Here is a 115,343-nt window from a genome sequence, read left to right on the forward strand (position 1 = left end):
GACCCTCTCGATCGGACAGTCGTCCCCGCCGAATCGCCCGGTTCGCGCGCCGACCAGCCGACTCATGTCACGGGCTGGTCACAACGGCCCGTGCGGTAGTGACAGGGGCACCCCGATCGGCGATGGTTCCGGTCACGTGCGCCCTGCAATACAGGGCCCTGTTCTCTTGGAGGAGAGAACGTGAGTAGATCCCGCTTCCGGAGCCGGCGAATATCAGCCGGGCTCCTCGCCTCGGTCGTGGCGGTGGGCGGCATGACGCTCGCGGGCGGCGCCACCACCGCGAGCGCCGACCCGACCACCGAGCCCAGCGTGCTCAAGGACAGCCGGTCCGACACCCTCGGATCACGTGACCTCGAACTGCTCGCCGAGGCGAAGTCCCGGGGCGAGAAGAACGTGACGCTGCTGATCGCCGCCGAGAGGGGCGAGTCGGGCGACGTGGCGGCCGCGCTGAAGAAGCTCGGTGCCAGCATCCCCAAGCGCGTCGACGAGGTCGGCTACCTGCGGGCCCGGGTACCCACCGGGAAGGTGCTCGCCGTTGCCTCGCTGGCCGGCGTCGCCGCGGTGGACCTGGACGACAAGATCAAGCTCCCGAAGCCGGAGCCGACGCCGGCCCGGGCGAGCGCCAAGTCGTCGAAGCTGGCGGCGGCCGCCCCCGGCGCCGACACCCCGGCCGCCAACCCGTACCTGCCGACCCACGAGATCGGCGCGGTGGACTTCAAGGCGGCGCACCCGAACTGGGACGGCCGGGGCGTCACGATCGGCATCATGGACACCGGGGTGGACCTCGACCACCCGGCGCTGCAGACCACCTCCACCGGGGAACGCAAGATCGCGGACTGGTTCACCGCCACCGACCCGCTCCTCGACGGCGACGCGACCTGGCGCATCATGCGGGACGAGGTGACCGGCCCGAGCTTCAGCTACGCGGGCGCGACCTGGACCGCGCCGGCCGGGACCTACCGGATCAACCGGTTCGCCGAGTCGATCACGGCGGCCAGCCCGCCCGCGGGTGACATCAACCGCGACGGCGACACCACCGACCAGTTCGGCATCCTCTACGACCCGACCACCCACGACATCCGGGTCGACGTCAACCTGAACCGCGACTTCACCGACGACGCGGTCATGCGCCCGTACGCCGAGCGCTACGACGTGGGCCACTTCGGCGCCGACAAGGCCGACACCCCGGTACGGGAACAGAGCCCGTTCGTCGTCGAGTTCCGCGAGGACGTGGACACCACCGAGGCCGGCCTGCCCGGCGCGTACGACTTCGTCAACATCGGCCTGGTCGAGTCCGCGCACGGCTCACACGTCGCCGGCATCACCGCCGCGAACGACATGTTCGGCAACACCAACCTGGACGGTGGGGCGCCCGGCGCCAAGCTGGTCTCCGGGCGGGCCTGCAGCTGGGGCGGCGGTTGCAGCTTCGCCGCGCTGACCGACGGCCTCGTCGACATGGCGGTCAACCGCGACGTGGACGTCATCAACGTGTCGATCGGCGGTCTCGGGCAGCTGAACGACGGCAGCGACACGCGCGCCGAACTCTACGGCCGAATCATCAACGAGCTCGGTGTCCAGCTGGTGTACTCGGCCGGCAACTCCGGCCCCGGCATCAACACCATCGGTGACCCGTCCACGATCACCAACGTGATCAGCGTGGCCGCCGGGATCAGCCGGGAGACCTTCCTGTCCAACTACGGCTCGGAGACCCGCACGCCGTACCAGCTGCTCTACTTCTCCTCGCGCGGCCCCCGCGAGGACGGCGGGTTCAAGCCGAACATCACCGCGCCGGGGTCGGCGATCTCGACCACGCCGCTGTGGCTGCCGGGCAACCCGGTCGCCGAGGCGGGCTACCCGCTGCCGCCGGGCTACCAGATGTTGAACGGCACCTCGATGTCCGCGCCGCAGGTCACCGGCGGCATCGCGCTGCTGCTCTCGGCCGGCAAGGCCAACCGGAAGCTGATCACCCCGGCCGCGCTGCGCCGGGCGATGTACTCGTCCGCGACCTGGATCGACGGCGTACCGGCGCACGGCCAGGGCAATGGCCAGTTCACCGTGCCCGGCGCCTGGGAACTGCTGGCCGGTGCCGCGATCGAGACCCGCGACTACACCGTGAACGCACCGGTCTGCACCCCCCTGTCGGACCAGCTGGCGTCCCCGGGCCGGGGCACCGGGATCTACAACCGGTGCGCCGTCGGCCAGGGTGGACAGCGGCCCGGCGTGGTGAAGACCTACACCGTGAAGATCACCCGTAACAGCGGGCCGAACCGGAACGTCAAGCACGCCGTACGGTGGGTCGGCAACGACGGCGCGGTCTTCCGCAACGCGCCGAAGAACCTGAACCTGCCGCTGAACAAGACCGTCACCTTCAGCGTCGAGGCGAAGGCGGGCGTCGGCGCGCACAGCGCGATCATGGAGGTGGACGATCCGACCACCCCGGCCGTCGACTTCGAGATCCTCAACACGGTCATGATCGGCGAGGTGCCGGCGAAGAAGGACTTCTCCTTCTCGGCCGGCGACAACGTCGACCGCAATCTCTTCCGGTCCTACTACGTCACCGTTCCGGAGGGCGCGGGGTCGCTGCAGGTCAACCTCACCGGCATCGCACCCGGGTCGCAGACCCGGTTCATCGCGATCAACCCGTACGGCGTCCCGGAGGACGAGAACGCCAGTACGGCCTGCTTCAGCAACTTCTCCGACGCCACCGTCTGCAAGCCGGAGGAGCGGTCGTACGACAACCCGATCCCGGGGATCTGGGAGATCGAGGTCGAGTCGCGGCGTACCTCCCCGCTGCTGGAGAACCCGTACCAGTTGCAGGCCCGGATCCAGGGTGTCGAGATCGAGCCCTCCACCGTCGAGCTGCCCAGCGTGGTCGCCGGCGAGGCCACCCCGGTCACCTTGACGGTGACCAACGAGTTCGGCCCGGTCGTGGTGACCGGCTCGGGCGGGCCGCTCGGCAGCGCCGTCGACACCCGGCCGACCATCGCCCAGGACGAGGCCAAGACCTACGAGGTCGTCATCCCGGCCGGGGCCAGCCGGTTCGAGGCCGCCATCGGCAACACCGCCGACGCCGGCGCCGACCTGGATCTCTACGTCTTCAAGGACGGTGTCCGGCTGGCGTACGACGCCGACGGCGACTCGGAGGAGGCCGTCTCGATCGCCAACCCGGCGGCCGGGACGTACGAGGTCGTGGTGGAGGGCTACTCGGTGCCGGCCGGCACCACCGAGTTCGACTACCGCGACGTGTTCTTCTCGACCGCGCTGGGCACCGTGTCGGCACCCCCGACCTACACCTCGCTGGCCCACCGGGAGAGCACCACCATCACCGGGTCGGTCACCGCGCTGTCGGGCGCGGCCGCCGGGCGGCAGCTCAGCGGTGAACTCCGGGTGGTGACCGTCGAGGGCGCGGTCGTCGGCACCGCCACCGTGTCGATCGGTACCGTCAGCTAGCACCGTCGGTCGTCACGGCCGACAGCACCGGCAAGGCCCGACCACGGAGCCCGTCCCCACCCCGGGGGCGGGCTCCGTGCCGTCGGCGGGCCCGCGTGGCGCGCGTCGGATCGCCCCGGTGAGCCGGCTCAGGCCGGGCTGGCGTTCTCCACCACGAACGGTGTGCCCTGCTGGCAGGTCGTCATCAGGTCGCTTCGGACCCGTCCCGTCACCGTCACCCGGGCGCCCGCCCTCAGCACCTCGCGGGAACCGCCGACCAGCAGGTAGTTCTCCAGCAGCAGGCAGTTCGCCTCCACCCCGGCCTGGACCGTGCCGCTCAGTGTGGTCGTACCCGAGGCTGTGCCGGGCGGCGGACCCGGCGGCTTGCCGGACGGTACGGGCGGGAACCCGGAACCTGTCGGCGCGGGCGGTGCCGGATCGGAGCCGGTCGGGCCGGGCTGGGCGGACGGGGTCACCGGCGCTCCTGACGACCCGGTCGGCGGCGCGCCCGGCCCACCGCAGGCACCCGCTCCGAGAGCCAGCAGGGCGACCAGGGCGGGCGCGACGAGCCGGGGGCTACTCATGGCAGTCGGACGCGGCCGTCGCGCACCGCGTTCCCGCCGCCGGTCAGCCGTTGCCGGCGAGGGCGGTCTGCTCGGCCCGGGCCGCCGCGGCGGCCTTCATGTCCCGCCTGAGTTCCTGGGGCAGCGAGAAGGTGAGCCGCTCGTCGGCCGTGGTCACCTCGGTCACCTCGCCGAAGCCGCGCGCGGCCAGGTGGTCGAGCACCTCCATGACCAGCTCGTCCGGCACGCTCGCCCCGGAGGTGACACCGACCGTGGACGCCCCGACCAGCCAGTCGTCGGAGATTTCCGAGGCGTAGTCGACCAGGTGTCCGCCGCGGGCACCCGCGTCCACCGCCACCTCGACCAGCCGTACGGAGTTCGACGAGTTGCGCGAGCCGACCACGATCACGACGTCGCACTCGGCGGCGATCTCCTTGACCACGTGCTGGCGGTTCTGGGTGGCGTAGCAGATGTCGTCGCTGGGCGGGGACTGGAGCAGCGGCAGCCGGCGCTTGAGCCGGGCGACGGTCTCCATGGTCTCGTCGACCGAGAGGGTGGTCTGGGAGAGCCAGACGACCTTCGAGGGGTCCCGTACGGTGACCCGCTCGGCGTCCTCCGGTCCGTCGACGAGCTGGATGTGCGCCGGGGCCTCACCGGCGGTGCCGACCACCTCTTCGTGCCCCTCGTGCCCGATGAGCAGGATGTCGTAATCGTCCGCGGCGAACCGCCGGGCCTCGTGGTGGACCTTCGTCACCAGCGGGCAGGTGGCGTCGATCGCCCGCAGCGACCGGGCCCTCGCCTGTTCGTGGACCTCGGGCGCCACGCCGTGGGCGGAGAAGACCACGGTGGCGCCCTCGGGCACCTCCTCGTTCTCCTCCACGAAGATGGCGCCGTCGCGTTCCAGGGTGGAGACCACGTGCTTGTTGTGCACGATCTGCTTGCGGACGTAGATCGGCGCCCCGTAGAGCTTCAGGGCCTCCTGCACGGTCTGCACGGCACGGTCGACGCCGGCGCAGTAGCCGCGGGGCTTGGCCAACAGCACGCGCTTGCGGGTCTGGGATGTCGCCTGAGCCTCGGTCACCCGCCCAGTCTACGTTCCACCCCCCGCCCCACCCCCGCCCCGCGCCCCCACCCCCGCCCGCCCCGGCGGCGCCCCGGTCTCCCCCGGTGATCAGGGAGCTGTTCCCGCGTGTCGTCGGCGCGTCGCCGTACCGGCTCCCTGATCACGCGGATCACCGCAGCACGGCGGGCCCGGCTCGGCGCGCCCGACGCGGCGGGGCCGCCGACGACCGGGGGCCGGGGCGGCGATCGTAGGCTGACCCGATGACCGATTCCGGGCTGCCGCGCAGCACCGCCGACGAGCCGTGGCCGGTCCGGGTGGTCAGCCAGAAGCTGAGCGCCTGGATCGCCAAACTGGGCTGGGTCTGGATCGACGGACAGGTCGCCCAGATCAGCCGGCGTCCCGGCGCGGCCACCGTCTTCCTCACCCTGCGCGACCCGTCGGCCGACCTCAGCCTCACCGTCACCACCAACCGGGACGTGCTGGACGCGGGGGCGCCGGAACTGGCCGAGGGTGCCCGGGTGGTGCTGCACGCGAAGCCGGAGTTCTACGCGGCGCGCGGCACGTTGAGCCTGCGCGCCGACGAGGTCCGCCAGGTCGGCCTCGGCGAGCTGCTGGCCCGGCTGGAGAAGCTGAAGAAGCTCCTCGCCGCCGAGGGACTGTTCGACCGGGCCCGCAAGCGCCGGCCGCCGTTCCTGCCCAACCGGATCGGCCTGATCACCGGCCGGGCGTCCGCCGCCGAGCGGGACGTACTGACCAACGCGCGACGCCGGTGGCCGGCCGTCCAGTTCCGCACGGTCAACGTCGCGGTACAGGGGCCCACGGCGGTTCCGCAGATCATCGACGCCCTCAAGGTGCTGGACGCCGATCCGGGCATCGACGTGATCGTGCTGGCCCGGGGCGGCGGCGGGGTGGAGGATCTACTGCCCTTCTCCGACGAGGCGCTGTGCCGGGCCGTCTTCGCCTGCCGTACCCCGGTGGTCAGTGCGATCGGCCACGAGACCGACATCCCGCTGCTCGACTACGTCGCCGACGTACGCGCCTCCACCCCGACCGACGCGGCCAAACGGATCGTCCCGGACCTGGGCGAGGAGCTGCGGCTGATCCGGATGGCCCGGGACCGCCTCGACCGCGCGGTCGTCGGGCTGATCGACCGGGAGACCCACCGGATCGAGGCGTGGCGCTCGCGGCCGGTACTCGCCCGCCCGGAGCTGCTGCTCGACCAGCGGGCCGCCGACGTGACGGCGCTGCGCGACCGCGCCCGGCGCTGCGTGGTACACCGGCTCGGCACCGCCGCCGGGGAGCTGACCCACACGGTGGCCCGGCTCCGCGCGCTCTCGCCGGCCGCCACCCTGCACCGGGGGTACGCCATCGTGCAGCGCGCCGACGGCCACGTGGTCCGCGCGCCGGCGGAGGTCGCGCCCGGCGATCCGCTGCGGGTACGCCTCGCCGAGGGGGAGCTGACGGCGACCGCCGACGGAGCGGCCAGCGGTCCCGAAACGGCGGACCGACCGGCGGCCCCGGAGCCGAAACCTGGACCGCAGCCGCAGCCGCAGCCGGAGCCGCGGGCCGACGGGACGCCGCGCCGGCGGACGAAGAAGACCGGTGCCCCCGGGTGACGACCGATGATCCACGAAGAGGAGAGATGACGGAGCAGGAAGAGCACGCGGACGGCCCCGGCGCGGGCCTCAGCTACGAGCAGGCCCGCGCCGAGCTGGCCTCGGTGGTCGAACGGCTGGAGGCCGGCGGCACGTCGCTGGAGGAGTCGCTGGCGCTGTGGGAGCGCGGGGAGCGCCTGGCGGAGATCTGCCAGGGCTGGCTCGACGGCGCCCGGGAACGCATCGACGCCGCCCGGCAGGTCCGCGAGGCGTCCTCGTCCTGACCGATGGGGTGCCGGTTCCCCGGGCGCCCCCGTCCAGCGTCGGCTCAGGGCGGCGTCGGCTCAGCGCAGCGAGGTCGCCAGGTGGCGCAGGTCGTCCTCGGGTACCGGACCGACGACGATCACCGTACGGGTGGGTTCCAGCAGTACCAGGGCCAGCTCGCCGGGGCGCGCGGTGTACCGCTGCCAACTCCGCCCGCCGAGGTCGGTCAGTCCCTGCTGCCGGGCGTCCCCGGTCAGCTCGGCCGGCAGCAGCCCGTCGGCCGGCACGTTGCTCTGCAGCAGCTGCACCCCACCGCCGGACGGTGTCACGTACCCGAGCCGCAGGGTCGCCCCGGCGTCGGCGCGCTGGAAGACGGCACTGATCGTGGTCCACCCGTCGGCCAGGCCGGTCGGCTCGCTGACCGGGAAGGCGCCGGCCGCCCGGGCCTGGCTGAGCGCGGGGGCGGCGTCGACCGGCGCCGGCTGGTCCGCGCCGAGGAAGCCCCGGCCGAAGCCGATCAGCAGGGCGATCGGGACGAGGAGCACCAGCAGCGAGATCACGATGTCCCGGGTCGAGCGCTCGGCGCGGAGCGCGGTCGGCACCACCGGCTCGGCGCCGGGGGTCACCTCCGGCTCGTCGGGGAGCCGGTCGTCCTGCGTACCGTCGGCGGGCTGGGCTCTGTTCACCCACCTATCTTGACAGCCGTCCGGGGCGGCGGGATCGAGGCCTTACCCGGGATCTGGCCCATCGGCCCCCCGAACCGGCGTTAACTTGACCTGCGTGTCAGGATCCCTGACAAAGCCGGCGGCAGCGTGGCCGCGCCGCGCCGGCCCACCCCGCAGCGCCGCGAGGAGGAGCCGACATGACCAGCACGAGGACCCGTGTCCCGCAGAATCTGGACCGTAACCTGGCCCTGGACCTGGTCCGGGTCACCGAGGCGGCGGCGATGGCCGCAGGCCGGTGGGTCGGTCGGGGCGACAAGGAGGGCGGGGACGGCGCCGCCGTCGACGCGATGCGCAAGCTGATCAACTCCATCCCGATGCACGGTGTCGTGGTGATCGGCGAGGGCGAGAAGGACAACGCCCCGATGCTCTTCAACGGCGAGCAGGTCGGCGACGGCAGCGGGCCGGAGGTCGACGTGGCGGTGGACCCGGTCGACGGGACCACCCTGATGAGCAAGGGCATGCCGAACGCCCTGGCTGTGCTCGCGGTCGCCGAGCGGGGGGCGATGTTCGATCCGAGCGCCGTCTTCTACATGGAGAAGCTCGCGGTCGGCCCGGTCTACGCCGACGTGATCGACATCAACGCCGGGGTGGCGGAGAACCTCCGGCGGATCGCCCGGGTCAAGAACACGGACATCTCCGAGGTCACCGTCTGCGTACTGGACCGGCCCCGGCACGCCGACCTGGTCCAGCAGATCCGCCGGGCCGGGGCCGGCATCCGGTTCATCAGCGACGGGGACATCGCGGGCGCCATCGCCGCCGCCCGGGGCGAGTCCGGGGTCGACGTGCTGATGGGGATCGGCGGCACCCCGGAGGGCATCATCGCGGCCTGCGCGCTCAAGTGCATGGGCGGGGCGATGCAGGCGAAGCTCTGGCCGCGCGACGACGAGGAGCGGAAGAAGGCGCTCGCCGCCGGCCACGACCTCGACCGGGTGCTCGGCACCGACGACCTGGTCACCGGCGACAACTGCTTCTTCGTCGCCACCGGCGTCACCACCGGCGACCTGCTGCGCGGCGTGCGTTACCGCGCCGGCGGCGCGTACACCCAGTCGATCGTGATGCGCTCCAAGAGCGGCACCATCCGGGTGATCGACTCGTACCACCGGCTGGAGAAGCTGGCGCTCTACTCGGCCGTCGACTTCGACGGCCGGCCCCTGGCCGAGCAGGACTGACGGGTCCGGCCGGTCAGTGCGGCGCGCCCGACCCGATCCCGGCGGTCTCCCGCAGCGCCACGTCCAGCGGGGTGGGCTCGATGCCGAACGCGGCTGTCGCCGCCGAGGAGTCCAGCACGAACGGCCGCCGGAACTGGTACGCGGTCTCCCGCAGCTCGCGGGCGGTCGGGTCGAGCAGCCCGCCGAGCCAGAGCACCGGGCTCGGCAGGCTGGCCAGCCGGGGCGCCGGGGCGCCGGCGAGTTCCGCGAGCCGGGCCGTGAGGCGGCGGATGGAGATCGGCGGCTGGCTCGGTACGTGCCACGGTCGTCCCCAGGCCCGTTCGTCGGCCGCGGCGGCGACCAGCGTACGGGCCACGTCGCCGACGTACGTCCAGCTGTGCGGGGCGTCCAGGTCGGCCGGCACGTACGCCCGGCGGCCGGCGAGGACCTTCGGCACGATGAGCACGGTCACCGGGGTCTGCGCGTCCGCCCCGAGGTAGTCCGAGCCGCGTACCTCGGTCATCCGGATCCGACCCGCCCGGTGCGCGGCGAGCGCCTCCCGCCACATCCGGGCCCGGACCTCCCCCTTCGCCCCGTTCGGTCGCAGCGGGGTCTCCTCGGTGAGCGGCCCGTCCACCGGACCGTAGCCGTACAGGTTGCTGGTGACGGCCAGGACGGCGCCGGTCCGCTCGGCGACGCTGGTCAGTGCCGCCGCGATCGGTGGCCAGTCGACCGGCCAGCGGTGGTAGGCGGGGTTGACGCAGTTGTAGAGCGCCACCGCGTCGGCGCTGAGCTGGACCAGCCGGTCCCGGTCGTTCGCGTCGGCCGCGACCCGCTCGATCCCGGGATGCTCCGGGCCCACTCCCCGGCGGCTGACCAGCCGGACCCGCTCACCCCGGTCGGCGAGTATCCGCGCGGTGGCCCGGCCGACCGGACCCGCTCCGACGACCACATGGTTCGACATCGGCCACCTCCACGATCCCCCGGGAAGAGAGCGCCGCTCTCTGGATCGTGCGCCAGTCTCCTCGCCGGTTCGAGGCTAGTCAAGAGCAGCGCTCTCGTTGGTGTTCTATGATCTCAAGCATGTCCGCATCCTCGATCCGGGCCCGGGTCCGCGCAGAGCTGACCGGGGAGATCAAGGCGATCGCCCGGCGTCACCTGGCCACCGACGGCGGGAACCTCTCACTCCGGGCCGTCGCCAGGGACCTCGGCATGGTCTCGTCGGCCGTGTACCGCTACTTCCCCAGCCGGGACGCGTTGCTCACCGCGCTGATCGTCGACGCGTACGAGGCGCTCGGCGCGGCGGCCGAGGCCGCCGACGCGGCGCTGTCCCGCACCGACCTGCGGGGGCGGTGGCTCGCCGTCGGCCACTCGGTCCGGTCCTGGTCGCTGTCCCATCCCGCCGAGTACGCCCTGCTCTACGGCAGCCCGGTGCCCGGCTACGCCGCCCCGACGGAGACCGTGCCGCCCGGCCAGCGGGTGACCCTGGCACTGGTGCGGATCGTGCTGGACGGGGCCCGGACCGGCCGGCTCACCCCGCCGGCCGGGTCCGCACCACCGCCGGCGGTACGCGCGGACCTGGAGCGCCTCGTCCGGCGGTACGGCGGCGGGCTTCCCGCCGACGATCTCGCGCGCGCCCTGGCCGGGTGGAGCCAGCTCTTCGGCCTGGTCAGCTTCGAGGTGTTCGGCCGGATCGGACAGGTGGTCGAGGAGCCCGGGGCCTATTTCGAGCACCAACTGCGACTGACGGCCGACCTCGCCGGGCTGCCCGGCTGAACCACCGGCCGGCGCCCCGCCCCGTCCAGCCCCGTCCCGTCCCGCCCCGGGGAGCGTCGGTCAGCTGGCGTCGGAGGAGTGGCCCGGGAAGAGATGGGCGGCGGGATCGATCGCCACGGCCGCGTTGTTGACCGCGGTCGCGGCCTCACCGAAGCCGGTGGCGATCAGCCGGACCTTGCCCGGATATTCCGTGATGTCGCCGGCCGCGAAGACCCGGGGCAGGTTGGTGAGCATCGTGCTGTCGACCCGGATGTGCCGCCGGTCGAGCCCGAGACCCCACTGGGTGAGTGGCCCGAGGTCGGCGGTGAAGCCGAGCGCGGCGACCACGGTGTCGACCGGGACGCTCTCGGTGGCACCGCCCTTGACCGCGATCTCCGCCCCGGTCACCGCCCCGTCCCCGTGCAGCCGGGTCACCTCGGCGTTCACCACGATGCGTACGGACAGGTCCCGTACCCGGTCGACGGTCGCGGCGTGCGCCCGGAACCGTTCCCGACGGTGCACCAGGGTGACCGAGCGGGCCAGCGGCTGCAGGGCCAGGGCCCAGTCGAAGGCGGAGTCGCCACCGCCGACGATCAGCACGTCCTGCCCGGTCAACTCGACCGGCTGCGGTACGAAGAAGACGATGCCGCTGCCCACGAAGGTCTCCGCGGCCGGCAGCGGACGCGGGGTGAAGCTGCCGAGCCCGGCGGTGATCAGGATGGCGCCGCAGTGCAGGTCCTCGCCGTTGCCGAGGCCGAGCACCGGCTTGCCGTCGAGGTAGGAGAGCTTCTCCGCGCGGACGCCGAGCAGGTATTCGGGGTGGAACGCGTTCGCCTGGCTGACCAGGTTGGCCACCAGGTCCCGCCCCTTGATCGAGGGCAAGCCGGCGATGTCGAAGATCATCTTCTCCGGATACATCGCGGTGACCTGCCCGCCGGGCTCCGGCAACACGTCGACGAGGGCGACCGAGAGCCCACGGAACCCGGCGTAGTACGCGGCGAAGAGACCGGTGGGGCCGGCTCCGATTATGGCGACGTCGACCTCGCGCATGTGTTCACCGTCACTTCCGCCCGCGGTCCGATCTACGCCCGCTGACGCGACCGTAGGCGGACAGCCCACCCCGGGCAATACACGTCCCACCAACGGGGTAGCCGGCGACACCGGCGGCAGGCGCCGCCTGTCAGGGCAGGGTGAGGCTGGACTCCGACCGGTACGGGTCGTCGTCGCGCGGGCGGCGCCGACGGAACAGCACCGCCGCGACCACCCCGCCGAGGAGCCCGAAGAGGTGCCCCTGCCAGGAGATCGGCTCGTCGGTCGGCAGCACCCCGAAGAGCTGCCAGCCGTAGAGCAGGCCGACCAGCAGGACGACGCCGAAGTTCCACCAGCTCCGCTCGACGATCCCCCGCATGAGCAGCAGCCCCAGGTACCCGAAGATCACCCCACTGGCGCCGACCACCACCGAGTTGGGCGAGCCGGTGATCCACACCCCGAGCCCGCTGACGAACGTGATCACCAGGGTGGAGTAGAGGAACCGGCGGGCGCCGGCGGCCAGCACGAAGGTGCCGAGCAGGATCAGCGGCACGCTGTTGCTGTAGAGGTGGTCGAAGCCGTGGTGCAGGAACGGCCCGAAGAAGATGCCGTCCAGCCCGTCGATGTGCCGGGGGATGATCCCGGCGGTGGCGTCCAGCCCGGCCTGCAGCCAGACGTCCAGCGCCTCGATCGCGAACAGCAGTGGCACGACGGCACACATCGCCACGAACGCCCGGCCGAGCGAGGCGTAGAACGCCTCGGTGCCGAACCGGGTGGGATCGTTGCCCCGGGAGAACGGATCGAACGTCACGTGCACGTTGCTACCAGCTTGACCGGGCAACCGCCACTCCTGGCCCCGACACCGCGCGCCGCGCGGCGGGGTCGACGACGGCGGGAGGGGCCCGGACCGACCGGTCCGGACCCCTCCGCCGTCGAACTGCCGGTCCGGCCGGTCAGTACCACCCGACGTCCTGGGAGTGCCCCCAGGCGTCGCAGGGCGTGCCGTACCGGCCCTTGATGTAGCCCAGACCCCACTCGATCTGGGTCGCGGGGCTGGTCCGCCAGTCGGCGCCGGCCGAGGACATCTTGCTGCCCGGCAGGGCCTGCGGAATGCCGTACGCCCCGGAGGAGCGGTTCTCCGCCTTGTGGTTCCAGCCGCTCTCCTTGGACCAGAGCTTGTCCAGGCACGGCATCTCGGCGAGCTCGAATCCCTCGCTGAGCAGCACGGCACAGCCGATCTTCCGGTTGCCGCTGAATTCGTTGCACGAGGCGGGAATCGGGCCCGTGTACGGCTTGGTCGCCTCCTCGGCGGCCTTCTTCTCCGCCGCCGCGCGTTCCCGCTTCCGGCTCGCCGCCTCCTCGGCCCTGCGGGCCCGTTCCGCCGCCGCCTTCGCGAGCGCGGCCGCCTTGCGCGCCGCCTCCTGCTCGGCCGCCCGCTGTGCGACGGTCGCATTGATGTGTGCGGCGTGCCGCTCACGGAGCAGGTCCCACTCGGCCTGCTGGGCCACGAGCGCGGACTCCGCCTCAATGCTCTGTTGCTGGGTTTCCCGGTCTTCGCCCAGGTAGTAGCCGCCACCAACGCCACCCACGAGCAGCGCGACGGCGAGTCCCCGGACACCCAACCGGCTCCACAGCCGACTCACGAAGTGGTCCCTTCGTCGGGGGCAAGGACACGGCACGCCAGCGACCCGTGCGGGCCTCCGGTCACGCCGCGAGCGCCCCGACCCGGTCCCGGATCGCGACGCCGATCGACTTTCGTCAATCGGCGCCCGCCACCGGAATCTCGATCGTCGACGATGCTCCGGTGACGCAGGCGCTCGACAGACACCATTGCGCACAGTGGGACCCTTGGGAAACCACAGGCGTGTTTTGTGATTTCCATCACGCCATTTATTACCCATAATCTGGGCAAACATGGGTCACTTTCAGTTACAGCGGGATCTCCTCCAGCAGATCCGTGACCACCTCGGCGATCGGGGACCGCTCCGAGCGGGTCAGCGTGACGTGCGCGAAGATCGGATGCCCCTTCAACGCCTCGATCACGGCGGTCACCCCGTCGTGCCGTCCGACCCGCAGGTTGTCCCGCTGGGCGACGTCATGGGTCAACACCACCCGGGAACCCTGCCCCACCCGGGACAACACGGTGAGCAGCACGCCACGCTCCAGCGACTGGGCCTCGTCGACGATCACGAAGGCGTCGTGCAGGCTGCGCCCGCGGATGTGGGTCAGCGGAAGGACCTCGAGCATGCCCCGGGCCAGCACCTCGTCCATCACGTTCTCGTGCACCACCGCCCCGAGGGTGTCGAAGACCGCCTGGGCCCACGGCGACATCTTCTCCGTCTCGGAGCCGGGCAGGTAACCCAGCTCCTGGCCGCCGACCGCGTAGAGCGGACGGAACACGATCACCCTCTTGTGCCGCCGCCGCTCCATCACGGCCTCCAGCCCCGCGCAGAGCGCCAGCGCCGACTTCCCGGTCCCGGCCCGGCCACCCAGCGACACGATGCCGATCGACTCGTCCAGCAGCAGGTCCAGCGCGATCCGCTGCTCGGCGGAACGGCCCCGCAGCCCGAACGCCTCGCGGTCACCGCGGACCAGCCGTACGGTCTTGTCCGGAAGCACCCGGCCCAGCGCGGAGCCGCGCGGGGAGTGCAGGACCAGGCCGGTGTGCGCGGGCAGGCCGGCGGCCTGGTCCAGGTCGAGGGCGGCGTCGTCGTACAGCCGGTTGACCTGCTCCTCTCCCAGCTCGAGCTCGGCCATCCCGGTCCAGGTCGGGTCGCTGGCCTGGCCGTGCCGGTACTCGTCGGCGGTGAGGCCGACGGCGGCGGCCTTCACCCGCAGCGGCATGTCCTTGCTGACCAGGGTGACCGCACGCCCCTCCGCCGCCAGGTTGAGGGCGACCGACAGGATCCGGGTGTCGTTCGACTCGCTGCGGAAACCGGGCGGCAGCACGCCGTCGTCCGCGTGGTTCAGCTCCACCCGCAGCGTGCCGCCGACGTCGTTGGCCGGCACCGGCTGGTCCAGCCGCCCGTGCCGGACCCGCAGGTCGTCCAGGAGCCGCAGCGCCTGCCGGGCGAACCAGCCGAGTTCGGGGTGGTGGCGCTTGCCCTCCAGCTCCGAGATCACCACCAGGGGCACGACCACCTCGTGCTCGGCGAACCGGCGGAAGGCACCGGGATCGGAGAGCAGCACGGAGGTGTCCAGGACGTACGCCCGGCCGGATGGTGCGGGCTCCGCACCGTCGGCGGGCGGGGCCGACCGGGCCCGGCGGGCGCCCCGGCCCCGGCCCCCCGGCCTGCCGCCGGTGGTGTCCTGCTCCTCGGCCGGGTGCGGTGCGTCGGCCCCGGAATTGGTACGGCGAGTCGTCACAGGCCTGCTCCGGCGGGTGTGCACCCGGCCACCCGCGATCCGCCTCGTCCGGTGCCCGGAGACACGGGGTCGGATGCGGGCCCCGTGCGTGCAGTCGCAAGGTCCGGGCCGGCCGGCTGGCTCGGGACGACCCCGGGCCATGCCTAGACGCTAGCGGCCGGACGCCGGCTTGGGCTAGGGCACGCGCTGTGGATCTCAGCACGCGCTGTGGATCTCAGCATGCGCCGGTCGGTCCCGGCCCGGCCGCTCGGCGGGCCGGGTTGGGCGGAGCCGGTGGACCGGCCGGGATGCATGCCCCCTGCGCGCATCCCGGCCGGCGGGATCACCGTCACCGGTCTGAGGTGATCCCGACGGTGCGCGTCCGATGAACGGACCTGCGCACCGCATTCGCGGGTGACCGCTCACCCCACCGCGCCGCGGGCTAGACGTGCCGCCCGGCTAGGGCGTCGGTGGAGTGCCGTCCGCCGTTGGTCGCGGTCCCCGCGAAAGAGGCGCCCGTATATGTCGTTCCCTGACCTACGACGGTGTGGGCGTTGTGCGTTGTGGTGGGTGATGGCACCGCCAGCACCGAGGCGATGGCCGCCTGCGCCTCCCGACGACGACGGTTCCATGCCCCCCGGTCGCCGTCGAAGTAACCCTGCCGGTAGCCGAACCGGTAGCCGATCCGGTAACTCAGCTGCCCGTGCAGCCGACCGGCCGCGTAACTCGCCGAACCGAGCAGCAGGACGAGAAAGATGACAAAGAAAGGGCTCACGTCTCCTCCGACCCGAAGGAGGTCGGGTCGGAGATGAGCAGGCGATCGAGATCGTCCGTACTCACCTCCTCGACCAGCTCCACACTGATCCGGCAGCCGTCGAGGACGACCTCGGCGACGGAGGCGCGCCGGATCTCGCCGCCCGCGTCGTACACCCGGACACTCAGTTCCGGGCAGCCGAGATGGGTCCGCCACGAGTTCCACTCCGCCCGGTCGCCCACGTTCAGCGAGAGATAACGGCAGCCCCGGGCGAGGTACAGCCGCCATGGTGCACTGAGGCCGGCGGCGACGCCGTCGGCGATCAGTCCGAATGCCTGGGCACGGGTTGCTACTTCGGTCACCCGGCTCCTCCTGTCACGAGGGAGTGACCCACGTGTGCACGAAATGTCCTAAGCACGAGACAAACCGTAGAACGTCCCATACGCGTGACAGTATCAGCTTTTCGTCTGATTACCCCCACACCTACGTACATCTATTGTGACCAGGTGATACCCCTCGACACAAGCCGTAAGGCCGACCGGAGTAAATGTGAAGTTGTGTCACACACGCAATACACATCGGCCCGGGTCCCCCCGGATCCGGGCAGCTGGCCGTACCGTCGGCAGGTGCCGGACCGCGCCCACGGACGGAAAATCGCCTTCGCCGCCTTCGTACGCAAGGCCCTCGACGACGCCCGCGTCACCCGCGCCTGGACCGGTACGGAGGTCTCCCGGCGCACCGGCGTCTCCCGCCAGACCATCAACCGATGGGTACGCGGCGAGTGGGCCAACGACCCGGAGGCCGAGCGGGTCGTCGCGTTCTGCGAGGGGCTCGGGCTCAACCCGAGCGTCGCCTTCGGAGTGCTCGGCTGGGACCGGAGCACGCCCGCCCGGCCGGCACCGAGCGCACCCCCGATGGACCCGGACGTCGAGGCGCTGCTGCGCCGGCTGGTGGATCCGAACGTCTCCGAGGCGGAGAAGTTTCACATCCGGGAAACCATCAGATACCTCGCATACCGTCCGGCTCTGCCGACAGATGTCCGAAAAGGGCGGAAACAGGCCGGCTAGTTACTCAGATGGCGCAACTTCGCACGGTGGCCCCAGCCATCCCGGTCCGGTAGCCGAATAGTCGCGCTAACGTGCGTTTTTGTACTGCTTGGGCTCGTCGTCGGCGGGGGACGGGACAAGGCCGAACCCAGCCCTGCGGGACAGAAGGAGGGTCAAGCCATGACCCTGAAGTGGATGGCAGTTCTCGTCGCGACGGTGTCCCTGACCCTGTTCGTGACCGCCAACGTGGCGGTCGGCACGGTGCACGGCGACCCCGTTCCGTTTCTGGTGAACGTGCTCGCCGTTGCCGCCGCCGGCACCGCCACCGTCCTGGCCGTCGTCGCCGAACTCCACGAGCGGATCGACGGGCGGATCACCGCGCTCACCGAGTTTCTCATCGACCGGCTCAACGAACTCGACCACAACGCCGGCGACCGCAACGCGGGCTTCGTCGAGGGCTATCTGCTGAGCCACGGCGGCAAGGATTCCGCCGTGGTGTCGATCGGGCCGCGCCTGCATGGTCGCCGGGCCATGCTCGGCGGTGACGACTGATCCGCCGCCAGCGACGACCGGGGTTCACCGGACCGCCGCTGCGGCGGCGATCGCCCGGGGTACGCTGACGCCCGTGCGGCCGATCAACGCGGGGAACCAACGCCTGCCCCGTCCCCTGACCGCGGAGCAGGCCTGGCGGGCGACCGCCGATCGGGCCGAGCGCTGCGTACTCTTCTTCGACTTCGATGGCACCCTCGCCCCGGTGCGGGACGACCCGACCGCGGTCGAACCAGCGCCGAAGGTGCTGGCCGCCATCGACTCCCTCAGCGCCGTCGTGCAGCGGGTGGCGATCGTCTCGGCCCGGCCGGTGGAGTTCCTCCGGGACCGCTTCGCCGGCCTCGACGGGGTGGACCTCTACGGCCTCTACGGGCTGGAGCACCGCCACGCCTCCGGGGAGACCGTCACCGAGGAGGCGGCCCTGCCCTGGGTGCCGACCATGGCCGAGCTGGCCGACCGGGGCCGCGACGAGCTGCCCGACGGTGCGCTGGTGGAATACAAGCGCCTCTCCGTCGCCCTGCACTACCGCACCGCTCCGCACCTCGCCGGCGCGATCGAGCGGTGGGGTCGGGACCAGGCCGAGCGGCTCGGCCTGCGCCTCCAGGTCGGCCGGATGGTGCTGGAGCTCAAGCCGCCGGTCGACCGCGACAAGGGCATGGTGATCGGCGAGGCGGTCCGCTCCGCCGGCTGCGCCTGGTACTTCGGCGACGACGTCTCCGACATCAAGGCCTTCGCCGCGCTGCGGGCCCAGGAGGAGGCCGATCCGGACTTCTTCGGCATCTGCGTCGCGGTCGCCAACCCGGAGACCGGCGACGAGGTCTCCACCGCCGCCGACCTGGACATCGAATCCCCGGAGGCGCTCGGCGACTTCCTCACCGAGGCCGTGCACCAGATCAGCTGAGCCGCCCCTGCCGGCCGGGACCGGGCCGGGCGGTCACCCCTAGGCGCCGTAGCGGCGCTGCCGGTTGGCGTACGAACGCAGGGCCCGCAGGAAGTCGACGCGCCGGAAGTCCGGCCAGTTGAGCTCGCAGAAGTAGAACTCCGAGTGGGCCGACTGCCAGAGCAGGAAGCCGGAGAGCCGCTGCTCCCCGCTGGTCCGGATGACCAGGTCCGGGTCGGGCTGCCCACGGGTGTAGAGGTGCTCCGCGATGTGTTCCACGTCGAGCACCTCGGCGAGTTCCTCGATCGTGCCGCCGGACGCCGCGTGCTCGTACAGCAGGGAACGGACGGCGTCGGCGATCTCCCGGCGCCCGCCGTAGCCGACCGCGATGTTGACCTGGGCCCCGCCGACCCGGTCCCGGGTCCGCTCCTCGGCCGACTTCAGCGCGGCGGCGGTCTGCGCCGGCAGCAGGTCGAGCGCGCCGACCATGCGCAACCGCCAGGGGTTGCCCTCCTCCGCCAGCTCGACCACCAGGTCCTCGATGATCTGCACCAGCGGATCCAGCTCGCTGGCCGGACGGCGCAGGTTGTCGGTGGCGAGCAGGTAGAGCGTGACGTGCCCGATGCCGGCCTGGTCGCACCAGCCGAGAACATGCTTGATCTTGGCCGCGCCGACCCGGTGCCCGTCGTTGGGGTCGACGAAACCCATCTCCCTGGCCCACCGCCGGTTGCCGTCGCACATCACCCCGACATGCTTCGGCACGGGCTTGCCGGCGAGCTTCGCCTGGAGACGGCGCTCATACACCGAGTAGATAAGGTCCCGCAGACTCATCCCTTGCAGACTACCGATCAAACTCCCGTCCGGAAGTGCCGCCCGGCCGCGCCGGGCAGCGCACCGACCACCCTGGTCAATGTCCGCACGTCGAGCCGCCCGTCGCCCAGGCCCAACTCCGCCAGCACCCGGAAGGTCCGCTCGTCCCGGCCGGCCGCCCGGACGACCGCGTCGACGATGGGCCGGCTCCGCGCCAGCCGGTACGCCACGGCGCTGTGCCGCAGATGGGCCCCGAGCCGCTGGCGCAGCGCGGCGGCGTACCGGCCGGCGGCGATCCCGGGCGAGTTGGCGGCGGCCGCCCCGGCGAGCGCCCCGGAGAGAACCGCATAGAAGATGCCCTCGCCGGTCAACGGGTTCACCAGCGACAACGCGTCCCCGGCAAGGACGATCCGGCCCCGGCCCGGCACCGGGCGACGGGTGGAGAACGGCAGGTGGTGCGCGCGCAGCCCGGTCACGGTCGCCGGATCGACCTCCGGCAGCAGGGCGGCGAGCCGGTCCAGCAGCTCCGCCCGGCGCAGCGGCCGGCCGGCCAGCACCTCCCCGTACCCGATGTTCGCCCGGCCGTCCCCGATCGGGAAGGACCAGGCGTAGCCCGGCCAGTGCACCGCCGAGGCGACGATCCGCTGCTCCACCGGGCCGACCCCGGCGGGGGCGTAGCCGCGGATGGCCAGCCCGAGGTGTCCGTCCGGGTTGGCGCCGTGGCCGAGCGCGCGACGTACCGCCGAACCGGCACCGTCGGCGCCGACCACCGCCCGCGCCGCCACCGCGCCGTCGAGGAGGACCAGGCCGTCCCGGACCACCACCCGGCGCACCTGGTGCCGGCGGAACCGGGCGCCGGCGGCCAGCGCCGCCGCCACCAGCCGGGCGTCGAAGACCTGGCGCGGCACGGTGTACGCCGGGCGCGGCAACCGCCGGGCGACCTCGCTGCCGTCGGGGGCGACCAGCCGCAGCGCCGGAACCGGGACGAACCCGGACACCGGGTCCGGCACCCCCAGCTCGGCCAGGACGTCGAGCGCGTGCGCCGCGATGCCGTCCCCGCACGCCTTGTCCCGGGGGAAGTCCGCCCGGTCCAGCAGCAGCACACTCGCCCCTGCCCGCCGGGCGGCCAGCGCGGCGCTCGCCCCGGCCGGGCCGGCCCCGACCACCGCGACGTCGACGGTCTCCATCGCCGCCCCTCAACTCACCCGGCCGGTGAGCCGACCCACCGGTCCGCCGGGACCGCCGGCCCCGGGTCGGCGCGGCGGGCCCCACCGGCCCGCCAGAGCCCGTACAGCGCCATCGTGGCGGCGAGCACCAGCGGCGCACCGTCGCGCAGCAGGCCGTCGAGCCCGAGCAGCGCCCAGCACAGCGGCAGGTTCACCAGCAGTACCAGCGCGGTCAGCGCCACGAGCAGCCCGGCCGCCCACCGCTTGCCGCGAAGCAGGAAGAACGTGCCGAACAGCACCGCGTAACTGACCGCGATACCGACGACGAACCACAGCACCACGGTAGGCGCGGCGACCAACCGCCCGTCGAAGATCGTGCCGATTGCCACCAGGCACGGCACCAGGGTCAGCGGGCCGTAGCTGAACGCCGCGACCCGGGTGGTGATCAGCCAGCCGGTCAGTTCGGGCCGACGGGGGGCGCTCTCCCGCAACGAGAGCCCCCGCCGGTCCACGATCAGCCGGGCGGGGTGCCGGACCAGGTGCGCCCGTACCGACGCCGACCGGTAGAGCAACCAGACGACCGCGGCGCAGAGCGCGGTCAGCCCGGCGAAGCCGAGCACCCCGGGCAGCGGCGGCACGCCCGCGCGCGGCACAATCAACCGGCCGACCGCGAAGACGGTGGTCACGGCGAGGATCAGCCCGAACGGCCGGGCCCCGGCCCGTCCCCGGCGCACGTGCCAGACCAGCACGAGGAACCCGAGCGTACGCAGCAGCGCCCAGCCGCTGCGCACGGCGAGCCCGAAGCCGCGCTCCGGGGCGTACCACCAGTTGAGCACGTCGACCACGACGGTCGCCGCCGCGGTCGCGACCAGCAGCCAGATCAGCACGCGGACGGCGAACGGCCGCCGCGAGCGGATCGCGGCGGCCGTCGTCATGCCGACGATGATGCCCGGTACGGCCCACCACCGCACCCGGTCCGGGTGTTAGGAAGGGCCCCTTCCTATACAAAAAGCGATAACAGGGGGCCCTTCCTTACGTCTAGCGCGGCTGCCGGGCGGCCTCGTCGTCGAGCCGGGCCCGCAGCGCGTCCAGCTCGGCCCAGAGCACGCCCGGCAGCTTGTCGCCGAACTGCTCGAACCACTCGGTGACCCGGGGCAACTCCTCGCGCCACTCCGCCACGTCGACCCGCATCGCGATCCGCAGGTCCTCGGGGTCCATGTCGAGCCCCTCGACGTCGAGGGCGCCGGCGCTGGGTACGAAGCCGACCGGCGTCTCCACCGCGTCCGCCCGCCCCTCCAGGCGCTCCACGATCCACTTGAGGACCCGGGAGTTCTCGCCGAAGCCCGGCCAGATGAACTCGCCGTCGGCGTTCTTCCGGAACCAGTTGACGTAGTAGATCTTCGGCAGCTTGGCCTCGTCCCCGTCGGTGCCCTTGCCCATCTCGATCCAGTGCCGGAAGTAGTCACCCGCGTGGTAGCCGATGAACGGCAGCATCGCCATCGGGTCCCGGCGCACCACACCCACCTCGCCCGAGGCCGCGGCGGTGGTCTCGGAGGAGAGCGTCGCCCCCATGTAGACGCCGTGCACCCAGTCCCGGGCCTCGGTGATCAGCGGGATGGTGTCCTTGCGCCGGCCGCCGAAGAGGATCGCGTCGATCGGTACGCCGTGCGGGTCGTTGAACTCGTCGGCCACGATCGGGCACTGCAGGAGCGGGGTGCAGAACCGGCTGTTGGCGTGCGAGGAGAGCTCGCCGCTCTCCGGCGTCCAGTCCCGGCCCTTCCAGTCGATGAGGTGCGCCGGCGGCTCCCCCATCCCCTCCCACCAGATGTCCCCGTCGTCGGTGAGTCCGACGTTGGTGAAGATGGAGTTGCCCCGTTCGATCGTGCGCATCGCGTTGGCGTTGGTCTTCCAGCCCGTGCCGGGCGCGACGCCGAAGAGCCCGTACTCGGGGTTGACCGCGTAGAGCCGCCCGTCGGAGCCGAAGCGCATCCAGGCGATGTCGTCACCGATGGTCTCGACCTTCCAGCCCGGCAGGGTCGGGTCCAGCATGGCCAGGTTGGTCTTGCCGCAGGCGGAGGGGAAGGCACCGGCGATGTAGTGCACCCGCCCCTCCGGCGAGGTGAGTTTCATGATCAGCATGTGCTCGGCGAGCCAGCCCTCGTCCCGGGCCATCACGCTGGCGATCCGCAGCGAGTAGCACTTCTTGCCGAGCAGCGAGTTGCCGCCGTAGCCGGAGCCGAAGGACCAGATCTCCCGGGTCTCCGGGAAGTGCGAGATGTACTTCGTGTCGTTGCAGGGCCACGACACGTCCTGCTCACCGGGCTCCAGCGGCGCCCCGACCGAGTGCAGCGCGCGGACGAAGCCGGCGTTGTCCCCCATGCCGGCGAGGACGGTCTCACCCATCCGGGTCATGATGCGCATCGAGGCGACCACGTACGGGCTGTCGGTGATCTCCACCCCGAACATGGGCTCCTCCGCCTCCAGCGGTCCCATGCAGAACGGAATGACGTACATGGTCCGTCCGCGCATCGAACCGCGATAGAGGTCGGTCATGACGCTCTTCATCTCGGCCGGGGCCATCCAGTTGTTGGTGGGGCCGGCGTCCGCCTCGTCGACGGAGCAGATGAAGGTACGGTCCTCGGCGCGGGCCACATCGGAGGGATCCGTACGACCCCAGAACGAGTTGGGCTTGCGCTGGGGGTCGAGCCGTACCAGTGTCCCGGACTCGACCAGTTCCTCGGTCAGACGCTGCCATTCCGCATCGGAGCCGTCGGCCCAGACCACCTGGTCGGGACTGGTGAGTTCGGCGATCTCTTTGACCCAGGCGAGCAGTTTGGGGTGACTTGTCGGAGCTTGATCGAGCCCCCGGATGGTAGCCGGAGCTGCCATGACATATCTCCTTTGGTCGACGCTGACCGTTTCCAGGGCGCGCGGTGTCGGCGGACGGCCGAGCACCTCGCGTCCTGAGAGCCTGGGATTTCAATCAGCGTAAACCGAGCGACCGTTCGGGGCGGCGAGACTCGTTGTGAAGAACTGCACAAGCTCGCGCCGACCTGCCGTAAGGCGAGCCTTTCCTCGCTCCCACGCGCAGCTTCACGCAAATTCTCCGGCACCAACCCAGTGCGTCACGACGTGCTCACGCTATCCGCCGTCGTGGACACAGCCGAGCGGTATCCGGCGAACTCCACAGATCTGCGCCGACCGACCCGCCCCGGTGGACCCGCCAGACAGCGCGCGCCCCGGAAGACGACAGTGGAAACCCGCGACGGATCGGTCGTACGCAAGTCGCCGTTGCAGCCAGTGAGCGGGATCGCCAGCCGGTAGGCTCGACGGTGTGTCCTCGACCGTCACCGGCGACCAACCGACTCCATCGGGCACGCGGCGCGGCTTCCTCCGGATCCTGTTGGACCGGTTCGGCCATCTGATCCATGAGATGGGCAAGTTCGGGGCTGTCGGCGCGGTCGCCTTCGTGGTGGACTTCGCGCTGTTCAACTACGCGAACGCGCACCTGGGCTGGGAGACCCTGTCGGCGAAGGCGTTCGCCACCGCCATCGCCGCCACCGTCGCCTTCGTCGGCAACCGGTTCTGGACCTGGCGGCACCGCGAGCGTTCGGGCATGGCCCGCGAATACTCCCTGTACTTCTTCTTCAACACCGTCGGGCTCGGCATCGGCCTGGCCTGCCTGGCCATCAGCCACTACGGCCTCGGCAGCATCTGGCCCGGCGTGTTCAAGTCGCTGATCGCCGACAACATCGCCGCGAACATCGTCGGTGCCGCCCTGGGCACCTTCTTCCGGTTCTGGTCCTACCGGCGGTTCGTCTTCGTCGGCCCCGCCGCCTCCGACGCGCCGGACGCGATTACCCAGAGTGACGAGCGGCACGGCCGCTGAGCCGACGCCGTACGGTCGGCGCACCCGCTCCGCCCATCTGCCTTAAGGTGTTCGAATGCGTTTCGTCCGACTGTTGCCCGAGCGCTGGCAGAGGTTGCTCCAGGAGGTGCTGAAATTCGGCGCCGTCGGTGGCATCAATGCCGTCGTCAACTACACGGTGTTCAACACCTTGGCGCTCACCGTGTTCGTCGACGGGCAACTGAAAGCGAACGTCATCGCGACGGTCGTCGCCACCTGCACGTCCTATTTGCTGAATCGCCACTGGACGTACCGCGACCGTCCCAAATCGGCGATGCGGCGGGAAACCGCCCTGTTCTTCCTGTTCAACGCCACCGGTCTGGCCATCGAGCTGGGTGTGCTGGCGGTGGCCAAGTACGGGTTGGGCATCAGCGGCCTCTTCGCGCTCAACGTCGCCAAGACCGTAGGCGTGGGCCTGGCCACCATCTTCCGGTTCTGGTCCTACCGCACCTTCGTCTTCCAGAAGGCCGCCGCGCCGAGCGCATCCGACGCCCCGACGCCCGGACCCGGCACGACGCCCGGACCCACCCCGGCGGCCGACACCGGCGGCCGGGCGGACAGCACCGACGGGGCGGGAACGTCCGAGCGGCCGGCCGCGCTCGACCCGGTGGCCGAGCTTGCCGAGGCCGTCGCCGAGTTCACCGAGGCGGACCCCGAACGCGCGCCCGCGACACCCGCGCCCCGCGCCGCCACCGGCACTCAGCCGGGTGACCGGGCCGCAAAGCCCTCCGTCGAACCGTTGGAGGAGCAGTTCGCCGCGGCCATCGATGTCGCACTGGAGGCCGAACTCGCCGCCGAGCTGAACGCCGCGAACCGGCGTTCGCCGGCCCGCTGAGCGCCGCCGTGCTGCGCTCCGGCACCGGCGCGCCGGCCGAACTCTTCTTCGAGGACCTGACCCCGGGCCGCTCCTTCGACCTCGGCGTCACCACGGTCAACGGGCAGGAGATGGTCGCCTTCGCGCAACGGTTCGACCCGCAGTGGTACCACGTCGACGAGGAGCAGGCCCGCCGGAGTCACCACGGTGGGCTCATCGCGAGCGGGTTCTTCACGGTGAGCCTCTTCATGCGCGCCTACGTCGACCACGTGCTGTCCCGGGCGGCCGGCGACGCCTCACCCGGCCTGGAGGAACTGCGCTGGCTGGCCCCGGTACGCGCCGGTGACCGGCTCGCGGTCCGGCTCGCCGTACTGGGCAGCAAGCCGTCCAGCGCCCGGCCCGGATTCGGTACGGTCACCCTCACCGGCAGCATGGACCGGCTGGACGGCAACGGGCAGCCGGAACGCGAGGTGCTGCGTACCCGCTTCCGGGGCTGGTTCGTCATGCGGGATCCGGTCACCCCGGGCTGACCCGCCCGGGGCGACCGGCGACACGCCGCTAGCTCGGCTGTTCCTCGCGCAGCGGCTTGCCGTCGACCACGTCCGCCATGATCTCGCGCATCTCGCCGTCGCCCAGCGAGTGCTTGTCGTGGTTGGCCTCGATCAGCTCGTAGAGCGTGGTCTGCACCTTCTCCACCCCCGGCACGTCGACCAGGACGGACTGACCGCGCTCGCCGGCCGACTCGATCGTCAGGGTGCCGCAGCCGAACAGCCGCTCCGTGAAACGCTGGTTCATCGAGTGGTCGTTGATCCGCCCCAGCGGGATGTCCCGGCGGTCGCGCGAGAACACCCCCTGCTGCAACAGCACCCGCTCGTTGGTGAAGAGGTAGTGCGTGGTCCGCCAGACCAGGTAGGGCCGGACGGCGAAGAGCACCACCAGCACCAGGGCGACCGCGGCGACCAGGTAACCGCCGATCGCGCCGGCACCGGTCGACGGGAGGAGCACCAGGCCGACCACCACCGCGGCGACGGCCACGACCAGCACCGCCACCGGCCGGATCAGCGCCCGCCAGTGCGGGTGCAGGTGCGCAACGACGTGCTCGTCCTTGGTGAGCACGTCCTCAGGGAAAGCCACCCCAACCTCCTCGTCCGTACACGGATGTCCGCCGGTGACCGTAGCGGGTCGCCGCCACGAATCGCGGCAACCGGTGGCGAGTCTTTTGGCGTCCGGTTCCGCATCGGCCGGGCTTTAAGGGAGATCCGTCGACATCGGCCGGGGTCACCGCAGGTGCAGGACGTCCCCGGCCGCGATCCGCCGCTCGCCCGCCGCCGTGTCGAGCACCAGCCGACCGTCCGGGTCGACGGTGCGGGCGGTACCGCGCAGGTCGTCGCCGGCGGGCAGCAGCACCCGTACCTCCCGGCCGACGGTGGAGCAGTGCCGCAGGTACGCCTCGTGCAACCCGCACGCCCCGGCGTCACCCCCGGCGACCCGCCACTGCCCGTACCAGCGGGCGACACCGCGCAGCAGTGCCCGCAGCAGCGGATCCCGGTCGGTGGCGGCCGCCCCCGCCAGTTGCAGGGAGGTGGCGGGCAGCCCCGTCGGGTTGACCGGCAGTTCGTGGGCGCGCAGCGTCACGTTCAGGCCCATCCCCAGCACCACCGCCGCCGGCGCTCCGGCGGCCGAGGTGACCCCCTCGGCCAGGATGCCGGCACACTTCGCCTCGTCCGCCGCGGCGCCGGCACCACCGGGCGCACCGGCAGCGCCGTCGCCCGCGCCCGCACCGGGCCGGACGAGCAGGTCGTTGGGCCACTTCAGCGTGGCGTCCAACTCGGCCAGCAGCGCCACCGCCTCGACCAGCGCGACGCCGGCCAGCAGCGGCAACCAGCCGTACCGGGCGGGTGGCACGGCGGGCCAGTGCCGACCCGGCTGCGCCACCCCGGGCCGGAGCAGCACGCTGGTCGCGATGCCGGCCCGGGCCGGCGACTCCCAGGAACGGCCGCGCCGACCGCGCCCGGCGGTCTGCCGCTCCGCGACCACCACCAGGCCCTCCGGCTCCCCGTCCTGGGCCGCCGCCGTCACGTCGGCGTTCGTCGAGCCGGTCTCGGTGCGCAGCACGAGCCGGGTCCAGAGGCCGTCCGGGGTGATCAGGGCCCGCGCCAACCGCCGCTCGTCGAGCGGCGGCCGGTCCAGGTCGGTGTACGGCGATCCCGGCATCAGGCCAGCGTACGGCGCACCGACGACGGCCCGCCCGCAGGTCATCGTTACGATCACCGACGTGGACGGGCAGCAGAGCACCGCGCAGGTCGACCCGAACGGCTCCTCCGACGGCGTCCCGGCCGCCGACCCGCACAGCACCGCCGGACGGCTCGCGGATCTGGCGCGGCGCACGGACGAGGCGGTGCACGCCGGGTCGGCGCGGGCGGTGCAGAAGCAGCACGCCCGGGGCAAGAAGACCGCCCGGGAGCGGATCGACCTGCTCCTGGACCCGGGTTCCTTCGTCGAACTCGACGCACTGGCCCGGCACCGCTCCACCAGCTTCGGGCTGGACCGCACCCGCCCGTACGGGGACGGCGTGGTCACCGGCTACGGCACCGTCGACGGCCGCCAGGTCTGCGTCTTCGCGCAGGACTTCACGGTCTTCGGCGGCTCCCTCGGCGAGGTCTTCGGCGAGAAGATCGTCAAGGTGATGGACCTGGCGATGAAGATCGGCTGCCCGGTGGTCGGCATCAACGACTCCGGCGGGGCGCGGATCCAGGAGGGCGTGGTCAGCCTCGGCCGCTACGGGGAGATCTTCTTCCGCAACGTCCGCGCCTCCGGGGTGATCCCGCAGATCTCGCTCGTGCTGGGCCCCTGCGCGGGCGGGGCCGTCTACTCGCCGGCGGTCACCGACTTCACCGTGATGGTGGACCAGACCTCGCACATGTTCATCACCGGGCCGGACGTGATCAAGACGGTGACCGGCGAGGACGTCGGCTTCGAGGAGCTGGGCGGGGCCCGTACCCACAACACCCGCAGCGGCAACGCGCACTACCTCGCCGCCGACGAGGACGACGCGATCGACTACGTCCGGGCGCTGCTGTCGTACCTGCCGGCGAACAACCTCGACGAGCCGCCGCTGCTGGACGCGCCGGCCGAACTCGACGTCACCGACGCCGACCGCGAACTGGACACGCTGATCCCGGACTCGGCGAACCAGCCGTACGACATCCACCAGGTGATCGAGCACGTGCTCGACGGGGGCGAGTTCCTGGAGGTCCAGCCGCTCTACGCGCAGAACATCGTGGTGGGCTTCGGCCGGGTCGAGGGCCGGCCGGTCGGCGTGGTCGCCAACCAGCCGACGCATCTCGCCGGCTGCCTGGACATCGCCGCGTCGGAGAAGGCCGCCCGCTTCGTCCGCACCTGCGACGCGTTCAACATCCCGGTGCTCACCTTCGTGGACGTACCCGGCTTCCTGCCCGGCACCGGCCAGGAGTGGGACGGGATCATCCGGCGCGGCGCCAAGCTCATCTACGCGTACGCCGAGGCGACCGTGCCGAAGGTCACCGTGATCACCCGCAAGGCCTACGGCGGCGCGTACGACGTGATGGGCTCCAAGCACCTCGGCGCCGATCTCAACTTCGCCTGGCCGACCGCCCAGATCGCGGTGATGGGCGCGCAGGGGGCGGTCAACATCCTCTACCGGGGTGAGCTGGCCGCCGCGCAGGACCCGGCCGCCGTCCGGGCGGAGAAGATCCGGGAGTACGAGGACGCCCTGGCCAACCCCTACATCGCGGCCGAACGCGGCTACGTCGACTCGGTCATCATGCCGTCGCAGACCCGGGGGCAGATCGTCCGGGCGCTGCGCGTGCTGCGCAGCAAGCGGGAGACGCTGCCGCCGAAGAAGCACGGCAACATCCCGCTCTGACCCGCCGGACCACCCCGGCCGCCCTTGCGCCGTGGACCGGCGCCCCTCGGCGGCGGCCTCAACGCCGGGCCGGCGCCCCCAGCGGCGGCCCCGACGCCGGGCCGGCGCCCCGCGCCCCGGGCGGTGCCCTCAGCCGTGGGCCGGCGTCAGCTCGGCCCTCGGGTAGCCGCCGGCCGGGATCCGCTCCCGCACCGCGCGCCGTACCGCCCGCTGCACGGCCGCGTTGGCCGGGGTCGGCACCCCGTGCAGGCGTCCCAGCAGCGCGATCTCGCCGTTGAGGTGGTCCGTCTCGGCCGAGCCGGCGGCCCGGGCCAGGCTCTGCCAGGTCGAGCCGCCCTGCCGTTCCTGGCCGGCCACCGGGCGTACCGCCACCCGGTCGCCGCGCTCGGCCGACTCCTCCGCCTTCGACGTGTACGGGATGCCGGCGGCGGCGAGCACCGCCTCCCCCTCGGCGAGTACCGCCTCGTACAGTCCGGCCTCCCCGCTCCGGCCGAAGAGCGCCTCCACGCCGTTGCCGAGGTTGCGCAGCAGCTTGCCGTACTTCCAGCGCATCACGTCGTCGCGTACCGGGGCGAGGAAGCCGGCGGCGGCGAGGTCCGCGGCGATGTCCCGGTCGGTGTCGTCCGCGCCGTCCGGGAAACGACCGAGGTGCAGCATCCCGGAGTACGGGTGACCGCTCGCCGCGACCCGCCCCGGCTCCAGGTGGGTTGCCGGCAGCCAGACGCAGACCGGGTGCACCCGCTCGAAGAGCCGCGCGGCGGCGCGCTCGTTGGCCACGCCGTTCTGCGCGGTCAGCAGCGGCAGCCGCTCGGCGGCGGTACCGCCCCCGGTCACCGGTAGGTCCGCCCAGGACCGCAGCGCCGCCTCGGTGTCCTGCGACTTCACGGTCAGCACCAGTACGGTGTCCGGGGTCAACCGGGGCGCTCCGTCCGGGTCGGCACCGGCCGGGTCACCCAGCGCCGGCACCCGGGCGGTGTACTCGCCGTCCGGGGTGGCGAGGGTCAGGCCACGCTCCCGGATCGCCGCCAGGTGCGGGCCGCGCGCCACCAGCGTCACGTCCCGGCCGGCCCGGCTCAGCCGGGCTCCGATGGTGCCGCCGACCGCACCGGCACCGATGATCACGTAGCGCATCGCCGTTCCTCCCCTCGGGCAGATCGCCTGCCGCCGCTCGGACCCGTCAACCGGGCAGGCCCGAGGTGTCGAGTATCGGCCCGGTGAGCAGGGCCGCGCCGGCGAGCAGCGCGATCAGGTTGACCACGCCGAACAGCCCGACCCAGACCAGCGCGGGGACCCGGGTGAGCCAGGCGAGCTGGTCGGCGTCCGACTGCGGCATCCGGCCACGGCGGCGCAGCGTCTGCAGCTCACCGACCGGCCGTACGCCGCCGAGCAGCAGGAACCACACCCCGGTGTACGCGAACGCGGCCTGGACCTGCGGCGACGCCGCCCAGGAAACCCCGAGGACGATGGCGGTGGTGACGACGATCGACACGATGCCGAAGACGTTGCGGATCATCACCAGCATGGCGAGGAGCAGGGCGACCGCCACCCAGAGCAGCAGGGTGATCCGGTTGCCGCCGAGCAGCCAGGCGCCGGCCAGCCCGACCAGCGACGGCGCGACATAGCCGGCCAGCAGGGTGAAGACCATGCCGGGGCCGGTCGGCCGTCCGGCGGACAGGGTGAGCCCGGACGTGTCCGAGTGCAGCCGGATGCCCTGTAGCCGACGCCCGGTGAGCAGGGCGGCCAGCGCGTGCCCACCCTCGTGGGCGATCGTGATGGCGTTGCGACCGATCCGCCACGGAACCCGGGTGAGCACCACGGCGAGCGCGAGCAGCCCGGTGATCAGGACCAGTAACGGAGGTGGATCCGGTTGCGCCCCGAGGAGCCGGTCCCAGATGTCTGTCAGCCCGTCGATCGACACAGCGAGCGAGCCTAGCCCACCGCGTCCTCTGCACCGAAGGTCGATACGCTCCGTGGTCGCCGTACGCCGAGGAGCGATCGTCGCGGCCTGCCCGGCAGCCGGGCGGCGCCGGTGCCGGGCGGCGGGCCGTGGCCCGGTACCCGGGCCCTGCGACGTCCTAGAATGGCGCCGGTGGGCGCCGCCCCGCGCCGGGCCCCGGGCGACCTGCTGGTGCACCTGCGCCGCGCCCGCGACCACGTCGACCGGCACTACGCCGAGCCGCTCGACCTGGAGACGATCGCCGGGGTCGCCGGCATCAGCAAGTACCACTTCCAACGGCTCTTCACCGCCACGTACGGCCTCTCGCCCGCGGCCCACCTGTCCCGCCGACGGGTGGAACGGGCACAGGACCTCCTGCGCGCGACCAATCTCACCGTCACCGAGGTCTGCCACGCCGTCGGCTTCGCCAGCCTCGGCTCGTTCAGCAGCCGGTTTCGGGAGCTGGTCGGTGAGACGCCGAGCGAGTTCCAGCGTCGATGGGCCGTGTCCGGCGCGCCGCGCATACCGGGACGCTTCGTGTTCATGCGGGGGCCGGCCGAGCGGCGCGACCGCGCAACCGAGGAGAAGCCGCCGCCCGACCCGAACTCCTAGCCTGGTCGCATGATTATGAACATCTCGATCACCAGCGTGTTCGTGCAGGACATAGACGCGTCCAAGGCCTTCCACATCGACGTTCTCGACTTCGCCGAGCACACCGACATCACCCTCGGCGACGGCTCGTACCGCTGGTGCACGGTCTTGCATCCGAGCCAGCCCGAGTTGCAGGTCCACCTGACGATTCCCGGACCGCCGTACTCGCCGGAGATGACGGGCATGCTGAACCGGGCGATGGACGAGGGCGGCATGTTCGCCCTCGGCCTGCGGGTCGACGACTGCCGGAAGACGCACGACGACCTGCGCGCCAAGGGTGTCGAGTTCATCCAGACCCCGGAGGATCGCCCGTACGGCGTGGAGGCGGTCGCCCGGGACAACTCGGGCAACTGGATGGTGCTGGTCGAGCCCCGGGAGTTCACGGGCGCCGACGTCGGCTGATCGAGTCCCACCGGCGGCCGGCCGTACCGGTCGCGGTGGCGCTGCCGCCGCTGACCGCTCGGGCCGCCGCGCGGGCGCGCCCGCCGGTTCGGAAAGTGGAGCGTGACCTGCTGGTCAGGATCAGTCTTGATCTGCTGGTCAGGATCAGTAGGGCTGCCCGGCGGTCCGGGCCCGCTGCCGGGTCCCGCTGGCGAGAGCCACCCGGGCCGGCATGACCTCGCGGTCCGCCACGCGACGCCGCAGCAGGAGCCACCCGCCGCCGACGGCCACGGTCACGACGCTGGCGATCGCCACGATCACGGCCACTCCGGCGGTCGCCAGGAAGAGCGCGATGTCGCCGACGGCGACGAGCATCCACAGTGCAATGCTCGGCTTGTTCGCGGATTGTCGATAGCGCATCTGTGGTACCTCCTCCGTCGAGATCAGCAGTACCCCGACGGCCGGCGGCCACACCTGTCAATCGCGTACCGGCCGGAAGCCCTTCGCGATGATGTCGAACAGGGCGAGGTCCCTGGTCCAACTGCTCTCGGGAGCGTCCCAGCGGATCGCGTACGCCTTGTCCCTGGCGGTCACGAAACCCCGGTTCCGTACGTGCATCCGGACGCCGTCCTCCGTGTGCAGCCACTCCCAGTCGGCGGCCTCGTCCCAGTAGTCGACGCTCCGGATCGTCACCTTCTGATAGTCGTCGTAGTCGCCCCTGCGGTCCCGCTCCTGCCTCGTCCAGTCCGCGACCGGATCGGACTGGGGGTCGTTGGTCTGGTCGATCATCAGCAGGCGCGCGCTGCGCGGGTCGTTGAAGTACACCCGGAACTGGCCCGGCTCGCCCGTCGGCTCCCGTCTCTCGGTCCAGCCCTCCGGGACCGGCACCGAAAAGCCCGTCTCGTCCCTGTGCAGCACCCAACCCGCCGGTACCACCGGGTCGCCCTGGCCCTCGGCCGTCGGCGTCGCCGGCGGCTGGGCCGGTGCGGCACTGGTCGGGGCCACAGACGGCGGCGGTGCGCTGGTCGCCGCCGCCGAGGGGCTGGCGGCGGGCGCACCGGTGCCGCCCGGGCCCGGTTCGGCGCCGGTGTTCTCGGCGGAGTCCCGGTTCAGCAGCGGCACCACGACGACGAGGGCCAGCAGGAGCAGCCCGACCAGTCCGCCGATCAGCCACAGCTTGCGGTTGCCCGCCAGAGGTCCCCGCCGCTCGTCCACGGTCGCGGCAGGGGCGAGGACGGGGGCACTCCCGATCGACTGGACCGGCGGGTTGACCAGCTCGGTCGGCTGTGCGTCGGCCGGGGGTGGCGTCGGCGCCTGCCTCGAGGGTGCCTCCGGCTCGGCCGGTGCCGCGCTCGCCTCCGCTGCCGCGGGCCCGGCCGGTACCGGGTCCGCCTCCGGCTCGGCCGGCTCGGCCGGGGGTGGCGTCGACGGGGCCGGGGCCGACGTCGAGGTCGACACGTCGAGCTGCGTCGGCCCGCCGTCCGATTCCGTCGACGCGCCGTCAGACTGGGCCGGCACGGGCGGAACGACGACGGTCGGCCCCGCCGGGGCCTCGGGGGCCGCCTCGACGCGGGGCGTCGGGTCCACCGGGGCCGACGAGTCCCGCTCGGTCGGCGGGGTCGTGTCGAGCTTCCTCGTCACGCCGTCGGCCGGCACCGCAGGTGGTGGCGGCGCCGCAGCCGGAGGCCCGGAAGACTGATCCTGCGACGGCCGGGGCGCCGGCAACGGAACAAATTTCGTACGCGGCTCGCGGGAACCGAGCGGGCTCGGCCGCCGTACACCGTCCAGCAGTGACATTCCGGGGCGGGTTCGGCGACCCGCGGCGCGGCGCAGCAGCCGCTCCGCGACCTCCGCGTTGACCCGGGCACTCGGATCCTTGCGGAGCAACCCGGCGAGTACCGCCTTGAGCGGCCCGGCCCGCCGCGACGCCGGCGGCGGTTCCGTGGCCAGCGCCGCCAGGGTCGCGATCGCGGACGGGCGGGCGAACGGCGAGTGGCCCTCGACCGCCGCGAACAGCGTCGCGCCCAGCGACCAGAGGTCGCCCTCCGGGCCGGCCGTGCCGTCCTTCGCCCGCTCCGGCGCGATGTACGCGGGCGAGCCCAGCACCAGCCCGGTACGGGTCACGTTCGGGTCGCCCGGCACCGTGGCCAGCCCGAAGTCGGTCAGCACGACCCGCCCGTCGTCGCCGAGCAGCACGTTGCCCGGCTTCACGTCCCGGTGCATCACGCCGGCCCGGTGTGCGGACTTCAGCGCGCCGAGCACCCCCAGCCCGATCTCGGCGGCCCGTACCGGTGACACCGGGCCGTCGCTGGCCAGCACGTCCTGCAACGAGCGCGACGGTACGTACTCCATCACGATCCACGGGTCACCGTCGGTACGGAGCACGTCGAAGACCCGTACGACGTTGGCGTGGTTGAGTCGGGCGATCGCCCGGGCCTCCCGCAGCGACCGCTCGCGCATCTCCCGGCGCTCGTCCTCGGTCAACCCGGGAGGAGGGACCAGTTCCTTGATGGCGACGTCGCGGTGCAGGACCTCGTCGCGGGCCTTCCAGACACGACCCATGCCTCCCTGACCGAGCGGTTCCACGATGCGGTACCGGTCAGCGATGAGTTGAGGGGGTGCACTGGACACCCGTGGACGGTACCCAACGACAAGTTGGCTCACACTCGCGGCACGCCTATCTGAGACGTTCGGCAACCGACAACGCGTACTCTCGACGCATGTTCGAGCGAGAGCCGGCGCTCCGGGTGGTCCGGGGGACGCCGACGGCAGAGGAGTTGGCCGCCCTGGTGGCCGCCGTCCTCCTGCGATCCCGATCGGACACCCCGGCCCGACCGGCCGCCGTGTCGACCTGGGCCAGGAGCGCGCGCCCCGGCGCGGTCCCGACCCGGGCGGGCATCGACGCCTGGCGGGTCTCCGGCCTCCCACGTTGATCGAAACGTGCCCGAACGGGGCTGCCAGCGCTGGCCAGAACCACTAGCCTTACAAGTGGGGCAGTACGCTGTGACACCTGGGGAGTAGCGAGTGATACCTGAGGAAGATCGCGGGCCGGCCTGGCTGCGCGACTACGGCGGCAGCATCGAAGCCGATATCCAGCGCATGGAGCAGTTCGCCGCCGAGCTTGAAGCCGAAGTACGGAAGAACTATGTCCCCCACATGAAAGAACTGCAGGGCGACATGATGGTGGAGATGCCCGGCCCTCCGGCGGACTTTCCCGAGCTGGTCTCCTTCCTGCAGCGCCATCAGGAAGTTCAGCAGGAGACGTCGAACGGGGTCTGGAACATCGGTAATAAGACGGGTGGCATGGCCACCGCCGCGAAGCTGGTCAGCGAGAACTACAGCAATTCCGACGCGTTCTCTCACGCACGCGTCCGCGACGTTGAGCAGGCGCTGGACCAAACGGGTGTGACAAATACAGGTACCTCAGCGGCACACACCGATCAGGGATCGACAGGTGCCCCTCAGACACCAGGCAGCAGTACTGACCACTCAGGAGCCTCCTGATGCTTGACGCGGACGTGCGCGGTGGATACGCCGGCGTTACCAACTGGTACGGGCAAGATGTCGAGCAGATGTGGGCGAAGCTGGCCAACCAGCAGACCGACAGCCACTGGCAGCACGTCGGCAGTTGGCAGAAGACGTACGAACTGAGTTCGATGCACCTTTCCCGGATGAAGGAATACCGGGATAACCTGATCCAGGCGTGGTCACCGGAGAAGAACGAGGCGGCACGGGCGTACGTGGTCCGGCTCGACGCGATCATCAAGCAGGTGCAGGATGTCTACGACACCGCGGTGACGAACCACCAGGCGTTGAAGAGCGTCACCATGGCGCTCTGGGATTCCCGCTTCAATCTGGAAAAGATCCACAAAGAGTACCTGAGCAAGAAGCAGGCGAAAGCAGACTACGATCAGCGGGTCGCGTTCGAGCGTGACTCACAGCTTCCGGGCGTCTCTCTTGGCGACCCACCAGCGACGCAGGCCGACCTGGACAACCTGAACAACCAGGCCCGCTCCATTATGTACAGCCTGAGCAACGATCTCGGCTTGGCGCAGATGCAGCTTAGGAAGCCTCTGCCACCACCGAAGGAGTTGGGCCGGGTTAATGAGCCCGGAGGAGAAACCGGGGCAGGTGATGGCGGCGGATTCGTTGGGTCCAACCCGCCGGTGCTGCCGCCGGTCGTTCCCGTGTCCAACGGCGGCGGAGGTTACTCACCACCCTCGTCCCCGCCGCCCCCTTCCACCTATTCGCCTGTTACGCAACCGGTCGCTTCGAGCGGGCCGGTACTCGGAAATGCGGGACCGGTCGCCCCTCCCGCTCCTCCGCCGCCTCCTCCGGTCATTACGCCCACTCCCACTCCGGGGCCGGGGCCGAGCCCGATCCTGCCGCCTCCTCTTCCAGGACCAATGCCTCCGTCCCCTTATCCCAGCAACGGTCAAGGTTTGCCGATCAAGCCGGGAATAGGCACGCATGCGGGCTTGCCGCCACGGCCTGCGATGCCTCCCGGCGGCATGATCGGTGGGGCGCCGGGGGCCGGACTTGCGCAGCCGGGTGCCGGAGCATCGCCCGCTCGACGGATCAACCCGGTAGGCGGGGTCATCGGTGGTGGCGGCGCAGGCACATCGCCGATGGGGAGTGCGGGGCAACGGCCCGGCCAGAACTTCGGCACGGCCTCGGGTGCACGCGCCGGCAACTCTCGGAAGGAAGACGAGACCTCCCAGCACTGGGATCCCGACAACCCCTGGGAGACCGACGAGGGTGTGGCTCCGGTCGTGCTTCCCCCTCGCGAGACCGGCCGCATCGACCCCGGCCCGGCGATCGGTTTCAATCGGTGATCAGACGCACGACCCGCGCGGCCGTGGCACTGCTTTGTGCCACGGCCGTCGCCGTCCTACCCGCCACTCCCGCCCAGGCCGACCAGGTGCGAGACAACCAGTGGCACCTGCGCTACCTCAAGGTGGTCGAAGCCCACAGGATCACCCAAGGAGCGGGAGTGACCGTCGCCGTTATCGACACCGGCGTCGACCCCCACCCCGATCTACGCAATAACCTCCTCTCAGGAACCGACATCCATCCTGGCGGGCGAGGAAACGGCCAAGCAGACGATGACGGGCATGGCACGCAGATGGCCGGCCTCATCGCCGGTCACGGGCGTCCCGGAAGCCGCGGGGTCCTTGGCATCGCCCCTAGCGCAAAACTCTTGCCCATCGACTACGTAAGTAAGGCCGACCCAAGCAACCCGGACAACGCGGCGGCTGGCATAGACTGGGCAGTCTCAAAGGGCGCGAAGGTAATAAGCATCGCCTCTGCGGGGACGCCGACCCCTGAGTTACAAAGCTCAGTGAACGCTGCGCTCGAGAAGGACGTAGTCATCGTCGCAGGGGGCGGCAATACGCGCACTTTCCTCGTTGGATATCCAGCAGCCTACGCTGGAGTCGTTGCAGTAAGTGCTGCCGACAAGAGCGGAAACCGAGCCGACTTCGCGGCGACCGGCTCCGAAATTGTTATCTCTGCACCTGGCGTTGATATCTACAGCACCTCCCCTGGCGGCGGTTACGAAACGAACAGCGGAACTTCTCCCGCCACAGCCATTGTGGCGGGGGCAGCGGCGTTGGTACGGAGCAAATACCCCGACCTGTCGGCGAGGGAAGTCGTGCATCGGCTCACCGCCACCGCCGCCGACAAGGGGGCGCGCGGCCGGGACGAGGAGTACGGCTACGGCGTACTCAACCTGGTCGGGGCGCTGACTGCGGACGTACCGCCGCTGGAAGGTGCCGCCGAACCGAGCGCCAGCGCCGCGCCGAGCCCGACCGCGGGCAATCCGGACGCGGCGGCGCCCGACCGGGACAACAGCGGCTCGACGACGGTGCTCGTCAGCCTCGGTGCCGTCGGTGTGCTCGTCGTACTCGGGTTCCTGATCGCGCTCCTCGTACTGTTGGCGCGCCGGCGATCGGCGGAATGACCGCCCCGAGGCGCCTGGCCCGGCGCGGCGATCGGTGGGATGACCGGCCCGAGGCGCCTGGGCCGACGCGACGCCGGGTAGCGTAGGCCGCCGTGCGTACGACAAACCGGCCGCGACTGGTGCTCGCCTCGGCGAGCCCGGCCCGGCGCAAGCTTCTGCTCGCCGCCGGCATCGAGCCGGAGGTGCTGGTCAGTGGCGTGGACGAGTCCCAGGTGGATCCCTCGACGCCCGACGCGCTGAGCCTCACCCTGGCCCAGCTCAAGGCGCGAGCCGTCGCGGAACGCCTCTGCCGGGAGAATGGGACGACCGGCCAAGCGGACCGGACCGCACAGCAGAACGCGGCCGGGCACGAGCACGGTACGGACGAGGGACGTACCCTCGTGCTCGGCTGCGACTCGGTGCTTGCCTTCGACGGCGAGATCTACGGCAAGCCATCCAGCGCCGAAGACGCCACCGAGCGCTGGCGGCAGATGCGGGGCCGGAGCGGCGTACTGCACACCGGGCACTGCCTGATCGATCTGCGCGCTGACCGCGAGGTGGCGGAGGTCGCCGCGACGACCGTGCACTTCGCCACCGTCACCGACGAGGAGATCGCCGCCTACGTGGCCACCGGCGAGCCCTTGCAGGTGGCGGGCGCCTTCACCCTCGACGGGATCGGCGGCCCGTTCGTGGACCGGGTGGACGGCGATCCCGGTACCGTCATCGGGCTCTCCCTCCCGCTGCTCCGCCTGATGCTCAACGAGCTTGACCTGCGGATCACGGACCTCTGGGCCGACCTGACCTCGACGGCCGGCAGCGCCCCGCACTGACCCGCCGGCGCCGGCCGGCAGCCTGCACCGACCGGCGGCGACGGCCGGGCCGGGGCCGACAGTGGGCCGTCGCTAAGGGCGGCAGTGGCCCGGGGCAGGGACTAGCGTCGGGGCGTGACCCGAAAATCCATACCGCTGACCGACGACCTGCACGCCTACCTCGTGGCGCACGGCTCCCCGCCCGACGACCTCGTGGTCGAACTGATGGACGAGACCCTGGCGGCGCTGCCGGCGCAGGCGCAGATGCAGATCGCCCCGGAGCAGGCCGCCCTGCTGACCCTGCTCACCCGGCTGGTGAACGCCCGACAGGCGGTGGAGGTGGGCACCTTCACCGGCCTCTCCGCGCTGGCCATCGCCCGGGGACTTCCCGCGGACGGCCGGTTGACCTGCCTCGACATCTCCGAGGAGTACACCTCGATCGCCCGCCGCTACTGGCAGCGGGCCGGGGTCGGCGACCGGATCGAGCTGCGGATCGGCCCGGCCATCGAGTCGCTGCGCTCGTTGCCGACCGAGCCGCACCTCGACCTCGCCTTCATCGACGCGGACAAGACTGAGTACCCGGTCTACTGGGCCGAGCTGGTGCCACGGATGCGGGCCGGCGGCCTGATCGTGGTCGACAACGTACTCCGGGACGGCCGGGTCCTGGCCCCGGAGAGCCCGTCGGACCTGGCCGTCGCCAGCTTCAACGACGAGATCCTCTCCGACGACCGGGTCGACCTGGTCATGCTGCCGATCGCCGACGGACTCACCCTGGCCCGGCGCCGCTGACCCAGGCGGCGCAACCGCCCCGACCGCCAGCGGCAGACCGCCAGAACGACCCACCCGTCACCGGTACGCCGGGCACTCCGGCGTACCGGTGACGGGTGCGGGGTCGGCACCGCTCAGCGGACGCTGCGGGAGAACTCGCGGGCGGCCCAGACCACGGCCAGCGTGGTGATCACCGCCATGATGGAGAGCCCCTGCCAGACGGCGTCGTTGCCCAGGTCACCGGCGAAGAGCGCGCGGGCCCCGTCGACCGCCCAGGAGAACGGGTTCCAGTCGGCGATCCCCTGTAGCCAGCCGGGCGCGAAGTTCAGCGGCAGCAGGATCCCGGAGAGCAGCAGCACCGGCTGGGCGATCGTGTTCATCACCGGCGCGAGGGCGTCCTCGCTCTTCACCACGAGTGCGATGCCGTACGACAGCGCCGAGGTCATCATGGCGATGAGTGCCAGCATCAGGTACGCCAGCAGCAGGTCACCGATGAAGACGGTGAGCCCGAAGGCGAGCGCCAGCACGGTGATGATGATCGCCTGGGCGATCAGCGACACGACGTCGCGCAGTGACCGGCCGAGCAGCAGGGCGAGGCGGCTGATCGGGGTGACCCGGGACCGCTCGATCACCCCGGCCCGCAGCTCGGCGATCAGGCCGAAGCCCTGGAACAGGCCGCCGAAGATGGCCAGCAGCACCAGCAGGCCGGGTACGAAGATGCGGTAGGCCTCGGCGTTCGTCGGCGCGTTCAGCGCGGGCTTGAGCAGCGGGGCGAAGAGCAGCAGGTACATCACCGGCTGAAAGATGCCGACGAAGAGCCAGACCGGTTGGCGCACCAGCAGCAGGAACTGCCGCTGGAAGATCAGCCAGGTGTCGCGGACGAGTTTCATGACACGGATCTCCTGTATCGCAGGCAGGACGAAAGGTAGGCGGGCCGGTCAGGACTCACGGAGCGAGCGGCCGGTCTTGGTGAGGAACACGTCGTCCAGGCTGGGCCGGTGCAGCTCGATGGAGCTGAGCGCGATGCCGGCGGCGTCAAGGGCGCGCAGGATCTGCGGCATGTCCCGGGCACCGTCGTTGACGTAGAGCCGCAGCCCACCCTCCTCGGGCGTCTCCAGCTTGGTCACGTACGACTCGGTCTCCAGTGCCTTGGCGGCGGCCGGCACCGACCCCTCGATGGCGACCACCACCACGTCGCCGGAGATCTCCCGCTTCAGCTCCGCCGGTGTCCCCTCGGCCACGATCTCGCCGTGGTCCATGATGGCGATCCGGTCGCAGAGCGCGTCCGCCTCGTCCAGGTAGTGCGTGGTGATGAAGACGGTCATCCCCTCGGCACGCAGCCGCCGGATCTCGTCCCACATGTGGGCCCGGCTCTGCGGGTCGAGGCCGGTGGTCGGCTCGTCGAGAAAAACGATCTTCGGCTCGTGGATGATGCCGAGCGCGATGTCGACCCGGCGGCGCTGACCGCCGGAGTAGGTCCCGCACTTGCGGTCGGCGTACTCGGTGAGCTGGAACGCCGCCAACGCCCGTACGGCGCGCTGCTGTGCGTCGGCCTTGCTGAGCCCGTACATCCGGGCCTGGAGTACGAGTTCCTCCCGCGCGGTGGACTCGTCCCAGGTGCTGCCGCCCTGGGCCACGTAGCCGATCCGCCGGCGCACCTCGGCCGGGTCGCTGCGCAGGTCGGCGCCGGCGATGGTGGCCTCGCCGTCGTCCGGTTCGATGAGTGTGGCGAGCATCCGCAGGGTGGTGGTCTTGCCCGCGCCGTTGGGCCCGAGGAAGCCGAAGATCTCCCCCTCGTTCACCACGAGGTCGACTCCGCGTACGGCGTCGACGGTTTTCTTCTCTCTGCCCTGTCGGGAGCGGAACGACTTCCGCAGCCCCTTGGTCTCGATCATGAATGCTCCTGGTCGCCCGGGCCGGCGAGCCCGCCGACCGCGTCCCCCCGGGGGCGACGCCGTACAGCGCCCACCCCGACGAATCGCCGTCAGGCTAACGAGATATAGCGCTGTTAGTCAACGTTGATTATTACGCGTCGGAACCACGATCGGCAGCGGACTCCCCCGGCGCCTGACCGAAGCGCTCCCAGCCGGGCGCCGCGTGGAGGCTCTCAGGCAGGTACGACACTCCGGAGTCGACCAGGTCCGCGATCTCCTCGCACCAGGCGATCTCGCTCTCGGCCCGGCCGATCCAGAGCCGCCACATCCAGTTCACGTGGGTCGGCATGCCCTGCTTCAACCAGCCGGACTCCATCGCGGCCCGCAGGCTCTCCACCTCGGCGCGCATCAGCCGGGCCCGGTTGCGCAACGCGGCCGAGGCCTCCTCGCGGGGCAGCACCGGCAGGAACGAGAAGGCGGCGAAGAACGGATCCGCCACCGCCGCGACGCTCCACCACTGGCCGCGCAGCAGGTTCTGGAACTCGTCCTCTCCCTTGGCGGTGACCTCGTACCTGATCCGGGCCGGCCGGGCGCCCACCTGCTCGGTGCCCACCTCGCGCAGCTGTCCCTCCTCGGCCAGCCTGCGCAGGGCGTGGTAGATCGAGCCGGGCTGGACGTTGGCCCACTTGTCCGCGCCCCAGCTCAGCAGCTCGCGGCGGACGTCGTAGCCGTGCACGGGTTGCATCCAACGGACCAGGCCGAGAATCATCATTCGGGTGGCTGACACGACACCAAAGCGTAATAGCCAAACTTGACTACCGCCCGGCTGGGGGTCTGGCCGCCTCCGCCGGAACCCGGCCGGCCGGCCCGGGTAGCGTCTGATCCGTCGTCGGCGACCACCCCCGCGACTTCCAGCGAAAACCGCCGTCGAGGACAATCACCGAGCCCGCCGGAACGCCGCCCCCGAGGCCGGCGGGACGCCGCCGCGATCGGTCGACGACGGACGCGATCGGTCAACCAGAGGAGGAGCAGCCGCGTGCGCAAGATACTCATCGCCAACCGGGGCGAGATCGCGGTCCGGGTCGTCCGCGCCTGCCGGGACGCCGGGCTGACCAGCGTCGCCGTGTACGCGGACTCCGACCGCGACGCGTTGCACGCCACCGGCGCCGACGAGGCGTACGCCCTGGGCGGGGACACCGCGGCGGAGACGTACCTGCGGATCGACAAGCTGCTCGACGTGGCCGCTCGGGCGGGCGCGGACGCCGTACACCCGGGTTACGGGTTTCTCTCCGAGAACGCGGACTTCGCGGCGGCCGTCATCGACGCCGGCCTGACCTGGATCGGGCCGAGCCCGCAGGCGATCCGCGACCTGGGCGACAAGGTCACCGCCCGGCACATCGCCCAGCGGGCCGGCGCGCCCCTGGTGCCCGGCACGGCGGAACCGGTCGGCGGCCCGGACGAGGTGCTGGCCTTCGCCGCCGACCACGGGTTGCCGGTGGCGATCAAGGCGGCGTTCGGCGGCGGCGGCCGTGGCCTGAAGGTGGCCCGGACGATGGAGGAGATCCCGGCGCTCTTCGAGTCGGCCACCCGGGAGGCCGTCGCGGCGTTCGGCCGGGGCGAGTGTTTCGTGGAGCGGTACCTGGACCGGCCCCGGCACGTCGAGGCGCAGGTCCTCGCCGACCAGCACGGCAACGTGGTGGTCGTGGGCACCCGGGACTGCTCCCTGCAGCGCCGGCACCAGAAACTGGTCGAGGAGGCGCCGGCGCCGTTCCTGACCGCCGAGCAGCGCGCGCAGATCCACGCCAGCGCCAAGGCGATCTGCCGGGAGGCCGCCTACCACGGCGCCGGCACGGTGGAATACCTGGTCGGTGGCGACGGCACCATCTCCTTCCTGGAGGTCAACACCCGGTTGCAGGTGGAGCACCCGGTGACCGAGGAGACCGCCGGAATCGACCTGGTCCGTGAGCAGTTCCGGATCGCGGCCGGCGAGAAGCTGCGGCTCGACGCCGATCCGAACCCGCGCGGCCACTCGATCGAGTTCCGGATCAACGGCGAGGACCCGGGCCGGAACTTCCTGCCCGCGCCCGGCACGGTGACCGCGCTGCGGCTGCCCGGCGGGCCCGGGGTACGGGTCGACACCGGCATCTCCGCCGGTGACGTGATCGGCGGGAACTTCGACTCGCTGCTCGCCAAGCTGATCGTCACCGGCGAGACCCGTACCGAGGCGTTGGAGCGGGCCCGGCGTGCCCTCGACGAGATGGTGGTGGACGGCATGGCCACCGCGCTGCCCTTCCACCGGCTGGTGGTGCGGGATGCGGCCTTCACCGACGCCCCGTTCCGGGTGCACACCCGGTGGATCGAGACCGAGTTCGAGAACACCGTGCCGCCGTTCACCGGTGCCGCCCCGGCCGCCGAGCCGGCCCTGGAGCGCGAGACCGTCGTGGTCGAGGTGGGCGGCAAGCGGCTGGAGGTCAGCCTCCCTGCCGGCTACGGCACGGGTACGCCCTCGGCCGGCGCCGCGGGCCGGGCCGGCACCGCCCCTGTCCGGCCGACCCGTCGGGGCGGGAGCAGCGGTTCCCCGGCCGTGACCGGTGGCGACGCCCTGACCGCCCCGATGCAGGGCACGATCGTCAAGGTCGCGGTCGCCGAGGGTGACACCGTCGCCGAGGGTGAGCTGATCGTGGTGATGGAGGCGATGAAGATGGAGCAGCCGCTGCACGCGCACAAGGCCGGCGTGGTACGCGGGCTCTCCGCGCAGGTCGGCGCGGTGCTCACCGCCGGCACCCCGATCTGCCGCATCACCTGACCCCAAGATCACCGTGATCAGGGAGCGGTACGGGCGTGTCGTCGGCGTGTCCCGCTATCAGCTCCCTGATCACCGCGATCAGCGCGGCGCGGGGCGCGGCGCGAGGCGCGGCGCGGGGCGCGGCGCGGGGCGCGGGGCGGCAGGGGCGCCGGGCGGCGCGGGGCGCGGGGCGGCGCGGGGCGCGGAGCGCGGCGCGGCCAGGGACGGCCGTCGTGAGAGCGCGGTGCTGGTCAGGGCATGATGGCCGGGTGCGGTTCATCAACGGCGGGGCACCCGCGCAGGACCTGACCTACAACGACGTCTTCATGGCACCGGTCCGCTCGGACCTGGCGTCGCGGCTCGACGTCGACCTTTCCACCGACGACGGCACCGGCACCACGATCCCGATCGTGGTCTCCAACATGACGGCGGTCGCCGGACGCCGGATGGCGGAGACGGTGGCCCGGCGCGGGGCGATCACCGTACTGCCGCAGGACATTCCGATCGACGTGGTCGCCGAGGTGGTCTCCTGGGTGAAGCAGCGCCACCTGGTGCACGACACGGCGATCACGCTCGGCCCGACCGACACCGTCGGGGACGCGATCCACCTGCTGCCGAAGCGCTCCCACGGGGCGGTGGTCGTGGTCGACGCCGACGGGCGACCCCTCGGCGTGGTCACCGAGGCGGACACCGTGGGAGTGGACCGCTTCGCCCAGCTGCGGCATGTGATGTCCACCGAGCTGCACACCGTGCCCGCCGAGGCGGATCCGCGTACCGGCTTCGAGCGGCTCTCGCAGGGCCGCCGCCGGCTGGCCCCGGTGGTCGACGTCGAGGGCCGGCTGGTCGGGGTACTGACCCGGCAGGGGGCGCTGCGGGCCACGCTCTACCGGCCCGCGCTGGACGGCAAGGGCCGGCTGCGGATAGCCGCCGCGATCGGCATCAACGGCGACGTGGCCGGCAAGGCGTCCGCGCTGCTGGAGGCGGGGGTGGACACGCTCGTGGTGGACACCGCGCACGGTCACCAGGAACGGATGATCAAGGCGCTGCGGGCGGTACGGGGGCTGAATCCGCCGGTGCCGGTCGCGGCCGGCAACGTGGTGACCGCGGAGGGCGTACGGGATCTGGTCGAGGCGGGCGCGGACATCGTGAAGGTGGGTGTCGGCCCCGGCGCGATGTGCACCACCCGGATGATGACCGGGGTGGGCCGGCCGCAGTTCTCGGCCGTGCTGGACTGCGCCGCCGCGGCCCGGCGACTCGGCCGGCACGTCTGGGCCGACGGCGGGGTACGGCATCCGCGCGACGTCGCCCTGGCGCTGGCCGCCGGCGCCTCGAACGTGATGATCGGCACCTGGTTCGCCGGCACGTACGAGTCACCGGGCGATCTCTACACCGACGCCGACGGCCGGCGGTACAAGGAGAGTTACGGGATGGCCTCGGCGCGCGCCGTCAGCGCCCGTACCGCCGAGGACAGCGTGTACGACCAGGCCCGCAAGGCGGTCTTCGAGGAGGGGATCTCCACCGCCCGGATGTACCTCGACCCGTCCCGCCCGGGGGTGGAGGACCTGATCGACGAGATCATCGCCGGGGTACGCAGCGCCTGCACGTACGCCGGCGCCGCCGACCTGGCCGAGTTCCACGCCCGGGCGGTGATCGGCGTGCAGAGCGCGGCCGGCTTCACCGAGGGGATGCCGATCCCGACGAACTGGTAGCCCGCGCCCACCGGACGCCCAGCGGGCGGATCGTCAGCGGGTCGAGTCGGCGGCGAAGATCGCGGTGATCAGGGAACAGTTCCGCGTGTCGGCCGGCGCGCCGCACGCACGGCTCCCTGATCACGGCGATCAAGGTTGGAGGACGCCCCGTCAGGGGAGCAGGTCCGGGGATCGGCTCGCCACCACCTCGCCGATCAGTGCGCGCGCGGCCGGCATCGCCATCGCCGGCAGCTCGCGGCCGTCGCGCAGCCGCAGCGCCACCTGCCCGGCCGCCACCTCCCGGGCCCCGAGCACCGCCACGTACGGCACCCGGCGCTGGGCGGCCGCCCGTACCCTCGACCCCAGCGACCCCTGGCACACCAGATCCGCGCGCAGCCCGGCGCCCACGCAGTCCCGGCGGAACGCCTCGGCCGCCTCGACCTGCTCCGGGCCGAGCGGCAGCACCGCCACCTGCACCGGGGCGTACCAGGCCGGGAAGGCTCCCTCGTGCACCTCGATCAGGTACGCGAACAGCCGCTCCATGCTGCCGACCAGGCTGCGGTGCACCATCACCGGCCGACTCCGCCCGCCACGGCTGTCGACGTACGACAGGTCGAACCGCTCCGGTTTGTCGAAGTCGAGCTGGATGGTGGAGAGGGTCGACTCCCGGCCCGCCGGGTCCCGGATCTGGATGTCGATCTTCGGTCCGTAGAACGCCGCCTCCCCGGCCGCCTCGACGTACGGCAGTCCGGCGAGCGCGTCCCGGAGCAGGTTCTCCGCCCGCTGCCACATGCCGTCGTCGCCGACGTACTTCTCGGCCGGCCCGCGCAGCGAGAGCCGGAACCCGGTCGGGCGTACGCCCAGCGCCGCGTGCGCCGCGCGGATCAGGTCGAGGATCGCGCCGACCTCCGCGCCGACCTGCTCCGGAGCGCAGAAGTTGTGCGCGTCGTTGAGCGAGATCGCCCGGACCCGGCTCAGCCCGCCGAGCACCCCGGAACGCTCCGGCCGGTACATCCCGCCCAGCTCGCCGATCCGCAGCGGCAGCTCCCGGTAGGAGCGGCCCCGGGACCGGTAGACGAGGGCGTGGTGCGGGCAGAGCGCCGGGCGGAGCACGAACTCGTCGTCCGCGGAGAGCCGCAGCACCGGGAACATGTCGTCGGCGAAGTAGCCGAGGTGCCCGGAGAGTTCGAACAGCTCCCGCTTGCCCAACGGTGGCGAGTAGACGTGCTGGTAGCCGGCCCGGCGTTCCAGCTCCCGGACGTACTCCTCGACGGCGTGCCGGGCCGCGGCGCCGGCCGGCAGCCAGATCGGCAGGCCCGCGCCGGACAGCGGGTCCGGGTGGAACAGCTCCAGCTCGCGACCCAACCTGCGGTGGTCGACCATGTCACTCTCCTTGCTCGGGTACGGCGGTCCCGCCCGCCCGCCGTGGGTGCCTGCCCACGGCGGTCGGGACCTCCCCGGCGCGACCGACGACCCGGAGCACAACGAAGCCCCGGGGCGGATCGCCCCGGGGCCTGTCGACGGAAGATCGCGTCAGCGCGGCACGCCGGGGTGTCCCGGCGTCGTCGTCTTCCTGCCAGCGCTGCGCATGGCCGCCACGCTACGGCCCGTCGGGCCGACCCGCAGCCGGATTTCTCGCCGCCGCCCTCGGCTGGGGTGAGCCGGCTGGGGGCAGAGGGGGCCCTTCCTATACAAAAAGCGATAACACGGGGCCCTTCCTTACACCTCAGCGGAGTCGGGTGATGGTCACCTCGACGCCCTGCCCGGTGTTCGCCGGGCCGGCGTAGACGCCCTTCAGTGGCGGCACGTCGCCGTACTCCCGGCCACGGCCGACCACGACGTGCCGTTCGCCGACCGGCACCGCGTTGGTCGGGTCGTACGCGGTCCACCGGCCGACCCACCACTCCACCCAGGCGTGGCTCTGCCCCACGACGCCGTCCCCGATCGCCGCGTCCGGGGTGGGGTGCAGGTAGCCGGAGACGTACCGGGCCGGGATGCCGATGCTGCGCAGCAGTCCGACCACCAGGTGGCTGAAGTCCTGGCAGACCCCCTCGCGCTGCCGCCAGGCCTGTACGGCGTCGGTCTGCACCCCGGTGGCACCGGAGGCGTAGGTGAGCTCGTCGCGGACCCGTTCGCAGAGCGCCATCGCGGCGGCGTGCGGGGTGGGGTGCGCGGCGCGGACCGACTCGGCCAGCTCGGTCAGCTCCTCGTCGATGGCGGTACGCGGGGTCGGCAGCAGCAGTTCGTACCAGCGGTCCCGGTCCTGCGGTGCCCGCAGCTCGGCCCAGCTCGCTCCGCCGTTCGGCGGCAGTTGGTCGCCCGGCGGCAGGGTCTCCACCGTCGCGGTCGCGGTGACGGTCAACGATTCGTGTGGCGTGTGTACGTCGAAGGCGGTGACCAGGGTGCCCCAGTAGTCCTCGTATCGGTAGGTCCGGGCGGGTGGCCACACCTCCACCCGGGTGTCCAGCACCGCCTGGCGGGCGTCGTTGACCGGCGACATCCGCGCCTCGTTGTAGGAGGAGGCGACCGCGCCGGCGTAGGTGAACCCGGTCTGGTGCCTGATCTTCAACCGCCAGCTCGCCACCGTCATCGGAGCGCTCCTCTCACGCCACCGCCTCCGGTAGCCAGGCGACCGCCGAGGTCTGCCGGAAGTACCGGCGGGAGATCGCGTCGTTGACCTGGGAGCAGGTGCCCTCCAGACCGGCCAGTACGGTCGCCAGGTCGCCGATCAGCTCGTCGGCGGCCCGGAACTCCAGGCCGGTACGGGCCCGGCCGATGATCCGCTGCGCCTCGGTGGAAACTCCGGCGCGGCCGGGGCGCCCCGGCCCACCGGACGGCTCCAGTTCGGCGAGACACGTCTCGGCCCGGGAGAGCGCGGCGAAGACGGAACGCGGGAAGAGCCGGTCGAGGAGCAGGAACTCGGCGGCGTGCCGGTCGTCGAGCGAGCCCCGGTACGTGCGCAGGAACGTCTCCCAGGCGCCGCAGGCGCGCAGCAGCGTCAGCCAGGACGGGATGCTCCCGCCGGCGCGTACGTGCGTGGAGAGCAGCCGGGAGGTCATGTCCACCCGTTCGACGCTGCGGCCGAGCACGAGGAAGAGCCAGCCCTCGTCCCGGCTCATGGTGGCGTCGGTCAGTCCGCTCATCACCGCGCAGCGTTCCCGGACCCAGCGGAAGAAGGAGTGCACGCCGTGCTGCTCCACCCGGCGCTGGGCGCCGCGCAGGCCGTGCCAGGTCGAGTTGAGGCACTCCCACATGTCGGCGGAGACGGTTTCCCGGGCGCCCCGGGCGTTCTCCCGGGCGGCGGCCAGGGCGCCGACGACGGAGCTGGGGCTGGTCTCGTCCAGGCCGAGCACCCCGACCACCCGGGCGGCGGTGATCGGCTGGTCCAGCGGCTCGACGCCCATCACCCCGAGCAGCGACCGGCAGGCGGTCGCCTCGTCGACCCAGGGGTCGGCGAGCATCCGGTGCAGGTGTACGTCGAGGATCCGGGCGGTGTCCTCGGCCCGCTCGACGTACCGGCCGATCCAGTAGAGCGATTCGGCGATCCGGCTCAGCATGCCCGCCTCCGGTGGTCGCGCCCCTCGTCCTCGCCGCCGCCGGGGGTCACCGGTGGCCGGCCCGGTCGGGCGGCCTGCTGCTGCTGTCGTTGCTGCATCGCGACCAGCGCGGAGTCGGGGCCGGGATCGGGGCTGCGCGGCGCGGGGACCAGCGGCGGCGCCGCCGCCTCCGGGGCGTCCGGCTCCGCGCCGGTCGTGAGGTCCACGGGTACGGCCGCGGAGGGCGCCTCGGCGAGCACCCAGGTGTCCTTGGAGCCGCCGCCCTGGCTGGAGTTGACCACGAGCGCCCCCTCCGGCAGCGCCACCCGGGTCAGCCCGCCCGGCAGTACCGAGACCCGTTGGCCGTCGTTGACCGCGAAGGGCCGCAGGTCCACGTGGCGGGCGCGGAGCCGGTTGCCGACCAGGGTGGGCACCATCGAGAGCGCGACCTCGCGCTGGGCGATCCAGCCGCGCGGGTCGGCCGTGATCTGCCGGCGCAGTTCGGCCAGTTCCTCGTCGCCAGCCTTTGAGCCGATGACGATCCCCGCTCCGCCGGAGCCGTCGACGGGTTTCAGCACCAGCTGGTCCAGCCGGTCCAGCACGTGGTCGAGCACGTCCGGGTCCTCCAGCCGGTACGTCTCCACGTTCGGCAGGATCGGTTCCTCGTCGAGGTAGTAGCGGACCAGTTCCGGCACGTACGTGTAGAGGAGCTTGTCGTCGGCGACCCCGTTGCCGACCGCGTTCGCGATGGTGACCCGGCCGCAGCGGGCGGCGTTCAGCAGTCCGGCGACGCCGATCACCGAGTCGGCCCGGAAGTGCACCGGGTCGAGGAAGTCGTCGTCGATCCGGCGGTAGATCACGTCCACCCGCTGTTCGCCGGCCGTGGTCCGCATGGCGACGTCGTTACCCACACAGACCAGGTCCCGACCCTCGACCAGCTCGACGCCCATCTCGCGGGCCAGCAGGGCGTGCTCGAAGTAGGCGGAGTTGTGCACGCCCGGGGTCAGCACCACCACCGTGGGGTCGGCGGTTCCGGCCGGGGCCGCGGCGCGCAGGGCCCGCAACAACTGCCCGGGGTACGACTCGACGGGCTGGATGCGGGTGGCGGCGAAGACCTCGGGCAGTACGTGCGCCATGGCGCGGCGGTTCTCCATGACGTAGCTGACCCCGGAGGGCACCCGGACGTTGTCCTCCAGCACCCGGAACCGGCCCTGCTCGTCGCGGATCAGGTCGACCCCGGCGACGTGGATGCGTACGCCGTTGTGCGGGTTGATCCCGGCGGCCTCGCGGTGGAAGTGTGCGCTGGTCACCACCACCCGGCGGGGTACGACGCCGTCGGCGAGCACCTGTCCGGCGCCGTAGATGTCGGCGAGGAACGCCTCCAGGGTGCGTACCCGCTGGGCGACGCCGGCCTCGACGGCCCGCCACTCGTGGGCGGCGATGATCCGGGGCACGATGTCCAGTGGGAACGGTCGCTCCACGCCCTTGAGCGCGAACGTGATGCCCTGGTCGAGGAAGGCCGCGGCCAGCACCTCGGCCCGGATCCCGAGTTCCCCGCTGGACAGTGGTTGCAGGGTCGCGTGCAGTGCCTCGTACGTCTGCCGGGGCATGCCCGGCTCGCCGAACATCTCGTCCCACCCCGGGCCGAGGCGGTAGTCCTCGAACAAGTCCGCCATGGCCTGACGTTACGCCGGTCTCGTTGCGCGCGCGTAACACCAACTCTCCCCGGTGATCGGGGAGTGCGCTTCCCGGCGGTGAGGCCGATACTTCTCGGCAGCGCCTGTAGAGCTGCCCCGTCGATGCGCCCGCCCCGTCCACGCGCCCAGCTCTACAGGCAGGGCGCCCGCCCATGCGATCCGGGGGCGCGGCCTCGACCGCCGCCCGGTCCGCTGAGGCGGGCCGCCGGCACGGGACCTGCCGGCGGCCCTGACGGCGAACCGCCGCACCGCCAGGAACGGGGGACCCGGGGGTACGGTTCGCCCGCCGACAACGGTACGCCGGACGGTGGACTACTGAAGCCCGTGCAGCATCAACTGGCGGGCGGCCTCGGTGATCGAACCGGACAGCGAGGGGTAGATGGTGAAGGTCAGCGCCAGCTGGTCGACGGTCAGGTTGTTCTCCACCGCCATGGTGATCGGCAGGATCAGCTCGCTGGCCTTCGGCGCCACCACCACGCCGCCGATGACCTGACCGGTGGCCGGGCGGCAGAAGAGCTTCACGAAGCCGTCCCGCAGGTCCGCCATCTTCGCTCGGGCGTTGCCGGCCAGCGGCAGCATCACCTGCCGGGCCGGCGTACGGCCGGAGTCCACCTCGTCCTGTGACACCCCGACGGTGGCCAGTTCCGGGTCGGTGAAGACGTTGGCGGCGACGGTACGCAGCCGCAGCGGCGAGACGGCCTCGCCCAGCGCGTGCCACATGGCGATCCTGCCCTGCATGGCGGCCACGCTGGCCAGCGGCAGCACCCCGGTGCAGTCGCCGGCGGCGTAGATGCCCGGCACGTTGGTCCGGGAGACCCGGTCGACCGTGACGTACCCGCCGGGGGCCACCGCGACGCCGTACTCGGTCAGGCCCAGGTCGGCGGTGTTGGGCACCGAACCGACCGCCATCAGGGCGTGTGAGCCGGTGACCAGCCGGCCGTCGGCCAGTTCCACCTCGACGCCGTCCCCGGTGCGCCGGACCGAGTTCGCGCGGGCGTTGTTGAGGATGCTCATGCCCCGGGACCGGAAGACCTGCTCGATCGCCATCGCGGCGTCGGCGTCCTCGTGCGGCATGACCCGGTCCCGGCTGGAGACGAGGGTCACCTCGACCCCCATCGCCAGGTACGCGCTGGCGAACTCGGCACCGGTGACGCCGGAACCGACGACGATCAGCCGCTCCGGCAGCTCGGGCAGGTCGTACACCTGCCGCCAGGTGAGGATCCGTTCGCCGTCGGGGACCGCGCTGGGCAGCACCCGCGGGGTCGCGCCGGTGGCGACCAGCACCGTGCCGGCATCAAGCGAATACTGAGAGTCACCGTCTTCCGGGGTGACCAGCACCCGGTGCGTGTGACCGAGCGTGTCCTCCCCCAGCCGGGCCCGACCCGAGACGAACGTCACTCCCGCCTTGATCAGCTTGGCGTGGATGTCGGCCGACTGGGCCAGGGCCAGCCGCTTCACCCGCCCGTACACGGTGGGGGCGTCGACGGTGATCCCGTCCAGCCCGTCGGAGTGCACGCCGAATTCCTCGGTGTCGCGGTAGCCGGTCATCACGTCCGAACTGGCGATGAAGGTCTTGGAGGGCACGCAGTCGTGCAGGACACAGGCGCCCCCGGCACCCTCGGTGTCGACCACCGTCACGTCGGCGTCCAGCTGCGCGGCGACCAGGGCCGCCTCGTAGCCGGCCGGCCCTCCGCCGATGATCACGATCCCGCTCACAACGCCCGCCCTCTCTCGGTGCTCACAGTCACTTTCTTGCCCAGAACCCGTCCGACACGCACGGTCGTATTCTCCACTACGCCTCCACCGGGCTATCGTCATCGCCGTGCGTCATTACGCCGCGTACGGCTCAAACCTCGATCCTGCCCGGATGCGTGCCTACTGCCCGCACTCGCCGATGGTGGGCACCGGCTGGCTGGAAGGCTGGCGCCTCACCTTCGCCGGTGAGGGCGAGATCGGTTGGGAGGGCGCCGTCACCACCATCGTCGAGTCGCCCGGCGACCGCGTTTTCGTCGCACTCTACGACGTGCACCCGTGGGACGCCGCGCAACTCGACGAGGTCGAGGGTGTGGTGGCCGGCACCTACCGCAAGCTGCATCTGCGGGTCGTCACGCTGGACGGCGAGGTGACCGCCTGGGTGTACGTCTTCGACGGCTACGAGGGCGGGCTGCCGACCGCGTGGTACCTGTCGGAGATCGCCAACGCGGCGGAGAAGGCCGGCGCCCCGGACGACTACGTGGCGGAGTTGCGGGCCCGACCCACCGGCACCGCCTCCACCTGAGCCGCCCCCGTTGGCGGCTACTCCGCGCCGGCCGGTGTCATCGCCAGCCCCCTGAGCAGGGTGCCCAGCAGGGCCGTCAGCTCTGCGCGCTCCGCCGGTTCGAGCACCGTGAACGCCTGCGCCACGATCCGGTCGGTCACCGACTCGGCCCACAGCCGCCGCCGGACCAGCGGCCCGACCGGTGGGTACGGCGGTGACCAGCCGTACGTCACGGCGAGGGACTCGCCCTCCGGGCCGGCGAGGATGATCTCCATGGGGGCCATTCCGGCGGCCCGTACCGCCATCAGGCCGGCGCCGCTGTAGTACTCGAAGAGCAGGTGCAGCAGCACCGCCGCGCGGGCCGCCGGAGCGGCGTCCGCCGGCACCGGCATGGCCCGCCAGGCGGCGAAGAGCGGCATACCGGCGGCGTCGGCGCTGCCCACCACGGGTTCGACCAGTTCGATCAGCCGGCCGACCTGCTTGGTGCCGGCCAGGTAGTCGATCCCCCACCGGCAGCATTCGGCGCGGCTGACCCGGGCCACCTCGCTCGGTGTCGCCACCCGTACGGCGGCCTCCCACCCGTCGGCCACCGCCTCCGGCGCCAGGATGCCGATCGCCGCGGCCACCGTCTCGGTCCGTACGTCGCCGAGCACCGCGCCCCGGCCGGCGACGAAGAACGCCCAGCCGGAGAGTCCCATCTGACGTGCCCGGCGCAGGGTCCGGGGACACTCGACGAACGCGCTGCCCAGCTTCAGCACACTCGGCTTGGCCGCGCCGGCGGCCTGCTCGGGAGTCAACGGAACCGCCTTCCGGTCGCCGATCGCGGCTGCGGTGCCCGCGTTACCCGGTTGAGTGTGCCTCGGGTACCGCCTTTCCGGCAGCCCCTGCCCGCCGTCAGTACCGCCCTTCCCACCCCCGGGACCCCTCCTCGGCGGTCAGGGCGCCTCCTGCGCCGTCAGGGCCTCCACCGCCCCCTCTACCTCGCCGACCCGGCGCCGGGCGGTCACCGCGGCCCGCTCGGCGTCCCGGCGCGCCCGTTTGCGCCGCGCGACCTCGCGGTCGGCGGCGCTCCGCCGTCGCTCCAGTTCGGCCAGCGCCCGCTCCAGCTCGGCCAGCTCCGCGACCCCGTCCCGCTCCGCCGCCGTGGCGCGGGCCAGCTCCTCCTCCGCCCGTTCCTGCCGGGTACGCGCCTCGGTGAGCGCCCGGTCCAGCGAACGGCGCTGCGCGGTCCGGGCCGCCTCGGCGCGCGCGGCCCGTTGCGCCCGGGCCGTCTCCTCGGCGCGGGCCGCCTCCGGCGCCTCGACCTCGACAGCCTCCGGCTCCTCGGCGACCTGAACGCCGTCCGGTCCGCCGGTGATCAACCGCAGTTGCGGCCGGGGCACCTCGCCGAAGCCGGCGTAGGTCGCCGCCCGGATCAGCCGGCCGGAACGCACCTGCTCGGCGATGTCCACGTCGGAGAGCGCCGCGTTCAGCGTCGCCTCCACCTCGGCCATCGGCAGCTTCCCGGCGGCGGCCCCGGGGTCCGCCTCCCGGGCCAGGGCGCGTGCCTGGTCGACCAGGGCCCCCACCACGGCCCGCCGCTGGGCGGAGAGCTCCCGCAGCCGGGGCCCGCGCAGCTCACGCTGCGCGGCGCGGAGCGCGCCCGAGAGTTCCACCAGCTCGGCCATCAGGTCGGGTCGGCGCAGCGCGAGCAGGTTCACCAGCCAGGCCGCCACGGTCGGCCTGCGCAGCTTGGCGATCTCCCGGGCGGTTGCCGCGTCACCGGCCGCCCGGGCCCCGGCGACCGCCTCGGTACGGGCGGCGACGAAGCCGTCCGGTGGCGCCGTGTAGAGCCGTTCGACGAGATCCCGGGGTACGCCCACGCCTGCCATCCTGGCTCTCCCGCCCCGATCAGTCGACGGCGGTCCCCGGTGTGAGGCGGGCGTACTCGCAGTCGACCAGCCGGCCCAGGCTGGTGTTGACGAGGGTGAGCCCCGCCTCGGCGAGCAACCCGTCGTGCAGCGCGTACGCTCGGCGCGGGTTGACCGCGCGGACGAAGTCGACCGACTCGGCGAGCTTGAGCCACGGCCCCGAGACGGGCACGAAGAGGGTGTCCACCTCGGCGTCGGGCGGCACGTCGAACGAGTCGCCCGGGTGGTACACCGAGTCGTTGACCAGGAAGCCCAGGTTCACCACCCGGGGCAGGTCCGGGTGGATCACCGCGTGCCACCCGCCGTACGCCCGGATGTCGAAGCCGGCCGCGCTGAACCGGTCGCCGGAGCGCACCGTCGTCACCACGTCTGCGATCCCGTCCAGTTTGGACGCCACGTCCGGGTGGGTGTGCACGGTCACCGAGGGGCGCCGGGCGAGCGCGTCTGCGAGCGCGTCGACGTCGAGGTGGTCGGGGTGCTCGTGGGTGATCAGCACCGCGTCCACCCCGTCCAGCGCGGCCGGTTCGGTGAGGCTGCCCGGATCGATCACCAGCACCGCCCCGTCGTCCTCGATCCGTACGCAGGCGTGGCCGTGCTTGGTCAGTCGCATCGAGACTCCTCGGCTACCGAATCGTGACGTCCCTGAGCGCAGTCTGCCGGAACCGGGCCGAGTTCGCCGCGCGTCTGACCGAACGCCCCGACCGGGGGCCGGGAGAGCGGAGCGGGACATGAGGAAGCGCGACGGGGGCGTACCCGGGGTCCGGTTGCTGGGCACCCTCGCCCTGCTGGCCGTCCTGGCGCTGAGTGGCTGCGGCAGCGGCCCGGAGAGCGCGTCCACGGGCTCGGCGCCGGCCGAGGCGCCGGCCCACCCTCCGGCCGACGCGCAGGACGCCGCCGGGGCGGGGCCCGTCGCGGGCGAGGCCGTCCCGGGCCAACCGGGGCGGGACCCGGCCGCTCCGCCGGACCTCGGCGTCGGGCAGCGGGCGATCGTCTACACCGGTTCGATCACGGTACGGGTGGCGGACGTGGACGCCGCGGCGGCCAGCGCGTCCGGGATCGTCACCGGCGCGGGCGGCTTCGTCGGCGGTGACAACCGGAGCAGCGACCGGTCCAGCGCCGAGGCGACCCTGCAACTGCGGGTCCCGGCCGAGAGGTTCGCCAGGGTCGTCGACGAAATCGCCGGCCTCGGCCACCCGCAGCGCCGGGAGATCTCCACCGACGACGTCACCGAGGAGACCCTGGATCTCGACGCCCGGATCGCGACCCAGCGGGCCCGGGTGGCGAGCGGGCGACGGCTGCTGGCCGAGGCGAAGACCCTCTCCGAGCTGGTGATGCTGGAGGGCGAGCTGGCCAAGCGGGAGGCCGACCTGGCGTCGCTGGAGGCGAAGAAGCGCCGCCTCGCCGACCTGACGGCGCTCTCCACCATCACCGCGGTACTGCTCGGGCCGGGCGCCCGCGAGCCGGCCGAGGAGTCGGGTGGGGGTTTCCTCGCCGGGTTGACGGATGGCTGGCGGGCGTTGGTCGCCTCGCTGCATGTCCTGCTGACGCTGCTCGGCGCGCTGCTGCCCTGGCTGGTCGCGCTGGGGCTGCCGGCGGCCGGGGTGCTCTGGCTGCTGCGGCGGCGGCGTGAGCGGCGGTCGCTGCCGGCGGCGGCGCCCCGGCAGCGGGTACCCGACCCGGCTGCCGGGACCGCCCCGGCACCGGTTCACCCGCCGACGGGCTGACCGCCCCGGCGCCGGCCGCGACGAGCCGGCCGGCGCGGGCCGGGCGTCAGTCGGCCAGTGCCTTGAGCGCGGTCTGGACGAGGACGCGTACCCCGACCCCGATCGCCCGCTCGTCCACGTCGAAGGTCGCGCGGTGCAGGTCCACGTTGGCCGCCGCCCGCCCCACGCCGAGCCGGGCGAGTGCGCCGGGGACGTGCTCCAGGTACCACGAGAAGTCCTCGCCACCCATGCTCTGCGGCGTCTCCGCGATCCCGGCCGGACCGGCCGCAGCCGCCGTGGCGGCGGTCAGCACCCGGATCGACCGGGCGTCGTTGACCACCGGCGGGCGGCCCCGCAGGTATTCGATGTCGACGGTGGCGCCGGTCGGCGCGATGACGTCCCGGACGACCTGGGCCACGATCTTGGGTGCCTGGTCCCAGGTGTCGCGGTCCAGCACCCGCAGCGTGCCGGCGGCCATCGCCTCGTTCGGGATGACGTTGTACTGGGTGCCCGCCGAGGCCTGCCCGAAGACCAGCAGCAGGCCGCTGTTCGCCGGCACCCGGCGGTTGACCAGCGCCGGCACCTCGGTGACCAGCCGGCCGAGGGCGTCGACCAGGTCCACGGTGAGGTGCGGGCGGGCGGTGTGCCCACCCGGTCCGCTGAGCCGTACGGTGATGTTGTCCGCCGCCGCGGTGATCGGGCCGACCCGGAGGCCGACCTGCCCGACCGGCAGGTTGGGGTCGCAGTGCAGGGCGAAGATCTGGCTAACCTCGTCCAGGCCGCCCGCCTCGATGACCTCCAGCGAACCGCAGGGCAGGATCTCCTCGGCCGGCTGGAAGATCAGCCGTACCCGCCCGGCCAGCTCGCCGCGCTCGGCGAGCCGGGCCAGCAGCAGGCCGACGCCCAGCACGATCGTGGTGTGCACGTCGTGTCCGCAGGCGTGGCAGACCCCGTCCACCGTGGAGCGGTACGCCACGTCCTTGGCATCGGCGAGCGGAAGCGCGTCGAGGTCGGCCCGGAGTGCGACGACGGGTCCGTTCGGGCGGCCGTCGATGTCGCAGATCACCCCGTTGCCCTTCGGCAGCAGCCGGGGCGCGAGACCGGCGACCGCGAGTTCGCGGGCGATCAGCGCGGCGGTGCCGAACTCCTGCCCGGAGAGCTCCGGATGGGCGTGGAGGAACCGACGGGTCGAAATGAGCTCGGGCAGGCGGAAGTTCAGCGCCTGGTCGAGCCCGTGGGGAAGCGGCTCCGCCCCGGGCGCCGGTTCGGACCCCGACGACGCCAGCTGGCTGCCGGTCGGCAGTTGCAACGCACTCGTCACGTCGAATTCTCGATCACTGTGAATGGGATGGGACTCGGACAGCCTAGACCGCCGACGGTGACGCTGCGCAACCTCGTTACGGTAGTGATCGGACAGCACAGCGTCACGAAAGCCCTGGTAGGAGCGTTCAGCGGGGTACGGCGTACCGCTCAATTCGCCGTCCGACCCCGCCATCTGTCCCACACCTCCTACAACGCGTGACGATTTCACCCGTCACGATCACGACTCCGACACCGGCCATACTCGCCCGGATTGCCGCATTTGTTCTGCGACGGTCCATCGAACGGTTGCCAGTTGTCACGCTGAAGGGGTGGCAGCGATCCTCAGGGTGACACCCGAGGTCACGTGCGGTGCGCACAGTTTGTCCGTCCTCGCACCCATTGGACCCGGGCCGCCCCGTCGGCCCGACCTGTCACCCGTCCGAGTCACTGTCCTGGTACCCGAAATTCTCGGCCCCACACCGCCGCCGGGCGCGGCGCACAGGCACAAACCCGACAGTGCGGTCAGAACCGGTCGGTCGGCCGGTACACGCCCCAGATCTCCCGGAGCGCCCCGCAGACCTCGCCCACCGTCGCCCGGGCCCGCAGCGCGTCCCGCATCGGGTAGAGCACGTTCCCGGTGCCGACCGCGGCCGTACGCAGGTCGGCCAGGGCCCGCTCCACGGCCGCGGCGTCCCGGCCGCGCCGCAGCTCGGCCAGCCGCTCGGCCTGGGCCGCCTCGATCGTCGGATCCACCCGCAGCGGCTCGTACGGCTCCTCCTCGTCGACCGCGAACCGGTTGAGCCCGACGACCACCCGTTCCCCGGCGTCGATCTCCTGCGCGATCCGGTACGCCGACGTCTCGATCTCGCGCTTCTGGAACCCCGCCTCGATCGCGTCCACCGCCGAGCCGTACTCGGCGATCCGGGCCATCAGGTCCCGCACCCCGGCCTCGATCTCGTCCGTCATCGACTCCACCACGTACGAGCCGGCGAACGGGTCGACCGTGGCGGTCAGGTCGGTCTCGTACGCCAGCACCTGCTGGGTACGCAGCGCCAGCCGGGCGGCCTTCTCCGTCGGCAGCGCGATCGCCTCGTCGAAGCTGTTCGTGTGCAGCGACTGGGTCCCGCCGAGCACCGCGGCGAGCCCCTGCACGGCGACCCGGACCAGGTTCACCTCGGGCTGCTGCGCGGTGAGCTGCACACCGGCCGTCTGGGTGTGGAAGCGCAGCATCAGCGACTTCGGGTCGCCGGCCCCGAACTCGTCACGCATCAGCGCGGCCCAGATCCGGCGGGCGGCCCGGAACTTGGCCACCTCCTCCAGCAGGGTGGTCCGGGCCACGAAGAAGAACGACAGCCGGGGTGCGAAGTCGTCGACCGCCAGCCCGGCGGCGAGCGCGGCGCGGACGTACTGGATCCCGTTCGCCAGGGTGAAGGCGATCTCCTGCACCGGCGTCGCCCCCGCCTCCGCCATGTGGTAGCCGGAGATGGAGATCGTGTTCCACCTCGGCACCTCCTTGCGGCAGTACGCGAAGGTGTCCGCCACCAGCCGCAGCGACGGCTTCGGCGGGAAGATGTACGTGCCCCGGGCGATGTACTCCTTGAGGATGTCGTTCTGGATGGTTCCGTTGAGCGCGGCACCGCCCACCCCGGCCTCCTCGGCCACGAGCTGGTAGAGCAGCAGCAGCACCGAGCCGGGCGCGTTGATCGTCATCGAGGTCGAGACCCGGTCCAGCGGGATCCCGGCGAAGAGCGTGCGCATGTCCTCGATGGAGTCGATCGCCACCCCCACCTTGCCGACCTCGCCGTGCGCGATGGGGTGGTCCGAGTCGTACCCCATCTGGGTGGGCAGGTCGAAGGCGACGGAGAGCCCCATGGTCCCGGCGGCGAGCAGCTGCTGGTAGCGGGCGTTGGACTCGGCGGCGGTGCCGAAGCCGGCGTACTGCCGCATCGTCCAGGGCCGGGAGGTGTACATCGTCGGGTAGACACCCCGGGTGTACGGGAAGCGTCCCGGCTCACCCAGCCGCTCCGCCAGCTCCCCCGGGACGTCGTCGGCCCGGTAGACGGGCTTGATCGGGAAGCCGGACTCGCTCGGCCGAGGTTCGCTCATGACCGGATGGTAGAACGCGCCCCGGTCCACCGGCCCGGGGACGTCGGTGAGGGGCCGGACACGGCGGGTGCCCCAGATGTGCACGTTGGGCGAAGGATTCGACACGTACGGTCGACTTCTTGGGAACTCCGGCGGGTGCCTTTCCCTTCTGCGGTCCGAACCCGCAATATAGGGGGGTTCTGTCCCATGCCCCTCGATATCTCGGTGGCTTTTCCTGTGACTCAGATCCCGACGTGGAGCGGTGGACCGACCAATCCCACCAACGGACGTGCGGCACCCGGCATCACCATCGGCGGTCGATACTCGCTGCGGGCAGCGGTCGGCCACGGCGGCATGGGCACGGTGTGGCGCGCGGCCGACACCCTGCTGCGCCGCGACGTGGCGGTGAAGGAGGTCGTCCTCCCGCCGGGGCTGGCCCCCAGCGACCGCGACTCGATGTACGAGCGCACGCTGCGCGAGGCCCGCGCCGCCGCGGCCCTGCAGCACCCGGCCGTGGTGCAGGTGTACGACGTCGTGACCGAGGGCGGGCGGCCCTGGATCGTGATGGAACTGCTCGACGCGCGCAGCCTGGCCGACCTGGTGATGCAGGACGGTCCGCTCGCGCCCCGGGCGGTCGCCAAGATCGGCATCGCCCTGCTCGGCGCGCTGGAGGTGGCGCACGCGATCGGGGTGCTGCACCGCGACGTCAAGCCGGCCAACGTGCTGATCTGCTCCGACGGCCGGTGCGTGCTGACCGACTTCGGGGTGGCCCGGATGCCGACCGACGTGCAGCTCACCACCCCGGGCATGGTGCTGGGCTCGCCGCACTTCATCTCGCCGGAGCGGGCGATGGGCCAGGACTTCGGCCCGCCCAGCGACCTCTTCTCGCTCGGTGTGACCCTCTACACCGCCGTCGAGGGCCGGCCGCCGTTCGACAAGGGCGACCCGATCGAGACCATGCACGCCGTGGTGGAGGACCCTCCCCTGCCGCCGGCCCGGTCCGGGGCGCTGACCGGGGTGCTGATGGGCCTGCTGGAGAAGGACCCGGCCCGCCGGCTGGACGTCAACCGGTCCCGGACCATGCTGCGCGAGCTGCTGGCCGGCCCGTTGGCGAGTAACGCCGCCGGGCACCTCATGACGGACCCGTATGCGGTGGTGCCGCCGCAGCGCTCGCCGTGGCAGCAGCCGACGATCACACCGTCGCAGCAGTCGGCGCAGTCCGAGCAGCCGACGGTGGTCCAGCCGGCGACCACGCCGCAGCCGTCCCGGTCGAAACGGCCCCAGCCCGAGCCGAACGGCGAGATCGGTGGCCGGGCGATGCTGGCCCCGGGCGGTCCGGGCGGCACCTGGCCTCACCGGCGCGCCGGGACCGCGGCGGGCGCGCCCCCCCCGGCCGGCACCGGCAGGAACCCGCTGGACGTGCCGACCGGTGCCATGCCCGGTGCCGGCCGGCGCGGCCCGCTGGAGACGCCGACGGGCGCGATGCCGGGGCAGGGCGGCCGGGTGCACGTGGCCAGCGGCGGCGGCATGGGCCGGGCCGTGGGCGGTGCGCGCGGTATCGCCGGCACCCTCGCCGGGACGGTCAAGGGCTGGCCCCGCAGGGTCCAACTCGCCACGGCCGGTGGGCTGGCCGCGGCGGTGCTGCTCGGCATCCTGGTGGTCTCCCTCTCCGGGGGCGACGATCCGGAGGTCGGTAACCCACCCCAGGCCGGCGGCGGACCCGCCGCGGTGGTCCCGGCGGCGTTCCCGACCAAGGCGCACGCCGAGCGCGGCGTCTCGGTCAGCGTCCCGAAGGACTGGAAGAAGGCCTCCGGCGGGCTCTACATCGACTACACCGACCCCCAGGACAGCGGCCGGCGGGTGCGGATCCTGATCGAGGACGTCAGCGACACCGCCAAGCCGATGTCGTTCCTCCGGGTTGCCGGCGACCGCCTGTCGGAGAACACCAAGAGCTGTGTGCAGCCGTACCAGGAGGTCGGGCTGACCGAGACCCAGATGGCCGGCAAGCCGTCGGCCGAGCTGGAGTACACCTGCGGCGAGGGCCCGCAGATGCGGCACGGGGTGTGGCGGGCGGTCGTGCAGGGCGGCAAGGCGTACTCCTTCTACCTGACCACCCCGGACAGCCGGTTCGCGGAGAGCAGGACGATCTTCGACGAGATGGTCCGCACCTTCAAGGTCACCAGCGCGGGCTGAGCGGCGCTTCGGCGGGGCCGGCGGCGGGCCGGATGCCCGGCTCCGCCGGCCGGCGTGCTATCAACGTCCGATGGTGGCAGAAGCTGGCGAACTGGACGACCTGCGCGACCGGGCCCGGGCCTGGATCGACGACGACCCCGACCCCGCGACCCGGGACGAACTCGGGGCACTGCTCGACCGGCTCCCGGTGACCGGGCCGGAGCTGGCCGACCGGTTCGCCGGCCCGCTGACCTTCGGCACCGCCGGGCTGCGCGGGCCGCTGCGGGCCGGCCCCAACGGGATGAACCTGGCCGTGGTCACCCAGGCCGCGGCCGGGCTGGTCGGCTGGCTCGCCGCCCGCGGCGCGGACGGTCCGCTGGTCATCGGGTACGACGCGCGGCACGGCTCCCTGGCCTTCGCCGAGCGGACCGCCCAGGTCGCCACCGGAGCGGGCCGGCCGGCGCTGCTGCTCCCCCGGCCGCTGCCCACCCCGGTGCTCGCGTACGTGGTGCGCGCCCTGGGGGCGGTCGCCGGGGTCATGGTGACGGCCAGCCACAACCCGCCGCAGGACAACGGCTACAAGGTCTACCTGGGGGCCGCCACCGCCGACGCGCGCGGTGCCGGGGCCCAGATCGTGCCCCCGGTCGACGCCGAGATCGAGGCCGCGATCCGGACGGTCGGGCCGGTGATGGCGGTACGGCTCGGCCCGCGCGGCGAGGTGCTCGGCGACGAGGTGACCGCCGGGTACGTCGCGGCGGCGGCCGCCACCATCGCGCCGGACGGCCCGCGCGACCTGACCGTCGCGTACACGCCGCTGCACGGGGTGGGTGCCGCGGTGCTCACCTCGGTCTTCGCCCGCGCCGGGTTCCCGATCCCGGGGGTGGTGCCCGATCAGGCCGAGCCCGATCCGGACTTCCCGACCGTGTCGTTTCCCAACCCGGAGGAGCCGGGGGCGACCGACCGGCTGGTCGCGCTGGCCCGGCAGACCGGCGCCGACCTGGCGATCGCCAACGACCCGGACGCCGACCGGTGCGCCGTGGCGGTCCCCGACCCGGTACGCGGCTGGCGGATGCTGCACGGCGACGAGGTGGGGGTGCTGCTCGCCGACCACCTGATCCGGCAGGGCCGGCCGGGGCTCTACGCCACCACGATCGTCTCCTCGTCCCTGCTCCGGGCCCTCTGCGCGGCGCGCGGCCGGCCGTACGCGGAGACGCTGACCGGGTTCAAGTGGATCGTCCGGGCCGAGGCCGGCGACGCCGAGCTGGCGTACGGCTACGAGGAGGCGCTCGGCTACTGCGTCGCCCCGGAGCAGGTACGCGACAAGGACGGCATCACCGCCGCGCTGACCTTCGCCGAACTGGCCGCCGCGCTCAAGGCGCAGGGGCGGACCGTGGCCGACCGGCTGGACGAGCTGGCCGCCGAGTTCGGCGTCTACCGGACCGACCAGCTCTCCGTCCGGGTCGACGACCTCAGCGAGATCGCCGTCACGATGACGCACATCCGGACCAGGACCCCGAGCACCCTGCTGGACGAGCCGGTGACCTCGGTGCGCGACCTCGCCCCGACCGCCGACGTGCTGATCCTGCGTACCGCGTCGGCCCGGGTGGTGATCCGGCCCTCCGGCACCGAACCCAAGCTGAAGGCGTACCTGGAGGTGGTGGAACCGGTCGTCGAGGGCGACGTGGCCGCGGCCCGGGAGCGCGCCTCGGCCTCGGTGCGGGCGCTGCGCACCGAGACGGCGGCGGCGCTCGGGATCTGGTAGGTCGCCTCCGCGACCGACGGCGGGCGCCCGGGTCAGGTCCGGGTGCCCAGGGCGGTCTCGATGGCCCGGGAGAGCGCCGAGATCACCAGCGCCACCGACGGCCGGATGGTGGACTCCTCCAGGCCGCCGCCGTCGGCGAACCCGGCGCTGCGGGCGATCTCCATCAGCCGGTTGCGGGCGTCCTCGGCCGCCGGACCGGTCAACCCGAGACTCGGCCGCACCCGGATCGCCGCCATCACCGCGGCCAGCGCCGCGGTCCGCTCGTCGGGCTCCCGCTCGCCGGTCAGCGCGTCGACCAGCCGGCCCCGGATCTCCGCCTCGACCGACGGGTCGAGCACCGGATAGCGGTGGACGTGAATGAAGTCCAGCCTGGTCTCGTCGACGTCGCTGATCACGCCACGGCCGCAGAGGTCGGCGAGGATCCGGTCACGCAGCCCGTGCCGCAGCCGCTGCACCCAGGAGGCCGGCGTGTGCGGGGTGTCCGCCGCCATCTTGGCCAGCACGGTGTCGGCGATCGGGTCGCCGGTCGGCGTGGGGTCGGTGACCACGAGCGAGCCGTCGGAGAAGGCGACCCGGCCGGCGAGCGCCAGGTCGACCAGTACGGCGGCGGCCATACCCAGGTCGAGGCCGATTCGGGAACCGGTCGCCTTGCCGGACTTATCGTCGTAGCCGAGCAGCAGCAGCTCCTCGGCCAACCCAACAGCAGTCATGGCCCGAGACGCTAGCCGGTCCGCGCCGGCCGCGCATGCGTCCCGGCCGGGGGTGTCCCCAAGGTGTCGCGCCGGCCCGCCCGCCACGCCGAACGGGCTGGGCGAAACCACCCCGGGAACGCGCCCCGACGTCCCGTGGCCAGCACGAGCGCCGGGCGGCCACCCGTCGACCCCGGCCGGACGCCTCAGAACCGGGGCATCCCGCCGAACTGCCGGTCGCCCGCGTCGCCGAGGCCGGGCACGATGAACATCTTCTCGTTGAGCCGCTCGTCGATCGAGGCGGTCACCAGCCGCAGCGGCAGGCCGGAGCGTTCCAGCCGCTCGATCCCGGCCGGCGCGGCGAGCACGCAGAGCACGGTGATGTCGGTGCAGCCCCGGTCGGCGAGCAGCCGGCAGCAGTGCTCCAGTGAACCGCCGGTGGCGAGCATCGGGTCGAGCACCAGCACCGGCCGGTCGGCCAGCTCGCGGGGAAGCGACTCCATGTACGCGCGCGGCTCGTACGTCTGCTCGTCGCGGGCCAGCCCGACGAAGCCCATCGACGACTCGGGCAGCAGCGCGAGCGCCGAGTCGGCCATCCCGAGGCCGGCCCGGAGCACCGGGACCAGCAGCGGCGGGTTGGCCAGCCGGATGCCCTGGGTGGGTGCCACCGGGGTGTCGATCGAGAAGCGTTCGACCGGCAGCGAGCGCGCGGCCTCGTACACCAGCATGGTGGTGAGTTCGTGCAGCGCGGCGCGGAACGACGCGGAGTCGGTCCGGGCATCACGCATCACGGTCAGCCGCGTCTGGGCCACGGGATGGTCAACGACGAGTACGTCCACGGTCGCTCAACCTACCGGTAACCGCCAGCCACCCCAGCCCCGCCTGCCTGCAAGGAAGGGCCCCTTCTTATCGCTTTCTGTTGTAGAAGGGCCCCCTCCTAACCGCCAAAGCCGGGGGCGGCGGTGGTCAAGATCACAGCGGTCCGCCCGTGCGTAGACTTGCGGGCATGACGGCGACAACGACGTCGGCCCGGTCCGACCTGTCCGAGGTGGGTCGCTCGGAGGCGACCCTGCGGAGCTTCCTGCACGGCCTGCCCGGGGTGGACCGGGTGGGCGCGGAGCAGCGTGCCGCGATGCTCGGCACCCGCTCGATCAAGACCTCGGCCAAGGCCTGGGCGATCGACCTGGCGATCCGGATGGTCGACCTGACCACGCTGGAGGGGGCGGACACGCCCGGCAAGGTGCGCGCGCTGGTGGCCAAGGCGCTGCGCCCGGACCCGGCCGACCCGTCCTGCCCGTCGGTCGCGGCCGTCTGCCTCTATCCCGCGATGGTCCCGGTCGCCGCCGCCGCGCTGGGCGGTCGGCCCGGAGCCACCGGCGCGCTGGGCGGTCGGCCCGGAGCCACCGGCGCCCGGATCGGGCTGCTCGGCGAGCCCTCGGACGGCCGCGGACCGGCGTACGGCGAACCGGCCCCGACCGCCGACGGCAGCCACGACGGCGCGGGCGCCAGCCACGACGGCGCGGGCGCCAGCCACGACGGCGCGGGCGGCACCCCTGGCCGCGCACCCGGCGGACCGGGTGTGGTGCACCTGGCCAGCGTGGCGACGGCGTTCCCCTCCGGCCAGGCGCCGCTGGAGATCAAGCTCGCGGACACCCGGGCGGCGGTGGCGGCCGGCGCCGACGAGATCGACATGGTGATCAGCCGGGGCGCCTTCCTCTCCGGCCGGTACGCCGAGGTCCACGACGAGATCGTCGCGGTGAAGGAAGCCTGCGGGGACGCGCACCTCAAGGTGATCCTGGAGACCGGCGAGCTGTCCACCTACGACAACGTCCGGCGCGCCTCCTGGCTGGCGATGCTGGCCGGGGCGGACTTCATCAAGACCTCGACCGGGAAGGTACCGGTGGCCGCGACCCTGCCGGTCACGCTGGTGATGCTGGAGGCGGTCCGCGACTTCCGCGCGGCCACCGGCCGGCAGGTCGGGGTCAAGCCGGCCGGCGGGATCCGGACCACCAAGGACGCGATCAAGTACCTGGTCACGGTCAACGAGACCGCCGGCGAGGACTGGCTGCACCCGGACTGGTTCCGGTTCGGCGCCTCCAGCCTCCTCAACGACCTGCTGATGCAGCGCACCAAGCTGACCAGCGGCGTCTACTCCGGTCCCGACTACTTCACCCTGGACTGACGATGTTCGAATACGCGCCCGCCCCCGAGTCCCGGTCCGTGGTCGACCTCAAGCCGTCGTACGGGCTCTTCATCGGCGGGGAGTTCGTCGAGCCGGGTGACGGCGGCAGCCTGAAGTCGATCAACCCCGCCTCCGAGGAGGTGCTCGCGGAGGTCGCCGAGGCCGGTCCCGGGGACGTCGACCGGGCGGTCCGGGCGGCCCGCCGGGCGTACGACGAGGTGTGGGGGCCGATGTCGGGCCGGGACCGGGCGAAGTACCTGTTCCGGATCGCCCGGATCATCGCCGAGCGCGCCCGCGAATTGGCCGTGCTGGAGTCGCTGGACAACGGAAAGCCGATCCGCGAGTCGCGGGACGTGGACATCCCGCTGGTCTCCGCGCACTTCTTCTACTACGCCGGCTGGGCCGACAAGCTCGACCACGCCGGCCTGGGCCCGGCGCCCCGCCCGCTCGGGGTGGCCGGCCAGGTCATCCCGTGGAACTTCCCGCTGCTGATGCTGGCCTGGAAGGTCGCCCCGGCGCTCGCCACCGGCAACACGGTGGTGCTCAAGCCGGCCGAGACGACCCCGCTGACCGCGCTGCTCTTCGCGGAAATCTGCCAGCAGGCCGACCTGCCGCCGGGCGTGGTCAACATCGTCACCGGGGCCGGTGAGACCGGCCGGGCGGTGATTGAACACGCCGACGTCGACAAGGTGGCGTTCACCGGGTCGACCGAGGTGGGCCGGCAGATCGCCCGGGCGGTGGCCGGCACCCGCAAGAGGCTCACCCTCGAACTCGGCGGCAAGGCGGCCAACATCGTCTTCGACGACGCCCCGGTCGACCAGGCCGTCGAGGGGATCGTCAACGGCATCTTCTTCAACCAGGGCCACGTCTGCTGCGCCGGCTCCCGGCTGCTGATCCAGGAGTCGGTGTACGACGAGGTGCTCGGCGCGCTCAAGCGGCGGATGGCCCGGCTGCGGGTCGGCGACCCGCTGGACAAGAACACCGACGTCGGTGCGATCAACTCGGCCGCCCAACTGGCCCGGATCCGGGAACTCTCCGACGTCGGCACCGCCGAGGGGGCCGAACGCTGGTCACCGCCGTGCGAGCTGCCGGAGCAGGGCTTCTGGTTCGCCCCGACCCTCTTCACCGGCGTCAGCCAGGCGCACCGGATCGCCCGGGAGGAGATCTTCGGGCCGGTGCTCTCGGTGCTGACCTTCCGTACCCCGGAGGAGGCCGTGGAGAAGGCGAACAACACCCCGTACGGGCTGTCGGCCGGGATCTGGACCGACAAGGGCTCCCGGATCCTCTGGCTGGCCGACCGGTTGCGGGCCGGCGTGGTGTGGGCCAACACGTTCAACAAGTTCGACCCCACGTCACCGTTCGGCGGGTACAAGGAGTCGGGCTACGGCCGCGAGGGCGGCCGGCACGGGCTGGAGGCGTACCTCAGTGTCTGAGCGGGTCACCGTACGCAAGACGTACAAGCTCTTCATCGGCGGGAAGTTCCCGCGCAGTGAGTCGGGGCGGTCGTATCCGGTGCAGAACTCGAATGTCTCCCTCGCCTCCCGCAAGGACGTCCGGGACGCGGTGCTGGCCGCGCGGGCGGCGGTGCGGGGCTGGTCGGGCGCGACGGCGTACAACCGGGGTCAGATCCTCTACCGGGTCGCCGAGATGCTGGAGGGGCGCCGGGAGCAGTTCGTCGCCCTCGGCGTGCCGGCGGCCGAGGTCGACGAGGCGATCGACCGCTGGGTCTGGTACGCCGGCTGGACCGACAAGATCGCCCAGGTGTACGGCGGCGCGAACCCGGTGGCCGGGCCGTACTTCAACCTCTCCGCGCCGGAACCGACCGGCGTGGTCGGGGTGGTCGCCCCGGCCGAGCCGGCGCTGCTCGGGCTGGTCAGTGTCATCGCCCCGGCGATCGTCACCGGCAACACCGTGGTGGTGCTGGTCGCGGAGAACGCCCCGCTGCCGGCGGTGACCCTGGCCGAGGTGCTGGCCACCTCCGACCTGCCCGGCGGGGTGGTCAACCTGCTCACCGGCCGGCCGGCGGAGACCGCTGCCTGGTTGGCCGGGCACATGGACGTGAACGCCCTCGACCTGACCGGTGCCGCCGACCCGGAGTTCGCCACCGAGTTGGAGCGGGCCGCGGCCGGCAACCTCAAGCGGGTCCTCCGGCCGGCGGCCGGGGCCGTCGACTGGACCGCCGATCCGGGGATCGGCCGGATGACCGCCTTCCTGGAGACCAAGACCGTCTGGCATCCCAAGGGCACCTGACCGCCGGCGCCGATGCCCGGAGCCGACATACGACGGACAGTAGTAGGATTGTCGGGTGACCCGACTCGGTGACCTCGAACGCGCGGTGATGGACGTGCTCTGGGACCGCAGCGCCGGCGCGCCCGACGGGGTGACCGTCCGCGAGGTGGCCGAGGTGCTGCGGGACCGTGAGCTGGCGTACACCACCGTCATGACCGTGCTGGACCGGCTGGCCGGCAAGGGCATGGTCGAACGCGAGCGGGAGGGGCGGGCCTGGCGTTACCGGCCGGCCGCCAGCCGCGAGGCGCACATCGCCCGGCTGATGCTGGACGCGCTCGACCTGGCCGGCAGCCGGGACGCGGCGCTGGTCCGGTTCGCCCGGTCGGTCACCGGCACCGAGGCCGAAATTCTCCGCGCCGCCCTGGCCGGCGAGGCCGGCGACGCGCCGGGCCCCACGGCCGCCGCCGACCGGCCGCCGGCGGCGGAGCGGCAGGGCTGACCCATGGTGTACGCCGCACACTTCACGGTCACGGCCCTGGCGTGCTACCTGACCGCCCGGCTCCTGCTCGGCGCCGCGCGGCACGGGGCGACGTGGACCTGGCACAGTCCCCGGGTCGCCATCGTCTGCTGGCAGGCACTCGGGCTCGCGTTCGGGCTCTCCGCGATCGGGGTGCCGATCTCGGTCGGGCTCGCGCCCTACGGGCAGAGCACCGGCAGCGCCCTGCGTTCCCTGGCCGGCGACCTGCTGGGCGGCGGTGATCTTCCGCCGGGGCTGGGCGTGACCCACCTCGGACTGGTCGGCGTCGGGTTCGGCGTGGCCACGGTGCTGCTCGGCTCGACGGTGCGCAGCCTGCTCGGCGCGTTGCGTGCCCAGCGCCGGCACCGCGACCTGCTCACCCTGGTCGCCCGCGACGATCCGGCCGCCCCGGGCGCGCTCGTGCTCGACCATCCCAGCGCCGCCGCCTACTGCCTGCCCGGGGTACGCCCGCAGGTCGTGGTGAGCGCCGGCACGCTGAGCCTGCTCGACCGTACCCAGCTGGCCGCCGTACTCAGCCACGAGCGGGCGCACGCGGACGAGCGGCACGACCTGGTGCTGCTGCCGTTCACCGCACTGTGCCGGGCGCTGCCGGTGCTCCGGTGGATCCGCGCCGCGAACGACACGGTGGCGCTGCTGGTGGAGATGCGGGCGGACGACAAGGCGCGGCGGCTGCACGCGGACGCCCCGCTGGCCGCGGCGTTGCTGCGTTTCGCCACCGCCGGTGCCCGGGTCACCCCGGCGGGCGCGCTCGGCGTCGCGGACGGGCATCTCGACGCCCGGGTCCAGCGGCTGATGGTGGCGCCGCACCCGACCCGGCTGCCCGGCGCCCTGGCGCTGCTCACCGCGGCCACCCTGGTCAGCCTGCCGGTCTCGCTCTTCCTGAGCTGACCTGTCCCGCCGTTCCGGTCCGGACCGGGCGCCGCAGCTCTACTACATCGCGTAGTAATATTGTCGGCGACCACCGCAGCGCCGGACGGGGGGAGCGAAGGTGTCCATCCAGGTACGCCCCGGCGTCCCGGGGATCCGGCTGATCGTCCCGCCGCCGTCGGCCCCACTAGGCTGCCAGGTGATGTGCCGGTGGGTGTTCCGCGGAAGAGCCGACGCACGCACGCCGGTGTACCGGTGAGCCGCCGCCCGTTCGACCCGCGTCTGCTGCGCCGCGTCCCCGGGGCGCGGCGTCAACTCGGCGCGCTCGGCACCCTGGGAGTGCTCGCCGCCGCCCTGGTCATCGCGCAGGCGACCACGCTGGCCGCGGTGCTGGCGGCGGCGGCCGACGGACGCCTCGACCGGGCGGCCCTGGCCGGCTTCGTGGCCAGCGTGGCCGGCCGGGCGACCCTGGTCTGGGCCCGGGGCACGATCGCGGCCCGGACGGCGGCCACCGTCAAGGCGGCACTCCGCGCCGACCTGCTCGACGCCGTCGGCCGACGCGGGCCGGGCTGGCTCGCCGGGCAGCGGACCGGCCAGCTCGCCACCCTCGCCGGCCGGGGACTGGACGCGTTGGACGCCTACTTCACCGGATACCTGCCGCAGCTCGTGCTGAGCGTGACGGTGCCGCTGGCCGTACTCGCCCGGCTCGTCTTCGCCGACTGGACCTCGGCCCTCGTCATCGCGGTCACCCTCCCCCTGGTACCGATCTTCGGTGCGCTGCTGGGCTGGCAGGCGCAGGCCGCGACGGAACGCCAGTGGCGCCGGCTGAGCCTGCTCGGCGGCCACTTCCTGGACATGGTCGCCGGTCTGCCCACCCTGCGGGTCTTCGGCCGGGCCCGGGCGCAGGTGACGGTGGTCCGCCGGATGGCCGACGCCCACCGCCGGGCGACCATGCGGACCCTGCGGGTCGCCTTCCTCTCCGCGCTGGTGCTGGAACTCGTCGCGACCCTCGCGGTGGCGCTGGTCGCGGTGCCGATCGGGCTGCGGCTGCTCGGCGGCGGCCTAGCCCTGGAGACCGCGCTCCTCGTGCTGCTGCTCGCCCCCGAGGCGTTCCTGCCGTTGCGCGCCGCCGGCAGCCAGTTCCACGCCAGTCAGGAGGGGCTGACCGCCCTGGACGAGGCGTTGACCCTGCTCGACCCGGCAACCGGCACGGACGGCGAGCCGAGCGGGGCGGCGCCGGGCGGGACGGCGACCGACGAGCGGCGGTCCGACCCGACCGGCGGCGAGATCCGGTTCGAGTCGGTCACCGTGGCCTACGAGCGGACCACCGCGCTGCGGGACGTCTCACTGACGATCCGGCCCGGCGAGCGGATCGCGATCGTCGGCCCGAGCGGTGCCGGCAAGAGCACCCTGCTCAACCTGCTGCTCGGCTTCGTCACCCCGACGAGCGGGCGGATCACCGTCGCCGGCACCGACCTCCGCGCGCTCGACCTCGACCGGTGGCGGCGGCAACTCGCCTGGGTGCCGCAGCGGGCCCACCTGTTCGCCGCCTCGCTCACCGACAACATCCGGCTCGGCGCCCCCGACGCGCCGCCGGAATCGGTCCGGGCCGCCGTCCGGGCCGCCGCACTGGACGAGGTCGTCGCCCTGCTGCCGGAGGGCCTCGACACCCGGCTCGGGGAACGCGGACACGGCCTGTCCAGCGGGCAGCGGCAGCGGGTCGCGCTGGCCCGCGCCTTCCTCCGGGACGCCCCGATCGTGCTGCTCGACGAACCCACCGCCCGACTCGACGGCGACTCCGAGGCCGCCGTACTCGCCGCGAGCCGCCAGCTCGTCGCCGGCCGTACGGCCCTGCTCGTCGCACACCGGCCGGCGCTGTTGACCGGGGTGGACCGGGTGCTGCGGGTCGAGGACGGGCGAATCACCGAGCACCGGCCGCCACCGTCGCCGCGGCCCGAGGAACCGGCCGGCGTCACCCCGCCCCGGGAGGTGGCGGCATGACACCGGGGCCGGAGCGCACCGTACTGCGGCTGGCCCGGCCGTACCTGGGCCGGCTCGTCGGGGCGGGGCTGCTCGCGGCGGCCACCGAGCTGGCCGGACTGGCCCTGATGGCGACCGCCACCTGGCTGCTGGTCACCGCCGCCGGCCGCCCACCGCTCGACGCGCTCACCGTCGCGATCGTCGGGGTACGCGCCCTGGCGATCGGCCGGGGCGTCCTGCGCTACACCGAACGGCTGGCCGGACACGACGCCGCTCTCCGGGTCGTCACCGAGGTTCGTACCCGGGTCTTCGCCAACCTGGCGACCCGACCCGCCGCCGACGCCACGGCGACGGCCGGCACGCAACGCTCCGGCGACCTGCTCAGCCGGCTGGTCTCGGACGTGGAGGCGGTGCAGGACCTGCTGCTCCGGGTCCTGGTGCCCGGGGCCGCGGCGGGGCTGGTCGGGCTGCTCGCCGTGCTCGGCGCACTCCTGGTCTCCCCCGCCGCCGCGCTGGCGCTCGCCGCCGGGTTGCTGCTGGCCGGCATCGCCCTTCCGGCGGCGGCGACGGTGCTGACCCGGCGTACCGCGGCCCGGGTGGCGCCGCTGCGGGGCGCCCTGGCCGTGGACGCGGTCGACCTGACCCGGGGCGCCGCCGACCTGGCCGCCTTCGGCGCCACCCGGGCCGCCCTGGACCGGGCGGACGCGCGCACCCGCGAGCTGGCCGGACTGGAACGCCGGCTCGCGGTCGCGGGCTGGGCGGTCGACGGCCTCGGCGTACTGGTGGCCGGCGCGACGAGCGCGACGGTGGTCGCGGTGGCGCTCTCCGCCGGGGTGGGCGGGGTGCTGGTCGCGGTGCTCGGGGTGGGCACGATCGCGGCGGTCGAGTCGGCGCTGGCGCTGGTCGGCGCGGCCCGGCAGTGGGCCGGCCTGCGTGCCGGGCTGGGGCGGGTGGCCGACCTGCTGAGCGATCCGGTGGACCGGCCCGCCTCGACGGCCGATCCGGCGGGCGCCGTCGACGGGTCGGGAACCGGCCCGGTGCACTGCACGCTGACCGGGGTGACCGTCCGGTACCGGCCGGACGCCCCGCCCGCGCTGGACCGGATGGACCTCGACCTGCCGCCGGGTCGGCGGCTCGCCGTCGTGGGCCCGAGCGGCGCGGGCAAGAGCACCCTGCTGGCCCTGCTGACCGGTGCGGTACGCCCGCAGACGGGTCGGGTGGCGCTGGACGGGGTCGACCTGCGCGACCACGCCGAGGACGCACTACCCCGGGTGGTCAGCGGCCTGCTCGCCGACGCGCACGTCTTCCACGCCTCCGTCCGGGAGAACCTGCTGCTCGGCCGGACCGGGGGCGGCGACGACGAGCTGGCCGCCGCGGCCGAGGCCGCCGACCTGCTGGACTGGGTGCGGCGGCAACCCGCCGGCTGGGACACCGTGGTCGGCGAGGACGGCGGTCAGCTCTCCGGCGGCCAGCGGCAGCGCCTCGTCCTGGCCCGGGCGCTGCTCGCCGCGCCGAGCGGCGTACTGCTGCTGGACGAGCCGACCGAGGGTCTCGACCCGGTGGCCGCCGACCGGGTGCTCGCCGCCGCGACGGCGTACGCCGGGGCGGGGAGTTCCGTACTGCTGGTCACCCACCGACTCGCCGGACTGGACCGGTACGACGAGGTCGTGGTGCTCGACGCGGGCCGGGTGATCCAGCGCGGCCGGCACGCCGAGCTGGTCTCCGAGCCCGGCTGGTACCGGGACCAGTGGTTGCGCCAGACCAGCGCGGAGCGGGACTACCTGGGCGTCAGCGGGTGAGCCGCACGCCGGCCGCCGGGGCGAATCCGGGAAAGACCCGGAGACCGGCGGGGCCCCGCCGTGGCAGGCTGGGCTCCATGCGGGGCACCGGGGCGACGGGGACGGACCGGACCGCGATCGAGGCGTACCTCCGCGGCCTGGACCGGGCGCTGACCGGACCGGCCCGGACCAGGGCGGATCTGCTCACCGAGGCCCGGCACAGCCTGCTCGACGCCGCGGCCGGCTACCGGGCCGAGGGCCTGGATCCGGCCGCCGCACAGCGGCGGGCGGTCCGCGAGTTCGGTCCGGTGGGCGAGGTCGCCGCCGGCTACCAGGCGGAGCTGGCCGCCGGTGCGGCCCGGAGCCTCTCGGTACGGGTGGTGGTGGCCTGGCTGCTGCTCATGCTCGGCGCCGACTGGGTCTGGCGGGGTGCACCGTGGACCGGCCCCCGCCCGCCCGCCGGCTACCTGCTGCTCGGCGACTCGCTGGACTGGCTCTGGCTGGGCTGCGGGCCGCTCGCGCTGGCCAGCCTCGGCTGGTGGGTGTGGAGCGCCCGACACGGCCGGCCCGGATCCGTCCGGTTGGCCCGGGTGATCGGAGTGGTCCTGACCGGGGCGGTCGCGCTCGGCTGCCTCGGCGGGATCGGCCTGTACGCCTGGTCCGTCGACCTCTGGGCCGGGGCGCTGCGCTGGCCGCCGATGCTGGTGGGCCTGCCGCTGCTCTGCCTCCTGCACGCCTGGCTCGGCCACGGCGCCGTACGCTGCCTGACCGCCGCCCGCTGACCCGCTGAGCGCCGCTGCCGACCGACCGGCGGCCCGGCGGGCCCGGCCGACCGACCGGCGGCCCGGCGGGTTCGCCGACGGCCGGCGGCGGCCACCGGCGGTCGGCCGGTTCAGGCCGGCGCGTGCGGCGGCTCCACGCCACCGAGGAAGCGGCCCACCGTCGAGCTGAACTCCTGCCAACCGGTCCGCTCGGCCACCAGGGCGCGGTGTCCGGCGCCGGTCAACCGGTAGGTGCGGCGCTCCCGCCCGTTGACCCGGCTCCAACTGCTGTCCACATAGCCGGCCCGCTCCATCCGGCGCAGCGCCGGATAGATGGTGCCGGTGGGGAGGTTCAGCACACCGCCGCTGCGTCCCTTGAGCGCCTCGATGATGGCGTAGCCGTGCAGCGGACCGCCTTCGAGCACCGCGAGCAGCAACGCGTCGAGATGCCCGTGCAGCGCCTGCGGGTTCATAGGTAGCAAGCCTACTAATATGCGGATCGAAGTCCAACGGGGCCGGCATCCACGTTCCAGGTTGGCCGACTAGGGTGTGTGCGCAGAGTCACCGATCCGCCGGCTCCTCGCCGGGTCGGGTGCCCATTCCGAGCGCACACGGAGGTCAGCGTGGCCCGCCAGTCGTCCCACCGGCCCGAAACCGACGAGCCCGTCGAGAGCGGCGGGTCCACCGAGCCCGAGCAGACCGAGACCGAAGCGACGGCGAGCGCCGCCGACCGGGACGGGGCCGCGACGACCGGCGACCGGTCGTTGTGGGAGGACGTCCGGATCGACCCGGTCGAGATCGCCCTGCCCGCCGGCTCCGGCTTCACCCTGCGGGCGTACCGCCCCGCGAGCCAGGTCACCCCGACCGACGTCGAGGAACGCGACCAGGACGACGTGTTCGCCAGCCGGGCCCGCCCGGTGGAGGTCGAGGAGGACGACGACGCGGTCGTGATCCTCGACGAGGAGCTGGCCGAGCAGTTCGCCGAGGAGGACGACGAGGCGGAGTCCGGACGCGGCCGCAAGTCGGCCGACGGCGACGAGGCGCTGGCCGACGAGGACGAATCCGACAAGGAGGAGGACGAGGAGACCGAGGACGAAGAGGTCCCCGCCTTCCTGACCCACCGGGGCCGGCTGCTGCTGTTCAAGAGCCCGGAGTCGCTCGTCACCTTCGTCCGCTCCGGCGCCCCCCACGACCTGGCCGAGCTCGACACCTGGGACCAGCTGGTCGAGCGGATCGAACCGGCCGACGTCGTGGCGCTGGACGAGGACTCCTACGAGCTCGACCTCGTCGTGGAGAACCTGCGCGGTGGCCACGACGTCTGGGACGCCACCCTGCTCATCGAGGCCGGCGAGGTCGCCCGCGACCTGGCCTACGCGCTCCGCCTCCCCGCCGTACTGGACATGCTCTCGTCCGGCTCCAGCCTGGACGACCTCGACGAGGCGCTGCGCGCGACCGTCGGCGGCGGTCTGGGCGGCTTCCGCGGGCGGCGCCGTCTCAAGAAAATCGGGGCACAAACCGCAAGTTTGGGATGGCGCACGATTATCGGCAAGATCTCTGCCGCCGTGGACTGGCGCGATTAGCCCCTTACCAGGGAGCATCAGTCTTTGGCGCACCACTTGTGTCTCGGGAGGAGGACGACGCCGTGGCGCTCGTGCGGGTGTACTGCGGTCTGGCCTCCGCGGATCCAGCTGGTCGGCCGGCTTCGTCCGGCTCGACGCTGACGTCCGCGGTGGTCGACGACGCAGGCCGACTGCTCCATGTCTGCGAGATCACCGATGACCCGGTCGGCTATGCCCGGCTCGGCGCGGTGCTCGCCGAGCGGGCGAGCGGTCCGAGCGGCGCGGCGGTCGCGGCCGACAGCGACGACCACCTGGTGACCTCGCTGCTCAGCGCGGCGGGACGTCCACTGGCGATCGCGGACGACGACTCCGTCGACGACTTCGCCGAGCGGTTCGCCGACGACGAGTCACTGGAGGAGCGGGAGGCCGCCCCGGCGCAGCGCCGGGCGGTCGGACTGGCCCGGGCGTTGCAGGCCGGTGCGCTCTCCGCGGCCACCCTGCCGGCGCCACGCGAACTCGCCGGCTACAAGCCGGTGCTCGCCGCGCACGCCGCGCTCGCCAACGGCCGGCACGCCGCCGCCGTGGCCCTGCGCGAGGTGCTGCGCGAGCTCTACCCGGCCGCGTTACGGGCCTATCCCGATCCGGCCGAACCGGTCTCCCTCGCCGTGCTCGACGCCCTGCCCGAACCGGGCATGCTCGGCGGCACCGGTGCCCGCGGCCGGGACGCCTCGGTCGCCACGGACGCCATCGCGGCGCATCTCGCCGCCGACGGTGTCGCCGAGGCCGACATCATCACCGAGGCGGTGACCGCGCTCGGGGTGGCGATCGCCGAGACACCGCGCCGCCCGGCCAACAAGGCGCTCACCTCGGCCGCCGCCGAGACCGTACGCCAGGCCGTCGCGGCGGTCCGTGCCTGCGACGCGGGCTGCGACGCCCTGGTGGCGACCCTGGTCGCCCGGGTGACCGTGCCACCGCAGACGGCGGCCCCACGGACCGGACGCCGGCCCGACGAGCCCGCTCCCCGGGTGGCCACCTCGGCGCCCGGCCCCGGGCTGCCGCCCGCGCCGCCCGGAAACCGGGAACCGGCGCCCGCCGGCCGCCGGAGTCGGCCGCAGCCGGCGCCCGGCAACGGCATGCCGGTCCGGCCGCAACCGCTGGGACCGCCCCCGGTCGCGCCCTCCCCGATCGGCCCGCCGCCGATGGCGCCGCCTCCGGTCGCCCCCGCCCCGGCGCGTCCGCTCGCGCCCGCCGCCGCCATGCCGACCTCGGCACCGCCGGTCTCCGCTCCGCCCCGGACGTCGCACGGCGTCCGGCCCGCGTCGGCGCCCCCCGCCTACCACGCCGCCGACGGGCCGCCGGCCAACCGGCCGGTCTCGGCGCCGCCTCCGCCGCCGGGACTCAACCCCGCGCCGGCCCAGCGCGGTTCCGTCCCGCCGGCCGAGGCGGGTGAACCCTTCCGGGCCACCCTCACCACGGCGGCGATCAACAGCGCCCGCAGTGAGCGCCAGCGGCCGACCCCGATCACGCCGCGACCGAAGACCAACGGGGACCCGTCCCGCTCGGGCACGATCAGCGCGGCCGGTCTCACCGTGCCGGTGCCGGCGACCCGACCGGAGCCGGCGGCGCCGCCGGGCTCCCGGGCGAACTGGCCCCTGGTCAACTCCGGCGAGGACCGGGACGACCGGCCGGCCGGCCAGCCGGGTTCGGCGTACGGATTCCCGGGCGGACCGGCCGACCGCGACCGGCCCACCAGCTCGGCACCCGCCGACGGCCGGGTGATGCCGCCTTGGCAGGCGGACGACCTGCCACCGGAGCCGCCCGCGCTGCGCCTGGTCGAACCGCCGCCCCTGGCCGACCGGGCGCTGCGCGACGAGCCGCCCGCCGACAACCCGCCACTGCGCCTGGTCGAGCCGGAGCCCACCACGCAGGTGGGCCCGGCCGTGCACGCGCGGCTGGGCGTCGAGCACGGCGAGCCGCCGGTCTCCGACGAGGGCGACGGCGATCTGCTGATCTTCGCCGCGGCACGCTCGGCGTGGTTCACCGGCCAGCCGGACGAGACCGAGGTGGAGTGGTCGCCGACGGCGGACAGCGGTTGGCGCGCCGCCGAGCAGGCCGCCCGCCCGTCGGTGGGCGCCTCGACCGGAGCCGGACTGCCCAAGCGGGTACCCCAGGCCAACCTGGTGCCCGGTTCCCCGCTGCGCGACGAGCGTCCACTGCGCATCGTCCGCGACGCGGCCCGGATCGCCGAGCACACCACCGGCTACTTCCGCGGCTGGCGGCGGGGCCAGGAGATCGGCGGGTACGCGGTCGGCGGCCGTCCCGGCCGGGAGGCCGCCGGTGGCTGGGACTTCAGCCGCGACCCCGAGGACCACCGGGCCCAGGCCGACGACTACGAGTACCGGTCGGCCGGTTACCGCTCCTAGCCCGTCCCCGGGTCCCGCATCCGGCCGGCCGGGCTGACCGCTCGGACGGCTGCGGACGGCTGACCGGCCGATCAGCCTCGGACGACCGTTGACCTGCGTGTTCCTGGCCACACCTCAGGGTGTTGACGGCACACAGCACCGCTCGGGACCATACCCGCGGACCACGGGCGACCCCCGTGACCAGGGCATGGGAGGCGGCGGCGGAGATGGCGGCACCGGCGGTCGGGGGATGGCGGTTGGGCCGTCGTGGATTCCTTGTCGCGGCGGCCGGCGGCGCGCTCGCCGCGTGTGGCCGGGAGACCGGCGACGTCCGGCCGCCGCGCCGGGAGTCCGGCGAGCTGGTGATCGGGGCCAGCCTCGAACTCACCGGCGTCGGCCAGTCGCTGGGTGTGCTCCAGGAACGTGCCCTGCGGATCACCCTGGACCAGCTCAACGCCGACGGCATTCCGGTGGGCAACCAGCGCCGCCGGATCCGGCTGATCGTCCAGGACAACGCCAGCGATCCCGGGATCGCCGCCCGGCAGGCAACCGAGCTGGCCGCCCGGGAGAACGTGCACGCGCTGCTCGGCGGCTGCCTCGCTGAGACCTCGCTGGCGATGATCCCGGTCGTGCAGGACCAGCAGGTGCCGTTCGTCTCCCTCGCCTCCGCCGACGGCATCGCGCTGCCGCTCGCCCAGCGGACCTACGTGTACAAGCTCGCCCCCGACTCCCGCGACGTGGCGCGGGCACTCGCCCGGCTCATCCGCACGCAGAAGCACGAACGGGTCGCCCTGCTAGCCGGGACAGGGGCACACGGCGACTCGGGCGTACAGGCCGTCACACGGGCTTTCGAGACGCTGGAGCAGGAGCTGGTCCGGGTCGCCCGGCTGCCGGGTGGGGCGGAACCGGACCTCGGGGCGGCCGTACGCCGGGTGCTCGACCGGGAACCCGACGCCGTCGTCGTCTGGGCGACCGCCCCCACCTCGGGTGCCGCCGCCCGGGCGCTGCGCGATGCCGGCTACGAGGGGGACATCTTCTTCGACGCCGGTGCGGTCGCCGAGGAGACCCTCTCCCCCGACAACACACCGGCCGTCGAGGGCGCGTACGTCGTACACCCCATCTCGTTGAGCGGCTCGTCGCTGACCAACACCACCAGCGCCGGCCTCGCCCGCCGCGACTTCGTCTTCCGCTACCTGCGGCAGTACGGCTCGTTCAGCGGCTTCGCCCCGTACGCCTCGGACGCGCTGCAGCTCATCGCGAACGCCGCCCGGCTGGGCAAGAGCGTCGACCGGGGGCGGCTGCGGGCCTACCTGCAGAACCAGGTGACCGAGGGGATCGCCGGGGCGTACTCCTTCGGGCCGATCCGGCACGGCGGGATGGAGGCGGGCTCGCTCGGCGTCTTCAAGGTCAGCAGGGGCGCCTGGAGCCGGATCTCCTGACCGCTGCGGCGGGCAGGGGCGGGAACCAGCAGCGGGATCGGCCGGGGCGGGAGCCCGGCGAGGGCTCCGCGAGAGGGCGGGCGGGGCGACGCGCCCGCGACGAAGCTGCGCGCGACGAGGCGCGCGACCGGGTACCGGCGACAGCGCCGGGCACCCGACACGGCACCGCAGGCGGGGCCGCGCCGACACCGGGCGACCGGCCCGCGAGCCGGTGTAGCGGCGGACGGCAGCACGGCGACGGCACCGGGCACCCGCCCGACGGCGTAGGGCCGCCTCAGGCGACGGCCACGCCGATCAGGCGGGCGCGACGGCGCGCGAGCGCCGCATCGTGAGCACGTACTCGACCAGCGAGATCAGTACGTGCTTGGTCGAGTCCCGGTTACGGGCGTCGCACGCGACCACCGGCACCTCGCTCGAGATCGCCAGCGCGTCCCGCACGTCCTGCGGGTCGTGGTACTGCATACCGTCGAAGCAGTTGATCGCCACGAGGTACGGCAGCCGCCGGTGCTCGAAGAAGTCGATGGCCGCGAAGCAGTCGGCCAGTCGGCGGGTGTCCACCAGGACCACCGCCCCGATCGCTCCCCGTACCAGTTCGTCCCACATGAACCAGAACCGCGTCTGGCCCGGTGTGCCGAACAGGTAGAGGATCAGGTCCCGGTCGATCGAGATCCGACCGAAGTCCATGGCGACCGTGGTGGTCGTCTTGCCCGGTACCTGACGCGTGTCATCGACGCCCACACCAGCCGACGTCATGATCGCTTCGGTGGTCAACGGCGTGATCTCCGAGACCGAGCCGACCAGCGTCGTCTTGCCGACGCCAAAGCCACCGGCGATGACGATCTTCGCCGATGTCACGCGCCCGGCCGTTGGGCGGTGCGACATGTCAGAGCCTGCGAAGTCCACTCAGCACCCTCTCCAGCAGTTCAGTGCCCACCGCGTCGTTTGAATCATCCAAGATTGTCGGCTCGTGCACCGCAACCAGGCCGTCGGCGGCCATGTCGGCGATAAGAACCCGAGCCACTCCCAGCGGCAACTGCATCCGCGCCGCGATCTCCGCGAGCGACTGCAGCCGACCGTCACACAGCGCGGCGATGTATTGATGCTCCCGGCCCTGACCGCCATTGCCGTTCCCGGCGGTCCGACCGCGCACCGTCGTCTCGACGAGCGCCTCCAGAGCGATGTCGAGCCTCGGCCTGGTACGACCGCGAGTGACGGCGTACGGCCGCACCAGCGCGCCCGTCGGCTCGTCCCGTTCGACCATGATCGCCGCTCACCCCCCTCTCGTCCTGCCCGAGGCCCAAAAACCTGGAGTACGTCGTTGTTCCGTTGTCGTCGCACCGGTTGGCGTCACGCCAACCGGGTATCGCTAACTCAGCATCCCCGCCGCGGCCCGCGGCGATGGCGTCAACGCGTCACCCACCCGGTCGACGAGCAACGCCATCTCGTACCCCACCTGACCGACGTCGCAGCTGCGGGCGGCGAGCACCGCAAACGACGAGCCGTCCGAGATGGACATCAGGAACAGGAAACCATTGTCCATCTCGACAACCGTCTGCAGCACCGCCCCACCCTCGAAGCAGCGCGCCGCCCCCTGGGTGAGGCTGACCAGCCCGGACGCGATCGCGGCGAGCTGATCGGCCCGGTCCCGCGGGAGGTCCCGTGACGACGCCAGGAGCAGACCGTCCGCCGAGACGGCGATCGCGTGGGCGACGCCGGGCACACGATCGGCGAAGTTGGCCAACAGCCAACCGAGATCCTGCGTAGATGTCATCCTTCATGCTCCTTCTGGCCGCGTGCTGCCGCCGGGCCATCGGCCTGGGGGGATTGCTGCCCTGTCGGAGTCGCCTCCGGGTTGGTCAACTGCTCGTCCGAGGGATGCGTGCGGCCACGCTGCACCCCACGGTGGTACGCCGACAGCAGACCGCGAACCGCCTCCGGTGTACGGCGCTGCACCGAGGTCGTCGGCTTCTCCACACCTCCCGGCACCAACTGTGCCATCGGCGTCCGCTTGGGTAGCCCGGCCTGGGTCGTCTGGCCGCTCGTGGCGGGGGCCGACGTGGCCGCCATGGCCGCGCGCCAACCGGCGTCGGCCGCCGTCTGCCAGCCCTCGCCGCCCGGTCCGTCGCCGGGCCTGGCCGCACCGTTGCCGTAGCCGGCCCGACCGCCCTGGCCCTGTCCCGCCGACACGTTCGTCACCGGCGGGCCGTTCACCGGCGCGGGCGGGGCCTGTTCCGGCGCCGGGGCGGCGTCCACGGTGGCGACCTGGCTGGTCACCTGGTTCCGGGGCCCGGTCGCCTGCGGCGTCGGACCCGCATCCTCCGGGGTCCGCCTGGTCCGGAACCAGGCCGACTCCAGCTCCCGGAAGATCGGCAGCTCCATCGTCTCGTCCGCGAACTTCGGCCGGGTCGGTCCGGACGCCGGCTGCTCGGCCGGGGGCCGGGCCATCCGGGGCAGTTCGGTGGTCATGTCCAGCGCCGCGGCCAACCGCTCCGGCACGGGTGGCGCCGAGGCGTCCCGGTCGGGGGTGTTGACCGGCGGCCACGCCGGCGGAGCCGACGGCGGGGCGGGAGGCGGCGGTGGTGCCGACCGCGGCCCGCTCGGGGCGGGTGGCGGCGTGACCGTACGGGGCGGCCCCCCGAACGACGGGGCCGGCGGCCCCGGAAGCGGAGGCGGAGCGGAGACCGACGGCGGGGACGGGGCCGGCGGCAACGCGGCCGCGGGCGGCAACGCCGGGCCGGGGTCGGGCGAGCGGACCTCCGGCGTGCTCGGCAACTGCCGGGGGATGTTGAGCCCCGGCGAGCCGTCACCGTTGGTGACCGTCTCGCCCTGGTCCGTGGACCGCCGCTGCGGCAGTGGTTCGACGTCCTGCCCGTTGGGGGTCCGCGGGGTGAACGGGTCGCCCCCGTTCAGCCCGGCGCGGGCGCCGGTCAGGTCGGACCAGGCCGGCATGTTCCGGACCGGGGTGCTCGGGGTGGCGTGGCCACCGCCGTTCATCACCGAATCGAAGGGGCGGCCGATCGGCGGAGTGTCCCGGTCGGTGCCGCGCGGCGGCGGAGCGGTCGGACCGCTCTCCAGCGCGAGCGGGGCGCCGAAGGTCGGACGCTGCTGGGCCGGCGGCAGCGGCTGGGCGGGCGCCGCCGGCGCACCGGGGTGGGGCAGCCGGCCGGAGAGCGCCCGGGGGATCAGCACCGACGTCGGAAGCGTCACGTCGGCGACCGTGCCACGGTCGGAACCCGGGCGCAGTTCGACCTTCACCCCGTGCCGGGTGGCCAGCCGGGCGACCACGACCAGACCCATCATCCGGGAGACGGTCACGTCCACCATCGGCGGCGTGCCGAGCCGTTCGTTGAGGTCCGCAAGCTGGTCCGCGCTGATGCCGATGCCCCGGTCCTCGACGTAGAGCACCGCACGGTCACCCGTCCGCCGGGCCTCCACCATGACCTGCGAGTCCGGCGGCGAGAAGGCGGTGGCGTTGTCGAAGAGCTCGGCGACCAGGTGCACGAGGTCGTTGACGGCGTGCGCCTGGACCTCGATGTCGCGGTCGATGGTGCCGAACTCGATCCGGGTGTAGTGCTCCACCTCGGACTGCGCGGCGCGGAGCACGTCGATCAGGGCCGCCGGCTCCCGCTGCACGCGGGTGGAGTCGGCCCCCGCGAGCACCAGCAGGTTCTCGTCGTTGCGCCGCATCCGGGTGGCGAGGTGGTCGAGCTGGAACAGCTCGGCCAGCCGGTCCGGGTCCTCCTCGCCGCGCTCCAACCGGTCCAGGTGGCCGATCAGCCGGTCCACCAGGATCTGGGAACGGCGGGCCAGGTTGACGAACATCGTCGCGACCGAGGAACGCAGCGCGGCCTGCTCGGCGGCGGTCCGGACGGCCTCCAGGTGGACCGCGTTGAACGCCTCGGTCACCTGGCCGAACTCGTCCTTGCTGCGGACCGGCAGCGGCTCGGCGATCTGGTTGGCCACCTGCACCGGCGACATCTGCGCGGTCACCTGCGGGTCACGCAGCCGCGACACCGCGTGCGGCAGTCCGTACTGGGCGATGGAGAGCGCGCCGTGCCGGAGCTCCCGCAGCGAGCGGGCCATCGAACGGGCGACCAGGAAGGCGAAGAGGATCGCCAGCAGCAGCATGCTGAGCAGCAGGCTGGTCTCCAGGAGGACCTGGCGCTGCACGTCCGAGCGGAGCGTGTCGGCCTGGTCGAGCACGTCGCGGTCGAGCCTGACCTCCACCCGGCGAATCAGCTCGGCGTTGCCGACCATCGCGGCGTCCCAGTCGTCCGCGTCGAACGGCGCGTCCGCCATGTTGTCGTCCGTCTTGCCCCGGATCCAGCCGCTGTAGTTGTCGGCCTCGCGCTGCTCGGAACCGGCCACCGTCTGCTCGTAGAACTCGGCCTCGTCCCGGTTGGCCACCGTCTGGAAGCTCTGCAGCGCCTGCTGCTGACCGGTCTCGGTCGCGATGTAGTCGGTGAGCAGCACCGGGGTCAGCTTGCCGTCGATCAGCGCCCGGTGCACCACCACGCGGCGCATCGACAGGAACTCCTTGGCCCGCGCGGTCGCCGCCGCGGCGCGCATCCGCTCGCTGAGCGTGGTGTCGCCGGCGAGCTGCGACGCCGAGTCGCGGATGTCGAGCAGGTCGCTGATCAGACCCTCGTACGACTGGGCGGCGTCGGTCAGCTTGAGTTTGGCGTTGACCACCTGGCTGCGGATGCCGGGCAGGTCGGCCAGGCCCTGGTCGATCCGGTCGAGCAGGGAGTCGAAGTTGGCGGGCAGCCCCTCGAGCTGTGCCCGCCGGTCGGAGTACGGGCCCTTGGCGCCGTCGACGACCGGGTGCACCTTGTTGTAGGCGTCGAGGTACTTCTGCCGGTTCGTCGCGTTGCCGGGATCGGCCCCGAGCAGGAGTACGGCGCCGGCCCGCTCGTCCTGCAGGTCGTGCACCAGCTCGCCGGAGGCCTCGGAGAGGGTGGCCAGGGTGTGCGCGCGGTCGGCGCCGTCCAGCGTCTCCAGGTGGTCGATGAGCCCCGTCGTGCCGACCACCACGATGGCGATGGTCGGAGCGATCATGATGAGGCCCAGTTTGGACCAGATCGGCATGTCCCGGAGCCGACCGACCGGCCAGCGGAGACGCGACAGGAACGAATGGGTTGTCTTCGGCCGCTTGCTCACGTCACCGCCTTCCCGTCCAGCACCCTATCGATGGCCGAGGGCACCGCCGATCGACCGACCCGGACGGGTCGGACCTCCGAGATTCCATCACGACGCAACTCAAAGAGAAAGCCCAGGTTGTCCCCTGCCGGGGGCACGCCGGGATGTATCCGAGATTTGACAGCGATCTGTCTTTTTGCGGTCACGCAGAGTAGTCACACATCCTGTCCACGTTGTCCACTGCCCACCGGCTACCGAATCCGGGCAGTCGTCTCCCGCCTCGTACCGGGCTGACGGGACATTGCGGCCCGCGCCCTCCGCGCCGACGGGTGGAACTGTACGCTCCCGCGCCGCGCGGGCGCGGATCGCCTCCTCCACACCCGGATCGACCAGCGCCCACTGCCCGACTCGCCGCCGGCCTGCGATAGCGCCGATGCGATCACCTCGCCGCGGCGGTGGAAACCATTGCCCGACCGCTCCGGTCCGGCAAGGTCGAAGTGCCGGATTACGCGATCCGTGCGGACCGTCGAATGTCCGCCCGGTCCGCCGAACTGACCACTCCGGCATTTTTCCGAACCAAAGGGCCCTCCCGACATTTCTCCGTTCCGGGCAGAAGCCGGGAGCGGACCCGGGACCCCGTTCAGGGCAGGAGTTTGGCGTACGCCGGCTTGATCACCTCGTTGATGATGGCGAGCCGTTCGTCGAACGGGATGAAGGCGCTCTTCATCGCGTTGATCGTGAACCACTGCAACTCGGCCCAGCCGTAGCCGAACGCCTCCACCAGCAGGGCCATCTCCCGGGACATCGAGGTGCCGCTCATCAGCCGGTTGTCGGTGTTGACGGTGGCCCGGAAACGCAGGTCCCGCAGCAGTCCGATCGGATGCTCCGCGATCGACCGCACCGCGCCGGTCTGCACGTTGGACGACGGGCACAGTTCGAGCGGTATCCGCTTGTCCCGCACGTACGCGGCCAGCCGGCCGAGCACCGGGGTGGCACCGGTGGTGATGTCGTCGACGATCCGCACCCCGTGCCCGAGCCGGTCGGCGCCGCACCACTGGATCGCCTGCCAGATCGAGGGCAGTCCGAAGGCCTCTCCGGCATGGATGGTGAAGTGGAAGTTCTCCCGCTGCAGGTACTCGAAGGCGTCCAGGTGCCGGGTGGGCGGGAAGCCCGCCTCCGCACCGGCGATGTCGAACCCGACCACACCGCTGTCCCGGTGCCGTACGGCGAGTTCGGCGATCTCGTGCGACCGTGCCGCGTGCCGCATGGCGGTGAGCAGCGTGCCGACCCGGATCGGCCGGCCGGCCGCGGCGGCGGTCGCGGAACCCTCGGCGAAGCCGGCCAGCACCGCCTCCACCACCTCGTCGAGGTGGAGATCCCGCTCCAGATGCTGCTCCGGGGCGAACCGGACCTCCGCGTAGACCACGCCGTCGGCGGCCAGGTCGAGCGCGCACTCGGCGGCGACCCGGTGCAGCGCGTCGGCGGTCTGCATGACCGCCACGGTGTGCGCGAAGGTCTCCAGATACCGTTCCAGCGATCCGGAGTCGGCCGCGGCGACGAACCAGCGGCCGAGTTCCTCGGCATCCGTGGTCGGGAGCGGGTGCCCGACCGCGTCGGCCAGCTCGACCACCGTCGCCGGGCGCAGCCCGCCGTCCAGGTGGTCGTGCAGCAACGCCTTGGGCGCCTTGACGATTTCTTCGTATCCGATTGCCACCATGCACAGACATTAGTAGGCCGGCCGGACGGGGTCGCGCCGCAGGTCGCAGGCGTGGCGGGGGCGCGCCGGCGCACCGGTCGGCGGCCGTATGGTGGCCCGGTGCCCCCCGAGATCCTGCGCTGGCTGCGCTGCCCGGTCTGCGGTCAACCGCTGGTCGCGGTCCCGGCCACCAACGACCCGGCGGCCGCCGCCGGCGAGGCCGGGCCGGCGCCCCGGACGGCGGCGCTGCGCTGCCCGCAGCGGCACACCTTCGACGTCGCCCGGCAGGGGTACGTCAACCTGACGGCGGGCCGGACGCCGCACTCCGGGGACAGCGCGGAGATGGTCGCCGCCCGGGACGAGTTCCTCACCGCCGGCCACTACGACCTGATCTCCACCGCACTCGCCGAACTGGCCGGGCGGCTGGCCCCGCCGCCGGGGACCTCGCCGGGGTACCCCGGGCTGGTGGTCGACGCCGGCGCCGGCACCGGCCAGCACCTCGGCGCGGTTCTCGACGCCCTGCCGTCCGCCACCGGCCTGGCCCTGGACGTGTCGAAGCCGGCGCTGCGCCGGGCGGCCCGTGCGCACCCCCGGCTGGGGGCCGCACTCTGCGACACCTGGCGCCGGCTGCCGCTCGCCGACGACTCGGTGGGCCTGCTGCTCAACGTCTTCGCGCCGCGCAACGGTCCGGAGTTCCACCGGGTACTGCGCCCGGACGGGGTGCTGCTGGTGGTCACCCCGACGGCCGAGCACCTCGGCGAACTGGTCGACCGGCTCGACCTGCTGCGGGTCGACCCCGACAAGGAGGAGCGGCTCGCCGAGGGGCTGGCCGGGTACTTCGCGCCGGTCGCGGCGATGCCGCGGCGGCGCACGCTGTCGCTGCGCCGGGAGGAGGTACGCACCCTGGTCGGAATGGGACCGAGCGCCTGGCACACCGAGCCGGCCCGCCTCGACGAGCGTATCGCCGGGCTGCCCGACCCGGTACGGGTGACCGCCTCGGTACGCATCGCCGGGTACCGGCCGCGCTGAGCCGGACCGGGTTCCGGAAAGCGGGGCACGGACACCCGCACGGGCACCCGTCGCGCCGGGGGCCGTGGAATGATCTTCGGCATGCGAGGCAGCCGGCTGGTGACGACGACGATGGTGGCGGTCCTGCTCGGCGCCGCCGCGCTGGCGCCCGCGCCGGCAGCCGCAGTACCCGCCCGGGACGTGGTCCGCACCGACCGGGGTCTGGTCCGCGGCACCGTCGGCGCCGACGTGCGCAGCTTCGACGGCATCCCGTACGCGGCACCGCCGACCGGCGAGTCACGGTGGCGGGCGCCGCGCCCGGCCGCGCCCTGGTCCGGGATCCGGGACGCGACGAGGCCGGGCAGCCCGTGCCCGCAGCACCCCGACCCGGTCGTCGGATCGCCGGCCAGCGTGGACGAGGACTGCCTCCATCTCAACGTGACCACCCCGCTGCGCCGGTCGACCCGGCCGCGTCCGGTCCTGGTCTGGCTGCACGGCGGCGGGCTGCGCAACGGCGCCGGCAGCGAGTTCGACGTACGCCGTCTCGCCGTCACCGGGGACGCGGTCGTGGTGACCGTCAACTACCGGCTCGGCATCCTCGGCTTCCTCGGCTATCCGGGGCTGGCCGACTCGGGCACCTTCGGCCTACAGGACCAGCAGGCCGCGCTGCGCTGGGTCCGCCGCAACGCCGCGTTCTTCGGCGGCGACCCGCGCAACGTCACCCTCTTCGGCGAGTCGGCCGGCGCGGACGGGGTCTGCGCCCAGCTGGCCTCGCCGACCGCCGCCGGCCTCTTCCACCGGGCCATCCTGCAGAGCGGCTCCTGCTCGACGGCGAACCCGGTCGCCGTCATCCTGCCGGTGCTCGGCGCGGAGTTGGACACCTGGAAGCCGCGTACCCTGGCGGAGTCGCTCGGCTCGGCGGCGGCCGGGTCGATCGGCTGCGCCGACCTCGACTGCCTGCGCGGCCGCGACGTCGCCGACCTGCTGGCGATCGCCGATGTCTACTGGAGCCCGGCCTTCGACACCCCGCTGCTGCCGCTGCACCCGGCCGAGGCGCTGCGGGCGGGCCGGTTCAACCGGGTGCCGGTGCTGGCCGGCCACACCCGGGACGAGGGCCGCTTCTTCGTCGCCACCTTCTTCCCCGACTCCATCGACGAGCCGACCTACCAGTGGCTGCTCGGCAGCGCCTTCGGCGACCGGGCCGCCGAGGTCGCCGCGCGGTACGCGGAAGCGGGCTCGCCGAGCCTGGCCTGGGCCGCGATCATCACCGACCGGGCGTACGTCTGCCCGAGCGCGGCCAGCGGTCGGCACATCGCCGAGCGGGTGCCGTACTACCGGTACGAGTTCGCCGACCGTACGGCGCCGCAGATCTTCGCCCTGCCGCAACCGCCGCCGTACCCGATGGGCGCGTACCACGGCGCCGAGCTGCCCTACCTGCACGACCTGCGCGTCCGGCCGGTCACGCTGAACCCGGCGCAGCAGCGGCTCTCCGAGCGGATGATCGGGTACTGGACGCGCTTCGCCGCCACCGGCGACCCGAACGGCCGGGGCCTGCCGCACTGGTCCCGGCACGCCGCGCAGTCCCTCGGGCCCGACGCGGTGGGGCCGGTGGACCTCGACGCCGAGCACCACTGCGACCTCTGGGCCAGCGCGGACGCCTGACCCGACCGGTCAGGTGGAGAGATCCACCTCTTCCCAGCCGGGCGGCGGGTCGTGGTACGGGCCCCGGAAGACGACCGCCCACTCCAACGCCCACCGGCGCTGGCCGATCGCGTTGCTGTCGATCATGCCGGGCAGGCGCCGGCCCTCCCGTTCCGCCTCCAGGTAGGCCCAGTCGAGGCAGTAGTAGAAGTCGAGCACGGCGGCGGCCTCGGCGGCGTCCCGGGGCGCGGCGAGGGTGCGCGACCGCCACTGGGTGAAGGTCTCCCCGGCGGTCAGGTGGGGCAGCCGCTCCATGAGCCGTTCGTCGGTCGCCGCCATCGGGTCCAGGTGCCGGCTCAGCCCGAGCAGCCAGGCCAGCGCGAAGACCGCGTCGTGGTGCAGGACGAAGGAGCGGTGGTCGCCCCGGCTGCCCATCACGAACTGCCACTCCGGCGGGGTCACCGCCTCGACCAGGTGTGAGCCGAGCAGCCAGCTCATGCCCACCTCGGGCGGCATGCCGAAACAGCGGGCCAGCACCAGGTGCAGTACGGCGATCCGCGCCTCCAGTTCGGCGGTCGGCCGCAGCTCGACCTCGTCGCCCGGCTCCCACACCAGGGGAAACTGGGCCGGCGGCAGCGGCAGCCGCAGCCGGCGCATCTCCTCCACGTTGGCGGCGCGGACCGTCTGAGGGTCCGGAGCGGGTACGGTCACAGCTCAGCTTCCCGTCGCGTCGGAGTCGCCCCGGGCGCGGGGCGCCCACGACACCGGATGCCGTGGCGGATCCACCCGACCCGGCACCCGTGGTTCCCCCCGGCGAGGCAGGATAGCGGCTCGCGGGCGGCGGCACCATCGCCCCGGTGCGGCGCGTCGGGTCACCAGCCGCCGGCCGCGCTCCGGCTAGCCGATCCGGCCGATGACCAGCGGCGGCACGGCCGGCGGGTCGGGCGAGACGGACACCGCCGCCTCGGCGGTCGCCCGGGCCGCCGCAATCCGCCCGGCGTCGTCGGCCCGCAGCTCGTAGAGGGCGTCTCCGGCGCGTACCCGGTCGCCCGGCCGGCGGCGCAGCACCACACCGGCCGCCGCGCTCACCGGGTCCTCCTTGCGGGCCCGGCCGGCGCCGAGCCGCCACGCCGCCAGGCCGATCCCGTACGCGTCGACGGCCGCCAGGTAGCCGTCCCGGTCGGCCCGGACGATCTCGACCTCCGGGGCGACGGGTGCCGGGGCGTCCGGGTCACCGCCCTGCGCGGCGACCATGGCCCGCCAGACGTCCATGGCGCGGCCGTCGGAGAGCGCCCGTGCCGGGTCGGCGTCGGGCAACCCGGCGGCGTCGAGCATCTCCCGGGCCAGCGCGAGGGTCAGCTCGACGATGTCGGCCGGTCCCCCGCCGGCGAGCACCTCGACCGACTCGGTGACCTCGACCGCGTTGCCGACGGCCAGCCCGAGCGGCGTCGACATGTCGGTGAGCAGGGCGACCGTGCGTACGCCGTGCGCGCCGCCCAGCTCGACCATGGTGTGGGCCAGTTCCCGGGCGTCCTCGGGCGACTTCATGAACGCGCCGGAGCCGACCTTGACGTCGAGGACCAGCGCGCCGGTACCCTCGGCGATCTTCTTGCTCATGATCGAGCTGGCGATCAGCGGGATGGCCTCGACAGTGCCGGTGACGTCGCGCAGCGCGTAGAGCTTCCGGTCGGCCGGGGCGAGCCGCTCGCCGGCCGCGCAGATCACCGCGCCGAGCTTCGCCAGCTGCGCGACGAACTCGTCGTTGCTCAGCGTCGCCCGCCAGCCGGGGATCGACTCCAGCTTGTCCAGGGTGCCCCCGGTGTGCCCGAGGCCGCGGCCGGAGAGCTGCGGTACGGCGGCGCCGCAGGCCGCCACCAGCGGGGTGAGCGGCAGTGTGATCTTGTCGCCGACGCCGCCGGTGGAGTGCTTGTCCACGGTCGGCCGGGATATCCCGGAGAGGTCCAGCCGCTCCCCGCTGGCGATCATCGCGGCGGTCCACCGGGCGACCTCGGCCGGCCGCATCCCGCGCAGCAGGATCGCCATGGCCAGCGCCGACATCTGCTCGTCGGCGACCACGCCCCGGGTGTAGGCGTCGACCACCCAGTCGATCTGCTCGTCGGAGAGCACCCCGCCGTCCCGCTTGGTCCGGATCACGTCGACCGCGGCGAACCCACTCACAGACAGTTCCTCTTCCTCGTGGTCGACTTCCTCGTGGTCGACTTCCTCGTGGTCGACCCGGTCCCGTGCCCGGCACCCACCCGGGCGCCGATCTCAGCCACCCCAGCGGGCCGGGATCTCGGCCGGCGGCTCGGCCTCGCCGGCCCAGAACATCGCACCGTCCGCGTCGACCACCACGACCCGGGGCGTACGCGCCTGCGCCCAGATCACCGCGTCGGCGACGTCCGCCCAGGTCGGCGCCTCCTCCAGTACGCCGGTCGGCGCGTCGGAGGCGTCGCCGGCGGCCCGCTCCCAGTAGCCCGTCCAGACCCGCTGGCCGCCGGAGACGTCCGGATGCAGGAAGACGGTGCCCCGGCCCCGCCACGCGGCCAGCGCCTCCGGCACCGCCGGCACCTGCCGGGACCCGGCGATCGCCTCCAGGTCCTGCACGCCGAAGGCGTGCGGCAGCAGCTCGGCCATCCGCAGCGGGGCGGGCTCCGCCTCGACCAGGCAGTCCGGCCCGCCGTGCTCCCAGAGCAGTTGCCGGCACCGGCCGCAGGGCATCAGCGGCTCACCGGTGGCGCCGACGCAGGAGAGCGCGACCAGCTTTCCCCCGCCGGAGGCGTGCAGCGCGGAGACCACCCCGCACTCGGCGCAGAGCGTCACGCCGTACGCGGCGTTCTCCACGTTGCAGCCGACCACGATCCGTCCGTCGTCGACCAGCGCCGCCGCCCCGACCGGAAAGTTCGAGTACGGCGCGTACGCGTGCCGCATCACGTCGGTGGCGGCGGCCCGCAGCCGCGCCCAGTCAATCTCCATCGTCACGTCCCCCATCCTGCACGTTCGCAGGTCAGCCCTTGATGTAGGGCTTGCCGTCGGCGGCCGGTGCCCGCACCTTGCCGACCAGGCCGGCCACGGCCAGCAGCGTGGCGAGGTACGGCAGCATCGCCAGGAACTCACTGGGGATGCTGCTGTCGATCGCGCCGAGGTAGGTGCCGAGCTGGTCGGCGAAGCCGAAGAAGAGCGCGGCCAGCAGCGCACCCGTGGGACTCCACCGTCCGAAGATCAGCGCGGCGAGGGCGATGAAGCCCTTTCCGCCGATCATGTTCTTGCTGAAGGTGTAGAGCGCGAGGGTGTAGGAGGCGCCGCCGACCCCGGCGACCATGCCGGCGAGCAGCACGTTGCGGTAGCGCAGCGCCAGCACCTTCACCCCGAGGGTGTCGGCGGCGGTCGGGTGCTCCCCGACCGACCGGGTCCGCAGCCCCCACCGGGTCCGGTACAGCGCGACGTGGATCACGAGCACCAGCAGCAGCGCCAGGTAGAGGAAGATGTTCCCCCGGAACAGCGCCGGGCCGAGCACCGGGATGTCGCTCAGCACCGGGATCGGCCACGACTCGAACCGGGGCGGCTGGTTGTACCGCTCGGCGTTCGTCTGCATCAGCCGCTCGTAGAGGAAGCCGGTCAGGCCGAGCGCGAGCAGGTTGAGCACGATGCCCATCACGACCTGGTCGACCAGGTAGCGGATGGTGAAGACCGCCAGCAGCAGCGAGATGAACGCCCCGCCGAGGGCGGCGGCGACCAGCCCGATCCAGGCGCTCGCGGCGAGCGTGCCGACCAGCGCGCCGCAGAACGCGCCCATCAGCAGTTGTCCCTCGATCGCCACGTTGACCACGCCGGAGCGCTCGCAGAGCACCCCGGCGAGGGCGCCGAAGATCAGCGGCAGGGCCAGGATGAACGTGCCCCGGACGATGTTGACCAGCGGCATGAAGTTCTGACCGGGCGGTGCCGCCGAGACCTGCCAGCAGAGGAAGGAGAGCACCACGCCGAGCACGGCGACGCCGAGGAGCGGGGTGAACCACCGCTTCGGCAGCCCGGCCAGCAGCGCCCCGCCGGCCGCCGCGGCGATCAGGCCGAAGAGCACCGCGCCGACGGTGCCGTTGACCGCCACGGCCGCGCCGCCCGCGTCCTCGCTGAGCGTGAACCGCGCGTCCTGGCCGGTGGCGAGCGCCCCGAAGAGCACCGCCGCGACCAGCCCGAGCAGCAGCGCGCCGAGGCCGATCTTCCGGTCGCGGGTCCAGAAACCCTGCCGTACGGCGACGGCGACGTCCTCGACGACCATCGTGGACATGGGTGGTGTCACCAGCCCTTCGCGAGGCTCGTCTGCAACCGGGCGGCCCGGGCGGCCCGGAGCCGGAAGATCGCCTTCACCAGGGCCGGCGCGGCGATGAAGATGACGATCATCGCTTGCAGCACGGTGACCAGTTCCAGCGAGATGCTGGCGTACGACTGCATCCGGTTGCCGCCGGCCTGCAACGCGCCGAAGAGCAGCGCGGCCAGCGCCACCCCCCAGGGCTTCACCCGGCCCAGCAGTGCCACCAGGATGCCGTCGAAGCCGATCTGGGCGATCACCAGCGGGGTGAGCGCGGTGGCGGTGGTACCGATCACCATGTTGGCGCCGCCGAGTCCGGAGAGCGCGCCCGCGAGCACCATCACCAGCACGTACGTCCGGCCGACGCTGATCCCGGCGGTGCGGGCCGCGTCCGGGTTGGCGCCGACCGCGCGCAGCTCGAAGCCGAAGGTGGAGCGGTTGAGCAGCCAGGCGACGCCCCAGGTGGCCGCCACGGCGAGCACGATGCCGAGATGCACCCGCAGGTCGCCGCCGAGCAGCCGGGGCAACTGGGCCGAGCCGTCGACGGGGCGGCTGATCGCGTCGGTGCGCGCCGGGTCGTGCACCCCCTTCTGCACGATGATCCAGGCCAGGAAGGAGATCGAGACGTAGTTGAGCATGATCGTGGTGATCACCTCGTGGGCGCCGGTGCGGGCCTTGAGGAAACCGGGGACGAAGCCCCAGACCGCGCCGCCGAGCGCGCCGGCGAGCAGCGCGACGATCAGGTGCACCACCGGGGGCAGCGGCAGCAGGAAGCCGGCCAGCGCGGCCAGGATCACCCCGAGGGTGGCCTGGCCCTGCGCACCGATGTTGAACAGGCCGCCCCGGAAGGCCACCGAGACCGCCAGGCCGGTGAAGACCAGCGGGGCGGTGTACGTCAGCGTCTCGGAGATCGGCGCGAAGACCGGCTGCCAGCCGTTCGTCCCGTTGAGCCAGCCGCTCACCGCCGCCGGGTCGACCACCGCGCCCTTGAACAGGTTGGCGTACGCGTCGCTGACCACCGCCCAACTGGCGCTGAGCGCGTCGGAGGGCCGGGCGGTGATGTAGCCGTACGTGGCCAGCACGTCCGGGTCGGAGACGATGATCAGCACGGCGCCGATGAACATCGCCAGCACGACGGCGAGCACGGTCACCGTCACGGTGTTCGCCGCCCAGAGGCTCTGGGTGAAGAGCCGGAGCAGCAGCGGGCCGCCACCGGCGTCGGTCAGCGCCGCCCGCCCGTCGCCGGCCCCGCCCGTACCCTCGGCGGTCGCGCCGCCGGTGCTCGCGCCCTCGGCCGCGCCGGTCCCGCCGGTGGCGGTGATGCCGGCCTTGACCGCGCCCGCCTCGACCAGCTCACGGGCCGGCGTCTCGTCCGGGGCCGAGCCGCCGGGCCGGTTCACGTCGCTCATCGGAGTACCTCATCGCCAGGGTCAGCAGGGGACGCCGCCGGCCCGGTCGCCGCCGGCGCCGCCGTGGCGGCGGCGTCCGGCGCGGTGATGCCGGCCATCAGCAGGCCGATCTCCTCGCGCGGGGTGTCCGGGCCGACGATGCCGAGGATCCGGCCGCGGTACATCACGGCGATCCGGTCGGCGAGCCCGATCACCTCGTCCAGCTCGGAGGAGACCAGCAGTACGGCGGTGCCGATGTCCCGCTCGTGGATGATCCGGCGGTGGATGAACTCGATCGACCCGACGTCCACGCCCCGGGTGGGCTGGGCGGCCACGAAGAGCTTCAGTGGCCGGGACATCTCCCGGGCGATGATCACCTTCTGCTGGTTGCCGCCGGAGAGCGTGCCGACGGCCGCCTCCGCCGACGGGGTACGGACGTCGAACTGGGCGATCCGCTCCCGCGCGGAGGCGGCGATCGCGTCCGGGCGCAGCGCCAGGCCGGAGCCGAACGGCGGCTGGTCGTAGATGTCCAGGACCAGGTTCTCCGCGACGCTGAACTCCTTGACCAGCCCGTCGACGCTGCGGTCCTCGGGGACGTACCCGACGCCGGCCCGCAGCACCCGCTTGGTCGACCAGCCGTCGATCCGCCGGCCGCCCAGGCTCACCGATCCGCTGAGCACCGGGCGCAGGCCCATCAACGCCTCGATCAGCTCGGTCTGGCCGTTGCCCTGCACCCCGGCGACGCCGAGCACCTCGCCGGCCCGCACCGTGAGGTCGACGCCGTCGACCGCGCGGATCGAGCGCTCGTCGTCGACGACCAGGCCCTCGATCTCCAGTACCGGCTCGCCGGGCTCGGCGGGCTCCTTCTCGACCAGCAGGTTCACCGTGCGGCCGACCATCAGTGCGGCCAGCTCGTCCTCGCTCGCCCGCGGGTCGGCCGTACCGACGGTCCGGCCCCGGCGGATCACCGTGATCCGGTCGGCGATGGCCTTTACTTCCTTGAGCTTGTGGGTGATGAAGACGATCGACTTGCCGGACTCCTTGAGCGACCGCATCACCGCGAGGAGTTCCTCGGTCTCCTGCGGCGTCAGCACGGCGGTCGGTTCGTCGAGGATCAGCAGGTCCACGTCCCTGGTGAGCGCCTTGACGATCTCGACCCGCTGCTGCACGCCGACCGGCAGGTCCTCGATCACCGCGTCCGGGTCGACCCGCAGGTTGTACCGGTCGGAAACCTCGGCCACCTCGCGGCGGGCCCGCCGCCGGTCGAGGAAGCCGGCGATGCCGCCGCGGACCTGCTCGGCGCCGAGCATGACGTTCTCGGCCACGGTGAAGACCGGGACCAGCATGAAGTGCTGGTGCACCATGCCGATGCCGGCCGCGATGGCGTCGCCGGGGCCCTTGGGCCGCAGCGGCGCGCCGTCGACCAGGATCTCGCCCTCGTCGGGCTGGAGCAGGCCGTACAGCACGTTCATCAGGGTCGACTTGCCCGCGCCGTTCTCACCGAGCAGCGCGTGGATCTCTCCGGGCTCCACCGTCAGGTCGATGTGGTCGTTGGCGACCAGGTCACCGAACCGCTTGGTGATGCCGCGCAGTTCGAGTCTCAGCGCAACCTCCTGGGGTGCGGGCGGATGGTGCAGCCTAGCCGCTGCTCCACCGGGTCGACACGGTGATCATTCGCGGAGCGCTCCGGCCGGTGCCGGCCGGGTGTGGACCGGCCGCCCCGACCGGCGTGGGAGCGGACTCCCGCGAGGGTCGGGGCGGCCGGATCGTCCGGATCCGTCACCGGTCCGGCCGGCCGTCCCGAACGGGGTGTCGGGGCGACCGGCGGGGTGTCACTTCGGCTGGGCCGCGGAGGTGACCGTGACCGTACCGGCGGCGATGTCGGCCTTGAGCTTGTCGACCTCGGCCTTCAGCTCCGCCGGCACCTTGCTGTCGAACTCGTGGTACGGCGCCAGCGAGACGCCGTTGTTGGCCAGGGTGCCCAGGTAGCCCGGGTCGTGGGCCAGCTTCTCGCCCTTGGCCGCGGTCTCCACGGCGTCCCGGACCGCGTCCGAGATGTTCTTGACCACGGTGGTGACCAGGGCGGAGCAGTTCGGGGTGCTCTCGCACCCGTCGGTGTCCACCCAGATCGCCGAGTACTTGCCGCCCGAGGCCTGGGCGGCGGCCGTGGTGCCGAGGCCGGCACCGCCGGCGACCGGCATGATGATGTCGGCGCCCTGGGCGACGAGGGCGTCGCTGACCTTCTTGCCCTCGTCCTGCTTGACGAAGCTGTTGGTGAACGAGCCGTTCTGGGTGGTCTTGTTCCAGCCCAGGGCCTGGACGTTCTTGCCCTTGGTCTGGTTGTAGTGGGCCACGCCGTCGACGAAGCCGTCCATGAAGATGGTCACCGGCGGGATCTTCTCCCCGCCGTACGTGGCGACCTTGCCGCTCTTGCTCATCCCGGCGGCCAGGTAGCCGGCCTGGAAGGCCGCCTGCGCGGTGTCGAACTGCATCGGGAAGACGTTGGCCTCGAGGAGCTTCGCGTCCACGATGCCGAACTGCTGGTCCGGGTGCGCCTTCGCGATCTTCGAGGTGGCCCCGCTCATCAGGCCGCCGACGGCCAGGATGAAGTCGCACTTCTGGTTGACGTACTGGGTCAGGTTCGGCTCGTAGTCGGCTTCCGCCTTCGACGAGGTGTTCTTGATTTCGATGTTGGGGTTCGCCGCCTTGGCCGCCTCCAGGCCCTTCCAGGCCGAGGTGTTGAACGACTTGTCGTCGATCCCACCGACGTCGGTCACCATGCACGCGGAGTATGTGTCGGCAGCGGTGCCGCCGCCCTCGTTGGTTTCCTCCGGCGCCTCGCCACACGCGGCGGCCGCGCTCAGCGCGAGTCCACCCACCGCGAATACCGAGACGATCCGCATCCCACGCACAGAGCGCAAGACGGTCTCCTTCCCATTGCACACCGCCCACCGCGGTGGCAGCCCTAAGCCGGCCTGCGCCTTGCCGCCGGCGTCCCACGTTACGGACGGGAGCGTACGCCCGCGCCTGTCCACCGGCCGACAATCGTGCCTGACCGTTGAACGCCCGTTACCGTTACGTAACTTCGGGGTGCGCGACATCACTCCGGGGCCCGCCCGATGCCGGACCCGGATCCACGAGACGTCCTTTTTAACCTTTTCGCAGCTCAGCCGGGGGGCAGCCGGCAGCGACGAAGATCCGGCGGCCACCGGACGGCGACCCGCGCACCGGCAAGCCGGCGGCCCCGGTGCCCCGGCGGTGGCCGGAATCGGCCACCGGCGCGGGGCGGGGCGCCGGGCCGGCGGCGCGGTTACCGCCAGAAGACCGCGACGGCCGCGTTGACCAGGGTCAGTCCGACGATCGCCAGGAAGTGACCCCGGTTGACCTCCTCGCGCTTGCGGGAGAAGAAGACCATCACGAAGATCAGCAACCCGATCACCAGTTTGGTGGCCAGCTTGGCCGGGGCGGGCTCGTCGCCGTCGCGCAGCGGCGCGGAGAGCCCGATCCCGGTCAGGACCTGGATGACCGCGCCCCAGAGCATGGCGGGGTTGATCCGGATCCGGCCGGAGAGGTACTGCGTCACGGCACCGCCGAGCAGCAGCGCGAAGCCGAGGAGGTGGACGTAGAGGAGTATCAGCCGCAGAGGTTCCACGGCGGACATCCTGCCGCATGCGGCGACGTGCGGCGCGCCCCCGGGCGGCCGGAGCGGTCCCCGGCACGCCCGCGGTCAGCCGCGGCTGGCCGCCAGCCCCGCCTGGCCGGGCGCGGCGGCCGGGTCCGGCACGGCGTCCGGGGCGAGCGCGGGCCGGGCCCGGCCGACCCCGACCAGCAGCAGGCCGACCAGGGCGTAGCCGGTGTCTCGGGACTCCTCTGAAACGAATGCTCGTTCTTATATGAGGGTCCTCCCGGCCGGTGCCGGCGTACTCCCGCTCGCCATCCAGGTCTGGGCGGAATCGCTGCGCGACCCGGCCCTCGCCGCGTTCGTCGGAGGGATGTACAGCAACTTCCGCTCCCAGTTCGTCACCGTCGCCCGGCGGGCGCAACAGGCGGGCCAGTTGCCGGCCGACGCCGACCCCGAGGCGGTCGGCGTGGTCCTCTATGGACTGGTCCCGGGCTACTTCACGCAGCGCATCCTCGCCGCCGGCCCGGACCGGAAGACCTACCTCGCCGGCGTACGGACGCTCCTGCACGGCGGCCCGGGAACCGCCGGGTGACCCGGGTACGCCCCGGCGGCGGGCGCGCCGAGGGCGCCTGATCTTCCGCGCCTCCGCCCGGGCGGGCTACCATCGCCGGCGAACCCGAGGTCGTCCACCTCGGCCGGAAAGCCCTGGCTGTGCCGCTACAGACCGGCGGCGGACAGGAGTCATCCCGTGGTGTTGGCCAGCAGCGAGAACCGGCGCGGGCCCTGGCTCGTGGTCGCACTCGTCGAGGTCGTCGCGGTGGCGCTCGCCGGGCTCGGCGGGATCGCGCTGAACAGCCTGGACCCGGCGGAGGAGACACCGAGCCCGCAGACGCGGGTGGTGGCCACCACGCCCGCACCCAGCCCGCCGGCCGGCACGGCGCCGGTCGTCGTACCGGGCCGCCCCGGCGAGTCGGCCCAGGTGCTCCCCCCGGACCAGCTTCCCCAGGCGTCCGGCCCGACCTACAACTCCGCCGACGTCCGCTTCGCGCTGATGATGATCCCGCACCACGGCCAGGCGCTGGAGATGACCCGGCTGGTGCCCGAGCGGGCCGGCAGCGCCGGGGTGATCGCGGTGGCCGACCGGATCAGGGCCAGTCAGCAGCCGGAGGTCGAAATCTTCAACAGCTGGCTGCGGGACCGGGGGCTGGCCACCGATCCGGACCGGCCCTCCGGGCACGACCACGGTGTCATGCACGGCATGCAGTCGCCCGAGGCGATCAGCGGGCTCACCGCGGCGACCGGCACCGCCTTCGACCGGATGTTCATCCAGATGATGACGGCGCACCACCAGGGAGCCATCCAGATGGCCCAGGAGGTGCTGGTCAACGGCATCGACCGGCAGCTGCGCGAACTCGCCCGGAACATCGCCTTCGAGCAGGCGGTGGAGATCGACCGGATGCGGGACGTCCTCGCCAACGAGCCGCGCTGAGACTCAGCCCTTGGTGCCGCCGGCGGTCAGCCCGGCGACGAGGTGCCGCTGGGCGAAGAAGAAGACCACGCCGGCCGGGATGGTCACCAGGACCGCCGCCGCGGTGAGGTACTCCCACTGTGGATTGAACTGCGGGACGAACTGCTGGAGCCCGTACGCGAGGGTGAAGTTGCGGTCCTCCTGGATGAAGGCGGAGGCGTACGCCACCTCCGCCCAGGCGGTGAGGAAGGTGTAGAAGGCGGTCACCGCCAGGCCGGGGCGGGCCAGCGGCAGGATGATCCGCCAGAAGGTCTGGAACGGGCCGCAGCCGTCGATCGCCGCGGCCTCGTCCAGCGCGGTGGGGATGGTGTCGAAGTACCCCTTCAACATCCAGGCGCAGAACGGCACCGCGATGGTGAGGTAGGCGACGACCAGGGCGGCGAGGGTGTTGATCAGACCGAGCCGGGCCATGATCGTGTAGATCGGCACGATCAGGATCGCCACCGGGAACATCTGGGTCACCAGGAAGACCAGCATGAGCTGCCGCCGGCCCGGGAAGTTGAACCGGGAGAGCGCGTAGCCGGTGGTCGCCGAGATGAAGATCCCGATCAGCATGGTGAAGGCGGCGACCAGCGCCGAGTTGAGCAGCCAGCGCGGGAAGCTGCTCTCCCCGAGCACGTACGCGTAGTTGGCCAGGGTCGGGTCCTGGACCAGGCTGAGTTCGGTGCTCTGCACGGCGTACCCGGGTTTGAACGAGGAGAGCAGCACCCAGCCGATCGGGACGATCGCGATCAGCGAGGCGGTGATCAGGGTGCCGTGCAACAGGATGGAGGCGAGCGGGCCGCGCCGGCCCCGGCGCGCACCCCCACCCGCGCCGCCCCGGGCCCGGGTCGTCGCCGGGCCGACCAGCCCGGTGGCGCCGCTGACGATCTCGGTCATGTCACCACACCTCGCCGTGCTTGCGGAGGGACCGCCGGTAGAAGAGCGCGAAGATCAACAGGATCGACAGGATGAGTACGCCGTACGTCGAGGCGAGGGAGTAGTTGCGCAGGCCCTCGAAGGCCGCCCGGTAGGCACCGGTCACCAGGATCTCGGTCTGTCCGGCGGGCTGCCCCTCGGTGACCAGGAAGATCACCGGGAACATGTTGAACGTCCAGATGGTGCCGAGCAGGACCACCGTCATGCTGACCGGCCGCAGCCCCGGCAGGGTGATGTTGACGAACCGCTGCCACGGTGAGGCGCCGTCGATCTCGGCAGCCTCGTAGAGCTCGCCGGGGATCGCCTGCATCCCGCCGAGCAGCGCCACCATCATGAACGGCACGCCGAGCCAGATGTTGGTCAGCACCGCGGTCAACAGCGAGGTCCAGCGGTCGGCGAACCAGGCGACCGGGTCGATGCCGGCCGCCGCCAGCAGCGCGTTGACCAGGCCGAACCGCTCGTTGAACATGAACTTCCAGGCGAACGCGCTGACGAACGCGGGCACCGCCCAGGGCAGGATCAGCAGGATCCGGTAGAGGCTCCGCGCCCGCATCGGACGGTTGAGCATGACGGCCAGGCCGAGGCCGAGGCCGTAGTGGAAGACCACGCAGACCACGGTCCAGAGCAGGGTGGTCCCGGTCCACTGCCAGAACTCGCCGACCTCGCCGCCGAGCACCCGTACGTAGTTGTCGATCCCGACGAACTCCCAGCGGTTCGGGTTCGCCCGGCACAGCTCGGCACCGGTGATCGACCTCGTGCAGATCTCGGCCGCCTGGTTGGCCTCGGTCATGTTGGTGAACGAGAGGTACACCCCGCGCACCAGCGGATAGAAGATCAGTACGGCGAGCACCACGACGACGGGCAGCACCATCGCCCAGGCGTACCAGTGCCGGTCCCAGCCGCGGCGCAGCCGCGACGGAGGGCGTACCTCGGACTCGGGTGGGGTGGCCGGGGCGGCGGAACCGGCTATCACAGTGGTCATGACTGCGCTCCAGGAGGTGACCGGCGGGGCTCGGCTCTCCTCCGGTCGCGGCGGGCGCCGCGACCGGAGGTCGGCCGCGGGGTCAGGAGTTGTAGCCGGGTACGACCTCGGCCTTGTACTTCGCCGCGACCGTGTCGAGCGCCGCCTTCGGGTCCTTGCCCTGGATCAGCACCTCGGTCGCCATCTGGTCCAGTGGACCGAAGAACTGGCCGCCCTCGGGGATCCACGGCCGCGCCACCGCGCCGTCCAGCACCGGCTTGAACGCCGAGATCATCGGGTTGGCCTTGACCGAGGCGACCTCGTACGCCGAGGCGCGGGTCGGCAGCAGGCCCAGCCGGTCGGCGAGGAACGCCTGCGACTCGGCCGAGCTCATGAACTTCACGAACGCGACCGCGGCCTCGACCTTCTCCTGCGGCATCCCGGACCAGACCACGTAGTTGTGCCCGCCGACCGGGGTGCCGGCCTTCGCCGAGCCGCCCGGCACCGGCGCCACGCCCAGGTTCTGCACACCGCCGAAGGCGGGCGCGTTCTTGATGTTGTTGACCTCCCAGGGCCCGTTGATGACCATGGCGACCTTCTTCTCCTTGAAGAGGGTCATCATGGTCCCGTACGAGTCGTTGGCCGACGGCTTGACCGCCGCGCCGCTGCGTACCAGGTCCCGGGCCACCGAGATGCCGGCGACGTTCTGCGACGAGTTCACCAGGATCTTCTTGCCCTGCGGGTCGACCAGGTCCCCGCCCTCGCCGTAGATGAACGGCAGCAGGAAGTAGCCGCCGGCGTTGATGTAGAGGCCGTCGGCGCCGGTCTTCGTCTTGATGGTCTCCGCCGCGGTCCTGACCTCGGCCCAGCTCTTCGGCGCGGCGGCGATGCCGGCCCGGCTGAACAGCTCCTTGTTGTAGAGCAGCGCCAGCGAGTCGGTCACCTGCGGGACCCCGTAGGTCTTGCCCTCGTACTTGTTGGAGGACAGCGGAGTGGGCAGGAAGTCGGCCTCGTCCGCCAGCAGCTCCGAGCCGTCCAGGGCGTAGAGGTGGCCGAGCGAGGCGAACTCCGGCACCCAGGCGACCTCGGCCCGCAGGATGTCCGGGGCGCCGGTCTTGGCCTGCGCGGCGGTCTTGAACTTGTTCTGCGCCTCGCCGAACGGCACAGACTGATAGTTGATCTTGACTTTCGGATAAGTCTGGTTGAACCTGCCGACGAGTTCCTGGAAGGCCGGACCCTCGTTCTTCGGGTCCGAGGTGTCCCACCAGGTCAGTTCGGCCGTGAGGGCCGCGGGATCCGTGCCGGGCTTCTCTTCCGTCGTCTCGTCACCGCCGCACGCGCCGAGCGCGGCGGCGAGCGCGGTGCAGGTGAGTACGACGATCCCCTTGGCGATTCGACGCATGTTGCGCTCCTAGATTGCCTGCCGGGTGTCGGCGGGACAGTAGCAAGAAGTTTCCGTTCTCGAAAGTCCTTGCTAAATCCCAGTCACGAGAAGGCGGAAACCCGAGGCCTAGGTCCGGTCTTGCGACAATTGCGCAGACCGGCGCCGGGCATCCAGGCCGGCCGGAACAGCACTCCAGACGGCTCAGGCGGCCACATCCGGCCGGCCAGCGGGCCCGTCCCATCGGCTTGCGGCGGTCATCGCAATTTCTTGCCGCTAGGCTAGAGTTCGGCCATGCGCGCTCGACTCTCCGACATCGCACAGCAGGCCGAGGTCAGCGAGGCGACCGTGTCGCGGGTCCTCAACGACCGGCCCGGGGTCGCCCCCGAGACCCGCCAGGCCGTGCTGACCGCCCTCGACGTGCTCGGCTACGAGCGTCCCGCCCGGCTGCGCAAGCGCAGCGCCGGCCTGGTCGGCCTGGTCGTGCCCGAGCTGGAGAACCCCATCTTCCCGGCCTTCGCCCAGACGATCGAGTCCGCGCTGGCCCAGACCGGCTACACCTCGGTGCTCTGCACCCAGACCCCGGGCGGGGTCACCGAGGACGAGTACGTCGAGATGCTGCTCGACCGGCAGGTCTCCGGGATCGTCTTCGTCTCGGGGCGGCACGCCGACACCTCCGCCGACCACGAGCGGTACCGTGCGCTGATCGCCCGCCGCCTGCCGGTGGTCATGATCAACGGGTACGTCGGGGGCATCGCCGCGCCCTTCGTCTCCTGCGACGACCGGGAGGCCGGCGAGCTGGCGGTGGCGCATCTGGTCGCGCTCGGCCACCGCCGGATCGGCCTGGTCACCGGCCCGGACCGGTTCGTACCGGTGCAGCGGAAGGTGACCGGCTACAAGGCCGCGATGCGGCGGCTGCTCGGCGTCGCCGACCCCGAACTCTCCACCCTCACCGAGCTGTCGCTGTTCGGGGTGGAGGGCGGCGAGGCGGCCGCCGGCCGGCTGCTCGACCGGGGGGTGACCGGGTTGGTCTGCGGCTCGGACCTGATGGCCCTGGGTGCGATCCGGGCGGCCCGGCAGCGCGGGCTGTCGGTGCCCGACCAGCTCTCCGTGGTCGGATACGACGACTCGCCGCTGATCGCCTTCACCGACCCACCGCTGACCACGATGCGGCAGCCGGTGGCGGCGATGGCGGTGGCCGCGGTACGGGCCCTGGTGGACGAGATCAACGGGCACGCCGCACCCCACTCGGAGTACGTCTTCCGGCCCGAGCTGGTGGTCCGGGGCTCGACGGCGATCGCGCCCGTCGCCCCGACCGGCACCGGCGCGGCTGCGGGGACGGGCGACGGCACCCGGCCGGCCGGCGGTACGGGACCGGCGGCGGGGGCTCCGCCGGCACCGCTGCCCGTCTCGGCGTAGGCGGCGGCCCCGGGGTCGGATCCGCAAGAGTCGGCGGTTCTTGCGCAAGGAATGCTTGACTCTTTCAGACCTGACCCGGCATCCTGCGCCGGCGACCCCTGCCCGGCGAGCGGAAGGCCGGGCCAGTGCCGGACAGGACGGGAGACCCACCCAGATGACCCCCAGCGCGCCGCCGCACCCCCGCACCGACGACGACTGGTGGCGGTCCGCCGTCGTCTACCAGGTCTACGTCCGCAGCTTCGCCGACTCCGACGGCGACGGCATCGGTGACCTGCGGGGCGTCCGCTCCCGGTTGCCCTACCTGCGCGACCTCGGGGTGGACGCGCTCTGGCTCACCCCGTTCTACCGCTCCCCGATGATCGACGGCGGATACGACGTGGCCGACTACCGGGACGTCGACCCGATGTTCGGCACCCTGGCCGACTTCGACGACATGATCGGCGGCGCGCACGCCCTCGGGCTGCGGGTCATCGTGGACATCGTGCCGAACCACAGCTCCAGCGCGCACCCGTGGTTCACCGCCGCGCTGGCCGCCGCGCCCGGCTCGGCGGAACGGGACCGCTACCTGTTCCGGGCGGGCCGGGGCACCGAGGGCGAGCTGCCGCCGAACGACTGGGAGTCGATCTTCGGGGGGCCGGCCTGGACCCGGGTGCCGGACGGCCAGTGGTACCTGCACCTGTTCGACCCGAGCCAGCCGGACCTGAACTGGCGCAACCCGGCGGTACGGGCCGAGTTCGAGGAGATCCTGCGGTTCTGGCTGGACCGTGGGGTGGACGGGTTCCGCATCGACGTGGCGCACGGGATGATCAAGGCGGAGGGGCTGCCGGACGTCGGGCGCACCTCCGCCGACGGGCGACCGCAGATCGAGCTGCTGGGCCGGGGCCGGCTGCCGTACTTCGACCAGGACGAGGTGCACGACATCTACCGCGCCTGGCGGCCCATCCTGGACAGCTATCCGGACGGGCGGATGGCGGTGGCCGAGGCCTGGGCCGAGTCCCCGCAGCGGCTGGCCCGCTACATCGGACCCGACGAGCTGCACCAGGCGTTCAACTTCGACTTCATGGACGCGACCTGGTCGGCGGACTCCTTCCGCAAGGTGATCGACACCGCGCTCGCCGAGTCCACGATCGTCGGCGCGCCCACCACCTGGGTGCTCTCCAACCACGACCGGCAACGGCACGTCACCCGGTACGGCGACGGGCCGGTCGGACTGCGCCGGGCCCGCGCCGCCGCCCTGCTGATGCTCGCGCTGCCCGGGTGCGTCTACCTCTACCAGGGCGAGGAACTGGGCCTGCCGGAGGTGCTCGACCTCCCCGACGAGCTGCGCCAGGATCCCGCCTTCCCGCGTACCGGACAGAGCCGGGACGGCTGCCGGGTGCCACTGCCGTGGGGCGGCGGGCTGCCCCCGTACGGCTTCGGTCCGGACGGGGGCGGACCGGCCTGGCTGCCGGCGCCGACCACCTGGCGGGCCCTCTCGGTGGCCGCCCAGACCGGCGACCCGGAGTCGACCCTGGAGCTCTACCGCGCGGCGCTGCGGTTGCGTCGGGAGCACACGGCGCTGCCGGGCGGCCCGGACGGCGCGGCCGACCCGGTGGGGCTGAGCTGGCTGGAGAGCGAGCCGGGGGTGCTCGCCTTCGCCCGGACCGCCCCGGCCGGTGCGCCGGGGCTGGTCTGCCTGGTCAACCTCAGCGGCGCCCCGGTGACCGTCGACGGCGGCCACGGCGAGCCGGTCATCGCCAGCCAGGCGCTGGACGAGCGGGACGGCGGGCGCATGCTGCCGGTCGACGCGGCGGCGTGGTTCGTCCGGCCGGCAACCGGGTAGTCAGTGGGTGACCTGGTCGCCTGCCGTGCCCCGCGCCGGCGGGCGGCTGGGGCCAGGTACCCCTCGTGGTGGGGGCTTCCCTTGTGGTGGGGATGGTGGCGCGGTGCCCCGGGAGTGCGCTCCCGGGGCACCGCCGTGCCCGGGGCGTCCCGAACGGAACGGGCCGGGTTTCAGCTGTCGGGATTCGTGAGCATCGCGGCAATCCGGGCAAAGCCGGCGCGTACCGTCGCCGGATCGGGGGGCGACTGGGGTTCGGCCGGCCGGCGGGTCGCCTCCGGAAACAACTCCTCGTCGGCCAGGTCCTCGTAGTCGCCGTAGATGGCGGCGTCGTCGGACTGCACCGCCTCGTCCTCGGCGGCGATCCGCGCCGCGACGATCTCCGCCCGGATCTCGTCGGCCGACACCCGGGGCAGCAGCGGCTCCACCACCGCCATCAGTTCCTCGTCCGCGACCACCGACTCGGCCAGAGCCAGCGCGTGTGGCCGCTCGTACGGGCCGCAGACCACCGGCTCCCACTCCTCGGCGTCGTCCAGCGGGCCGAAGGTGATGATCCAGGGCAGCGCGAGGATCGGCGAGTCGTCCGGCAGTTCCAACGTCACTAGTGCGCCCACGCGACCCATCATCGCGGGAGCCGGCAGCTATTTATGGCTTTTGCCCGAATCACGGGTCTCGCCCCTTGTCCCGCTCCCCGTCGCCGCGCCCGTACCGGCACGAAGCTTACGAACCACCCGGGCGTCCGGGCCCGTCGCCGGGCCGTCGGTCCCGACCCCGGTCCGGGTCGGGCGGCTCCCCTTCGGGGCGGGTGTCCGGCAGTTCCCCCTCCAGCGCCCGGGACACCTCGGGCGGTCCGCCCGTCAACGCCCGGGAGGCCCGGGGCGGCGGCCCGTGCGGCAGCGCGCGCAGCGGGGACCAGCCGGCGCTCGGGTCGGCGCCGGAGGCGAGGTCGGTGACCCGCCCGTGCCGGCTGGTCGCCGCGATCGCCGCCCCGAAGAGCAGCAACTGGTTCAGCAGGTACAGGTAGATCAGGATGCCGACCGCCCCGGCGACCACGGTGAAGGCGGGATTGCGCTCCCAGCGGGCCACGTAGTAGCGGCCGACCGAGTTGAGCACCGTCACGCCCAGCGCGACCAGCAGCACCGGAGAGAGCAGCCGCCGCGGGCTCATCCGCAGCCGCGGTACGGCCATCAGCAGCGCCCAGGCCAGCACGACGTTGATCACCACGGCCAGCAGCCAGCTGGTGATCGACAGCAGGATCGACCTGGCACCGAGGAGCCAGCCGAGCAGTGATTCCAGCGCGTCCACGGCACCGACCGAGAGCCCGAGCAGCAGGAAGATGCCGAGCAGGATCGCCAGGTCGACGAGCTGACGCAGCACGTAGTAGCCCGGTTGCTGGTCCAGCCCGTGGATCAGCCGCTGCGACGAGCGGATCGACTCCACCCAACCGATACCGGTGACCGCCAGCAGGACCAGCCCGATGATGCCGGGCCGGCTGCTGCTCTGCCGGATCTGCTCCGGGTCGACGAACGGCAGGTTCCGCTCGATGAAGCCGACGATCACCCGGCCGCTCTCGGCGGTGTCCCCGAGCAGCGCCCCGAGCACCGCGTACGCCACCAGGCCGAGGGCGAAGACCGCGAAGAAGCCGTAGTAGGCGATCGCCGCGGCCAGCCGTCCGCCGAGCACGTCGAAGTACCGTCCCCAGGCCCGGGCGAAGTGGTCGAACCGCGCGGACCGCCCACGGTAGATCATCAGCCGGCGTTCGACGCGGGCCACCCCGCGCTCGATGGCGTTCACGCCGTCATCCTTGCCCATCCCCGGGGGATCGGCAGGCCGGCCCGGCAAGCCACGCCGGGCGGTCTCCGGCCGGCTCAACCGCCGAGCGGGAACTCCCGGCGGGCCCGCCAGCGAGCTTGTCCGTCATGGGAGAAAAGGGTGAATTTTTCCACCTTGAAGAGCGCGGCGAAGTCGGCCAGGTCCTCGTACACCCGGTCCAGCGCCTCCGGTGCGACGTCCTGCGCCACCGTGACGTGCGGGTGGTACGGGAAGCGGCTCTCCCGGCGCAGCTCGGGCGCGCCCTGGATCGCCCCGGCGAGCAGTTCACACTCGCTGATCCCGGCCGCGACCACCACGAAGACCACCTCGGTGATCGGCCGGAAGGTGCCGGTCCCCCGCAGATGCAGCAGGAAGGGCCGGTGCGCGGCGGCGACGGCGGCCAGATGACGCTCCACCGCGGCCAGGCTCTCCATCGGGATGTCCGTCGGACCGAGCAGGGTGAGGTGGGCCGGCGTGTACGCGGCCTGCGGGTCACCGGCCTCGGCCCGGCGGCGGGTGAGGAACTCGCACCACGGCTCCGGGATGTCCACCGCGATCCCGACCCGGGTCAGCGGTCGGTCGGGGTCCTGCCTGCCGTCCGTGACAACCACTCCGTTCCACTCACCCCGCCGGTGGCACCCGCCGACCGGCGGCCCCACCGGGGCGACCGCCGCTGCTCCCCGTCCCGCCCGCCGCCGTCAGCTCCGGGCGCCGGCCAGGAACCCGATCCGCTCGTAGGCCGCGCGCAGCGTGACCGAGGCGACCGTGCGCGCCTTCTCCGCGCCGACCGCCAACAGCTTGTCCAACTGCGCCGGATCGTCCAGGTAGCCCCGGGTGCGCTGCTGGATCGGCCGGACGAACTCCACCACCACCTCGGCCAGGTCCTTCTTCAGGTCGCCGTAGCCCTTGCCGGCGTACGCGGCGACGAGCTCCTCGACCGACCGGCCGGTGAGCGCGGCGTAGATGGTCAGCAGGTTGGAGATGCCCGGCTTCTGCTCCGGGTCGAAGAGGATCTCCCGCCCGGTGTCGGTGACCGCGGACCTGATCTTCTTGGCGGACCGGGCCGGATCGTCCAGCAGCTCGATGATCCCGGCCGGCGACGAGGCCGACTTGGACATCTTCCCCGTCGGGTCCTGCAGATCGGTGATCTTCGCGGTGTCCCGGATGATGTACGGCGCCGGCACGGTGAAGGTCCGGCCGAACCGGGAGTTGAACCGCTGCGCCAGGTCGCGGCTCAGCTCCAGGTGCTGGCGCTGGTCCTCGCCGACCGGTACCGCGTCGGCCTGGTAGAGCAGGATGTCGGCGGCCTGCAGGATCGGGTACGTGAAGAGGCCGACGCTGGACCGGTCGGCACCCTGCCGGACCGACTTGTCCTTGAACTGGGTCATCCGGCTCGCCTCGCCGAACCCGGTGATGCAGTTCAGCAGCCAGGCCAGCTGCGGGTGCTCCGGCACCTGCGACTGGACGAAGAGGGTGCAGCGCTCCGGCTCCAGCCCGAGGGCGAGCAGCTGGGCGGCGGCGACCCGGGTCCGCTGACGCAGCGTCCCCGGCTCGTGCCCGGCGGTGATCGCGTGCAGGTCGACCACGCAGTAGAAGGTGTCGTGGGTTTCCTGCATCGCCACCCAGTTGCGGAGCGCGCCGAGGTAGTTGCCCAGGTGGAACGAGTCGGCGGTCGGCTGGATCCCGGAGAGCACCCGGGGCCGGGCGGGAACGTCGGACATGCCGGCAATTCTGACAGCTCCCCCGGTGCGCTGTCCCGACGCCCCCGTGCCAAATCAGGGCCCGGCCGGCCGCCCCGCCCACCAGGGAAACCCGCGGTCAGTGCGGAACGGCTCCGCCCGCCGGCGACTCCGCGCCCGGATCCCCGCCCGGAAATCGTCCGCCCCGCCGGGAACCCGACCGGCCACCCGCGACTCGTACCCTGGGATCGGAGTCGGTCGACCACCCGGACGCGAACGGTGTCCGCGGGCCGGGGCGGAGGGACGACGCTTGGCACGGAAGCGGGACGGATCCACCACGACCGGCGGGCCGGCCGAGGTGGACGAGACGATCGGCGAGCTCTACCACGGCTGTTACCGGCGGCTCGTCGCGCAGGTCTACGCCTTCACCATGGATCTGACCGAGGCGCAGGACGTGGTGCAGGAGGCCTTCGCCCGGGCGCTGGCCCGGCCCCGGGGGCTCGCCGACGTGGACAACCCCGAGGCCTGGCTGCGTACGGTCGCGGTCAACGTCGTACGGCGCCGCTGGCGGCGACGGCAGGTGCTGGACACCATCCTGCGCCGGGACCGGCCGGTCGCCCGGCTGGTGGAGCCGGCCCCCGGCCCGGAACGGACCGACCTGCGGGAGGCGCTGGCCGCCCTGCCCACCGGCTACCGGGAGGTCGTCGTGTTGCACTACTTCGCCGACCTGCCGGTCGAGGAGGTCGCTCGAGTGCTCGGCGTACCGACCGGCACCGTGAAGTCCCGGCTGTCCCGGGCGCGTACCGCGCTCGCCGCCCGGCTCGGCGACTACCAGGGCGTCAGCGCGGCGGCACCCGCCACGGGCGCGGCGCCGGACCCGACCGGCGATCGGAGCACACCAGCGGGAACGACCGGTGCGCCGAGCCGGCCGCCGGTCCGGGGCATCCGCCCGGCCGTGCCGCCGGTCCTGGTCGGCCCGGCCGGGGCGGACGGCGGGGTGCGCGATGTCTGAGCGGGAAGCCACCGCCCTGGAGGTACGCCTGACCGACGCCCGGCACGACCTGCTGGAAAGCATCGACCAGCCCCCGCTGGGGCGGATCCGGCAACGGGCGGCCGGGCACCGGCGGCGCCGGCGGCGGCTGCGGGCCGGCACCGGCACCGCCCTGCTCGGCGTGGCGGTCGCCGCGACGCTCACGGCACACCCCTGGAGCCATGCCCCCGAGGTGTCGCCCCCGGTGGCCGATGCCGCATCCCCGGACGGCGCCCTCTACACCGCCGCCGGCATCACCATCGACGGGCTCGCCGACCGGGACGTCGTCGCGCAGGTGCCGGGCACGATCAGCGACGTCGAGTTCGTCGACCCGGACCGGGGCTACCTGCTGGCCCGGTGCGCCACCACGGACCCCTGCCCGGCCACCGTCGCCCGCACCACCGACGGCGGCCTGACCTGGCAGTACGACAAACTTCCGGCGGCCACGGCCGAGGCGGACCGGCTCGACCTGATCGCCTTCCCCGACGGGCGGCTGACGGTCACCGGCGACGTCGGGACGTACGCCTCCGCGGACCACGGACGGAGCTGGCGGAGCACCGGTGCGGCCGGCGGTACCGCACCGACCCCGGCGGCGCCCGGGGACCTGCTGCGGGCGGGGCCCGGTCAGCGGTGCCGGCTCGACGTGGAGGTCTGGCGCGCCGCGACCGGCCGGGCCGGTACGACGGCGGTCCGGCCGGACCTCGACGTGTGCTGGGTGGCACCGGCGGCCGCCCCCGACGGCTCCTGGTGGGCCGGCGGCGCCCGCAACGGCACCGCCGCGGTGGCGGTGACCCGGGACCACGGCGCGCACTGGCGGACGGTGGGGCTGCCCGGGTCCGTTCCGGTATCCGGCTCGGTGGAGGTGACCGGCCTGGGCAGCCAGGCGTACGCGGCGGTGCTCGGCGCCGACCGCAGCCTGCTCGCGCTCTACCACTCGGCGGACGGCGGGCGGACCTTCACCAGGGTGGGGGTCGGCGGCCCGGCACCGCCCGCAGGGCTGGCCGGAGCGGCGGTGCCGCTGCTCGACGGGCGGCTCCTGACGACCGGCACGGACGGCAGGTGGTACGTCAGCACCGACGACGGGGCCACCTTCGAGGTCGCCGCGGGGAGTCTCCCGCCCGTCGGGCGGCTCGTCCGGACGCGGGCCGGCTACGTCGCCTACGACCTCTTCGGCACCGGCTGGACGGCGTACTCGGCGGAGGGCACCACCTGGCGGAAACTGCGGGTCAGCTGAGCCGGTCCGGGATGCCGGAGTACCGGTCGGCGGTCCGCGTACCGGAGGGTCAGCCGCCCGGCTCCTCCGCCCGGGACACCGACACGCTGCGGCGCTGTTCCGGAAGGCGGGCCGGGGCGATGCCGATCCGGGCCACCCGCCGGCCCTCCACGGCGAGCACCCGCAGCAGCCACCCGCCGTCGTGCGGGCGGCCCTCCACCCCGTCGGAGGTACGCCCGCCGGACGGGCCGGTCGGGGTCGGCTCGCCGGGGACGGGTACCTCGTCGCCGCAGACCGGCAACCGGCCCAGCGCGGCCATCACGAACCCGCCGACCGTCTCGTACGGGCCGGGTGGCAGCGCGAAGCCGACCCGCTCGGCGAAGTCGGCGAGGTTGAGCCGACCGTCCACCTCGGTCGGCCGGGCTCCGGGCACCGGGTCGGGGGTGACGTCGTACTCGTCGTGGATCTCGCCGACCAGTTCCTCGATCAGATCCTCCAGCGTGACGATGCCGGCGGTGCCGCCGTACTCGTCCACCACCACCGCCAGGTGGTGCCGCTCGCGGCGCATCTCGGTCAGCGCCGCGAGCACCCGCTTGCTGCCGGGCAGCTTCTTCACCTCGCGGGTGAGTTCGCCGATGGTGGCGCGGGCGTCGCCGTCCGGTCGGAGCAGCACGTCGCGCAGGTGCACGAAGCCGACCACGTCGTCGTGGGTGCCGTCGACCACCGGGTAGCGGGTGTGCGTCTCGGCCCGGACGAGTCGGGCCGCCTCGGTCAGCGGCAGTGCGGCGGCGAGGAAGACCACCTCGGTCCGGGGCATCATCACCTCGCGGACCAGGCTGGCCCCGGCCACCAGCACCTCGTCGATGATCCGCCGTTCGACCGGGTCGAGCACCGTGTTCGCGGCGACCAGGTCGCGCAGTTCGCGCTCGCTGATCCGCTCGCGGCCCGCCGTCGGGCTCGCGCCGAGCACCGCGGTCACCGAGCGGGTGGCCGCGTCCGCCGCCCGCACCACGAGCCGGGCCAGCGCGCGGGCCAGGGGGCCGGGTTGTCTTCGAGTACGCCCCGGCCGCCGCCGGGGCCCGGTACTGCCGGAGGCCCGCATGTCAGAGATGGTAGACAGTTCGGGCATGGCATGTGGGTAACCCAGGGTGTCGGTGCGGGCCGTGCCCTGCCGGCGGGACGGGCCGGGCAGTGTTCGGCTCTGTTCATTTTTGGCGGAACATGTGAAATGCTGAGCCGCACTCAGACCTGCCCGCCAGACCGGACGGTCCCCGCGGACGTCGGCTCGCCGACGAGGAGGAAGGCAGAGGCGTGAAACTGCTCGTGACCGGGGGCGCCGGCTACATCGGCAGCGTCGTGACCCGGATGCTGCTCGACGCCGGACACCGGGTCGTGGTCCTGGACGACCTGCGCACCGGCCACCCCGAGGCGCTCGCCCCGGAGGCCGAGGTCGTCCGCACGTCGATCCACGACGCCGCCACGGTGCTCACCCCGGACGCGGGATTCGACGGGATCATGCACTTCGCCGCGCTGATCGCGGCCGGCGAGTCGATGGTCAAGCCGGAGATCTACTGGGCGAACAACACCGTCGGTTCCCTCGCCCTGCTCGACGCGGCCCGGGTCGCCGGGGTGCCCCGGTTCGTCTTCTCCTCGACCGCCGCCGTCTACGGCGACCCGGCGAGCGTGCCGATCCCGGAGACCGCCGCCCCGCTCCCCACCAACACGTACGGCGCGACCAAGCTCGCCGTCGACATGGCGCTCACCTCCATGGCGGCCGGACACGGGCTGGCCGCCACCTCGCTGCGCTACTTCAACGTGGCCGGGGCCTACCTGCGGCCCGGCACCGCGCTCGGCGAGCGGCACGAACCGGAGACCCACCTGATCCCGATGGCCCTGCGGGTCGCCGCCGGAAAGCTGGAGAAGTTGCAGCTCTTCGGCGACGACTACCCGACGCCCGACGGCACCTGCGTGCGCGACTACATCCACGTCGAGGACCTGGCCCGGGCCCACCTGCTGGCGCTGGAGGCGGCCCGGCCGGGCGAGCACCGGGTCTACAACCTCGGCAACGGCAACGGCTTCTCCAACCGCCAGGTGGTGGAGGCGGTCCGCGAGGTGACCGGCCGGCCGGTGCCGGCCGAGACGGCCCCCCGTCGGGCCGGTGACCCGGCCATCCTGGTCGCCTCCTCCGAGCGGGCCCGCACCGAGCTGGGCTGGCTGCCGGCCAGGCCCGCCCTGACCGACATCGTCGCCGACGCCTGGGCCTTCTACCAGGAGCAGATCCTGGCGGAGCAGTCGTGACCGGCGGACCGGTCGCGAGCCGGGCCGCCGCCGGCTTCACCCGCCGCTACGCGCAGCC

General features: G+C 72.8%; 103 protein-coding genes and 1 pseudogene (1 of these 104 running past the window's edge). 47 read left to right on the forward strand and 57 right to left on the reverse strand.

The annotated features are described in order from the left end of the window. The first annotated feature begins 180 nt into the window (after positions 1-180). The gene (locus tag ACQEUR_RS14845) at positions 181-3,450 is read left to right on the forward strand and encodes a S8 family serine peptidase (protein WP_433030549.1); all 3,270 of its coding nucleotides are present in this window, start codon (positions 181-183) and stop codon (positions 3,448-3,450) included. A gap of 128 nt (positions 3,451-3,578) precedes the next feature. On the opposite strand, the gene ACQEUR_RS14850 is transcribed toward ACQEUR_RS14845, so the two are convergent. Both ACQEUR_RS14850 and ACQEUR_RS14855 read right to left on the reverse strand, forming a co-directional pair. Beyond that, positions 3,579-4,013, reverse strand: a complete 435-nt coding sequence (locus ACQEUR_RS14850; protein ID WP_433030551.1) for a hypothetical protein — start codon at positions 4,011-4,013, stop codon at positions 3,579-3,581. Positions 4,014-4,056: 43 nt separating this feature from the next. Beyond that, positions 4,057-5,073, reverse strand: coding sequence for a 4-hydroxy-3-methylbut-2-enyl diphosphate reductase (locus tag ACQEUR_RS14855; RefSeq protein WP_433030553.1), 1,017 nt, complete (start codon positions 5,071-5,073; stop codon positions 4,057-4,059). Positions 5,074-5,315: 242 nt separating this feature from the next. Between ACQEUR_RS14855 and xseA the strand changes: the two genes are divergently transcribed. Further along, entirely contained in the window at positions 5,316-6,671 is a 1,356-nt protein-coding gene (gene xseA / locus ACQEUR_RS14860; protein WP_433030555.1) for an exodeoxyribonuclease VII large subunit, read from the forward strand. A 26-nt stretch (positions 6,672-6,697) separates the two neighbouring features. Further along, a complete protein-coding gene (locus ACQEUR_RS14865; RefSeq protein WP_433030557.1) occupies positions 6,698-6,934 on the forward strand; it encodes an exodeoxyribonuclease VII small subunit in 237 nt (78 codons plus the stop codon). A 60-nt stretch (positions 6,935-6,994) separates the two neighbouring features. On the opposite strand, the gene ACQEUR_RS14870 is transcribed toward ACQEUR_RS14865, so the two are convergent. Beyond that, the gene (locus ACQEUR_RS14870) at positions 6,995-7,540 is read right to left on the reverse strand and encodes a DUF4245 domain-containing protein (RefSeq protein ID WP_433031020.1); all 546 of its coding nucleotides are present in this window, start codon (positions 7,538-7,540) and stop codon (positions 6,995-6,997) included. 236 nt (positions 7,541-7,776) lie between these two features. Here ACQEUR_RS14870 and glpX point away from each other — a divergent pair, with 236 nt between their 5' ends. After that, entirely contained in the window at positions 7,777-8,808 is a 1,032-nt protein-coding gene (glpX, locus tag ACQEUR_RS14875; RefSeq protein WP_433030559.1) for a class II fructose-bisphosphatase, read from the forward strand. A 13-nt stretch (positions 8,809-8,821) separates the two neighbouring features. Here glpX and ACQEUR_RS14880 read toward each other — a convergent pair whose 3' ends face one another. Beyond that, positions 8,822-9,751: an NAD-dependent epimerase/dehydratase family protein gene (locus tag ACQEUR_RS14880; RefSeq protein ID WP_433030561.1), complete on the reverse strand. Its 930-nt coding sequence runs from the start codon at positions 9,749-9,751 to the stop codon at positions 8,822-8,824. 119 nt (positions 9,752-9,870) lie between these two features. Between ACQEUR_RS14880 and ACQEUR_RS14885 the strand changes: the two genes are divergently transcribed. Further along, a complete protein-coding gene (locus tag ACQEUR_RS14885; RefSeq protein ID WP_433030563.1) occupies positions 9,871-10,563 on the forward strand; it encodes a TetR/AcrR family transcriptional regulator in 693 nt (230 codons plus the stop codon). A 60-nt stretch (positions 10,564-10,623) separates the two neighbouring features. Here ACQEUR_RS14885 and ACQEUR_RS14890 read toward each other — a convergent pair whose 3' ends face one another. The 6 genes from ACQEUR_RS14890 to ACQEUR_RS14915 form a co-directional block, all read right to left on the reverse strand. After that, a complete protein-coding gene (locus ACQEUR_RS14890; RefSeq protein ID WP_433030565.1) occupies positions 10,624-11,592 on the reverse strand; it encodes an NAD(P)/FAD-dependent oxidoreductase in 969 nt (322 codons plus the stop codon). A gap of 130 nt (positions 11,593-11,722) precedes the next feature. Next, entirely contained in the window at positions 11,723-12,382 is a 660-nt protein-coding gene (locus tag ACQEUR_RS14895; RefSeq protein ID WP_433030567.1) for a rhomboid family intramembrane serine protease, read from the reverse strand. A 142-nt stretch (positions 12,383-12,524) separates the two neighbouring features. After that, positions 12,525-13,214 carry a lytic transglycosylase domain-containing protein gene (locus tag ACQEUR_RS14900; protein WP_433030569.1) on the reverse strand — a complete coding sequence of 230 codons (690 nt, stop codon included), beginning with the start codon at positions 13,212-13,214 and terminating at the stop codon, positions 12,525-12,527. 286 nt (positions 13,215-13,500) lie between these two features. Further along, on the reverse strand, positions 13,501-14,937 hold the full coding sequence (locus ACQEUR_RS14905; RefSeq protein WP_433030571.1) for a PhoH family protein: 1,437 nt from the start codon (positions 14,935-14,937) through the stop codon (positions 13,501-13,503). 421 nt (positions 14,938-15,358) lie between these two features. Beyond that, positions 15,359-15,691 carry a hypothetical protein gene (locus tag ACQEUR_RS14910; RefSeq protein ID WP_433030574.1) on the reverse strand — a complete coding sequence of 111 codons (333 nt, stop codon included), beginning with the start codon at positions 15,689-15,691 and terminating at the stop codon, positions 15,359-15,361. Then, the gene (locus ACQEUR_RS14915) at positions 15,688-16,032 is read right to left on the reverse strand and encodes a hypothetical protein (RefSeq protein ID WP_433030577.1); all 345 of its coding nucleotides are present in this window, start codon (positions 16,030-16,032) and stop codon (positions 15,688-15,690) included. The genes ACQEUR_RS14910 and ACQEUR_RS14915 overlap by 4 nt, the downstream gene beginning before the upstream one ends. Positions 16,033-16,296: 264 nt before the next feature. Between ACQEUR_RS14915 and ACQEUR_RS14920 the strand changes: the two genes are divergently transcribed. From ACQEUR_RS14920 to otsB, 3 genes are all read left to right on the forward strand, one after another. Further along, complete coding sequence (locus ACQEUR_RS14920) at positions 16,297-16,737, forward strand: helix-turn-helix domain-containing protein (protein WP_433030580.1); 441 nt, start codon at positions 16,297-16,299, stop codon at positions 16,735-16,737. 159 nt (positions 16,738-16,896) lie between these two features. Beyond that, complete coding sequence (locus ACQEUR_RS14925) at positions 16,897-17,268, forward strand: hypothetical protein (RefSeq protein WP_433030583.1); 372 nt, start codon at positions 16,897-16,899, stop codon at positions 17,266-17,268. Between the two features lie 73 nt (positions 17,269-17,341). Continuing rightward, a complete protein-coding gene (gene otsB / locus ACQEUR_RS14930; protein ID WP_433030586.1) occupies positions 17,342-18,166 on the forward strand; it encodes a trehalose-phosphatase in 825 nt (274 codons plus the stop codon). A gap of 39 nt (positions 18,167-18,205) precedes the next feature. Here the strand turns inward: otsB and ACQEUR_RS14935 are convergent, their stop codons facing one another. The 4 genes from ACQEUR_RS14935 to ACQEUR_RS14950 form a co-directional block, all read right to left on the reverse strand. Continuing rightward, positions 18,206-18,976: an isoprenyl transferase gene (locus ACQEUR_RS14935; protein WP_433030589.1), complete on the reverse strand. Its 771-nt coding sequence runs from the start codon at positions 18,974-18,976 to the stop codon at positions 18,206-18,208. A gap of 17 nt (positions 18,977-18,993) precedes the next feature. Next, a complete protein-coding gene (locus ACQEUR_RS14940; protein ID WP_433030592.1) occupies positions 18,994-20,142 on the reverse strand; it encodes a geranylgeranyl reductase family protein in 1,149 nt (382 codons plus the stop codon). A gap of 14 nt (positions 20,143-20,156) precedes the next feature. Further along, a complete protein-coding gene (locus tag ACQEUR_RS14945) occupies positions 20,157-21,056 on the reverse strand; it encodes a hypothetical protein (protein ID WP_433030595.1) in 900 nt (299 codons plus the stop codon). 103 nt (positions 21,057-21,159) lie between these two features. After that, positions 21,160-23,010, reverse strand: coding sequence for a phosphoenolpyruvate carboxykinase (GTP) (locus ACQEUR_RS14950; RefSeq protein ID WP_433030598.1), 1,851 nt, complete (start codon positions 23,008-23,010; stop codon positions 21,160-21,162). Positions 23,011-23,455: 445 nt separating this feature from the next. Between ACQEUR_RS14950 and ACQEUR_RS14955 the strand changes: the two genes are divergently transcribed. Genes ACQEUR_RS14955 through ACQEUR_RS14965 form a run of 3 tightly spaced genes read left to right on the forward strand, consistent with a single transcriptional unit; the run spans position 23,456 to position 25,372 of the window. Continuing rightward, the gene (locus ACQEUR_RS14955; RefSeq protein WP_433030601.1) at positions 23,456-24,010 is read left to right on the forward strand and encodes a GtrA family protein; all 555 of its coding nucleotides are present in this window, start codon (positions 23,456-23,458) and stop codon (positions 24,008-24,010) included. 55 nt (positions 24,011-24,065) lie between these two features. Continuing rightward, on the forward strand, positions 24,066-24,863 hold the full coding sequence (locus ACQEUR_RS14960; protein WP_433030604.1) for a GtrA family protein: 798 nt from the start codon (positions 24,066-24,068) through the stop codon (positions 24,861-24,863). 8 nt (positions 24,864-24,871) lie between these two features. Next, the gene (locus ACQEUR_RS14965; RefSeq protein ID WP_433030608.1) at positions 24,872-25,372 is read left to right on the forward strand and encodes a MaoC/PaaZ C-terminal domain-containing protein; all 501 of its coding nucleotides are present in this window, start codon (positions 24,872-24,874) and stop codon (positions 25,370-25,372) included. A 28-nt stretch (positions 25,373-25,400) separates the two neighbouring features. Here the strand turns inward: ACQEUR_RS14965 and ACQEUR_RS14970 are convergent, their stop codons facing one another. Together ACQEUR_RS14970 and ACQEUR_RS14975 are read right to left on the reverse strand one after the other, a co-directional pair. Then, complete coding sequence (locus ACQEUR_RS14970) at positions 25,401-25,976, reverse strand: PH domain-containing protein (RefSeq protein WP_433030611.1); 576 nt, start codon at positions 25,974-25,976, stop codon at positions 25,401-25,403. A gap of 144 nt (positions 25,977-26,120) precedes the next feature. Next, positions 26,121-27,056: a biotin--[acetyl-CoA-carboxylase] ligase gene (locus tag ACQEUR_RS14975; RefSeq protein ID WP_433030614.1), complete on the reverse strand. Its 936-nt coding sequence runs from the start codon at positions 27,054-27,056 to the stop codon at positions 26,121-26,123. 160 nt (positions 27,057-27,216) lie between these two features. Between ACQEUR_RS14975 and ACQEUR_RS14980 the strand changes: the two genes are divergently transcribed. Further along, entirely contained in the window at positions 27,217-28,746 is a 1,530-nt protein-coding gene (locus ACQEUR_RS14980; RefSeq protein WP_433031023.1) for an acyl-CoA carboxylase subunit beta, read from the forward strand. 129 nt (positions 28,747-28,875) lie between these two features. On the opposite strand, the gene ACQEUR_RS14985 is transcribed toward ACQEUR_RS14980, so the two are convergent. Together ACQEUR_RS14985 and ACQEUR_RS14990 are read right to left on the reverse strand one after the other, a co-directional pair. Then, positions 28,876-29,877 (reverse strand): ketopantoate reductase family protein, encoded by a 1,002-nt coding sequence (locus tag ACQEUR_RS14985; protein ID WP_433030617.1) that lies wholly within the window; start codon positions 29,875-29,877, stop codon positions 28,876-28,878. 46 nt (positions 29,878-29,923) lie between these two features. Further along, positions 29,924-30,664 carry a M50 family metallopeptidase gene (locus tag ACQEUR_RS14990; RefSeq protein ID WP_433030620.1) on the reverse strand — a complete coding sequence of 247 codons (741 nt, stop codon included), beginning with the start codon at positions 30,662-30,664 and terminating at the stop codon, positions 29,924-29,926. A 171-nt stretch (positions 30,665-30,835) separates the two neighbouring features. Here ACQEUR_RS14990 and ACQEUR_RS14995 point away from each other — a divergent pair, with 171 nt between their 5' ends. Further along, positions 30,836-31,294 carry a helix-turn-helix transcriptional regulator gene (locus tag ACQEUR_RS14995; RefSeq protein ID WP_433030623.1) on the forward strand — a complete coding sequence of 153 codons (459 nt, stop codon included), beginning with the start codon at positions 30,836-30,838 and terminating at the stop codon, positions 31,292-31,294. A 9-nt stretch (positions 31,295-31,303) separates the two neighbouring features. After that, positions 31,304-31,735 (forward strand): VOC family protein, encoded by a 432-nt coding sequence (locus ACQEUR_RS15000; RefSeq protein WP_433030626.1) that lies wholly within the window; start codon positions 31,304-31,306, stop codon positions 31,733-31,735. A 144-nt stretch (positions 31,736-31,879) separates the two neighbouring features. Here ACQEUR_RS15000 and ACQEUR_RS15005 read toward each other — a convergent pair whose 3' ends face one another. Then, positions 31,880-32,134, reverse strand: coding sequence for a hypothetical protein (locus ACQEUR_RS15005; protein WP_433030629.1), 255 nt, complete (start codon positions 32,132-32,134; stop codon positions 31,880-31,882). Positions 32,135-32,191: 57 nt separating this feature from the next. Beyond that, positions 32,192-34,345: a serine/threonine-protein kinase gene (locus ACQEUR_RS15010; protein WP_433030632.1), complete on the reverse strand. Its 2,154-nt coding sequence runs from the start codon at positions 34,343-34,345 to the stop codon at positions 32,192-32,194. 89 nt (positions 34,346-34,434) lie between these two features. Here ACQEUR_RS15010 and ACQEUR_RS15015 point away from each other — a divergent pair, with 89 nt between their 5' ends. The 6 genes from ACQEUR_RS15015 (at position 34,435) to ACQEUR_RS15040 (ending at position 39,253) form a co-directional block, all read left to right on the forward strand. After that, positions 34,435-34,647, forward strand: a complete 213-nt coding sequence (locus ACQEUR_RS15015; RefSeq protein WP_433030635.1) for an acyl-CoA carboxylase epsilon subunit — start codon at positions 34,435-34,437, stop codon at positions 34,645-34,647. 91 nt (positions 34,648-34,738) lie between these two features. Continuing rightward, positions 34,739-35,218: a hypothetical protein gene (locus tag ACQEUR_RS15020; protein ID WP_433030638.1), complete on the forward strand. Its 480-nt coding sequence runs from the start codon at positions 34,739-34,741 to the stop codon at positions 35,216-35,218. Then, a complete protein-coding gene (locus ACQEUR_RS15025; protein ID WP_433030641.1) occupies positions 35,218-36,549 on the forward strand; it encodes a hypothetical protein in 1,332 nt (443 codons plus the stop codon). Before ACQEUR_RS15020 ends, ACQEUR_RS15025 begins: the two co-directional genes overlap by 1 nt. Before the next feature lie 23 nt (positions 36,550-36,572). Continuing rightward, a complete protein-coding gene (mycP, locus tag ACQEUR_RS15030; RefSeq protein WP_433031026.1) occupies positions 36,573-37,676 on the forward strand; it encodes a type VII secretion-associated serine protease mycosin in 1,104 nt (367 codons plus the stop codon). 92 nt (positions 37,677-37,768) lie between these two features. After that, positions 37,769-38,485, forward strand: coding sequence for a Maf family protein (locus ACQEUR_RS15035; protein WP_433030644.1), 717 nt, complete (start codon positions 37,769-37,771; stop codon positions 38,483-38,485). A gap of 114 nt (positions 38,486-38,599) precedes the next feature. Further along, positions 38,600-39,253 carry an O-methyltransferase gene (locus ACQEUR_RS15040; protein ID WP_433030647.1) on the forward strand — a complete coding sequence of 218 codons (654 nt, stop codon included), beginning with the start codon at positions 38,600-38,602 and terminating at the stop codon, positions 39,251-39,253. A 113-nt stretch (positions 39,254-39,366) separates the two neighbouring features. Here ACQEUR_RS15040 and ACQEUR_RS15045 read toward each other — a convergent pair whose 3' ends face one another. The 3 genes from ACQEUR_RS15045 to ACQEUR_RS15055 form a co-directional block, all read right to left on the reverse strand. After that, positions 39,367-40,122 (reverse strand): ABC transporter permease, encoded by a 756-nt coding sequence (locus ACQEUR_RS15045; RefSeq protein WP_433030650.1) that lies wholly within the window; start codon positions 40,120-40,122, stop codon positions 39,367-39,369. Between the two features lie 48 nt (positions 40,123-40,170). Beyond that, positions 40,171-41,127, reverse strand: a complete 957-nt coding sequence (locus ACQEUR_RS15050) for an ATP-binding cassette domain-containing protein (RefSeq protein WP_433030653.1) — start codon at positions 41,125-41,127, stop codon at positions 40,171-40,173. Between the two features lie 130 nt (positions 41,128-41,257). Further along, complete coding sequence (locus ACQEUR_RS15055; protein WP_433030656.1) at positions 41,258-41,893, reverse strand: PadR family transcriptional regulator; 636 nt, start codon at positions 41,891-41,893, stop codon at positions 41,258-41,260. A 249-nt stretch (positions 41,894-42,142) separates the two neighbouring features. Between ACQEUR_RS15055 and ACQEUR_RS15060 the strand changes: the two genes are divergently transcribed. Together ACQEUR_RS15060 and ACQEUR_RS15065 are read left to right on the forward strand one after the other, a co-directional pair. Then, a complete protein-coding gene (locus tag ACQEUR_RS15060) occupies positions 42,143-43,912 on the forward strand; it encodes an acetyl/propionyl/methylcrotonyl-CoA carboxylase subunit alpha (protein ID WP_433030659.1) in 1,770 nt (589 codons plus the stop codon). 248 nt (positions 43,913-44,160) lie between these two features. Further along, positions 44,161-45,600 carry a GuaB1 family IMP dehydrogenase-related protein gene (locus tag ACQEUR_RS15065; protein WP_433030661.1) on the forward strand — a complete coding sequence of 480 codons (1,440 nt, stop codon included), beginning with the start codon at positions 44,161-44,163 and terminating at the stop codon, positions 45,598-45,600. A 150-nt stretch (positions 45,601-45,750) separates the two neighbouring features. Here ACQEUR_RS15065 and thrS read toward each other — a convergent pair whose 3' ends face one another. From thrS to ACQEUR_RS15090, 5 genes are all read right to left on the reverse strand, one after another. Continuing rightward, a complete protein-coding gene (thrS, locus tag ACQEUR_RS15070) occupies positions 45,751-46,962 on the reverse strand; it encodes a threonine--tRNA ligase (RefSeq protein WP_433030664.1) in 1,212 nt (403 codons plus the stop codon). Positions 46,963-47,305: 343 nt separating this feature from the next. Continuing rightward, complete coding sequence (locus ACQEUR_RS15075) at positions 47,306-48,169, reverse strand: transglutaminase family protein (RefSeq protein WP_433030667.1); 864 nt, start codon at positions 48,167-48,169, stop codon at positions 47,306-47,308. 13 nt (positions 48,170-48,182) lie between these two features. Further along, positions 48,183-49,136, reverse strand: a complete 954-nt coding sequence (locus tag ACQEUR_RS15080) for an alpha-E domain-containing protein (protein WP_433030669.1) — start codon at positions 49,134-49,136, stop codon at positions 48,183-48,185. Beyond that, the gene (locus ACQEUR_RS15085; protein WP_433030672.1) at positions 49,130-50,791 is read right to left on the reverse strand and encodes a circularly permuted type 2 ATP-grasp protein; all 1,662 of its coding nucleotides are present in this window, start codon (positions 50,789-50,791) and stop codon (positions 49,130-49,132) included. Before ACQEUR_RS15085 ends, ACQEUR_RS15080 begins: the two co-directional genes overlap by 7 nt. Before the next feature lie 333 nt (positions 50,792-51,124). Further along, complete coding sequence (locus ACQEUR_RS15090; RefSeq protein WP_433030675.1) at positions 51,125-52,528, reverse strand: NAD(P)H-quinone dehydrogenase; 1,404 nt, start codon at positions 52,526-52,528, stop codon at positions 51,125-51,127. Positions 52,529-52,634: 106 nt separating this feature from the next. On the opposite strand from ACQEUR_RS15090, the gene ACQEUR_RS15095 reads away from it, so the two are divergent. Beyond that, the gene (locus ACQEUR_RS15095) at positions 52,635-53,090 is read left to right on the forward strand and encodes a gamma-glutamylcyclotransferase (RefSeq protein ID WP_433030678.1); all 456 of its coding nucleotides are present in this window, start codon (positions 52,635-52,637) and stop codon (positions 53,088-53,090) included. A gap of 17 nt (positions 53,091-53,107) precedes the next feature. Here the strand turns inward: ACQEUR_RS15095 and ACQEUR_RS15100 are convergent, their stop codons facing one another. The 3 genes from ACQEUR_RS15100 to ACQEUR_RS15110 form a co-directional block, all read right to left on the reverse strand. Next, entirely contained in the window at positions 53,108-53,866 is a 759-nt protein-coding gene (locus tag ACQEUR_RS15100; RefSeq protein ID WP_433030681.1) for an SCO6745 family protein, read from the reverse strand. A gap of 138 nt (positions 53,867-54,004) precedes the next feature. Beyond that, positions 54,005-54,931 (reverse strand): hypothetical protein, encoded by a 927-nt coding sequence (locus tag ACQEUR_RS15105; protein WP_433030684.1) that lies wholly within the window; start codon positions 54,929-54,931, stop codon positions 54,005-54,007. 28 nt (positions 54,932-54,959) lie between these two features. Then, a complete protein-coding gene (locus ACQEUR_RS15110; protein WP_433030687.1) occupies positions 54,960-55,589 on the reverse strand; it encodes an MBL fold metallo-hydrolase in 630 nt (209 codons plus the stop codon). 118 nt (positions 55,590-55,707) lie between these two features. On the opposite strand from ACQEUR_RS15110, the gene ACQEUR_RS15115 reads away from it, so the two are divergent. Continuing rightward, on the forward strand, positions 55,708-56,703 hold the full coding sequence (locus tag ACQEUR_RS15115) for a DUF4349 domain-containing protein (protein WP_433030690.1): 996 nt from the start codon (positions 55,708-55,710) through the stop codon (positions 56,701-56,703). 46 nt (positions 56,704-56,749) lie between these two features. On the opposite strand, the gene ACQEUR_RS15120 is transcribed toward ACQEUR_RS15115, so the two are convergent. Together ACQEUR_RS15120 and ACQEUR_RS15125 are read right to left on the reverse strand one after the other, a co-directional pair. Then, positions 56,750-58,003, reverse strand: a complete 1,254-nt coding sequence (locus tag ACQEUR_RS15120) for an amidohydrolase (RefSeq protein ID WP_433030693.1) — start codon at positions 58,001-58,003, stop codon at positions 56,750-56,752. A 503-nt stretch (positions 58,004-58,506) separates the two neighbouring features. Continuing rightward, positions 58,507-60,090 carry an acyl-CoA mutase large subunit family protein gene (locus tag ACQEUR_RS15125; protein WP_433030696.1) on the reverse strand — a complete coding sequence of 528 codons (1,584 nt, stop codon included), beginning with the start codon at positions 60,088-60,090 and terminating at the stop codon, positions 58,507-58,509. 216 nt (positions 60,091-60,306) lie between these two features. Here ACQEUR_RS15125 and ACQEUR_RS15130 point away from each other — a divergent pair, with 216 nt between their 5' ends. After that, positions 60,307-62,262, forward strand: coding sequence for a protein kinase domain-containing protein (locus tag ACQEUR_RS15130; RefSeq protein WP_433030698.1), 1,956 nt, complete (start codon positions 60,307-60,309; stop codon positions 62,260-62,262). Positions 62,263-62,332: 70 nt separating this feature from the next. After that, positions 62,333-64,003: a phospho-sugar mutase gene (locus ACQEUR_RS15135; protein WP_433030701.1), complete on the forward strand. Its 1,671-nt coding sequence runs from the start codon at positions 62,333-62,335 to the stop codon at positions 64,001-64,003. A gap of 32 nt (positions 64,004-64,035) precedes the next feature. On the opposite strand, the gene ACQEUR_RS15140 is transcribed toward ACQEUR_RS15135, so the two are convergent. Then, positions 64,036-64,713 carry a GOLPH3/VPS74 family protein gene (locus ACQEUR_RS15140; RefSeq protein ID WP_433030704.1) on the reverse strand — a complete coding sequence of 226 codons (678 nt, stop codon included), beginning with the start codon at positions 64,711-64,713 and terminating at the stop codon, positions 64,036-64,038. A 185-nt stretch (positions 64,714-64,898) separates the two neighbouring features. After that, entirely contained in the window at positions 64,899-65,531 is a 633-nt protein-coding gene (gene upp, locus ACQEUR_RS15145) for a uracil phosphoribosyltransferase (RefSeq protein WP_433030707.1), read from the reverse strand. Positions 65,532-65,698: 167 nt separating this feature from the next. Between upp and deoC the strand changes: the two genes are divergently transcribed. From deoC to ACQEUR_RS15185, 8 genes and pseudogenes are all read left to right on the forward strand, one after another. Beyond that, entirely contained in the window at positions 65,699-66,874 is a 1,176-nt protein-coding gene (gene deoC / locus ACQEUR_RS15150) for a deoxyribose-phosphate aldolase (RefSeq protein WP_433030710.1), read from the forward strand. 2 nt (positions 66,875-66,876) lie between these two features. Further along, positions 66,877-68,307, forward strand: coding sequence for an aldehyde dehydrogenase family protein (locus ACQEUR_RS15155; protein ID WP_433030713.1), 1,431 nt, complete (start codon positions 66,877-66,879; stop codon positions 68,305-68,307). Continuing rightward, the gene (locus ACQEUR_RS15160; RefSeq protein WP_433030716.1) at positions 68,300-69,124 is read left to right on the forward strand and encodes an aldehyde dehydrogenase family protein; all 825 of its coding nucleotides are present in this window, start codon (positions 68,300-68,302) and stop codon (positions 69,122-69,124) included. The genes ACQEUR_RS15155 and ACQEUR_RS15160 overlap by 8 nt, the downstream gene beginning before the upstream one ends. A gap of 55 nt (positions 69,125-69,179) precedes the next feature. Then, positions 69,180-69,602, forward strand: a complete 423-nt coding sequence (locus ACQEUR_RS15165; protein ID WP_433030719.1) for a BlaI/MecI/CopY family transcriptional regulator — start codon at positions 69,180-69,182, stop codon at positions 69,600-69,602. Between the two features lie 3 nt (positions 69,603-69,605). Beyond that, complete coding sequence (locus ACQEUR_RS15170) at positions 69,606-70,529, forward strand: M56 family metallopeptidase (protein ID WP_433030721.1); 924 nt, start codon at positions 69,606-69,608, stop codon at positions 70,527-70,529. Between the two features lie 234 nt (positions 70,530-70,763). Next, on the forward strand, positions 70,764-72,509 hold the full coding sequence (cydD, locus tag ACQEUR_RS15175) for a thiol reductant ABC exporter subunit CydD (protein WP_433030724.1): 1,746 nt from the start codon (positions 70,764-70,766) through the stop codon (positions 72,507-72,509). Beyond that, positions 72,488-74,287 (forward strand): annotated as a pseudogene (gene cydC, locus ACQEUR_RS15180) (thiol reductant ABC exporter subunit CydC); the annotation flags it as partial. The gene cydD and the pseudogene cydC, both read left to right, overlap by 22 nt. A gap of 77 nt (positions 74,288-74,364) precedes the next feature. After that, on the forward strand, positions 74,365-75,048 hold the full coding sequence (locus ACQEUR_RS15185) for a permease prefix domain 1-containing protein (RefSeq protein ID WP_433030727.1): 684 nt from the start codon (positions 74,365-74,367) through the stop codon (positions 75,046-75,048). A gap of 110 nt (positions 75,049-75,158) precedes the next feature. On the opposite strand, the gene ACQEUR_RS15190 is transcribed toward ACQEUR_RS15185, so the two are convergent. Next, a complete protein-coding gene (locus tag ACQEUR_RS15190) occupies positions 75,159-75,500 on the reverse strand; it encodes a PadR family transcriptional regulator (protein WP_433030730.1) in 342 nt (113 codons plus the stop codon). Between the two features lie 150 nt (positions 75,501-75,650). Here ACQEUR_RS15190 and ACQEUR_RS15195 point away from each other — a divergent pair, with 150 nt between their 5' ends. The 3 genes from ACQEUR_RS15195 to ACQEUR_RS15205 all read left to right on the forward strand — a co-directional run bounded on the left by ACQEUR_RS15195 (position 75,651) and on the right by ACQEUR_RS15205 (position 80,427). After that, positions 75,651-76,607, forward strand: coding sequence for a DNA primase (locus tag ACQEUR_RS15195; protein WP_433030733.1), 957 nt, complete (start codon positions 75,651-75,653; stop codon positions 76,605-76,607). Positions 76,608-76,645: 38 nt separating this feature from the next. Next, positions 76,646-79,009 (forward strand): transposase, encoded by a 2,364-nt coding sequence (locus tag ACQEUR_RS15200; protein ID WP_433030736.1) that lies wholly within the window; start codon positions 76,646-76,648, stop codon positions 79,007-79,009. Positions 79,010-79,185: 176 nt separating this feature from the next. Beyond that, positions 79,186-80,427, forward strand: coding sequence for an ABC transporter substrate-binding protein (locus tag ACQEUR_RS15205; protein ID WP_433030739.1), 1,242 nt, complete (start codon positions 79,186-79,188; stop codon positions 80,425-80,427). A 294-nt stretch (positions 80,428-80,721) separates the two neighbouring features. On the opposite strand, the gene ACQEUR_RS15210 is transcribed toward ACQEUR_RS15205, so the two are convergent. From ACQEUR_RS15210 to ACQEUR_RS15230, 5 genes are all read right to left on the reverse strand, one after another. Next, positions 80,722-81,309: a GTP-binding protein gene (locus ACQEUR_RS15210; protein WP_433030742.1), complete on the reverse strand. Its 588-nt coding sequence runs from the start codon at positions 81,307-81,309 to the stop codon at positions 80,722-80,724. Between the two features lies 1 nt (position 81,310). Beyond that, positions 81,311-81,688 carry a DUF742 domain-containing protein gene (locus tag ACQEUR_RS15215; RefSeq protein ID WP_433030745.1) on the reverse strand — a complete coding sequence of 126 codons (378 nt, stop codon included), beginning with the start codon at positions 81,686-81,688 and terminating at the stop codon, positions 81,311-81,313. A 105-nt stretch (positions 81,689-81,793) separates the two neighbouring features. Further along, a complete protein-coding gene (locus tag ACQEUR_RS15220) occupies positions 81,794-82,198 on the reverse strand; it encodes a roadblock/LC7 domain-containing protein (RefSeq protein ID WP_433030747.1) in 405 nt (134 codons plus the stop codon). Next, on the reverse strand, positions 82,195-85,587 hold the full coding sequence (locus tag ACQEUR_RS15225; protein ID WP_433030750.1) for a sensor histidine kinase: 3,393 nt from the start codon (positions 85,585-85,587) through the stop codon (positions 82,195-82,197). Before ACQEUR_RS15225 ends, ACQEUR_RS15220 begins: the two co-directional genes overlap by 4 nt. A gap of 619 nt (positions 85,588-86,206) precedes the next feature. Beyond that, positions 86,207-87,283, reverse strand: coding sequence for an adenosine deaminase (locus ACQEUR_RS15230; protein ID WP_433030753.1), 1,077 nt, complete (start codon positions 87,281-87,283; stop codon positions 86,207-86,209). 99 nt (positions 87,284-87,382) lie between these two features. Here ACQEUR_RS15230 and ACQEUR_RS15235 point away from each other — a divergent pair, with 99 nt between their 5' ends. Next, a complete protein-coding gene (locus ACQEUR_RS15235; protein ID WP_433030756.1) occupies positions 87,383-88,291 on the forward strand; it encodes a putative RNA methyltransferase in 909 nt (302 codons plus the stop codon). Positions 88,292-88,372: 81 nt separating this feature from the next. Continuing rightward, a complete protein-coding gene (locus tag ACQEUR_RS15240) occupies positions 88,373-89,932 on the forward strand; it encodes a carboxylesterase/lipase family protein (protein ID WP_433030759.1) in 1,560 nt (519 codons plus the stop codon). 9 nt (positions 89,933-89,941) lie between these two features. On the opposite strand, the gene ACQEUR_RS15245 is transcribed toward ACQEUR_RS15240, so the two are convergent. The 8 genes from ACQEUR_RS15245 to ACQEUR_RS15280 form a co-directional block, all read right to left on the reverse strand. After that, positions 89,942-90,568 (reverse strand): DUF4272 domain-containing protein, encoded by a 627-nt coding sequence (locus ACQEUR_RS15245; RefSeq protein WP_433031028.1) that lies wholly within the window; start codon positions 90,566-90,568, stop codon positions 89,942-89,944. Positions 90,569-90,808: 240 nt separating this feature from the next. Continuing rightward, positions 90,809-92,089 carry a thymidine phosphorylase gene (locus ACQEUR_RS15250; RefSeq protein ID WP_433030762.1) on the reverse strand — a complete coding sequence of 427 codons (1,281 nt, stop codon included), beginning with the start codon at positions 92,087-92,089 and terminating at the stop codon, positions 90,809-90,811. Between the two features lie 93 nt (positions 92,090-92,182). Beyond that, complete coding sequence (locus tag ACQEUR_RS15255) at positions 92,183-92,887, reverse strand: cytidine deaminase (protein WP_433031031.1); 705 nt, start codon at positions 92,885-92,887, stop codon at positions 92,183-92,185. 31 nt (positions 92,888-92,918) lie between these two features. Next, a complete protein-coding gene (locus tag ACQEUR_RS15260; RefSeq protein WP_433031034.1) occupies positions 92,919-94,196 on the reverse strand; it encodes an ABC transporter permease in 1,278 nt (425 codons plus the stop codon). Between the two features lie 8 nt (positions 94,197-94,204). Beyond that, positions 94,205-95,626 carry an ABC transporter permease gene (locus ACQEUR_RS15265; RefSeq protein ID WP_433030765.1) on the reverse strand — a complete coding sequence of 474 codons (1,422 nt, stop codon included), beginning with the start codon at positions 95,624-95,626 and terminating at the stop codon, positions 94,205-94,207. Then, positions 95,623-97,242 carry an ABC transporter ATP-binding protein gene (locus ACQEUR_RS15270; protein WP_433031037.1) on the reverse strand — a complete coding sequence of 540 codons (1,620 nt, stop codon included), beginning with the start codon at positions 97,240-97,242 and terminating at the stop codon, positions 95,623-95,625. Before ACQEUR_RS15270 ends, ACQEUR_RS15265 begins: the two co-directional genes overlap by 4 nt. Positions 97,243-97,437: 195 nt before the next feature. Next, the gene (locus ACQEUR_RS15275; protein ID WP_433031040.1) at positions 97,438-98,508 is read right to left on the reverse strand and encodes a BMP family lipoprotein; all 1,071 of its coding nucleotides are present in this window, start codon (positions 98,506-98,508) and stop codon (positions 97,438-97,440) included. 407 nt (positions 98,509-98,915) lie between these two features. Beyond that, positions 98,916-99,257 (reverse strand): hypothetical protein, encoded by a 342-nt coding sequence (locus ACQEUR_RS15280; protein ID WP_433030768.1) that lies wholly within the window; start codon positions 99,255-99,257, stop codon positions 98,916-98,918. A gap of 241 nt (positions 99,258-99,498) precedes the next feature. Here ACQEUR_RS15280 and ACQEUR_RS15285 point away from each other — a divergent pair, with 241 nt between their 5' ends. Beyond that, the gene (locus ACQEUR_RS15285; protein ID WP_433030771.1) at positions 99,499-99,819 is read left to right on the forward strand and encodes a TetR-like C-terminal domain-containing protein; all 321 of its coding nucleotides are present in this window, start codon (positions 99,499-99,501) and stop codon (positions 99,817-99,819) included. Positions 99,820-99,975: 156 nt separating this feature from the next. Next, the gene (locus ACQEUR_RS15290) at positions 99,976-100,716 is read left to right on the forward strand and encodes a DUF305 domain-containing protein (protein ID WP_433030774.1); all 741 of its coding nucleotides are present in this window, start codon (positions 99,976-99,978) and stop codon (positions 100,714-100,716) included. 3 nt (positions 100,717-100,719) lie between these two features. Here the strand turns inward: ACQEUR_RS15290 and ACQEUR_RS15295 are convergent, their stop codons facing one another. The 3 genes from ACQEUR_RS15295 to ACQEUR_RS15305 all read right to left on the reverse strand — a co-directional run bounded on the left by ACQEUR_RS15295 (position 100,720) and on the right by ACQEUR_RS15305 (position 104,036). Next, positions 100,720-101,634 carry a sugar ABC transporter permease gene (locus ACQEUR_RS15295; RefSeq protein WP_433030777.1) on the reverse strand — a complete coding sequence of 305 codons (915 nt, stop codon included), beginning with the start codon at positions 101,632-101,634 and terminating at the stop codon, positions 100,720-100,722. A 1-nt stretch (position 101,635) separates the two neighbouring features. Beyond that, the gene (locus tag ACQEUR_RS15300) at positions 101,636-102,655 is read right to left on the reverse strand and encodes a carbohydrate ABC transporter permease (RefSeq protein WP_433030780.1); all 1,020 of its coding nucleotides are present in this window, start codon (positions 102,653-102,655) and stop codon (positions 101,636-101,638) included. Positions 102,656-102,737: 82 nt separating this feature from the next. Next, entirely contained in the window at positions 102,738-104,036 is a 1,299-nt protein-coding gene (locus tag ACQEUR_RS15305) for an extracellular solute-binding protein (protein ID WP_433030783.1), read from the reverse strand. A 273-nt stretch (positions 104,037-104,309) separates the two neighbouring features. Here ACQEUR_RS15305 and ACQEUR_RS15310 point away from each other — a divergent pair, with 273 nt between their 5' ends. Both ACQEUR_RS15310 and ACQEUR_RS15315 read left to right on the forward strand, forming a co-directional pair. Continuing rightward, entirely contained in the window at positions 104,310-105,434 is a 1,125-nt protein-coding gene (locus ACQEUR_RS15310) for a LacI family DNA-binding transcriptional regulator (protein ID WP_433030786.1), read from the forward strand. Between the two features lie 154 nt (positions 105,435-105,588). Next, positions 105,589-107,256, forward strand: coding sequence for a glycoside hydrolase family 13 protein (locus ACQEUR_RS15315; protein ID WP_433030788.1), 1,668 nt, complete (start codon positions 105,589-105,591; stop codon positions 107,254-107,256). Between the two features lie 170 nt (positions 107,257-107,426). Here ACQEUR_RS15315 and ACQEUR_RS15320 read toward each other — a convergent pair whose 3' ends face one another. The 4 genes from ACQEUR_RS15320 to trpS form a co-directional block, all read right to left on the reverse strand. After that, positions 107,427-107,867: a hypothetical protein gene (locus tag ACQEUR_RS15320; RefSeq protein WP_433030791.1), complete on the reverse strand. Its 441-nt coding sequence runs from the start codon at positions 107,865-107,867 to the stop codon at positions 107,427-107,429. Between the two features lie 106 nt (positions 107,868-107,973). Further along, positions 107,974-109,047, reverse strand: a complete 1,074-nt coding sequence (locus tag ACQEUR_RS15325; RefSeq protein ID WP_433030794.1) for a YihY/virulence factor BrkB family protein — start codon at positions 109,045-109,047, stop codon at positions 107,974-107,976. Positions 109,048-109,121: 74 nt separating this feature from the next. Further along, a complete protein-coding gene (locus ACQEUR_RS15330) occupies positions 109,122-109,676 on the reverse strand; it encodes a 2'-5' RNA ligase family protein (protein ID WP_433030797.1) in 555 nt (184 codons plus the stop codon). An 87-nt stretch (positions 109,677-109,763) separates the two neighbouring features. Further along, on the reverse strand, positions 109,764-110,786 hold the full coding sequence (gene trpS / locus ACQEUR_RS15335; protein WP_433030800.1) for a tryptophan--tRNA ligase: 1,023 nt from the start codon (positions 110,784-110,786) through the stop codon (positions 109,764-109,766). Between the two features lie 268 nt (positions 110,787-111,054). On the opposite strand from trpS, the gene ACQEUR_RS15340 reads away from it, so the two are divergent. Further along, positions 111,055-111,756: an RNA polymerase sigma factor gene (locus ACQEUR_RS15340; RefSeq protein ID WP_433030803.1), complete on the forward strand. Its 702-nt coding sequence runs from the start codon at positions 111,055-111,057 to the stop codon at positions 111,754-111,756. Continuing rightward, positions 111,749-113,008, forward strand: coding sequence for a hypothetical protein (locus ACQEUR_RS15345; RefSeq protein ID WP_433030806.1), 1,260 nt, complete (start codon positions 111,749-111,751; stop codon positions 113,006-113,008). The genes ACQEUR_RS15340 and ACQEUR_RS15345 overlap by 8 nt, the downstream gene beginning before the upstream one ends. A gap of 49 nt (positions 113,009-113,057) precedes the next feature. Here ACQEUR_RS15345 and ACQEUR_RS15350 read toward each other — a convergent pair whose 3' ends face one another. Continuing rightward, the gene (locus ACQEUR_RS15350; RefSeq protein WP_433031043.1) at positions 113,058-114,089 is read right to left on the reverse strand and encodes a hemolysin family protein; all 1,032 of its coding nucleotides are present in this window, start codon (positions 114,087-114,089) and stop codon (positions 113,058-113,060) included. Between the two features lie 209 nt (positions 114,090-114,298). Between ACQEUR_RS15350 and galE the strand changes: the two genes are divergently transcribed. Then, positions 114,299-115,285: a UDP-glucose 4-epimerase GalE gene (gene galE / locus ACQEUR_RS15355; protein WP_433030809.1), complete on the forward strand. Its 987-nt coding sequence runs from the start codon at positions 114,299-114,301 to the stop codon at positions 115,283-115,285. After that, on the forward strand, positions 115,282-115,343 hold the 5' portion of the coding sequence (galK, locus tag ACQEUR_RS15360) for a galactokinase (RefSeq protein ID WP_433030812.1). It continues 1,117 nt past the right edge of the window; only the first 62 of its 1,179 coding nucleotides appear in the window; the start codon lies at positions 115,282-115,284; its stop codon lies beyond the right edge, outside the window. The genes galE and galK overlap by 4 nt, the downstream gene beginning before the upstream one ends.

The organism is Plantactinospora sp. CA-290183, from assembly GCF_050936375.1.
Classification (GTDB): Bacteria; Actinomycetota; Actinomycetes; order Mycobacteriales; family Micromonosporaceae; genus Plantactinospora.

Bases quoted from the DNA above. Each gene is read 5' to 3' on its own strand.
- ACQEUR_RS14850 (WP_433030551.1), bottom strand. From the start codon at position 4,013: ATGAGTAGCCCCCGGCTCGTCGCGCCCGCCCTGGTCGCCCTGCTGGCT.
- xseA (WP_433030555.1), top strand. From the start codon at position 5,316: ATGACCGATTCCGGGCTGCCGCGCAGCACCGCCGACGAGCCGTGGCCG.
- ACQEUR_RS14865 (WP_433030557.1), top strand. From the start codon at position 6,698: ATGACGGAGCAGGAAGAGCACGCGGACGGCCCCGGCGCGGGCCTCAGC.
- glpX (WP_433030559.1), top strand. From the start codon at position 7,777: ATGACCAGCACGAGGACCCGTGTCCCGCAGAATCTGGACCGTAACCTG.
- ACQEUR_RS14880 (WP_433030561.1), bottom strand. From the start codon at position 9,751: ATGTCGAACCATGTGGTCGTCGGAGCGGGTCCGGTCGGCCGGGCCACC.
- ACQEUR_RS14885 (WP_433030563.1), top strand. From the start codon at position 9,871: ATGTCCGCATCCTCGATCCGGGCCCGGGTCCGCGCAGAGCTGACCGGG.
- ACQEUR_RS14890 (WP_433030565.1), bottom strand. From the start codon at position 11,592: ATGCGCGAGGTCGACGTCGCCATAATCGGAGCCGGCCCCACCGGTCTC.
- ACQEUR_RS14925 (WP_433030583.1), top strand. From the start codon at position 16,897: ATGACCCTGAAGTGGATGGCAGTTCTCGTCGCGACGGTGTCCCTGACC.
- ACQEUR_RS14935 (WP_433030589.1), bottom strand. From the start codon at position 18,976: ATGAGTCTGCGGGACCTTATCTACTCGGTGTATGAGCGCCGTCTCCAG.
- ACQEUR_RS14940 (WP_433030592.1), bottom strand. From the start codon at position 20,142: ATGGAGACCGTCGACGTCGCGGTGGTCGGGGCCGGCCCGGCCGGGGCG.
- ACQEUR_RS14945 (WP_433030595.1), bottom strand. From the start codon at position 21,056: ATGACGACGGCCGCCGCGATCCGCTCGCGGCGGCCGTTCGCCGTCCGC.
- ACQEUR_RS14950 (WP_433030598.1), bottom strand. From the start codon at position 23,010: ATGGCAGCTCCGGCTACCATCCGGGGGCTCGATCAAGCTCCGACAAGT.
- ACQEUR_RS14960 (WP_433030604.1), top strand. From the start codon at position 24,066: ATGCGTTTCGTCCGACTGTTGCCCGAGCGCTGGCAGAGGTTGCTCCAG.
- ACQEUR_RS14975 (WP_433030614.1), bottom strand. From the start codon at position 27,056: ATGCCGGGATCGCCGTACACCGACCTGGACCGGCCGCCGCTCGACGAG.
- ACQEUR_RS14985 (WP_433030617.1), bottom strand. From the start codon at position 29,877: ATGCGCTACGTGATCATCGGTGCCGGTGCGGTCGGCGGCACCATCGGA.
- ACQEUR_RS15000 (WP_433030626.1), top strand. From the start codon at position 31,304: ATGATTATGAACATCTCGATCACCAGCGTGTTCGTGCAGGACATAGAC.
- ACQEUR_RS15005 (WP_433030629.1), bottom strand. From the start codon at position 32,134: ATGCGCTATCGACAATCCGCGAACAAGCCGAGCATTGCACTGTGGATG.
- ACQEUR_RS15015 (WP_433030635.1), top strand. From the start codon at position 34,435: ATGTTCGAGCGAGAGCCGGCGCTCCGGGTGGTCCGGGGGACGCCGACG.
- ACQEUR_RS15025 (WP_433030641.1), top strand. From the start codon at position 35,218: ATGCTTGACGCGGACGTGCGCGGTGGATACGCCGGCGTTACCAACTGG.
- ACQEUR_RS15045 (WP_433030650.1), bottom strand. From the start codon at position 40,122: ATGAAACTCGTCCGCGACACCTGGCTGATCTTCCAGCGGCAGTTCCTG.
- ACQEUR_RS15050 (WP_433030653.1), bottom strand. From the start codon at position 41,127: ATGATCGAGACCAAGGGGCTGCGGAAGTCGTTCCGCTCCCGACAGGGC.
- thrS (WP_433030664.1), bottom strand. From the start codon at position 46,962: ATGGTCGACCACCGCAGGTTGGGTCGCGAGCTGGAGCTGTTCCACCCG.
- ACQEUR_RS15075 (WP_433030667.1), bottom strand. From the start codon at position 48,169: ATGACGGTGGCGAGCTGGCGGTTGAAGATCAGGCACCAGACCGGGTTC.
- ACQEUR_RS15080 (WP_433030669.1), bottom strand. From the start codon at position 49,136: ATGCTGAGCCGGATCGCCGAATCGCTCTACTGGATCGGCCGGTACGTC.
- ACQEUR_RS15085 (WP_433030672.1), bottom strand. From the start codon at position 50,791: ATGGCGGACTTGTTCGAGGACTACCGCCTCGGCCCGGGGTGGGACGAG.
- ACQEUR_RS15110 (WP_433030687.1), bottom strand. From the start codon at position 55,589: ATGCGACTGACCAAGCACGGCCACGCCTGCGTACGGATCGAGGACGAC.
- ACQEUR_RS15115 (WP_433030690.1), top strand. From the start codon at position 55,708: ATGAGGAAGCGCGACGGGGGCGTACCCGGGGTCCGGTTGCTGGGCACC.
- ACQEUR_RS15125 (WP_433030696.1), bottom strand. From the start codon at position 60,090: ATGAGCGAACCTCGGCCGAGCGAGTCCGGCTTCCCGATCAAGCCCGTC.
- ACQEUR_RS15135 (WP_433030701.1), top strand. From the start codon at position 62,333: ATGGTGGCAGAAGCTGGCGAACTGGACGACCTGCGCGACCGGGCCCGG.
- ACQEUR_RS15140 (WP_433030704.1), bottom strand. From the start codon at position 64,713: ATGACTGCTGTTGGGTTGGCCGAGGAGCTGCTGCTGCTCGGCTACGAC.
- deoC (WP_433030710.1), top strand. From the start codon at position 65,699: ATGACGGCGACAACGACGTCGGCCCGGTCCGACCTGTCCGAGGTGGGT.
- ACQEUR_RS15155 (WP_433030713.1), top strand. From the start codon at position 66,877: ATGTTCGAATACGCGCCCGCCCCCGAGTCCCGGTCCGTGGTCGACCTC.
- ACQEUR_RS15170 (WP_433030721.1), top strand. From the start codon at position 69,606: ATGGTGTACGCCGCACACTTCACGGTCACGGCCCTGGCGTGCTACCTG.
- ACQEUR_RS15185 (WP_433030727.1), top strand. From the start codon at position 74,365: ATGCGGGGCACCGGGGCGACGGGGACGGACCGGACCGCGATCGAGGCG.
- ACQEUR_RS15190 (WP_433030730.1), bottom strand. From the start codon at position 75,500: ATGAACCCGCAGGCGCTGCACGGGCATCTCGACGCGTTGCTGCTCGCG.
- ACQEUR_RS15210 (WP_433030742.1), bottom strand. From the start codon at position 81,309: ATGTCGCACCGCCCAACGGCCGGGCGCGTGACATCGGCGAAGATCGTC.
- ACQEUR_RS15215 (WP_433030745.1), bottom strand. From the start codon at position 81,688: ATGGTCGAACGGGACGAGCCGACGGGCGCGCTGGTGCGGCCGTACGCC.
- ACQEUR_RS15220 (WP_433030747.1), bottom strand. From the start codon at position 82,198: ATGACATCTACGCAGGATCTCGGTTGGCTGTTGGCCAACTTCGCCGAT.
- ACQEUR_RS15230 (WP_433030753.1), bottom strand. From the start codon at position 87,283: ATGGTGGCAATCGGATACGAAGAAATCGTCAAGGCGCCCAAGGCGTTG.
- ACQEUR_RS15240 (WP_433030759.1), top strand. From the start codon at position 88,373: ATGCGAGGCAGCCGGCTGGTGACGACGACGATGGTGGCGGTCCTGCTC.
- ACQEUR_RS15245 (WP_433031028.1), bottom strand. From the start codon at position 90,568: ATGCGCCGGCTGCGGCTGCCGCTGCCGCCGGCCCAGTTTCCCCTGGTG.
- ACQEUR_RS15255 (WP_433031031.1), bottom strand. From the start codon at position 92,887: ATGGAGATTGACTGGGCGCGGCTGCGGGCCGCCGCCACCGACGTGATG.
- ACQEUR_RS15260 (WP_433031034.1), bottom strand. From the start codon at position 94,196: ATGTCCACGATGGTCGTCGAGGACGTCGCCGTCGCCGTACGGCAGGGT.
- ACQEUR_RS15265 (WP_433030765.1), bottom strand. From the start codon at position 95,626: ATGAGCGACGTGAACCGGCCCGGCGGCTCGGCCCCGGACGAGACGCCG.
- ACQEUR_RS15275 (WP_433031040.1), bottom strand. From the start codon at position 98,508: ATGCGGATCGTCTCGGTATTCGCGGTGGGTGGACTCGCGCTGAGCGCG.
- ACQEUR_RS15285 (WP_433030771.1), top strand. From the start codon at position 99,499: ATGAGGGTCCTCCCGGCCGGTGCCGGCGTACTCCCGCTCGCCATCCAG.
- ACQEUR_RS15295 (WP_433030777.1), bottom strand. From the start codon at position 101,634: ATGACCGAGATCGTCAGCGGCGCCACCGGGCTGGTCGGCCCGGCGACG.
- ACQEUR_RS15300 (WP_433030780.1), bottom strand. From the start codon at position 102,655: ATGACCACTGTGATAGCCGGTTCCGCCGCCCCGGCCACCCCACCCGAG.
- ACQEUR_RS15305 (WP_433030783.1), bottom strand. From the start codon at position 104,036: ATGCGTCGAATCGCCAAGGGGATCGTCGTACTCACCTGCACCGCGCTC.
- ACQEUR_RS15310 (WP_433030786.1), top strand. From the start codon at position 104,310: ATGCGCGCTCGACTCTCCGACATCGCACAGCAGGCCGAGGTCAGCGAG.
- ACQEUR_RS15315 (WP_433030788.1), top strand. From the start codon at position 105,589: ATGACCCCCAGCGCGCCGCCGCACCCCCGCACCGACGACGACTGGTGG.
- trpS (WP_433030800.1), bottom strand. From the start codon at position 110,786: ATGTCCGACGTTCCCGCCCGGCCCCGGGTGCTCTCCGGGATCCAGCCG.
- ACQEUR_RS15345 (WP_433030806.1), top strand. From the start codon at position 111,749: ATGTCTGAGCGGGAAGCCACCGCCCTGGAGGTACGCCTGACCGACGCC.
- ACQEUR_RS15350 (WP_433031043.1), bottom strand. From the start codon at position 114,089: ATGCGGGCCTCCGGCAGTACCGGGCCCCGGCGGCGGCCGGGGCGTACT.